Source organism: Paenibacillus sambharensis (assembly GCF_003233845.1).
Lineage (GTDB): Bacteria > Bacillota > Bacilli > Paenibacillales > Paenibacillaceae > Paenibacillus_I > Paenibacillus_I sambharensis.
Genome location: NZ_QKRB01000055.1, coordinates 1 through 115343, shown reverse-complemented (window position 1 = coordinate 115343; position 115343 = coordinate 1). Strand labels below are relative to the sequence as shown.

103 protein-coding genes, 4 tRNA genes and 2 other annotated features (1 of these 109 running past the window's edge) are annotated in these 115343 nt (G+C 54.0%); of the genes, 85 read left to right on the top strand and 22 right to left on the bottom strand.

The annotated features are described in order from the left end of the window. The 17 genes from murB to DNH61_RS20450 all read left to right on the top strand — a co-directional run. Positions 1–603, top strand: partial view of a UDP-N-acetylmuramate dehydrogenase gene (murB, locus tag DNH61_RS20530; protein WP_111148698.1) — the 3' portion only. It extends 303 nt beyond the left edge of the window; the window shows 603 of its 906 coding nt (coding positions 304–906); its start codon lies beyond the left edge, outside the window; the stop codon is at positions 601–603. A 15-nt stretch (positions 604–618) separates the two neighbouring features. Continuing rightward, the gene (gene murA, locus DNH61_RS20525) at positions 619–1902 is read left to right on the top strand and encodes a UDP-N-acetylglucosamine 1-carboxyvinyltransferase (protein ID WP_111148697.1); all 1284 of its coding nucleotides are present in this window, start codon (positions 619–621) and stop codon (positions 1900–1902) included. A 67-nt stretch (positions 1903–1969) separates the two neighbouring features. Next, positions 1970–2713, top strand: a complete 744-nt coding sequence (locus DNH61_RS20520) for a cell division protein FtsQ/DivIB (protein WP_111148696.1) — start codon at positions 1970–1972, stop codon at positions 2711–2713. Positions 2714–2998: 285 nt separating this feature from the next. Continuing rightward, positions 2999–4246, top strand: a complete 1248-nt coding sequence (gene ftsA / locus DNH61_RS20515) for a cell division protein FtsA (RefSeq protein WP_111148695.1) — start codon at positions 2999–3001, stop codon at positions 4244–4246. 15 nt (positions 4247–4261) lie between these two features. Further along, positions 4262–5392 (top strand): cell division protein FtsZ, encoded by a 1131-nt coding sequence (gene ftsZ, locus DNH61_RS20510; RefSeq protein WP_111148694.1) that lies wholly within the window; start codon positions 4262–4264, stop codon positions 5390–5392. A 383-nt stretch (positions 5393–5775) separates the two neighbouring features. Then, positions 5776–6693: a sigma-E processing peptidase SpoIIGA gene (gene spoIIGA / locus DNH61_RS20505; protein ID WP_245948277.1), complete on the top strand. Its 918-nt coding sequence runs from the start codon at positions 5776–5778 to the stop codon at positions 6691–6693. Between the two features lie 41 nt (positions 6694–6734). Further along, a complete protein-coding gene (sigE, locus tag DNH61_RS20500) occupies positions 6735–7457 on the top strand; it encodes an RNA polymerase sporulation sigma factor SigE (RefSeq protein ID WP_111148692.1) in 723 nt (240 codons plus the stop codon). A 327-nt stretch (positions 7458–7784) separates the two neighbouring features. Continuing rightward, positions 7785–8567, top strand: coding sequence for an RNA polymerase sporulation sigma factor SigG (sigG, locus tag DNH61_RS20495; protein ID WP_111148843.1), 783 nt, complete (start codon positions 7785–7787; stop codon positions 8565–8567). A 178-nt stretch (positions 8568–8745) separates the two neighbouring features. After that, a complete protein-coding gene (locus tag DNH61_RS20490) occupies positions 8746–9018 on the top strand; it encodes a YlmC/YmxH family sporulation protein (protein ID WP_111148842.1) in 273 nt (90 codons plus the stop codon). A 64-nt stretch (positions 9019–9082) separates the two neighbouring features. Beyond that, on the top strand, positions 9083–9931 hold the full coding sequence (gene pgeF / locus DNH61_RS20485; protein ID WP_111148691.1) for a peptidoglycan editing factor PgeF: 849 nt from the start codon (positions 9083–9085) through the stop codon (positions 9929–9931). A gap of 19 nt (positions 9932–9950) precedes the next feature. Next, positions 9951–10673 carry a YggS family pyridoxal phosphate-dependent enzyme gene (locus tag DNH61_RS20480; protein WP_111148690.1) on the top strand — a complete coding sequence of 241 codons (723 nt, stop codon included), beginning with the start codon at positions 9951–9953 and terminating at the stop codon, positions 10671–10673. Further along, positions 10670–11137, top strand: coding sequence for a cell division protein SepF (locus tag DNH61_RS20475; RefSeq protein ID WP_111148689.1), 468 nt, complete (start codon positions 10670–10672; stop codon positions 11135–11137). Before DNH61_RS20480 ends, DNH61_RS20475 begins: the two co-directional genes overlap by 4 nt. 4 nt (positions 11138–11141) lie before the next feature. Next, positions 11142–11414, top strand: a complete 273-nt coding sequence (locus DNH61_RS20470) for a YggT family protein (protein ID WP_111148688.1) — start codon at positions 11142–11144, stop codon at positions 11412–11414. 1 nt (position 11415) lies between these two features. After that, the gene (locus DNH61_RS20465; protein ID WP_111148687.1) at positions 11416–12201 is read left to right on the top strand and encodes a YlmH family RNA-binding protein; all 786 of its coding nucleotides are present in this window, start codon (positions 11416–11418) and stop codon (positions 12199–12201) included. A gap of 152 nt (positions 12202–12353) precedes the next feature. Further along, positions 12354–12851 (top strand): DivIVA domain-containing protein, encoded by a 498-nt coding sequence (locus DNH61_RS20460; RefSeq protein ID WP_111148686.1) that lies wholly within the window; start codon positions 12354–12356, stop codon positions 12849–12851. 105 nt (positions 12852–12956) lie between these two features. Further along, positions 12957–13236: a binding site (T-box leader), on the top strand. 55 nt (positions 13237–13291) lie between these two features. Further along, on the top strand, positions 13292–16381 hold the full coding sequence (gene ileS, locus DNH61_RS20455) for an isoleucine--tRNA ligase (protein WP_111148685.1): 3090 nt from the start codon (positions 13292–13294) through the stop codon (positions 16379–16381). A 120-nt stretch (positions 16382–16501) separates the two neighbouring features. Next, positions 16502–16828, top strand: a complete 327-nt coding sequence (locus tag DNH61_RS20450) for a DUF5665 domain-containing protein (protein ID WP_111148684.1) — start codon at positions 16502–16504, stop codon at positions 16826–16828. A gap of 118 nt (positions 16829–16946) precedes the next feature. Here DNH61_RS20450 and DNH61_RS20445 read toward each other — a convergent pair whose 3' ends face one another. Continuing rightward, the gene (locus tag DNH61_RS20445) at positions 16947–17672 is read right to left on the bottom strand and encodes a TraR/DksA C4-type zinc finger protein (RefSeq protein ID WP_111148683.1); all 726 of its coding nucleotides are present in this window, start codon (positions 17670–17672) and stop codon (positions 16947–16949) included. Positions 17673–17921: 249 nt separating this feature from the next. On the opposite strand from DNH61_RS20445, the gene lspA reads away from it, so the two are divergent. The 21 genes from lspA to DNH61_RS20345 all read left to right on the top strand — a co-directional run bounded on the left by lspA (position 17922) and on the right by DNH61_RS20345 (position 40046). Further along, entirely contained in the window at positions 17922–18461 is a 540-nt protein-coding gene (gene lspA, locus DNH61_RS20440; protein WP_111148682.1) for a signal peptidase II, read from the top strand. Continuing rightward, the gene (locus DNH61_RS20435; RefSeq protein WP_111148681.1) at positions 18418–19386 is read left to right on the top strand and encodes an RluA family pseudouridine synthase; all 969 of its coding nucleotides are present in this window, start codon (positions 18418–18420) and stop codon (positions 19384–19386) included. The genes lspA and DNH61_RS20435 overlap by 44 nt, the downstream gene beginning before the upstream one ends. A 236-nt stretch (positions 19387–19622) precedes the next feature. Continuing rightward, positions 19623–20858: an LL-diaminopimelate aminotransferase gene (locus DNH61_RS20430; RefSeq protein ID WP_111148680.1), complete on the top strand. Its 1236-nt coding sequence runs from the start codon at positions 19623–19625 to the stop codon at positions 20856–20858. 344 nt (positions 20859–21202) lie between these two features. After that, positions 21203–21781, top strand: coding sequence for a bifunctional pyr operon transcriptional regulator/uracil phosphoribosyltransferase PyrR (gene pyrR / locus DNH61_RS20425; protein ID WP_111148679.1), 579 nt, complete (start codon positions 21203–21205; stop codon positions 21779–21781). Further along, positions 21762–22664 (top strand): aspartate carbamoyltransferase catalytic subunit, encoded by a 903-nt coding sequence (locus DNH61_RS20420; protein WP_111148678.1) that lies wholly within the window; start codon positions 21762–21764, stop codon positions 22662–22664. The genes pyrR and DNH61_RS20420 overlap by 20 nt, the downstream gene beginning before the upstream one ends. Before the next feature lie 84 nt (positions 22665–22748). Then, complete coding sequence (locus DNH61_RS20415; RefSeq protein ID WP_111148677.1) at positions 22749–24035, top strand: dihydroorotase; 1287 nt, start codon at positions 22749–22751, stop codon at positions 24033–24035. Positions 24036–24081: 46 nt separating this feature from the next. Beyond that, positions 24082–25227, top strand: coding sequence for a carbamoyl phosphate synthase small subunit (locus DNH61_RS20410; protein WP_111148676.1), 1146 nt, complete (start codon positions 24082–24084; stop codon positions 25225–25227). Beyond that, a complete protein-coding gene (gene carB, locus DNH61_RS20405; protein ID WP_111148675.1) occupies positions 25214–28438 on the top strand; it encodes a carbamoyl-phosphate synthase large subunit in 3225 nt (1074 codons plus the stop codon). Before DNH61_RS20410 ends, carB begins: the two co-directional genes overlap by 14 nt. 165 nt (positions 28439–28603) lie before the next feature. Further along, complete coding sequence (pyrF, locus tag DNH61_RS20400; RefSeq protein ID WP_111148674.1) at positions 28604–29326, top strand: orotidine-5'-phosphate decarboxylase; 723 nt, start codon at positions 28604–28606, stop codon at positions 29324–29326. A 1-nt stretch (position 29327) separates the two neighbouring features. Then, positions 29328–29987, top strand: a complete 660-nt coding sequence (pyrE, locus tag DNH61_RS20395) for an orotate phosphoribosyltransferase (protein WP_111148673.1) — start codon at positions 29328–29330, stop codon at positions 29985–29987. A 397-nt stretch (positions 29988–30384) separates the two neighbouring features. Then, the gene (locus DNH61_RS20390; protein ID WP_425452297.1) at positions 30385–31077 is read left to right on the top strand and encodes an ABC transporter ATP-binding protein; all 693 of its coding nucleotides are present in this window, start codon (positions 30385–30387) and stop codon (positions 31075–31077) included. Beyond that, positions 31043–32200, top strand: coding sequence for an efflux RND transporter periplasmic adaptor subunit (locus tag DNH61_RS20385; protein WP_111148671.1), 1158 nt, complete (start codon positions 31043–31045; stop codon positions 32198–32200). Before DNH61_RS20390 ends, DNH61_RS20385 begins: the two co-directional genes overlap by 35 nt. Before the next feature lie 3 nt (positions 32201–32203). Continuing rightward, entirely contained in the window at positions 32204–35119 is a 2916-nt protein-coding gene (locus DNH61_RS20380; RefSeq protein WP_111148670.1) for an ABC transporter permease, read from the top strand. Between the two features lie 12 nt (positions 35120–35131). Next, positions 35132–36013 carry an ABC transporter ATP-binding protein gene (locus tag DNH61_RS20375; RefSeq protein WP_111148841.1) on the top strand — a complete coding sequence of 294 codons (882 nt, stop codon included), beginning with the start codon at positions 35132–35134 and terminating at the stop codon, positions 36011–36013. Positions 36014–36018: 5 nt separating this feature from the next. After that, entirely contained in the window at positions 36019–37530 is a 1512-nt protein-coding gene (locus DNH61_RS20370) for an ABC transporter substrate-binding protein (protein WP_245948276.1), read from the top strand. 261 nt (positions 37531–37791) lie between these two features. Next, on the top strand, positions 37792–37962 hold the full coding sequence (locus tag DNH61_RS26495; RefSeq protein ID WP_181438806.1) for a hypothetical protein: 171 nt from the start codon (positions 37792–37794) through the stop codon (positions 37960–37962). 89 nt (positions 37963–38051) lie between these two features. Then, positions 38052–38125: transfer RNA gene (locus DNH61_RS20365), tRNA-Met, on the top strand. Between the two features lie 25 nt (positions 38126–38150). Beyond that, positions 38151–38227, top strand: a tRNA-Ile gene (locus DNH61_RS20360). A gap of 17 nt (positions 38228–38244) precedes the next feature. Next, positions 38245–38330, top strand: a tRNA-Leu gene (locus DNH61_RS20355). Between the two features lie 209 nt (positions 38331–38539). After that, positions 38540–39241, top strand: coding sequence for a uracil-DNA glycosylase (locus DNH61_RS20350; RefSeq protein ID WP_111148669.1), 702 nt, complete (start codon positions 38540–38542; stop codon positions 39239–39241). After that, positions 39228–40046, top strand: coding sequence for an SPL family radical SAM protein (locus DNH61_RS20345; RefSeq protein ID WP_111148668.1), 819 nt, complete (start codon positions 39228–39230; stop codon positions 40044–40046). The genes DNH61_RS20350 and DNH61_RS20345 overlap by 14 nt, the downstream gene beginning before the upstream one ends. 190 nt (positions 40047–40236) lie before the next feature. On the opposite strand, the gene DNH61_RS20340 is transcribed toward DNH61_RS20345, so the two are convergent. After that, positions 40237–41241, bottom strand: coding sequence for an S-layer homology domain-containing protein (locus tag DNH61_RS20340; protein ID WP_111148667.1), 1005 nt, complete (start codon positions 41239–41241; stop codon positions 40237–40239). 212 nt (positions 41242–41453) lie between these two features. Here DNH61_RS20340 and DNH61_RS20335 point away from each other — a divergent pair, with 212 nt between their 5' ends. The 3 genes from DNH61_RS20335 (at position 41454) to DNH61_RS20330 (ending at position 44426) form a co-directional block, all read left to right on the top strand. Further along, positions 41454–41996, top strand: a complete 543-nt coding sequence (locus DNH61_RS20335) for an FxLYD domain-containing protein (protein WP_111148666.1) — start codon at positions 41454–41456, stop codon at positions 41994–41996. 319 nt (positions 41997–42315) lie between these two features. Continuing rightward, complete coding sequence (locus DNH61_RS26490; RefSeq protein ID WP_181438805.1) at positions 42316–42459, top strand: hypothetical protein; 144 nt, start codon at positions 42316–42318, stop codon at positions 42457–42459. A gap of 278 nt (positions 42460–42737) precedes the next feature. Then, positions 42738–44426, top strand: coding sequence for an S-layer homology domain-containing protein (locus DNH61_RS20330; protein WP_146241102.1), 1689 nt, complete (start codon positions 42738–42740; stop codon positions 44424–44426). Positions 44427–44953: 527 nt separating this feature from the next. On the opposite strand, the gene DNH61_RS20320 is transcribed toward DNH61_RS20330, so the two are convergent. Beyond that, positions 44954–45026, bottom strand: a tRNA-Val gene (locus DNH61_RS20320). A 120-nt stretch (positions 45027–45146) separates the two neighbouring features. Next, positions 45147–45356: a DUF2524 domain-containing protein gene (locus tag DNH61_RS20315; protein WP_111148663.1), complete on the bottom strand. Its 210-nt coding sequence runs from the start codon at positions 45354–45356 to the stop codon at positions 45147–45149. A 177-nt stretch (positions 45357–45533) separates the two neighbouring features. Between DNH61_RS20315 and DNH61_RS20310 the strand changes: the two genes are divergently transcribed. Further along, the gene (locus tag DNH61_RS20310) at positions 45534–45788 is read left to right on the top strand and encodes a hypothetical protein (RefSeq protein ID WP_146241099.1); all 255 of its coding nucleotides are present in this window, start codon (positions 45534–45536) and stop codon (positions 45786–45788) included. 52 nt (positions 45789–45840) lie between these two features. Further along, complete coding sequence (locus tag DNH61_RS20305) at positions 45841–46083, top strand: DUF3892 domain-containing protein (protein ID WP_111148661.1); 243 nt, start codon at positions 45841–45843, stop codon at positions 46081–46083. Between the two features lie 77 nt (positions 46084–46160). Here the strand turns inward: DNH61_RS20305 and DNH61_RS20300 are convergent, their stop codons facing one another. Continuing rightward, positions 46161–46886: an MBL fold metallo-hydrolase gene (locus tag DNH61_RS20300; protein WP_342771469.1), complete on the bottom strand. Its 726-nt coding sequence runs from the start codon at positions 46884–46886 to the stop codon at positions 46161–46163. A gap of 230 nt (positions 46887–47116) precedes the next feature. Between DNH61_RS20300 and DNH61_RS20295 the strand changes: the two genes are divergently transcribed. Both DNH61_RS20295 and DNH61_RS20290 read left to right on the top strand, forming a co-directional pair. Further along, positions 47117–47677 carry a stalk domain-containing protein gene (locus tag DNH61_RS20295; RefSeq protein ID WP_111148659.1) on the top strand — a complete coding sequence of 187 codons (561 nt, stop codon included), beginning with the start codon at positions 47117–47119 and terminating at the stop codon, positions 47675–47677. A gap of 127 nt (positions 47678–47804) precedes the next feature. Beyond that, the gene (locus tag DNH61_RS20290) at positions 47805–48113 is read left to right on the top strand and encodes a DUF1292 domain-containing protein (RefSeq protein WP_111148658.1); all 309 of its coding nucleotides are present in this window, start codon (positions 47805–47807) and stop codon (positions 48111–48113) included. A 73-nt stretch (positions 48114–48186) separates the two neighbouring features. Here DNH61_RS20290 and DNH61_RS20285 read toward each other — a convergent pair whose 3' ends face one another. Together DNH61_RS20285 and DNH61_RS20280 are read right to left on the bottom strand one after the other, a co-directional pair. Next, positions 48187–48600: a DUF1885 family protein gene (locus DNH61_RS20285; protein ID WP_111148657.1), complete on the bottom strand. Its 414-nt coding sequence runs from the start codon at positions 48598–48600 to the stop codon at positions 48187–48189. A 171-nt stretch (positions 48601–48771) separates the two neighbouring features. After that, positions 48772–50241 carry an aminotransferase class I/II-fold pyridoxal phosphate-dependent enzyme gene (locus tag DNH61_RS20280; RefSeq protein WP_111148656.1) on the bottom strand — a complete coding sequence of 490 codons (1470 nt, stop codon included), beginning with the start codon at positions 50239–50241 and terminating at the stop codon, positions 48772–48774. 123 nt (positions 50242–50364) lie between these two features. On the opposite strand from DNH61_RS20280, the gene DNH61_RS20275 reads away from it, so the two are divergent. The 3 genes from DNH61_RS20275 (at position 50365) to DNH61_RS20265 (ending at position 56224) form a co-directional block, all read left to right on the top strand. Continuing rightward, positions 50365–51666, top strand: a complete 1302-nt coding sequence (locus DNH61_RS20275; RefSeq protein ID WP_111148655.1) for an MFS transporter — start codon at positions 50365–50367, stop codon at positions 51664–51666. Positions 51667–51690: 24 nt separating this feature from the next. Next, positions 51691–52875: an MFS transporter gene (locus DNH61_RS20270; protein WP_111148839.1), complete on the top strand. Its 1185-nt coding sequence runs from the start codon at positions 51691–51693 to the stop codon at positions 52873–52875. Between the two features lie 340 nt (positions 52876–53215). Next, complete coding sequence (locus DNH61_RS20265) at positions 53216–56224, top strand: efflux RND transporter permease subunit (RefSeq protein WP_111148654.1); 3009 nt, start codon at positions 53216–53218, stop codon at positions 56222–56224. 103 nt (positions 56225–56327) lie between these two features. On the opposite strand, the gene DNH61_RS20260 is transcribed toward DNH61_RS20265, so the two are convergent. From DNH61_RS20260 to DNH61_RS20250, 3 genes are all read right to left on the bottom strand, one after another. Beyond that, positions 56328–56978: a YktB family protein gene (locus DNH61_RS20260; RefSeq protein ID WP_111148653.1), complete on the bottom strand. Its 651-nt coding sequence runs from the start codon at positions 56976–56978 to the stop codon at positions 56328–56330. A gap of 88 nt (positions 56979–57066) precedes the next feature. Further along, positions 57067–57747: a response regulator transcription factor gene (locus tag DNH61_RS20255; RefSeq protein WP_111148652.1), complete on the bottom strand. Its 681-nt coding sequence runs from the start codon at positions 57745–57747 to the stop codon at positions 57067–57069. After that, positions 57744–58907: a sensor histidine kinase gene (locus tag DNH61_RS20250; RefSeq protein WP_111148651.1), complete on the bottom strand. Its 1164-nt coding sequence runs from the start codon at positions 58905–58907 to the stop codon at positions 57744–57746. The genes DNH61_RS20255 and DNH61_RS20250 overlap by 4 nt, the downstream gene beginning before the upstream one ends. A gap of 207 nt (positions 58908–59114) precedes the next feature. Between DNH61_RS20250 and DNH61_RS20245 the strand changes: the two genes are divergently transcribed. From DNH61_RS20245 to gndA, 5 genes are all read left to right on the top strand, one after another. Next, a complete protein-coding gene (locus tag DNH61_RS20245; RefSeq protein ID WP_111148650.1) occupies positions 59115–60056 on the top strand; it encodes an ABC transporter ATP-binding protein in 942 nt (313 codons plus the stop codon). Positions 60057–60109: 53 nt separating this feature from the next. Then, entirely contained in the window at positions 60110–61243 is a 1134-nt protein-coding gene (locus DNH61_RS20240) for an ABC transporter permease (protein ID WP_111148649.1), read from the top strand. Continuing rightward, on the top strand, positions 61244–62398 hold the full coding sequence (locus tag DNH61_RS20235) for an ABC transporter permease (protein WP_111148648.1): 1155 nt from the start codon (positions 61244–61246) through the stop codon (positions 62396–62398). A gap of 241 nt (positions 62399–62639) precedes the next feature. Beyond that, complete coding sequence (locus tag DNH61_RS20230) at positions 62640–63236, top strand: hypothetical protein (protein ID WP_111148647.1); 597 nt, start codon at positions 62640–62642, stop codon at positions 63234–63236. A 338-nt stretch (positions 63237–63574) separates the two neighbouring features. Then, positions 63575–64999 (top strand): NADP-dependent phosphogluconate dehydrogenase, encoded by a 1425-nt coding sequence (gene gndA / locus DNH61_RS20220; protein ID WP_111148645.1) that lies wholly within the window; start codon positions 63575–63577, stop codon positions 64997–64999. Here the strand turns inward: gndA and DNH61_RS20215 are convergent. Further along, a complete protein-coding gene (locus DNH61_RS20215) occupies positions 64996–65283 on the bottom strand; it encodes a hypothetical protein (RefSeq protein ID WP_111148644.1) in 288 nt (95 codons plus the stop codon). The genes gndA and DNH61_RS20215 overlap by 4 nt on opposite strands. A gap of 146 nt (positions 65284–65429) precedes the next feature. Here DNH61_RS20215 and DNH61_RS20210 point away from each other — a divergent pair, with 146 nt between their 5' ends. The 6 genes from DNH61_RS20210 (at position 65430) to ptsP (ending at position 72398) form a co-directional block, all read left to right on the top strand. Further along, on the top strand, positions 65430–65963 hold the full coding sequence (locus DNH61_RS20210) for a shikimate kinase (protein WP_111148643.1): 534 nt from the start codon (positions 65430–65432) through the stop codon (positions 65961–65963). A 57-nt stretch (positions 65964–66020) separates the two neighbouring features. Next, a complete protein-coding gene (aroA, locus tag DNH61_RS20205) occupies positions 66021–67316 on the top strand; it encodes a 3-phosphoshikimate 1-carboxyvinyltransferase (protein ID WP_111148642.1) in 1296 nt (431 codons plus the stop codon). A gap of 35 nt (positions 67317–67351) precedes the next feature. After that, positions 67352–67786, top strand: a complete 435-nt coding sequence (locus DNH61_RS20200; RefSeq protein ID WP_111148641.1) for a CoA-binding protein — start codon at positions 67352–67354, stop codon at positions 67784–67786. Positions 67787–67890: 104 nt separating this feature from the next. Further along, positions 67891–68616, top strand: a complete 726-nt coding sequence (locus DNH61_RS20195) for a hypothetical protein (protein ID WP_111148640.1) — start codon at positions 67891–67893, stop codon at positions 68614–68616. Between the two features lie 177 nt (positions 68617–68793). After that, complete coding sequence (locus DNH61_RS20190) at positions 68794–70638, top strand: glucose PTS transporter subunit IIA (protein WP_111148838.1); 1845 nt, start codon at positions 68794–68796, stop codon at positions 70636–70638. Next, complete coding sequence (ptsP, locus tag DNH61_RS20185; protein ID WP_111148639.1) at positions 70635–72398, top strand: phosphoenolpyruvate--protein phosphotransferase; 1764 nt, start codon at positions 70635–70637, stop codon at positions 72396–72398. Before DNH61_RS20190 ends, ptsP begins: the two co-directional genes overlap by 4 nt. Before the next feature lie 98 nt (positions 72399–72496). On the opposite strand, the gene DNH61_RS20180 is transcribed toward ptsP, so the two are convergent. Next, positions 72497–73024, bottom strand: coding sequence for a type 1 glutamine amidotransferase domain-containing protein (locus DNH61_RS20180; protein ID WP_111148638.1), 528 nt, complete (start codon positions 73022–73024; stop codon positions 72497–72499). An 85-nt stretch (positions 73025–73109) separates the two neighbouring features. Here DNH61_RS20180 and DNH61_RS20175 point away from each other — a divergent pair, with 85 nt between their 5' ends. The 4 genes from DNH61_RS20175 (at position 73110) to DNH61_RS20160 (ending at position 76077) form a co-directional block, all read left to right on the top strand. Beyond that, positions 73110–73553 (top strand): VanZ family protein, encoded by a 444-nt coding sequence (locus DNH61_RS20175; protein WP_111148637.1) that lies wholly within the window; start codon positions 73110–73112, stop codon positions 73551–73553. A 151-nt stretch (positions 73554–73704) separates the two neighbouring features. Beyond that, complete coding sequence (locus tag DNH61_RS20170; RefSeq protein WP_342771471.1) at positions 73705–74109, top strand: hypothetical protein; 405 nt, start codon at positions 73705–73707, stop codon at positions 74107–74109. 126 nt (positions 74110–74235) lie between these two features. Continuing rightward, complete coding sequence (gene ccpA, locus DNH61_RS20165) at positions 74236–75243, top strand: catabolite control protein A (RefSeq protein ID WP_111148635.1); 1008 nt, start codon at positions 74236–74238, stop codon at positions 75241–75243. 132 nt (positions 75244–75375) lie between these two features. Continuing rightward, positions 75376–76077, top strand: coding sequence for a 5'-methylthioadenosine/adenosylhomocysteine nucleosidase (locus DNH61_RS20160; protein WP_111148634.1), 702 nt, complete (start codon positions 75376–75378; stop codon positions 76075–76077). Positions 76078–76156: 79 nt separating this feature from the next. Here the strand turns inward: DNH61_RS20160 and DNH61_RS20155 are convergent, their stop codons facing one another. Further along, positions 76157–77338 carry an acetoin utilization protein AcuC gene (locus DNH61_RS20155; protein WP_111148633.1) on the bottom strand — a complete coding sequence of 394 codons (1182 nt, stop codon included), beginning with the start codon at positions 77336–77338 and terminating at the stop codon, positions 76157–76159. A gap of 27 nt (positions 77339–77365) precedes the next feature. Further along, positions 77366–77974 carry a GNAT family N-acetyltransferase gene (locus DNH61_RS20150; RefSeq protein ID WP_111148837.1) on the bottom strand — a complete coding sequence of 203 codons (609 nt, stop codon included), beginning with the start codon at positions 77972–77974 and terminating at the stop codon, positions 77366–77368. Positions 77975–78274: 300 nt separating this feature from the next. Here DNH61_RS20150 and acsA point away from each other — a divergent pair, with 300 nt between their 5' ends. Then, a complete protein-coding gene (gene acsA, locus DNH61_RS20145) occupies positions 78275–79999 on the top strand; it encodes an acetate--CoA ligase (RefSeq protein WP_111148632.1) in 1725 nt (574 codons plus the stop codon). Positions 80000–80079: 80 nt separating this feature from the next. Here the strand turns inward: acsA and DNH61_RS20140 are convergent, their stop codons facing one another. Next, positions 80080–83277: a transglycosylase domain-containing protein gene (locus DNH61_RS20140; protein ID WP_111148631.1), complete on the bottom strand. Its 3198-nt coding sequence runs from the start codon at positions 83275–83277 to the stop codon at positions 80080–80082. 151 nt (positions 83278–83428) lie between these two features. Then, positions 83429–83733 (top strand) — a binding site (T-box leader). Between the two features lie 53 nt (positions 83734–83786). Here DNH61_RS20140 and tyrS point away from each other — a divergent pair. Further along, positions 83787–85037 (top strand): tyrosine--tRNA ligase, encoded by a 1251-nt coding sequence (gene tyrS, locus DNH61_RS20135; RefSeq protein ID WP_111148630.1) that lies wholly within the window; start codon positions 83787–83789, stop codon positions 85035–85037. Positions 85038–85177: 140 nt separating this feature from the next. Here the strand turns inward: tyrS and rpsD are convergent, their stop codons facing one another. Further along, entirely contained in the window at positions 85178–85777 is a 600-nt protein-coding gene (gene rpsD, locus DNH61_RS20130) for a 30S ribosomal protein S4 (RefSeq protein ID WP_111148629.1), read from the bottom strand. A 431-nt stretch (positions 85778–86208) separates the two neighbouring features. Here rpsD and DNH61_RS20125 point away from each other — a divergent pair, with 431 nt between their 5' ends. The 5 genes from DNH61_RS20125 to DNH61_RS20105 all read left to right on the top strand — a co-directional run bounded on the left by DNH61_RS20125 (position 86209) and on the right by DNH61_RS20105 (position 91070). Further along, positions 86209–88140 carry a sensor domain-containing diguanylate cyclase gene (locus tag DNH61_RS20125; protein ID WP_245948275.1) on the top strand — a complete coding sequence of 644 codons (1932 nt, stop codon included), beginning with the start codon at positions 86209–86211 and terminating at the stop codon, positions 88138–88140. Between the two features lie 190 nt (positions 88141–88330). Next, positions 88331–89113 (top strand): hypothetical protein, encoded by a 783-nt coding sequence (locus tag DNH61_RS20120; RefSeq protein ID WP_111148628.1) that lies wholly within the window; start codon positions 88331–88333, stop codon positions 89111–89113. Between the two features lie 74 nt (positions 89114–89187). Further along, the gene (locus DNH61_RS20115) at positions 89188–90309 is read left to right on the top strand and encodes an aminopeptidase (protein WP_111148627.1); all 1122 of its coding nucleotides are present in this window, start codon (positions 89188–89190) and stop codon (positions 90307–90309) included. 87 nt (positions 90310–90396) lie between these two features. Then, entirely contained in the window at positions 90397–90639 is a 243-nt protein-coding gene (locus DNH61_RS20110; RefSeq protein ID WP_111148626.1) for an HPr family phosphocarrier protein, read from the top strand. A 143-nt stretch (positions 90640–90782) separates the two neighbouring features. Then, positions 90783–91070 carry an Fpa/YlaN family protein gene (locus DNH61_RS20105; RefSeq protein WP_181438803.1) on the top strand — a complete coding sequence of 96 codons (288 nt, stop codon included), beginning with the start codon at positions 90783–90785 and terminating at the stop codon, positions 91068–91070. Between the two features lie 58 nt (positions 91071–91128). Here the strand turns inward: DNH61_RS20105 and cax are convergent, their stop codons facing one another. Next, complete coding sequence (cax, locus tag DNH61_RS20100) at positions 91129–92190, bottom strand: calcium/proton exchanger (protein ID WP_111148625.1); 1062 nt, start codon at positions 92188–92190, stop codon at positions 91129–91131. A gap of 169 nt (positions 92191–92359) precedes the next feature. On the opposite strand from cax, the gene DNH61_RS20095 reads away from it, so the two are divergent. Continuing rightward, the gene (locus DNH61_RS20095) at positions 92360–92740 is read left to right on the top strand and encodes an Asp23/Gls24 family envelope stress response protein (protein WP_111148624.1); all 381 of its coding nucleotides are present in this window, start codon (positions 92360–92362) and stop codon (positions 92738–92740) included. Between the two features lie 119 nt (positions 92741–92859). Here DNH61_RS20095 and ftsW read toward each other — a convergent pair whose 3' ends face one another. Together ftsW and DNH61_RS20085 are read right to left on the bottom strand one after the other, a co-directional pair. Then, entirely contained in the window at positions 92860–94071 is a 1212-nt protein-coding gene (gene ftsW, locus DNH61_RS20090; protein ID WP_111148623.1) for a putative lipid II flippase FtsW, read from the bottom strand. A 15-nt stretch (positions 94072–94086) separates the two neighbouring features. Next, positions 94087–94431, bottom strand: a complete 345-nt coding sequence (locus tag DNH61_RS20085; RefSeq protein ID WP_111148622.1) for a YugN family protein — start codon at positions 94429–94431, stop codon at positions 94087–94089. Between the two features lie 236 nt (positions 94432–94667). Here DNH61_RS20085 and DNH61_RS20080 point away from each other — a divergent pair, with 236 nt between their 5' ends. The 11 genes from DNH61_RS20080 to DNH61_RS20030 all read left to right on the top strand — a co-directional run bounded on the left by DNH61_RS20080 (position 94668) and on the right by DNH61_RS20030 (position 105603). After that, positions 94668–95858 (top strand): M20 family metallopeptidase, encoded by a 1191-nt coding sequence (locus DNH61_RS20080; protein WP_111148621.1) that lies wholly within the window; start codon positions 94668–94670, stop codon positions 95856–95858. 125 nt (positions 95859–95983) lie between these two features. Next, entirely contained in the window at positions 95984–96427 is a 444-nt protein-coding gene (locus DNH61_RS20075) for a CBS domain-containing protein (RefSeq protein WP_111148834.1), read from the top strand. 105 nt (positions 96428–96532) lie between these two features. Next, on the top strand, positions 96533–97372 hold the full coding sequence (locus DNH61_RS20070) for a thermonuclease family protein (RefSeq protein ID WP_111148620.1): 840 nt from the start codon (positions 96533–96535) through the stop codon (positions 97370–97372). 127 nt (positions 97373–97499) lie between these two features. Further along, entirely contained in the window at positions 97500–99206 is a 1707-nt protein-coding gene (locus DNH61_RS20065) for a DNA repair helicase XPB (RefSeq protein ID WP_111148619.1), read from the top strand. After that, positions 99203–101203 (top strand): helicase-associated domain-containing protein, encoded by a 2001-nt coding sequence (locus DNH61_RS20060; protein ID WP_111148618.1) that lies wholly within the window; start codon positions 99203–99205, stop codon positions 101201–101203. Before DNH61_RS20065 ends, DNH61_RS20060 begins: the two co-directional genes overlap by 4 nt. A gap of 63 nt (positions 101204–101266) precedes the next feature. Continuing rightward, entirely contained in the window at positions 101267–101761 is a 495-nt protein-coding gene (locus tag DNH61_RS20055; protein ID WP_425452284.1) for a YlbF/YmcA family competence regulator, read from the top strand. A 75-nt stretch (positions 101762–101836) separates the two neighbouring features. After that, the gene (locus tag DNH61_RS20050) at positions 101837–102100 is read left to right on the top strand and encodes a YlbG family protein (protein ID WP_111148832.1); all 264 of its coding nucleotides are present in this window, start codon (positions 101837–101839) and stop codon (positions 102098–102100) included. 174 nt (positions 102101–102274) lie between these two features. Further along, positions 102275–102712 carry a hypothetical protein gene (locus DNH61_RS20045; RefSeq protein ID WP_111148617.1) on the top strand — a complete coding sequence of 146 codons (438 nt, stop codon included), beginning with the start codon at positions 102275–102277 and terminating at the stop codon, positions 102710–102712. Positions 102713–102887: 175 nt separating this feature from the next. Next, the gene (locus tag DNH61_RS20040) at positions 102888–103799 is read left to right on the top strand and encodes a selenium metabolism-associated LysR family transcriptional regulator (RefSeq protein ID WP_111148616.1); all 912 of its coding nucleotides are present in this window, start codon (positions 102888–102890) and stop codon (positions 103797–103799) included. Continuing rightward, on the top strand, positions 103790–104647 hold the full coding sequence (locus tag DNH61_RS20035) for a PHP domain-containing protein (protein WP_111148615.1): 858 nt from the start codon (positions 103790–103792) through the stop codon (positions 104645–104647). Before DNH61_RS20040 ends, DNH61_RS20035 begins: the two co-directional genes overlap by 10 nt. Continuing rightward, positions 104644–105603: a MerR family transcriptional regulator gene (locus DNH61_RS20030; protein WP_111148614.1), complete on the top strand. Its 960-nt coding sequence runs from the start codon at positions 104644–104646 to the stop codon at positions 105601–105603. Before DNH61_RS20035 ends, DNH61_RS20030 begins: the two co-directional genes overlap by 4 nt. 9 nt (positions 105604–105612) lie before the next feature. Here DNH61_RS20030 and DNH61_RS20025 read toward each other — a convergent pair whose 3' ends face one another. Continuing rightward, a complete protein-coding gene (locus DNH61_RS20025; protein WP_111148613.1) occupies positions 105613–107355 on the bottom strand; it encodes an Rqc2 family fibronectin-binding protein in 1743 nt (580 codons plus the stop codon). Between the two features lie 177 nt (positions 107356–107532). Here DNH61_RS20025 and DNH61_RS20020 point away from each other — a divergent pair, with 177 nt between their 5' ends. The 3 genes from DNH61_RS20020 (at position 107533) to DNH61_RS20010 (ending at position 113315) form a co-directional block, all read left to right on the top strand. Continuing rightward, positions 107533–110316 carry a calcium-translocating P-type ATPase, SERCA-type gene (locus DNH61_RS20020; RefSeq protein WP_111148612.1) on the top strand — a complete coding sequence of 928 codons (2784 nt, stop codon included), beginning with the start codon at positions 107533–107535 and terminating at the stop codon, positions 110314–110316. A 162-nt stretch (positions 110317–110478) separates the two neighbouring features. Beyond that, the gene (gene dapF / locus DNH61_RS20015) at positions 110479–111315 is read left to right on the top strand and encodes a diaminopimelate epimerase (protein ID WP_111148611.1); all 837 of its coding nucleotides are present in this window, start codon (positions 110479–110481) and stop codon (positions 111313–111315) included. 113 nt (positions 111316–111428) lie between these two features. Beyond that, positions 111429–113315: a bifunctional homocysteine S-methyltransferase/methylenetetrahydrofolate reductase gene (locus DNH61_RS20010; RefSeq protein ID WP_111148610.1), complete on the top strand. Its 1887-nt coding sequence runs from the start codon at positions 111429–111431 to the stop codon at positions 113313–113315. A 702-nt stretch (positions 113316–114017) separates the two neighbouring features. Here DNH61_RS20010 and DNH61_RS20005 read toward each other — a convergent pair. Then, positions 114018–114926 carry an IS3 family transposase gene (locus DNH61_RS20005; RefSeq protein ID WP_281272414.1) on the bottom strand — a complete coding sequence of 303 codons (909 nt, stop codon included), beginning with the start codon at positions 114924–114926 and terminating at the stop codon, positions 114018–114020. A gap of 23 nt (positions 114927–114949) precedes the next feature. Continuing rightward, positions 114950–115270, bottom strand: a complete 321-nt coding sequence (locus DNH61_RS20000; protein ID WP_111147616.1) for a transposase — start codon at positions 115268–115270, stop codon at positions 114950–114952. Between the last annotated feature and the right edge of the window lie 73 nt (positions 115271–115343).

Below are 115343 nucleotides of genomic sequence, written 5' to 3'. Positions count from 1 at the left end.
GCCTACTCCTTTATCAAACTGTCCGTACTTGCAGGCAAAGAGGGGCTGACCGGACTTGAATTCGCGGGGGGAATTCCGGGCACGGTCGGCGGGGCCGTCTACATGAACGCCGGCGCACACGGGTCGGATGTGTCACGAATATTCAAATCGGCAGACATTGTACTGGGTTCTGGTGAATTGGTGCGCTGCGGGCTTGATGAGATGCAGTTTGCATACCGTCATTCCTTCCTCCATGATACGCCGGGCGTTGTTGTGGAGGCTGTGTTCGAGCTGCAGCCTGGGGACCGCAAGGAAATAGCGGCGGCCATGGCATCTTATAAAGACCGGAGGCTTCGGACCCAACCGCTCAAGATGGCTACTTGCGGCAGTGTGTTCCGCAATCCTCCAGGGGATCACGCAGCCCGCCTGATTCAAGAAGCCGGACTTAAAGGCTTCCAGATCGGCGGTGCTCAAGTATCCGAGCTGCATGCCAACTTCATCGTGAACACCGGGCAGGCGTCTGCCGAAGACGTCCTCACCCTTATGTCACATATCAAGCGGACGGTCCAGGAGCGCTTCGGCGTCGAGCTGGTACCTGAGGTGCTGGTGGTGGGTGAGCGGTAAATCGGAGGTGAAGCATTGGACAAATTGGTGATTGAAGGCGGCAAACCACTCTCCGGAACAATTGTCATCCAAGGTGCGAAAAATGCCGCTTTACCGATTCTGGCCGCAAGTTTGCTGGTGGATGGCACAGTGATCATTGATCAGGTGCCCAAGTTGCTTGATATTGATGTGATGCTGAGCATTCTGCGTGACCTCGGCTGCAGGGCCGAGCATATCGGGCAGTCGGTTGTGCTTGATACAGCATCGCTGCATTCTTCCCATGTGCCCGAGACGCTGATGAGGCAGATGCGATCGTCGATTTTTCTGATGGGGCCGCTCTTGGCCCGCTTTGGCCGGGTGGAAATCTACCAGCCTGGAGGATGCGCAATCGGAGAGCGCAAGATTGATCTTCATCTGCGCGGGCTGGAGGCGCTTGGTGCCGAAATTAAGGAAACAGGCAGCAGAATCATCTGCACGGCCGAGCGGCTGAAGGGTGCAGATATCGTACTGGACTTTCCAAGTGTTGGCGCAACCGAGAATATTATGATGGCCGCCGTGCTCGCAGAGGGAATAACCACCATCACCAATGCAGCCCGTGAGCCGGAAATCCAGGATTTACAACATTTTCTGAACCAGATAGGTGCAAAAATTCTCGGCGCCGGAACCGATACAATAACGATAGAGGGTGTCCGGTCGGTCGTGCCGTGCAGATACCGGATCATCCCGGACCGGATTGTGACGGGGACTGTAATGGTGGCCGCCGCAGCAACACGCGGGCAGGTAACCCTGCAGAACACAAACCCGGCTCACCTGACCTCTCTGATCCATGTTCTGCGCCGTGCAGGTGTTCAAGTCATAGTTGACGGTGATATAATAAAGGTCGGCGGCGCAAGCCGTCCCAAGGCGATAGACCGGATTGTAACAAATCCTTATCCGGCTTTCCCGACGGATCTTCAATCCCAGGTCATGGTGCTGCTGGCATTGGCGGATGGCACCAGCCTGATGAAAGAAACCATATTCGAAGGACGGTTCAAGCATGTGGATGAACTGGTAAGGATGGGTGCTGACATCAGGATTGACCAGAACTGTGCATTTGTACGCGGGGTTCCGCGCCTGTATGGCGCAACAGTGGAGGCTACGGATCTGAGGGCAGGAGCAGCGCTCGTTATCGCCGGATTGGCGGCACAAGGGCAGACAATCGTGGAGCAGGTTCATCATATCGACCGCGGATATGACGAGATTGAGACGCTCTTCAATCGTCTGGGTGCCAAAATTACGAGATACAGCGCGGCGCTTAATAACCGCGTGATTCCAGGCTGAGATCAGCTTCATTCCCGGTTTTCAGTAATGAGAACCGGATGTTTTTTCACGGAAGAAGGGACAAGTTATGCCGGATCAGATGCCAGTACTACGTGAACCAAAGCCTGCGCGAAGAGCAAACCGCAAGCTGCTGGCTATCATTCTGTTATTATTCGTCGTGCTGCTCTCTGTACTGTTTTTCCGTTCATCGATCAGCAAGATATCATCGGTCACGGTTACCGGCCATCAGCATATTAGCACTGCTGAGATCCAAAAGGCTGCCGGGATTGCCGTTGGTGATCCGTTCTTCTATCCGGGTGAGTCGGAGTATGCAAAGCGGATTAAGCAGCTCAAGTCGGTCGAGGAAGTTGAGGTAATCAAATCATTTCCCGGGGTTGTTCACATAACCGTCAAGGAATATCCGACCGTTGCTTTTGAGCTGTCGGATAAAGGCGAGATATCGGCTATTTTGTCTAACGGCACTATTCTGCCGGCAGGCAGCAATTATGTTGTGGATAAGCCCGTACTCAGCGGCTGGCCTGCTGACGATCCTGTTCGTGAGGAGCTTACCGCCAAGCTGGCTGATATCCCTCCCGACCTGCTGGCTGATTTTTCTGAGATCATGCCCTTTCCTTCTAATTCATATGCTGACAGGATCAGAATATATACCCGGACGAAGTTTGAAATTATAACAGCCGTTTCGCTGCTGCCGGAGAAGGTGGAAACGATCAAGGCGGTTATTGAAACACAGGACCCCGGAAGTGTGACGCTGCTGCTGTCAGACCGCTATGTGCCTTATGTTTCCGAGGATGAAGAGGAGCAGGAGCAGTAAAAAGAGACTACTCAACGGCAATAAACAGTGGTACAATTTTATTTATGGGTTTGACAGAATCTTGGTTTTTTGCTAGCTGTGCGGATGTTACATGTTAGAAAGAAAATATTGGCAGAGCGGAAAAGGCAAAAAAATTGTAGAAAAAAGAGGGAAAATATAAAGGGCGTTGAATTAGTAGTACAGTGTCTGCACTACTACAGATATGTTAGTATTATATGATGTACTCTTAATAACTATAATTAACCATTGAAATCAACATTTATTGTGAAACGGAGGTGCCATGGGTTGAGCAGTAATGACATCATTGTCAGTTTGGACATCGGTACATCCAAAGTTCGTGTTATTATTGGCGAAGTGACTAACGGAGCCATTAATATTATAGGGGTTGGATCTGCCGACTCGGAGGGTATACGCAAGGGAGCTATCGTTGATATCGACCAGACCGTCCAGTCGATCCGCAATGCGGTTGATCATGCTGAGCGCATGGTTGGTATAGAAATATCCGACGTATATGTAGGCATTCAAGGCAATCACATCGCCCTGCAAACGAACCATGGAGTTGTTGCCGTATCGAACGAGGATCGGGAGATCGGTGAAGAGGATATCGAACGTGTGCTGCAGGCGGCCAAGGTCGTGGCACTGCCGCCCGAGAGGGAAATAATCGGCCTCGTTCCTAAGCAGTTCCTGGTGGACGGGCTGGATGGCATATCCGACCCGCGCGGGATGATTGGCGTCAGACTGGAAGTGGAAGCAACGGTTATAACCGGTGCGAAGACCGCGATACATAACCTGATGCGCTGTGTGGAGAAGGCGGAGCTGCAAATTTCGGGCGTCATCCTGATGTCGCTCGCTTCCGGGCAGATGGCACTTACCAAGGACGAGAAGAACATGGGTACGGTCCTGGTTGATGTCGGTGCCGGGTCCTGTACGATTGCCGTGTTTGATCAAGGCAATCTGGTTGGTACATCGACACTGCCGGTCGGCGGCGAGTATGTAACCAACGACATTTCGTATGGACTGCGCACGCAGACCGAGCAGGCGGAGAAGATCAAGCTCAAGTTTGGCTGTTCGCTCGTGGATGATGCGGCGGAGGATCAGAAGTTTAAGGTTATGCGTATGGGCAGCAATGTGGAGAAGGAATTCACCCAGGTGGATTTGGCTAACATTATTGAGCCGCGAATGCAGGAAATCTTCCATTTGGTACGCCAGGAAGTACGCCGGATGGGCTTTGGCGATAAGGTGAACGGCTATGTGCTGACCGGGGGCTCCGTGTCGATGTCCGGTGTTCTTCCCCTCGCACAGAGCGAGCTGGAGGCAACCGTACGGATTGCTGTGCCTGATTATATCGGTGTCCGTGATCCGGCATACACGAGCGGGGTTGGCATGATTCAGTATGTCTCCCGCTACATGCGAGTCCGCTCAGGCGGTTCACCCAAAAAATCGGCTGCCCGCAAGCAGGGGCCGACGACATCTGCGCCATCCAAGCCTGGGCTGTTCGAACGGCTGAAAAATATGTTTAGCGAATTCATTTGATCGGGGGAAACATAAATGTTGGAATTCGATTTTGATATGGAACAACTGGCGCAGATAAAAGTCATCGGTGTTGGCGGCGGCGGCAGCAATGCGGTTAACCGGATGATTGAGAATGGCGTCAAGGGCGTGGAGTTTATTACGGTAAACACAGACGCACAGGCGCTTCATATAGCAAAATCAGAGCAGAAGCTTCAAATCGGGGACAAGCTTACCCGCGGTCTCGGCGCCGGCGCCAATCCGGAGGTCGGCAAGAAAGCAGCCGAGGAATCACGTGATATGATTGCTAACACGTTGAAAGGTGCAGATATGGTGTTCGTCACTGCTGGTATGGGCGGCGGCACCGGAACGGGTGCTGCACCGGTCATTGCAGAGATTGCCCGCGAATGCGGCGCTCTGACGGTTGGCGTAGTAACCCGTCCATTCACCTTCGAAGGACGCAAGCGTTCCGGACAGGCGGATCTCGGCATCGAAGCACTGAAGGAGAAGGTAGACACGCTTATCGTCATTCCGAACGACCGTCTGCTGGAAATCGTCGATAAGAAGACGCCCATGCTGGAGGCCTTCCGCGAAGCGGATAATGTGCTCCGTCAGGCTGTACAGGGCATATCGGACCTCATTGCTGAACCGAGTCTGATCAACCTGGACTTTGCCGACGTAAAGACCATTATGACCGAGCGCGGCTCGGCGCTGATGGGGATCGGGGAAGCAAGCGGCGAGAACCGCGCTGCAGAAGCAGCCCGCAAGGCAATTATGAGCCCGCTGCTGGAGACGTCCATTGACGGTGCCAGAGGGATTATCATGAATATTACCGGCGGAGCTAACCTGTCACTCTATGAAGTTAATGAGGCGGCCGAGATTGTCATTTCCGCTTCCGATCCAGAGGTCAATATGATTTTCGGTGCCAGCATCAATGAAGACATGAAGGATGATATCAAGGTAACGGTTATTGCGACCGGCTTTGAGCTCAAGCCTCCTGCCAGCCTTCGCCGCAATCCTGCACAAGGACAGCAGCAGGGTGCCGAGCAGCAGTCTTCGGAATCGCGTCCGGCCAGCGCTTCGAACCTGAAGCCGTTTGGCGGTGGTGTATCAAGTGACCAGCTTGATATCCCGGCTTTCTTGCGCAATCGTCCTCGCGGCGACCGTTAATTCGTACTAGACTTGATAAGCAGCTGTTCTCTTCGGGATCTCCCGTAAGAGGACAGCTTTTTTTATACCCCGAGCCGTAAACCAGGTACTCCGCCATCAGCCCGTCATCATGAAAGTCTTCTTTATGTAAATCTCTTAACCGGCTGTCGAGCCTTTGTCAGCAGGTACGACAGCATTCTTGTTCCGTTCCGGCTGTTCAGCGCAGGGCCTGCCGATTATCCGCGTTCTTTCTTCCGCCCCGACAAAAAAAGATCGGGCATGACGGCATGTTTAGACAGACATTGAAATATGATTTTACTATACTAATCTCAACCGTTCCCATAACGATAAGGGTGCCTCAAGGACTGAGGCAGGCAGGAGGGTGAGTCCCGCTGGTCGTCTATGTGGATCTTGTTTTTTTTACAAACCTGCTCATTGATGGAGCGGTTTTGCTGACGACGGCCTGGGTAAGGGGCCTTCGTCCACAGCTGCTTCGCTTGTCAGCTGCAGCAGTGCTGGGTGCTTTGTATGTTGTGATGATGTTTGTCCCGCCGCTATCCTTCCTGTACACGTTCCTGCTCAAATTTGCCCTGTCTCTGCTCATGCTGTGGACGGCGTTCGGGTATGCGAGCCTTCAGCATTTCATCCGTAACGTAGCCGCCTTCTATGGAGTCAATTTTGCTGCCGCTGGGGGTGTGCTCGGGTTTCACTATTTATTGCAAAGCTCCGGAGAGCTGTGGGATGGTCTGTGGTTTACTCGGACAGGCGGGCTGGGATTTGAACTGCAGCTGGGCCTGCTGTTTGTTGCCGGGACATGTGCCGTTTCCTTGCTGATCTACCGGTATGTCTGGAGCAGCCGCCGCAAGACTGAGCGCGTGCAGGGACATCTCGCGGATGTTACGGTCAAGATAGGGGATCAGGAGCGGTGCTGCACCGGCCTGATCGACACGGGCAATCAGCTGTATGACCCGCTTACTAGAACGCCCGTCATGGTTATGGAAGCTTCGCTATGGCAATCAGAGCTGCCGCCTGGCTGGATCAAACGGATCAGAGATTCCGAAGTCGATCTGCTGCTGGCTGGACTGGAGCATGATGACAGCCCCTGGCGTGACCGTCTGCGGCTTGTGCCTTACCGGGGCATTAATAAGGGAACACAATTCATGCTGGCGCTAAAACCGGACCGTGTCATTGTAGCGCACAGCGGTCAAGTCTATGAAACTCACAAGGTACTGATTGGTTTGGATGGAGGAAAGCTGGTTTCAGACGGCACCTATCAGGCAATCATTCATCCGCTGCTGGTGGAAAGCCTGGAGGCCGGCTGAACGGCCACTACATTATGCATTACGGGGAGGACTGGCTTTACATGGTCGTGAAATGGAAATTGATCCTGCAGTTATATTATTACCGGATTTTATTTTTATTCGGGCTGAAGAGCGATGAGATTTATTATATCGGCGGGAGTGAGGCGCTGCCGCCGCCGCTGACACGGGAGGAAGAGGAGTTCTTGCTCGCCAAGCTGTCCTCAGGGGACACGGCAATCCGTGCCATGCTGATTGAGCGGAATCTCCGCCTGGTCGTCTATATTGCCAGGAAATTTGAGAACACGGGTATTCACATCGAGGATCTGGTATCCATCGGGGCGATCGGTCTGATCAAAGCGGTGAATACCTTTGACCCGGAGAAGAAGATCAAGCTTGCGACCTACGCTTCCCGCTGTATTGAGAACGAAATCCTGATGTACCTGCGGCGCAACAGCAAGATTCGGACGGAGGTCTCCTTCGATGAGCCGCTAAATATCGACTGGGACGGTAATGAGCTGCTGCTCTCGGATGTGCTCGGGACCGAGAATGACACGATTTACCGGAATATTGAGGAGCAGGTGGACCGGAAGCTGCTGCATAAGGCGCTGGAGAAGCTGTCCGAACGGGAGCGGACCATTATGGAGCTGCGCTTCGGACTGACGGACGGCGAGGAGAAGACCCAGAAGGACGTCGCTGATCTGCTCGGCATATCCCAGTCGTATATCTCCAGGCTGGAGAAGCGGATCATCAAGCGTCTGCGTAAGGAATTTAACAAGATGGTCTAGCCCAGGCCGGGCGACGAACAGAAGGAGTATGGCACACGCCATGCTCCTTCTTGTATATTTGTTCACCAAGAAGTGAAAAAAACACTCTGCAAGGCGACTAACCGCTTGTCTGGCAAGGCTTCCGGCAGTGTAGACGGACCACAACAGGAACGGGGTGACAAAGCCCTGCTGAAAGCGATTAAAAGCTTGACAGATCAAGCATTTTCCACGTTGAATGATCGGTGTTCAGCTGTCCTGCAGAGATGTTCTGGTGCCTTGTGAGCTGGAATAAAAAAGAAGGCCAAGGGGATAATGTACATTAATGTTTCTCCTTGGGAGGTAATCACGTTGACCCGAAATAAAGTTGAGATCTGTGGAGTGGATACCGCTAAACTGCCCGTACTGACGAATGCCGAGATGAGAGAACTGTTCACGGCACTGCAAACACGCAACGAGCTGGCAGCAAGAGAGAAATTAGTAAACGGCAACTTGCGGCTGGTGCTCAGTGTCATCCAGCGGTTCAACAACCGGGGCGAGTTTGTGGATGATCTGTTTCAAGTCGGCTGTATCGGGCTGATGAAGGCTATCGATAATTTTGATCTGGGGCAGAACGTCAAGTTCTCCACATACGCAGTCCCGATGATTATTGGGGAAATCCGCCGTTATTTGCGTGACAACAATCCGATTCGTGTATCCAGAAGCCTTAGGGATATCGCCTATAAAGCACTTCAGGTCAGGGACAGCCTGACCAACCAGAATTCACGTGAGCCAACGATCTTCGAGATCTCCGAAGCGCTGAATGTGCCGAAGGAGGATGTAGTGTTCGCGCTTGATGCTATCCAAGACCCGGTGTCGCTGTTCGAGCCGATCTATCATGACGGAGGAGACCCCATCTATGTGATGGACCAGATCAGTGATGACAAGAACAAGGATGTATCCTGGATCGAGGAAATTGCCCTCCGGGAGGCTATGCATAAGCTCGGTGACAGGGAAAAAATGATTTTATCGATGCGTTTTTTTGAAGGGAAAACCCAGATGGAAGTAGCCGATGAGATCGGCATATCGCAGGCGCAGGTTTCCAGACTTGAGAAGTCAGCCATTCAGCAGATGCAAAAGCATGTCAAAACCTGATTGACAGGCAGCCAGGCCGCTTATCGCTCACACGAAGCTCCTCCGTCCTCAGGACGGCGGAGCCGTTTACTTTTTTTGGCCAGTAATTTTAGTGAGCATATGCCAGCGTTTAATCATATAGTGTATAGAGGGGGATAAGGCTTCTACCCATCTTGATGCGGGGCTGGTGACGGCATTGGTGAAGATATCAGATTTTCAAACGAAGGACGTCATCAATATCGTGGACGGCAGGAAGCTCGGCCAGATCAGTGACCTGGAGCTGGACTTAAGGCAGGGGCGCATTGATTCCATTGTGGTCCCGAATTATACGAAGTTCTTCGGCTTGTTCGGGGGCGGAACGGAAGTAGTCATCCCTTGGCGGAATATTGTCAAGATTGGGACTGATGTTGTCCTTGTACGGCTTGATGATACGAAGGCATACCGGCAGGATGATGAGGAGGCTGCCCGCTGACGGGAACAGCTGCTCGCCGCCGCTCCCGAACCTGCGGTACACTGGGCAGGAGGTGATATGCGCGATGGAGCCTTTTGTGCGACAAACGAATGATGGCAAGCCATCCTTACATATGCTGCAAAGCTGGATCGAAGAGATGCCGGGGTTAACCGCTGGCATTACCGGCCGTGAAGGGGGCGTCAGCGGGGAGCCGTGGCGTTCGCTTAACTGTGCCTTTCATGTTGGTGATGACCCCGAAGCGGTCATCCGCAACCGCCAGCTGGTAACCGAAGCGCTGGGCTGGACGCTTGAGGCCTGGACATGTGCCGAGCAGGTGCATGGAACAGCTGTTTTCCGGGTAATGGGGAAGGACAGGGGCAGCGGGTCGGTTAGCAGAGAGTCGGCCATACCCGGGGCGGATGCAATTATGACTGATGTTCCCGGTGTCCTGCTGGCTTCGTTTTACGCGGATTGTGTGCCGCTCTTCTTCCTGGATCCTGTTAACCATGCGGCTGCGCTGGCCCATGCCGGCTGGAAGGGAACTGTCGGTGGAATTGCGCGAAATACGATTGAGGCGATGTCTTCGGCCTATGGCACAGATCCGGCTTCGCTCCGCTGCGCGATTGGCCCTTCTATAGGCGCCTGCTGCTATGAGGTGTATGGGCCGGTCAAGGAGCAGATAACGGAAGCCGCAGAGCGCCTGTCTGAGGAAAACGGCACGCCGGCGGATACATTGGTTACACGGACGGGTGACGGGACGGCAAGGGTTAACTTGAAAGAAATAAACCGACAGATTATGATAAAAGCAGGAATATTGGCGACGAACATCGAAATAACGAAGCAGTGCACAGGCTGTCTGACCGGAGAGTTCTATTCCCATCGTGTTGAACAGGGCCGGGCAGGACGGATGGCCAGCTTTATCGGGTTTGCGTAAGGAGAGGTGAGAAGGACCATTGTCAGCAGCAGACAGACTTCATGAAGTGGACCGCCGGATAACGGAGGCATGCCAGCGGAGCGGGCGGGAACGCTCAGAGGTTGGCGTGATTGCCGTGACCAAATATGTATCGGCTCCTGCCGTGTTTGAGGTGCTGCGCACCGGTTTAAAGCATCTGGGGGAGAACCGCTGGCAGAACGCCGAGAGCAAGTGGCGGGCGGTAGAGGAAGCGTCCGTGAGCGATCCGGCAGTCGGACAAGCGGTATGGCATTTTATCGGATCGCTGCAGACGAACAAAGTGAAGGAAGTAGTAGGCAGGTTTACATACATCCATTCGCTGGACAGGCTGTCGCTTGCCAAAGCAATTGACAAGCAGGCGGAGCAGCTGGGTATTCGCGTTCCCTGCTTCGTACAGGTTAATGTGTCCGGCGAGGATTCCAAGCATGGCCTGGCGCCCGGCGGACTCGAGGACTTCATACGTCAGATCGCGGACTTCCAGCATCTCGAGGTAGCGGGGCTGATGACAATGGCTCCTTATGAAGCAGAACCGGAGGCTACGCGGCCGGTGTTCCGCGGGCTTCGGGAGCTGCGGGACAAGCTCAATGCTAGCGGTCTGCTGTCCTATGAAGTGAAGCATTTATCCATGGGTATGTCGAATGACTTTGATATTGCGGTTGAAGAAGGAGCTACCTGGCTCAGGCTGGGGAGCATTCTCGTAGGGAAAGAGGAGGGTGTACGATGAGTGTGATGAACCGGTTTATGAATTTCCTTGGTCTGCAGGAGGAAGAGGAGATTATTGAGCGTGAACGCGGGCTTGAACGGAATCAAGGCCAGCAGGACGCGGAGCAGGAAATTGAAACCCCGGCGTTCGAGCAGCGTAAGAATACGAAAGGGGCCAACGTCGTCAGCATCCACTCACAGAAGAATGTACGTGTTGTCCTGAACGAGCCCCGCACCTACGACGAAGCTCAGGAAATTGCGGACCACCTTCGCAGCAGGCGGTCGGTCATCGTCAATCTGCAGCGCGTTCGCAAGGAGCATGCCGTCCGTATTGTCGATTTCCTAAGCGGCACAGTCTATGCGCTCAATGGCAGCATCTCGAAGCTCGGCCCGAACATCTTTCTATGCACGCCAGATTCCGTTGAAATCCAGGGCTCCATTACAGATATGCTGGCGGACGACCCGAACTACAATCAAATGAGGTGACTTAGTGTATCAAATAGAAGCGTTTATTTGGCGAGCTCAAGATATTTACTCGTTCATTATCATTGCTTACATCCTGCTGTCCTGGCTGCCGAATGCCCGGGAGAGCTTCATCGGTGAATTTCTTGGCAAACTGGTAGAGCCTTACCTTGCTCCATTCCGCCGTATTATCCCGCCTATCGGCGGCATGCTGGATATTTCGCCCATTGTCGCACTCTTCGCCCTTCGCTTCATCGCAGCGGGCTTGATTGCGGTCATCAGGTTCTTCGTAGGCGGTTAGAATGAGCAATCACGAAATCTATACACATTTCCATCCCGATGAGCGGGCTTTTGTCGATAAGGCGATGGAATGGGTGGAACGGGCGGCGGTCGGCCATGAAGACCGCCGTACGGATTTCCTGGATCCAAGACAGTCTTTTATTCTGACTACGCTTGCCAACCGTGAGCCTGACGCCCTGCTTCGTCTTGAAGGCGGTTATCCGGAAGCGGAACGGAAGCGAGCGATCATCGTTCCTGCTTACCGTGATCCCCAGTATGAGCCGGCAGGCATCGTAGTGCTGGCGGTCCGTTCAGGCGACAATCGTCACCTGGAGCTGGATCACGGCGATTATATGGGAGCGATACTTGGCCTTGGCATTAAGCGGGATGTGATCGGGGACATCCATGTGCATGAGGATGGCTGTCATTGTCTGGTGACAGAGGAATTTGCGGATTTTCTGAATATACATCTGCGGCAAGTACACCGGGTTCATGTCCTCACGGACATTCTTCCGATCGATCAGCTGAAGGCGGTTAAACCGGATTTGGAAGAAATGAACTTTACGGTGGCTTCTTTGCGTCTTGACGGGATATGCAGCGATGTTTACCGGATCAGCCGGGCCAAAATCGTCGACCCGATCCGGGCCGGCCGCTGCCGGGTGAACTGGAAGGTGACCGAGGACCCGTCCGCCCAGCTTCGCGAGGGTGATATTATCTCATTCCACGGGCTGGGCAGGTTCAAGATGCTGGCTGTGGAAGGGCTGACGAAGAAGGGAAGAATCCGGGTGAAGGTCGGGAAGTTCATCTAAACCCGGCCTTCATTACGTCTCCTTGCTTCTACGTGCCTCATGCGAAAAAATATAATGAAATTGACCCCATGTGCAGGAATTTGGATGGTTCTGTCGAATCCCTCCTTATATAATCTGCAGCCTAAACCGTCACTCATATAGGAGGTGCGCCAATGCCGCTAACGCCATTGGACATACATAACAAAGAATTCGGGCGCCGACTGCGCGGCTACGATGAAGATGAGGTCAACGAATTTCTAGACCAGGTAATCAAGGATTATGAGGCGCTTATCCGTGAGAACAAGGAGCTTCAGAACCAGGTGCTGAACCTTCAGGAGAAGCTGAATCATTTTGCTAATATCGAAGAAACGCTCAGCAAGACGATTATCGTGGCCCAGGAGGCCGCCGATGAAGTCAAGAACAACTCCAAGAAGGAAGCACAGCTGATCGTCAAGGAAGCCGAGAAGAATGCGGACCGGATCATTAATGAAGCCTTGTCCAAGTCGCGTAAGGTGGCGCTTGAGGTAGAGGAGCTCAAGAAGCAGGCGTCGATCTACAGAGCTCGCTTTAAGACGCTCGTAGAGGCACAGCTCGACCTGCTGAGTAACGAAGGCTGGGATTCACTGGAGGGTGAAGCGCCGCGCCGCCGTGAGGCGCTCGAACAGGATTAGGATCTGGAAGCGTACGGCTGTCCCGGCAGGTTGACAAACGGGCTTCCAAACGCGTATAACTATAGTATTGACCGACACAATGGTCGACAAGGAATCGAATTTCCATGAACTTCGTTGACGGGAACAAGTAAGCCGCAGCCCTGTCCCCCAGAGAGCCGGTAACCGCTGAAAGCCGGTGTTCAGCCTGCAGCCGAATATCATCCCCGAGAAGCTCCGCCGAAACGTAATTAAGCGGAGCCGGTTATCCGCCGTTACAGGGAATGCGGGCAGTTGATGCCCGCAGCTAAGGAGCTGTTGTTCGTAACCGGTCTGGCACGGATCATCTGTGTGCTTCCGGCGTTCAGCGGAATTAGGGTGGTAACGCGAGTTCAAGCTCGTCCCTTTATCAGGGGCGGGCTTTTTTGTATGTTAAATTCAGGATACGGGAGTGAGCCGAAAGCATGGAACGCGTAGACGTGAAAGAGAAGGCAAGGGCGCGTGAGTCAAGAATATTGGATAAATGGAGACAGGAAGACACCTTCAAGGCATCAATCGAGAACCGTGACGGACATCCGCATTTCGTCTTCTATGAAGGGCCGCCGACTGCTAATGGAGCACCGCATATCGGCCACGTGCTAGGGCGGGTAATCAAGGATTTTATCTGCCGTTACAAGACGATGTCCGGTTACAAGGTGCTGCGCAAGGCCGGTTGGGATACGCATGGCCTTCCGGTTGAGCTTGGCGTTGAGAAGCAGCTTGGCATCTCGGGCAAGCAGGAGATCGAGAATTATGGAGTCGAAGCCTTCGTTAACAAGTGCAAGGACAGCGTCTTTGAATATGAGCGCCAGTGGCGCGAGCTGACAGAAGCGATCGCTTACTGGACCGATATGGACAATCCGTATATCACGCTGAAGAACAGCTATATCGAGAGTGTATGGCATATCCTGTCCACCATCCACAAGAAAGGCCTGCTGTACCGGGGACACCGGGTAAGCCCGTACTGTCCGGACTGCCAGACCACTCTAAGCTCCCATGAGGTTGCGCAGGGCTATGAAGATGTAAAGGATCTGAGCGCGACGGTCAAGTTCAAGCTTGCTTCAGGCGAATCGATTCTGGCATGGACGACGACGCCGTGGACTCTTCCGTCTAACGTTGCGCTTGCAGTGAACCCGGAGCTAATCTATGTGAAGGTGAAGAAGGACGGGGAAACTTATATCGTCGCCGAGGCGCTTGCGGAAAGCGTGATGAAGGAGAACTTCGAGATTGTCTCCAGCCTGAAGGGCGCAGAACTGGTGGGCCTGTCCTACGAGCCGCCGTTCCGTTACGTATCGGTGGAGAAGGGGCATATCGTCATTGCCGGCGATTTTGTCAGTGATACAAGCGGTACGGGTATCGTTCATATTGCGCCAGCGCACGGCGAGGACGACTACCGCGTATGCCGCCAAAACGGCATCAGCATGCTGAGCGTTGTCAACAGTGAAGGCAAGTATACGGCTGAAGTTACCGACCTGGCAGGCCGCTTCGTGAAAGACTGCGATGTGGATATTGTGAAGATGCTCAGCGAGCGCGGGCTTCTGTTCTCGAAGGAGCGCTATGAGCACAGCTATCCGTTCTGCTGGCGCTGTAAATCGCCGCTGCTCTATTACGCAACAGAAAGCTGGTTTATTGAAACGACTGCGGTCAAGGATCAGCTGATCGCCAACAACAATGGGGTTGACTGGTATCCGGGCCATATCCGCGAAGGCCGCTTCGGCAAATTCCTCGAGGATCTGGTGGACTGGAATATCAGCCGGAACCGGTACTGGGGAACGCCGCTTAATGTATGGGTGTGCAGCTCATGTAAAGGTGAATATGCGCCGGGCAGCCTGGCCGATCTCAGAGCAAGAGCAGCAGGGCCGGTTGCTGAGGATTTGGAGCTTCACAAGCCTTATGTGGATGAGGTGCATCTGAACTGTCCTCACTGTGAGGGCGGCGTCATGACAAGGACTTCGGAAGTAATCGACGTGTGGTTCGACAGCGGCTCCATGCCGTTCGCCCAGTACCATCAGCCGTTTGAGAATGAGGAGCTGTTCGCTTCCCAGTACCCGGCTGATATGATCTGCGAGGGCATCGACCAGACGCGCGGCTGGTTCTTCAGCCTGCTGGCTGTATCGACCCTGTATAACGGCAAGGCACCTTATAAGGCCGTTATATCGACCGGACACATCCTGGACGAGAACGGTCAGAAGATGTCCAAGTCCAAAGGCAATGTAATCGATCCATGGGAAATTATCAATGAATATGGAACGGATGCCTTCCGCTGGGCTCTGCTCTCGGACAGCGCGCCTTGGAACAGCAAGCGCTTCTCACGGGGTATTGTAGGGGAGGCGAAGTCGAAGGTTATCGACACGATCGTCAACACACACGCCTTCTATGCGCTGTATGCTTCCATCGACGGCTTCGATCCGGCACAGCATCCGCATGCCGTATCGGGCAACAAGCTGGACCGCTGGATTCTGTCCCGTCTGAACAGCCTGATTAAGCTGGTGACCAAGGGATTGGATGCGAATGACTTCCTGAACCCGGCGAAGGCGATCGAAGGGTTCGTGGATGAAATGAGCAACTGGTATATCCGCCGTTCCCGTGACCGCTTCTGGGGAAGCGGCCTGACAGAGGATAAAGTGTTCGCCTATCAGACGCTCCGTACGGTGCTCCTGACGCTGTCGAGGATCATTGCTCCGTATGCGCCGCTTATTGCCGAGGATGTATACGGCAATCTTGGCGGAGGCAAGAGTGTCCATCTGGACGATTATCCGAAGGCGGATGAAGCTGCAATCGACCTGACACTGGAGCGGGATATGGAAACCGCTCGCCAGATCGTCGAGCTGGCCCGTAATGTCCGGAATGAGGCGGCAATCAAGACGAGACAGCCGCTCTCCGAGCTCATAGTCTCGCTGGACCGTGATTTCGACCTGACGGACTACGAAGCGATTATCAAGGATGAGATCAACGTAAAGACCATTGTGATGGAGAGCAGCGACAGCGGCTTTGTGGATTTCGCATTCAAGCTGAACCTTAAGGCGGCCGGCAAGAAGTACGGCAAGCAGGTCGGTCCGATTCAAGGCTATCTTAAATCGCTGTCGCCGGATGAGACACGCGAGGCTGTTCAGAAGGGCGGATTAACGTTCACAACAGCGGAAGGCGAGCAGCTGGAGATTGGCTTGGATGAGCTGCTGGTTGAGAAGCAGGCAAAATCCGGCTTTGCATCAGCCTCGGGCTATCAGCTTACCGTCGCGCTTAACACTGATATAACCCCAGAGCTGGAGCAGGAAGGATGGGTGCGGGAGGTTATCCGTGCCGTTCAGGATACCCGCAAGAAGCTTGATCTGCCGATTGAGAAGCGTGTGCATGTCACGCTGGATGTGGACGATGAACTGCGGGCAGCTCTGGAGGCCTTCGAGAATGTACTGTTCGACAGCGTACTGCTGACCGGTGTAACGTATGACCGGGTGGACGGCATGGAGAGCGTGCAGCTCGGAGAGAAGACCATCGGAATTTACATTGCCTCATAAGGGCATAATAGGCATCACAACGATAGGAAACGAGCTTGAGCATTTCCCTTCCTGCCTCTCTTGCAAGAGAGCAGGACGGGATAGCCGGCTCGTTTTTCGCATCGAAAGGAGGCCTTGGTTATGAGCGGAAAGACCGAGGAGATGGACGGCGTGAAGCAGTCCCTGAATACGTTGAGGACCAGATTGGAGCGTATATCCGACGACATGGAAAGGGCGAAGATCGCCGAATATGTAGATCTGCTCAATCGTCCGGTTTCGCTGATGTGGCGGAATCTGCTCGGCGGCACGGCACGCGGTGTCGGAATCGCGATCGGATTTACGTTCTTTGCCGCAACCATTCTCTATATGCTGCAGATGCTGGGCAAGCTGAATCTCCCGATTATCGGAGATTATATTGCGGATATTGTCCGCATTGTACAGCATCAGCTGGAAGGCAGAGCTTATTAAGAAGCCGTTCTGGTTGGCGGTAACCAGGACATTGGAGAAGACCCGGCAGCTTAAAGCCGCCGGGCCTTGGAACGTTAGCAAGCGTGAGTAGACCGGATAACCGGCTCTTTAGTCCAGCTTAGTCTTCCTCATTCGTACCCGCCTCGAGCAGCGGATCGCCTTCGCCGCTTTCGAGGTACTGGCGGTACTTCCGGCTGCGCACGACGGAAACATGAGTCCCGGTTATATCTGTAGCAAGGAAGCTTTCGATGGGCTCTACAAAGCCTTCATTCTCGTCGGCTTCGATCATGAATTTCTCATATTCAATATCCGTGTCTTCGGCGAGTGCTGGCGTATTGGAATTGCCCCAGCTCTCTACAATCTGCCAGGCATCCTCTCCGTCGAAGCCGGCATACGAGCTTTGTTCATCCAGACTGGAGCGCCCGAAAGGCGGATTTAGAAACTCCTCTTCCACGGAACGGTGATGGGACTCATCCCGCTGTGGGGAATGCTCAACACAATAGAGCGTTTCAGGAAGAGCCTGGAGCCGTTCAAGCGGAATAGGATTCCCGCAGGAACGGCACAGGCCATACTCGCCCTTATTCATCGCCTCAAGTGCTTCATCAATGCGGGCCAGATGCAGCTCATCCTGCTCGAGCAGTGCGATGTCCTTGCCCCGTTCATACGTCTCGGTTGCCAAATCGCCGGGATGGTTGTCGATGGGAGACAGTTCGCCGGTCAGCACGCGCTGGGAATCACCCAAGCCGTAATGCTCATTGTCGATGAGCTTCTGCTCGATGCGCTGACGGTCCTCGATGAGCTGGTTCCGAAGCCCGGCCACAGCCTGCTTGGTCAATGGGTTCATGGACGTGTCCTCCTTTACGTCTGTTAAGCATTAGCCTGCACCTAATGAGCTTATTTTAGAAGAGCGGGACACTACGATTGATTGGTGCTTATGGCAGCATTATTCGCTCGGACCATATGCAGGGTTTGTTCCCCGGCATTGTCCGGGTGGACGCGCTATGCTACAATATTTTGGGTATATGCATTTTGGCCGCGAGAGCGGGTGCAGAAGAGCCGGCCCTAACCGGTGAGACAGGCGGAGGCGAAGCGAGTGAAGGGGTATTATTATTGGATTGCACTGGCCGTGTTCATAATTGACCAGGTCACGAAGAGGATTATTGCAACACAGCTGGAACTGGCCGAGCAAATCCCGGTGATTGGCAACTTTTTCATTATCACATCCCACCGGAATCCCGGCGCGGCGTTCGGCATACTGAAAGAGCAAACGACGCTCTTCATTATCGTAACGCTTCTCGTAGTAGCCGGCATTATATGGTACATACAGAAGAATCGTCATTCCGGCAACACGATGCTGCTGGTCGCGCTTGGACTGGTGCTCGGCGGTGCCTTCGGTAATTTTCTGGATCGTGCGCTATACGGAGAGGTTGTTGATTTCCTGCAGTTTAATTTCGGCTCGTATACCTTCCCGATCTTCAACGTTGCGGATATGGGCATTGTAATCGGTGTGGGCCTGATACTGCTGGATACCATTCTTGATATGAAGAATGACTACAATAAGACCAAACAGGATGGAGCTGCCGCTGAAGATGAAACAAGACGAAACGCAGACCCCGACGAATCTGTCCGCTGATCAAGCAGAGGAACTGCTGGAATGGATTGTGGCGGATACGTTTGCGGGAGACCGGATCGATAAATATGTAACGGAAGCGTACGGTGAGGAAGGGACCTCCCGGACACAAATCCAGGAATGGATTAAGTCTGGCGCGGTCAAGGTGAATGGTCTGACTGTTAAGTCCAATTACAAGATCGCTGAAGGAGACCGGGTGACCGTACAGCCGCCAGAGCCGGAAGAGACCGAGATTCTGCCGGAGGACATTCCGCTGGATATCGTGTACGAAGACGAGGATGTTATTGTAATCAACAAGCCGAGAGGGATGGTTGTCCATCCGGCGCTGGGGCATTCCTCGGGCACAGTCGTAAATGCGCTGCTGCATCATTGCAAGGATCTGTCGGGAATCAACGGTGTCAAACGGCCGGGAATAGTACACCGGATTGATAAGGATACCTCGGGCCTGCTGATGGCAGCCAAGAACGATATGGCTCATGCCTCGCTAGCCGGGCAGCTCAAGGAACATACCGTTACCCGCAAGTACATAGCGCTGGCACACGGCATCATTCCGCATGACCACGGTACAATTGACGCGCCAATCGGGAGGGACCCACAGGACCGCAAGCTGTTTATGGTAACGGACCGCGGGGCCAAGCACGCAGTTACGCACTTCCTTGTATTGGAGCGGATCATTGATTATACGCTGCTTGAGCTTCGGCTGGAGACCGGGCGCACGCATCAAATCCGTGTTCATATGAAATATATCGGGCATCCGCTGGCCGGTGATCCGGTATACGGCAGAGCGAAGACGGTCGATCTGAAGGGGCAGGCTCTGCATGCTGCAGTCCTAGGTTTCATCCATCCCCGCACAGGGGAGGAGCTGGTGTTTGAAGCACCGCTGCCGCAGGATTTTGAAGACGTGCTCCACGCGCTCCGTACCAGGTAATAAGGGCATCAACTGCCTTGCGCGTTTAAGCAGGAGCTTTCTCCTGGCGTTTAACAGGTATGAAGTCCATGCGTACAAATAGTGCAAACTTTCGATTAGATTCTGCATTATGCGTCGGGGTAAAGTAAGCTATGCTAGTGAAAATGAAGCCGGTTCTACTAGGCCGGAGGGATGGGCGTTTCGAGACAATTGCAGTAGCGGGCCCCATATTATACAGAAGAAAGGTGATTAAACACATGGCAACGATTAATCAAAACTTCCTGCAGCTGCAGGGCAGCTACCTCTTTTCCGAAATTGCAAAGCGCAGAACCAAATTTATCGAAGAGAACCCCAATGCGCAAATTATCAGCTTGGGTATTGGCGACGTAACTCGCGGTCTTCCTGAAGCTGTTACGAAAGCGATGCATTCGGCGGTGGATGAGCTTGCTCAGTCCAATTCTTTCCGCGGCTATGGTCCTGAGCAGGGGTATGATTTTCTGCTGGAAGCGATCATTCAGAATGACTACAAGGCACGCGGAATCGACCTTCAGATGAATGAAGTATTCGTCAGCGACGGTTCCAAATGTGATGTCGGCAACATTCAGGAGATCTTCAGCCAGGATGCGGTCGTTGCGGTACAAGACCCGGTATACCCGGTTTATGTAGATACGAACGTTATGGCAGGCCGTTCCGGTTCGTTTAATAAAGAGAAGAACCAATATGAGAACATTGTGTACCTGCGCTGCGATGCGGACAACAACTTCAAGCCGGAGCTGCCGTCCCGCAAAGTCGATCTGATCTATCTCTGCTATCCGAACAACCCGACGGGCATGACGCTCACGAAGGAAGAGCTGAAGAAGTGGGTCGATTACGCGAAGGAAAACAACAGCATCATTCTGTTCGACTCCGCTTACGAGGCCTTTATCCAAGAGGAAGATGTGCCGCACAGCATCTATGAAGTGGAAGGCGCGAAGGAAGTGGCGATCGAATTCCGCAGCTTCTCGAAGACAGCTGGCTTCACGGGTGTACGCTGTGCTTACACCGTTGTGCCTCGCGAGCTTAAGGCCAAGGACGCAGACGGCAATGATGTAACGGTTGCCGACCTGTGGAACCGCCGCCACACAACGAAGTTCAATGGCGTGTCCTACGTGACTCAGCGTGGCGCTGCTGCCATCTATTCGCCGGAAGGCAAGGAGCAGATCAATTCGCTTGTCGACTACTACATGACCAACGCTGGCATTATCCGCGACGGACTGAAGTCGCTTGGCCTGGATGTCTATGGCGGCGTCAATGCGCCTTACATCTGGCTGAAGACGCCGAGCGGGCTCGATTCCTGGGCATTCTTCGACAAGCTGCTTGGTGAAGCGAACATCGTGGGTACACCAGGGGTTGGCTTTGGGCAGGCTGGCCAAGGCTACTTCCGCTTGACGGCGTTTGGCAGCCGCGAGAATACGGAAGCAGCGGTAGAGCGGATCCGCAAGCTGAGCCTGTAAATCATAGCAAGAAACGGATGTGAAGAGGAGGCAGCGGCCCGGCAATTGCCGGGATGCTCGCCTCCTCTTGACTTCTTCTCCCGGTCATGGCATAATTCTACTAACTTCATAACAGCAGTACCTTTAACTCAGTCCCGTGAGGCTGGCAAGGTAACGTGAATTGCAATTGGAACGCCCCGATAATCAGGGAGCGGATGGTTCCTCATACCCATCTGCCCTGCACTCTCGGTGTCCCTTCCTTATGCGCGCCGACTCCTTGCGAACAGCAAGGAGTTTTTTTATGGCCAATTGCGGGAACCATCAGGTGAAGGCATGCTGTACGGCAGAAGGGAGCGGGAGCTCAGGTGAGTGAAGAACAGCATATTATCATGGATGAGCTTGGCATACGGCGGGCGTTGACACGCATCGCTCACGAGATTCTAGAGAAGAACAAGGGCATCGACAACTGCGTGCTGATCGGAATTCGGACAAGAGGCATATACCTCGCGAACCGGATCGCCGAGCGTATCAAGGAGATCGAGGGCACACCGGTGCCCGTTGGCGAGCTGGATATTACCCAGTACCGGGATGACCGTGACAATGCCTCCGGCACCACATCTGTACTGGAGGCAGTCTCAAGCGGAGAAATCACCATCCACAATAAACGGATTATTCTGTTTGATGACGTGCTCTTCACCGGGCGGACGATCCGCGCGGCGATGGATGCCATCATGGACCTTGGACGGCCGCAGCTCATCCAGCTGGCGGTTCTGGTTGACCGGGGTCACCGCGAGCTTCCGATCCGGCCCGACTATGTCGGCAAGAACGTGCCGACGGCCAAGCTGGAAGCGATAGAGGTGTCCCTTCAGGAAGTGGACGGCGGGGATAAGGTAACGATTTTTCAACAGAGGGGGCAAACAGACTATGACGGCAACGGAGCTTAAACAGCGGAGTTTGCTCGGCTTGAAGGATTTATCCGAAGAAGAAATCATGTCGATTCTTGACCGCGCACGGTACTGGGAGGAACAGCCCGAGAAGGTGCAGCCTGTCATTCCCGGCAAGTTTGTTGCGAACATGTTCTTCGAGAACAGCACGCGCACAAGATTTTCCTTTGAGGTAGCGGAGAAGCGGCTGGGCGCTGAAGTGCTTAACTTCTCGGCAGCGGTATCGAGCGTGCAGAAGGGCGAATCAATCTATGATACCGTGCGGACACTTGAGTCCATGGGAATTGACGCCGGTGTTATCAGGCTGAAGCCGATCGGCGTCCTGGCCGAGCTGGCAGAGAAGATTCGGATTCCGCTGATCAACGCTGGCGATGGCAACAATGAGCATCCGACTCAAGCGCTGCTTGACCTGTATACGATGCAGAAGCAGTTTGGAAGCCTGCGCGGCCTCACAGTATCAATCGTAGGAGACATCCTTCACAGCCGCGTTGCCCGGTCTAACCTGTATGCACTGAAGAAGTTCGGAGCTAACGTTCGCTTCTGTGCACCGCCGAATCTGGAAGCGGCAGAGCTGGATGCCCCTTATGTAAGCTTCGATGAAGCGCTGCGGTCGGATGTTGTGATGATGCTCCGCGTGCAGCTTGAACGGCATGAGGGCGGCATGATCCGGTCTGCTGAAGACTACCGCGAGCATTACGGCCTTACCGTAGAGCGAATGGCGAAGGTACAGCCGCATGCCATCGTTATGCATCCGGCTCCGATCAACCGCGGCGTGGAGATTGACGATGAGCTGGTCGAGCATCCGCAGTCCCGCATCTTCACACAGATGAGCAACGGCGTGCCTGTAAGGATGGCGGTCATTGAGCGGTCCGTCAAGGGATAATGAGAGCTTATGATAAATTAGTAACAGCGGGCTGCAAGTAACGCCTGGATGTTGTGGAAAGATAACCGAAGGGAGAACGAATCGATGGCATTATGGATTTTGAACGGCCTGATATGGAACGAGGAAGCCGGGCGGCTGGACAGCAGGCATGTGCGGGTCGAAGACGGCTTGATCTCGGAGATCGTGGACGGCCAGGAGCAGCCTGACACAGCAGGCTGCGAGATAATCGACGCTGCAGGCAAGCTGGTGTCCGCCGGATTTATCGATATGCACGTCCATTTGCGCGACCCCGGATTTGAACACAAGGAAGACATCATAACGGGTACAAAATCGGCGGCTAAGGGCGGATTTACGACAATTGCCTGCATGCCAAACACCAGGCCGGTGACCGATACGCCCGAGACGATTGAATATATCCGCAGCAAGGCGGCAAGTGAAGGTGTTGTGAATGTCCTGCCGTATGCAGCGATTACGAAGAATGAGCTCGGCCGTGAGCTGACAGATTTTGCAGCCTTGAAGGAAGCGGGCGCGATCGGCTTTACAGACGACGGAGTCGGCGTGCAGAACGCACAGATGATGAAGGATGCCATGGCGCTCGCGCACTCGCTCGGTATGCCGATTATCGCCCACTGTGAGGATGACTCGCTGGTTGAAGGAGCGGCCGTATCGGAAGGCAGCTTTGCGAAGAAGCATGGATTGAAGGGCATTCCGAATGAATCGGAAGCGATTCATGTTGGCCGTGATGTTCTGCTGGCTGAGGCGACCGGTGTCCATTACCATGTGTGCCATGTCAGCACAGAGCAATCTGTCCGGCTGATCCGGCTGGCGAAGCAGATCGGCGTGAAGGTGACGGCAGAAGTGTGTCCGCATCACCTGGTGCTGTCGGATGAAGATATACCCGGACTTGATTCCAACTGGAAAATGAATCCGCCGCTTCGCACACCAAGGGATGTTGCGGCAGTCATTGAGGGACTTGAGGACGGCACGATTGATATGATCGTAACCGACCATGCGCCGCACAGCGCGGAAGAGAAGGCGAAGGGCATGCAGCTGGCGCCATTCGGCATTGTTGGCTTCGAGACCGCCTTTCCTCTTCTCTACACAAAATTCGTCCGGACAGGCCGCTGGTCGCTGGGCTTTCTCCTGCAGCGCATGACAAGTGATCCTGCCAAGGTGTTTGGATTGGCTTCCGGCAGGCTGAAGCCGGGTGCACCCGCAGATATTACGGTGGTGGACTTGGAAACCGAGCGTAAGGTTGATCCGGAAACGTTCTTGTCCAAGAGCAAGAATACACCATTCGGCGGATGGGAGCTGTACGGCTTCCCTGTTGCCACAATTGTTGCCGGAAGAACAGTATGGGCTGACGCTTAATAACCTGCATATAGTGAAACTAAGACTCAAGGAGTGGTGATAACGGATGCAAGCGAGATTATTACTGGAAGACGGTACCCTGTTTACCGGACGTTCGTTCGGCGCCGATAGCGAGAAATTCGGTGAGGTGGTCTTTAACACCGGTATTACCGGCTATCAGGAAGTATTGTCTGATCCATCCTACTGCGGACAAATCGTAACCATGACCTACCCGCTGATCGGCAACTACGGTATTGCCCGCGATGATTTCGAATGCATTACACCAGCCGTTCACGGCTTCGTAGTCCGCCGGCATGAGCCGATTCCAAGCAACTGGCGGGCGGAGTACTCGCTGGAGGCACTTCTGAAGGAGTCCGGCATTCCGGGAATCAGCGATATCGATACACGGATGCTGACACGCAAAATTAGGCATCACGGCACAATGAAAGGCGTGCTGACAACAAGCAACGCGCCGGTTGAAGAGCTGATGGAGCGTCTGGGCGTGACCCAGATCATGACGGATCAGGTTCCGCGCACGTCGACGAAGAGCTATATCAACGTACCGGGCAACCGTGAACGGATCGTCCTGATTGATTACGGCGCGAAGAGCGGCATTCTCCGTGAGCTGACCAAGCGCGGCTGTGAAGTGATGGTCGTGCCTCATGACACATCAGCTGAACAGATCCGCCGTCTTAACCCGGATGGCATTCAGTTGTCTAACGGCCCCGGGGACCCGAAGGACGTACAGCATGCGGTCAAGGTTATCGCAGAGCTGCTGGGTGAATTCCCGATCTTCGGCATCTGTCTCGGCCACCAGCTGTTCGCACTTGCCTGCGGCGCGGATACAACGAAGCTGAAATTCGGCCACCGCGGCGGCAATCATCCGGTTAAGGACCTGAAGACGAACCGCTGCTATATCACTTCTCAGAACCATGGTTATACCGTGTTGGAGGAGTCAATCGTCGGAACAGGTCTTGAGATCACACATATCAACAATAATGACCGCACAATTGAAGGCCTGAGACATGCTGCGTATCCGGCATTCTCGGTGCAGTACCATCCGGAAGCAGCACCGGGTCCATTCGACTCCAGCTATCTCTTCGATGAGTTTCTGGATATGATCCGCGAACATAAGAGAAACAACCCGCAAATGCCGCGCCAGGCACGGTTGTCGGAATCGTTGAGAGGAGAACTGAGCTATGCCCAAAAATAATGAACTGAAGAAAATTCTCGTCATTGGCTCGGGTCCAATCGTCATCGGCCAGGCGGCAGAGTTTGACTATGCCGGTACACAGGCCTGCCAGGCCCTGAAAGAAGAAGGCTACGAGGTTGTCCTGATCAACAGCAACCCGGCAACGATTATGACTGATACGAACATGGCGGACAAAGTATATATCGAACCGATTACCCTGGATTTTGTTACACAGATCATCAGACAGGAGCGACCGGACGGCCTGCTGCCGACTCTGGGCGGCCAGACTGGTCTTAACATGGCGGTGGAGCTGGCACGCGCAGGCGTGCTGGACCGCGAGAATGTGAAGCTGCTGGGCACACAGCTGACTGCCATCGAGAAGGCAGAGGACCGTGACCTGTTCCGTGACCTGATGCGCGAGCTGGAGCAGCCGGTGCCGGAAAGCACAATTGTTACGACGGTTGAGGAAGCACTCGAGTTTGCCAATGAGATTGGCTACCCGATCATCGTGCGTCCTGCGTACACGCTGGGCGGAACCGGCGGCGGCATCTGCTCCACAGAGGAAGAGCTGAAGGAGATTGTCGCTTCAGGTATCCGCTACAGCCCGATCAGCCAGTGTCTGGTTGAGAAGAGCATCGCGGGTATGAAGGAAGTTGAATACGAGGTTATGCGTGATGCGAACGATAACTGTATCGTCGTATGTAACATGGAGAACTTCGATCCGGTTGGCGTCCATACAGGCGACAGCATCGTTGTGGCGCCGAGCCAGACGCTCTCCGACCGGGAGTATCAGATGCTGCGTTCCGCATCCTTGAAGATTATCCGTGCCCTGAACATTGAAGGCGGCTGTAATGTGCAGTTCGCGCTTGATCCGTACAGCTATCAATACTATGTCATTGAAGTGAATCCGCGGGTAAGCCGTTCATCGGCCTTGGCCTCCAAGGCAACCGGTTACCCGATCGCCAAGATGGCGGCGAAGATTGCAATCGGTTATACGCTGGATGAGATCGTGAATCCGGTAACCGGCCAGACCTATGCCTGCTTCGAGCCAACCCTTGATTATATTGTATCGAAAATCCCGCGCTGGCCGTTCGATAAGTTCATCTCGGCCAACCGCAAGCTGGGCACCCAGATGAAGGCGACCGGCGAGGTGATGGCAATTGGCCGTACCTTTGAGGAGTCCATGCACAAGGCAGTGCGCTCGCTTGAAATCGGTGTTCATCGTATTCATCTGAAGGATGCTCCGGGCATTGAGGACGAAGTGCTGCGCACACGGCTCGCAAAGCCGGATGACGAGCGGATGTTCCTGGTTGCCGAAGCGTTCCGCCGCGGCTACAAGTTGCAGGAGATTCAGGATCTGACGAATATTGACTGGTGGTTCCTTGACAAGATTGAGGGAATCGTTGCTTTCGAGGAGCGGCTGAAATCAGAAGCTGAGCTTACCGAAGAGCTGCTTTACGAAGCCAAGCGCAAAGGCTTCTCCGACCGCTCAATCGCCGAGCTGCGCCGTGAAGGCGGAGCAGCAGCTGACTATACGGATGAGCTCGATATCCGTTCGCTGCGGAATGATCTGAACCTCAGACCGGTATACAAGATGGTTGACACCTGTGCGGCAGAATTTGAAGCCACTACGCCTTACTACTACTCGACCTATGAGGTCGAAAATGAAGTAACTGAGTCCGAGAAGGAGAAGGTCCTGGTGCTCGGCTCGGGTCCGATCCGGATTGGCCAGGGCATTGAGTTTGACTACTCGACCGTGCATGCGGTCTGGGCCATTCAGAATGCGGGCTATGAAGCAGTTATTATCAATAACAACCCGGAGACCGTATCGACGGATTTCTCAACCTCTGATCGTCTGTACTTTGAACCGCTGTTCTTCGAGGATGTCATGAATGTCATCGAGCAGGAGAAGCCGATCGGTGTCATCGTGCAGTTCGGCGGTCAGACTGCAATCAATCTGGCGGCTCCGCTGGCGAAGGCGGGTGTCCGCATCCTGGGCTCCAGCCTGGAGAGCATTGATGCGGCAGAGGACCGGAAGAAATTCGAAGCGCTGCTGCGCAAGCTGGACATCGCCCAGCCGGAAGGCAGCACAGTCACTTCTGTGGACGAAGCGGTCAGCACCGCCAGCAAGCTGGGCTATCCGGTTCTTGTCCGTCCATCTTACGTGCTTGGCGGCCGTGCGATGGAAATCGTGTACTCCGATGAAGAGCTTCTCCGCTATATGGCGGAAGCGGTCCGGGTTAACCCGGAGCATCCGGTGCTGATTGACCGCTACATGCTTGGCAAGGAAGCGGAAGTTGACGCGATCTGCGATGGCGAGACAGTGCTGATCCCAGGCATCATGGAGCATGTGGAGCGCGCAGGCGTTCACTCCGGCGACTCGATCGCCGTGTATCCGCCGCAATCCCTGTCGGATGAAATCAAGCAGGAGATTGTCGACATCACGATCAAGATTGCCAAGGAATTCAAGGTCATTGGTACGGTCAACATCCAGTTCGTTATCTACAAGGAAAAGGTGTATGTGATCGAGGTTAACCCGAGATCGTCCCGTACGGTGCCGTTCCTGAGCAAGGTTACGAACGTGCCGATGGCAAACCTGGCGACACAGGCAATCCTCGGCAACAAGCTGGCGGATCTTGGCTACAGCGAAGGACTGTGGCCGGAGGATGAATTCGTATCGGTTAAAGTGCCGGTGTTCTCCTTCGCCAAGCTGCGCCGGGTCGACCCGACACTGACGCCGGAGATGAAATCAACCGGTGAGGTTATGGGCCGTGACATCCAGTATGCTAAGGCGCTGTACAAAGGCCTTATCGGCGCCGGCATGAGGATCCCGCCAACCGGATCAATCATTGCGACCGTCGCGGACAAGGACAAAGCCGAGACGATTGATATTTTGCGCGGCTTCTACGAGCTTGGCTACAATATTATCGCTACGGGCGGTACGGCGACTGCGCTTGAAGAAGCTGGTCTTCGGGTCACCCGTGTGAACAAGCTGAGCGAGGGCTCGCCAAACATTCTGGATCTGATCCGCAATGGCCAGGCACACTTTGTTGTCAACACGCTGACCAAAGGCAAGACGCCTGAGCGGGACGGCTTCCGGATTCGCCGTGAAGCTGTTGAGAACGGCATTGTTTGTATGACCTCGCTTGATACGGTACGCGCCCTGCTGAACATGCTGGAGGCGATCAACTTCTCCTCGCGTGCAATGCCGGTGCTGATGCCGAACGCATAATATAGAACGGCCATCGCTCTGCCGCTGGCCGGCCTTAATCAGGCCGGTCCAGCAGCGGCGGGTGGCCGTCTTATATGTCTGAGGCTTTACCTGATTCATTAATTACATATCGGACAGCGGTACAACAATGAACAAGTTTTGAGGAGCGGGAAGGGAGCGGTTGGTATGTCGTTAACACGGAACGAGGCAGCTTCACGGATTATGGTAGCGCTGGATTACCCGGATGCGGAGACCGCAGAGAGGCTGCTGGCAGAGCTGGAAGGGGTGCCCTGTTATATGAAGGTTGGGCTGCAGTTGTTTTATGCGGCTGGCCCCGGCTTTGTATCCAATCTGAAGGAACGGGGATACCGGGTCTTTCTTGATGTCAAGATGCATGACATCCCTAACACGGTCAAGGGTGGCGCGAGCAGTGTCACGAAGCTTGGCGTCGATATGTTTAACGTCCATGCCGCCGGTGGCAGACGCATGATGGAAGCCGCGCTTGAGGGGGTAGAAGCGGCAGCTGGAAGCGGCAGCCGTCCGCTGGTCATTGGCGTCACTCAGCTGACCAGCACCAGCACTCAAATGCTCAACGAAGAAATTGGCATCCCGGGCACCGCAGAGCAGGCAGTTGTCCGATATGCGCAGCTGGCCGGACAAGCCGGGCTTGATGGCGTAGTGTCTTCCCCGCATGAGGTTAAGGTCATCAAAGAAGCATGCGGACAAGCCTTCATTACCGTCACGCCGGGCATTCGTCCGGCAGGCTCAGATATCGGGGACCAGTCCCGCATCATGACACCAGCTGAAGCAATCCGTGAGGGAACGGATTATATGGTAATCGGCCGGCCGATTACCGCCTCCCCAGACCCGCGCCAAACGATCGAAACCATTATAGAGGAGCTGTTGTAATATGACTTCTGTCAATCTGGCTGAACTGCCGTCCCAAATTGCGGGCGAGCTGCTGAATATCGGTGCGGTGGCACTGCGGCCGAATGATCCCTTCACATGGTCGTCCGGCATGAAGTCGCCGATCTATTGTGATAATCGTCTGACAATGTCCTATCCTAAGGTCAGAGAGACGATAGCTGCAGGTTTTGCCGCTGTTATCCGCGAGCATTATCCTTCCTGTGAGGCAGTAGCCGGCATAGCAACCGGAGGAATTCCGCATGCAGCGTGGGTGGCACAGAAGCTTGATCTGCCGATGCTGTATGTCCGGGACAAGGCCAAGGGGCATGGCAAGACGAATCAGATCGAGGGCCATTATAAGCCGGGCCAGAAGGTTGTCCTGATTGAAGATCTCGTCTCTACAGGCGGCAGCTCGCTTAAGGCAGCTGTTGCAGTTCGTGAAGCAGGCTGTGAAGTGCTGGCCACAGTTGCTATCTTCACGTATGAGTTTCCACAGGCTGTTCAGGCCTTTGATGAGCAGGGGATTCCGCTGCATACCTTATCCGGTTATTCATCTCTTATCGAGACGGCTCTGCAGCGCGGTGCTGTAGCACCGGGTGATGTGGAGCTGCTGAAGTCGTGGCGTGAAAATCCGCAGGCGTATGGTGAATCGTTTAATTCCTAGACCTCAGCTTACGAACAACATTGTCTACAGCAGGAATTACCGTAAAATTAGACGCTTCAGCTGCAGCCTTTATCCGTACGGATAAAGGCTGTTTTTATACAGCTGGAGCGGCGGTATTAGATGAAGCGATGGTATGAAAACGCATACCCGTAATGAATTCTGTAAGATTTTTAATTTCTTTCGAAATTTGATGTTTAAAAACGTAACTTTTTGGATAGCCCGGCCGTCTATACGTTATCAGGAATATTTTTGGAATTTCTAGAACGGGAGGGGTCATAGGGAAGCTATGGCATTATGGAGAAGAAAAAAACAGGCAGCTCCGGAAGAAGCTGTAGAAGAGAATGATCCCGGGGCAGGCGCCGGGGTAGCGCTGCAGAAGAAAGCTGAGGCGCCTGTCATGATCGATGAGCCGGTCAGCCGGGAACCTGTCCTTACAGTGCGCAGTGTACAGAGATCCTTCCAGGTCGGCGGTCAGCCGCTGCATGTGCTGAAGGATATCAATATGGAGCTGCGGCCGCGGCAGCTGGTCATGCTGCGGGGAAGGTCAGGCTCCGGCAAGACGACCCTGCTGAATCTGATCGGCGGGCTTGACCAGCCGACACAGGGAGAGATTCACTTTCAGGATTATCCCTTCCACAAGATGAATGACCATGCAAGGACCAATGTAAGGCGCAAGGAAATGGGCTTCATCTTTCAGGCATTCGCGCTTATGCCGCTGCTGTCAGCTTACGAGAACGTGGAGCTGTCGCTGCGCATGGCGGGGGTGCCGCGGGGCATATGGAAGGAACGGGTTACCGAATGTCTTGGCCTTGTAGGCCTCGCGAAGCGCATGCATCATCGTCCCTTTGAATTATCAGGGGGCGAGCAGCAGCGTGTTGCGATTGCCAAAGCGATTGCACACCGTCCCAAGCTGCTGTTGGCCGATGAACCCACAGCAGAGCTGGATTCCCAGATGGCTGCACAAATCATGTCTGTATTTCAATCAATCATTGAAACGGAGCGTGTGACGATCTGTATGACAACACACGATCCGACGATTTTGGAGGTAGCTGATCATGTTTACGAAATGGTGGACGGAAAATTTATCTAGCAAGCGGAGTGAAGGGCAGAGCGCGCAGCCTGTGTTGCGCCGCGGGCGGAGCAGCTGGGGGCGGATGGCGGCAGCCTCAATCCTGGCTGTCTCTCTTGCTGTAACGAGCGGCTGCGCGCTGCTGCCGAAGGAAGAGGAAGAAGAAGTGCTTCCGGAAATTACCCCTCCGCAAATCTCGAAGAAGCCGGAGTATGAAGTCACCACCACCACGCTGGAATCACGTGTGCAGGGCACCGGCAAGCTGATGTCCATGCAGGAGGAAACCCTTTATTTTACGCTGGATGGTATGCGTCTCAAGGGCTTGAATGTCAAGGCGGGAGACCAGGTAAAGGCTGGCCAGCTGATTGCTGAGCTGGATGTGGAGGAAAAGCAGAAGCAGCTCCGGCAGAAGCGGCTGCAGTTCCGCAAGGCAGAGGTGACGATGAAGGAGACGCTCCGCAAACGCGATGAGATGGAAGCTATCGAGTTTGAAGAAGCGGTCATCCTCTTCGAGGAGCAGCGCCAGGAAATTGTCGACCTTGAAGCGGAGATTGCCAAGTCCACTCTGACTGCTCCGTTCTCCGGTACTGTGGTTCAGGTAAACGTGGAGAAGGGCGCCCAAATTAAGTCGTATGACCCGATCTGCATTATTGCTAATACAAGCAGCCTGATCGTAGCCGCTTCGCTGTCGAAGGATGATCTGTCCAAGGTCACAATCGGCATGCCAGCAGTTGTCGAGATCAGCGGTATCGGCAAGGTAGAGGGCAAGGTTAAACAGCTTCCCCTGCCGGCAACAAATAACGGCAACGGCAATGGAAACGGCGGGCAAAATGGTGCGCCTGGAGGCAATGGAGCACAGAAGCCTGAGCGGCCGGAGGACTTTCTTATTGTAGATGTCGGCAAGCTGCCGAAGGAAGCAGTGCGCGGCACGAATCTGACCGTCAGCATCGTAACCAAACGGAAGGAAAACGCAGTCGTCATCCCTGTGTCCACCCTCCGTACAATCGGAGCGCGCACATATGTACAGGTGGTTGAGGAAGATGGCAGCAAGCGAGAAGTGGATGTTGCGGTAGGTCAGCAAACGTCAACGCAGGTGGAAATTCTCGAGGGATTGACACCGGGGCAGAAAGTCGTAGGTCGATAAAGGATGGGAGTACCGCTGCTGCGATTTTTGTTTCGGAAAATGTGGAATACGAGGTGGCTGACGTTAAGCACCCTCGCAGGTCTGATCATAGCCGTGGCCTTTGCCACAAGTATTCCGATGTACGCGGATGGCGCCTTGAAGCGGGTTGTAGCCAAATCGCTCCAGGAGCAGAGCACAGGCCTGCCGGCAGGCTCCCTGCTGATGCGCTACCAGTCTACAGGCGGCGACAAGACCGATCTGGCCAAGCTGGAGCAGGTAAACAGCTACATAACAGATGAGCTCCCGCAGGAAATCGGCTTTCCTCATGACACTTATTCGGGGAGCATGACGATCCGGGGAGCGGATATTTCGCCGGTTGACCCGACGACTGTTGATGCGAGCCGCAACCGTCAGATGACAATTATGACGATGACGGGCCTGGACCAGAAGGCTGAGCTCGTGCAGGGACGCTGGTTCAAGGAAGCGGCTGCCAGCGGCGACACGATCGAGGCGGTGATGATGGAAGAGGCGCTGTACCGCAGTGATGTGCATGTCGGAGATGAATTTTACTACCCCGTTTACGGGGGCTTGAATATTACCTTAAAGGTCAAAATTGTAGGAGCCTACAAGCCGATTAAGGACACGGACCCTTACTGGTACCAAGGAATGGAATCGGTGATGGGCAATCTGCTCATCAGTGAGCAGGCCTTCAAGGATACACTGCTCGGAGATATGAAGATCCCGCTGCAGAATGCAAGCTGGTATTATGCATTTGATCTGCGTGAAATCCAGACCAGTCAAATTTCGCCGCTCGGCCGCAAGCTGGAGAGGCTCAATATTGAGCTGTATCAGCTTCTGCCCGATACTCGGGTGGATATCTCGTTTGCAGATACGCTTGCGGAATTTAAACGTCAGAGCGTGCAGCTGCAGACACTGCTGTTTACATTGGCTGCGCCGATGATTGCCATGGTGTTCTATTATATTGCGATGAACGCTAGGCAGTCTCTGGAGAAGCAGCGGAGCGATATAGCTGTTCTGCGAAGCCGCGGTGCAGGTACCCGGCAGATTATTATGATCTATTTACTGGAAGGGCTCCTGCTTGGCTTAGTCGCCATGGCGACCGGTCCATTGATCGGCTGGTTCATGGCCAAGAGCATCGGTTCAGCCGATGGCTTCCTCGCATTTGTGGACCGCAAGTCGATTCCGGTGGGCTTCTCTATGGATGCGATTATCGCTGGCAGTGCGGCTGTGCTGCTGGCTGTACTGTCAACGGTCATTCCGGCAGTCATGTTTGCCCGTTCGTCGATTGTCGGCTACAAGCAGCAGCTGGCACGATCGGACCGGGGACCGCTGTGGCAGCGCTGGTTTTTGGATGTGCTGCTGCTTGGCCTGTCGGGCTATGGCTGGTATATGTTCAACGAACGCCAGATGCTGACTTTCAAGACGGGAATGACAACTGACCAGCTGAATGTTAACCCGTTCCTGTTTTTCGTGCCGGCTATTGCCATATTCTCGCTTGGACTGTTCTTCCTCAGGCTGTTCCCGCTTCTGCTGAAGCTGTTCAACCTGATAGGAAGAAAGTTCCTGCCGGTTCCGCTTTACTTGACGCTTACGCAGCTGTCCCGGTCCTCGAAGCAGTATTATCCGCTGATGATCCTGCTGATTCTGACGATTGGATTAGGGGTGTATAATGCCTCTGCTGCCCGTACCATTGATCTGAACTCGACTGAGCGGACGCTGTACCGCTACGGCTCAGACGTCATTATCAAGACGGTATGGGACGGCAGACCGGAGATTAATCCGAATGCTGGAGCAGGCGGCGGTAACGGCGGCGGCAATGGCGGAGGTTCCCAGGGTGGGGGCCAAGGAGGCGGAAATCCCGGCGGGGGCGGCAATCCTGGCGGAGGCGGAGGCGGAGGTGCTCCTCAGGCTCCCTCCAAAATTATCTTTAATGAGCCGCCTTTTGAGATCTTCCGCAGTCTTGAAGGCGTCGATGCAGCGGCACGTGTGCTGCAGACCAAGGGGAGCATTGTTATATCCGGCCGGTCGATTGGCCAAGGCACCCTGATGGGAATTGATAATGTTGATTTTTCCAAGGTGGCGTGGTTCCGCAATGACTTGTTCCCTGCGCATCCTTACCGCTATCTCGACCTGCTTGGCTACTATGAGCAAGCCGCTATTATACCATCGGGAGTGGCAGAGCGTTACCAGTTGAAGCTTGGAGATGAAGTGTCGGTAGGACTGACAGACGGGAAGGTTTCGTTCGTGGTTGTAGGGATTCTGCCATACTGGCCTACCCAATATCCGGACCAGTCACCGTTTGTCATTGCCAATCTGGACTATATTTATGATCAGGTGCCGCTCATCCCTTATGAAGTGTGGCTGAAGATGAAGGATGGAGCCAAGGTGGCGCCGCTGGTTACGAAGCTGATGGACAGCGGGATTGATCTTGCTTCCGTTGATGATGTCCGCTCGGAGCTTCTGGTGCAGTCGAAGCATCCGACTCGCGGCGGGGTCTTCGGTATTCTTAGTCTCGGCTTCCTCGTATCTGTGCTTGTCTCACTCACCGGCTACCTGCTGTACTGGTTCTTCAACCTGTCGGGACGGATTGTGCAGTTTGGCGTCCTGCGGGCGATGGGCCTGTCACGCAAGCAGCTTACGGGCATGCTGCTCCTGGAGCAGCTGTTTACCGGCGGGCTCGCGATTGCGCTCGGACTCGGCATCGGTACGCTGGCGAGCGAGCTGTTCCTTCCATTCCTGCAGACAGCAGAAAATGTGGAAAATGCCGTACCGCCGTTCAGGGTTGTGTTCGAGCAGCAGGATATGCTTCAGCTGTACGTGGTCGTCGGCTTCATGCTGCTGACCGGGGCTGCGATGCTCTTCCTGCACATCCGCAAGCTGCGGGTTCATCAGGCAGTGAAGATGGGAGAGGAGCGGTAGAGTATGACAGCGATGATTGATTGTGAAGGCTTGGTCAAAATTTACAAAACGGATGATCTCGAGGTTGTCGCGCTGCAGGGCCTTAACCTGACGGTCCAAAAAGGCGAGATGATGGCAATTATCGGGAACAGCGGCAGCGGCAAGTCCACCCTGCTTAATATATTGGGCGGGCTGGACCGTCCTTCAGCCGGCACGGTAAAGGTCGGGGAATGGGATCTGCTCAAGATCACGGATGCCCAGCTTGTGGATTACAAGCGCAAGACGGTAGGCTTCATCTGGCAGAACAATGCCCGCAACCTGCTTCCTTATCTGTCGGCTCTCGAGAATGTGGAGATGCCGATGATGCTGACCGGGAAGACGGACCGCGCTTATGCAAAGCAGCTGCTCGAGTGGGTCGGCTTGAAGGAGCGGATGCACAATAAGCTTCACCAGCTCTCTGGCGGTGAGCAGCAGCGGGTGGCTATCGCCATCTCGCTGTGCAATCGTCCGGAAATGCTGCTGGCCGACGAGCCGACCGGATCGGTCGATACCCGGACATCCGACTTGATTATGGATATTTTCCGGCGGCTGAACCGCGAGATCGGGGTAACAGTCGTTATCGTTACGCACGATCTGTCGCTGGCAAGCAAGGTCGACCGTGTAGTCGCTATCCGTGATGGTCTAACCAGTACGGAATTTGTCAAGCGCAACGCAAGCCTTGATGAAGCCACAGGATTCACAGCCGGTGCCGGCGGGCTTCAGGAGGTACATGAGGAATATGTGGTCGTCGACCGCGTCGGCCGGCTGCAGATTCCCAAAGACTATTTGCTGTCCCTGGGCATTAAAGATAAAGCGTCCATGGAATTCGACGGCGAGAAAATTACGATAACGGCACCGAAACAATTGGAGGGGTAAGAAGAATGATGACGAACACCATGAAGGAGACCGGTTCCACCGGAAAAGCACGGAAGCCGCTGCTGCTGCTGCTCGTATTAACGATGTTTATGTCCCTGCTGGCTGCCTGTGCGGATGGCAACGGGGACACCTCTACAGAGAAGAGAGTGCTGCGGATCGGCACCTTGTACGGCAGCCCGCAGGACGAATCCTATTTCCGGCAGCAGTATACGGATGCATTTGAGCTCATGAACAGCAACATCGAGATTGAGATTGTATCGGCGATTAACTACAACGATCAGCGTTTTCAGACGCCTGACGAGAATACCAAGCAGCCGGACAGCTATGAAGAGCTTACCAAAATGCTCACCGGCTCCAATCCGGTGGACGTCATCGTGGTAGAATATTCTTACCTGCGGCGCATGGTTCAGGACAATCTGCTGAAGCAGCTTGATCCGCTGATCCAGCAGGATAAGTTCGATCTGTCCGACTATGTGCCAGCTGTAATGGAAGGGATCAAGTCGGCCGGGGACAACAATATTTATGCCCTGACGCCAACCTTCTCATCCTCTGCACTCTTCTATAACAAGAAGCTGTTTACGGAAGCCAATATTGATTTTCCAACCGATGGCATGACCTGGGATGAGGTATTTGCCAAGGCTGGCATGTTAGCGAAAGGTGAAGGGAAGGACCGTGTATACGGCCTGACGTTCAATCGCTATGGAAGTGATGGCTTCTGGGATATCCAGAATTACACGGGTCCTCTGCAGCTGAAAATCGTCGACGACAAGGGCGAGAAGATGCTGGTGAACAACCCGCAGTGGGAGAAGGCATGGACGGATATCACAGAGCTGTACAAGAAGAAGATCATGCCGACGATGGAGGATATCTACCAGGAGCGTGATCCTGAGAAGCCCTATAACCAGTTTGAAGGGGACCTGTTCCTGAGCGGCCGTGTAGCCATGGTAGCCATGGGGGACACCAACTTTATTAATGAAATTACCCTGATGAACGAGAACGCGGAGAAGCTTGGCATGGAGCCGATCGATTGGGACATTGTAACTTCTCCACAGCATTCCGAAGCTGCAGGTGTAGGCGGGAATGTATACCTGAGCAGTCTGATGGGCATCAACAATAAAGCTCAGAATGACAAGGATGCATGGGAGTTTATCAAGTTTATGAACAGCAAGGAATGGGCGAAGCTCAAATCGCGCAGCTCCTACGAGCTTACAGCCCGTAAGGAATTCCTGAAGCCAATGAATGGTCTGACCTACAATGTAGAGGCGTTCACCAAGCTGAAGCCTGTACCGCCGCAAAGCCTGGAGCAGGAGAAGCTGTTCCGCCAAAATTCGAATATGTACCAGGTTCAGTACATCGCCCAGCCGTACTTCCAGGAAGTTGTCAAGGGCGACAAGACGGTTAAGGAAGCGCTGGAGAAGTGGGAAACTGAGGGCAATGCCATGCTCCAGAAGATTAAAGCCAACCCGAACGGTCCGTTAGAGCCAACTGACGGTGGAGTTATACAGGAAGTTTACTAAGTCCTTATAACTGATCAGATATTAACCGTAACACCCGGAAAACCCGATGTTCCCTTTGCGGAGCAGCGGGTTTTCTTGATTGTTTGGGATTGTTGCAGCTGTCAGCTGGGCCTTCTGGCAGGAATTTGCGGTTGGCTGCTTGTTTTCTTGCCAAAGCGGGTATTCTATTAGGGCATCCATTTATTTGAATGCGTGTAAATCCTGCCTATGCAAGGGCGGCGTGGAGAGCTAGCGAGATGACCATACAGGAGGTTGGATGTATTGCGGGCCAGTTGGATCTATTGGGTCAGGCTGTATGAGACTAAGTTTCAGGCCGGCTGCCTGGTGAAACGGATGGAGAATGATTGGTGGATTTACGGTTATGATTGCCCGCAGGAGATTGAAGTGTTCCGGTCGAAAAAAGGAAGATATGGCGTCCGCTATTTGCCATAGTTTCCTGCTGGAAATCTCTTGACTTACTTAGTCTTTATGTTGTATATTATTAATTGTCGCCATTAATGATTGTTTCATATTGGTACCGTCGCGGGGTGGAGCAGCCCGGTAGCTCGTCGGGCTCATAACCCGAAGGCCGCAGGTTCAAATCCTGCCCCCGCAACTAACTTCCTAACAGGAAACTGGAAGGGCCCTTAGCTCAGTTGGTTAGAGCGGTCGGCTCATAACCGATTGGTCGGGGGTTCGAGTCCCTCAGGGCCCACCAACATGAACAATTAACGTGCCGGGGTGGCGGAACTGGCAGACGCACAGGACTTAAAATCCTGCGGTGGGTGACCACCGTACGGGTTCGATTCCCGTCCTCGGCATACCTTAACTTACAACATCAACATACATAAGAGCTCTGTTTGGCAGCTTGCCGTTCAGGGCTCTTTTCCATTCTACTTTATATCCCTGCTAAATGTGCAGGGTGAAAGAATAGGGTAATAGAGTGCAGGGCATGAAGCCTTGTTACAGACTCAGCCCCGGCAGCAGATTACCTACTCTAACAACATAACTGATAGGAGGAGGAAACAAGATGTCGATTCAGCTACCTCATGATTGGCCCGCTGTGCTGGAGGGTGAATTGGAAAAGCCTTATTATGTGCAGCTGCGTGCAAAGCTCGCTGAGGCTTACCGGACCGAACAGGTGTATCCGGCACCGGATCATATTTTTCAGGCACTGCATTATACGTCCTATGAAGAGACCAAGGTCGTCATCTTAGGGCAGGATCCTTACCACGGCCCTGGTCAGGCGCATGGGCTGAGCTTCTCCGTACAACCCGGGGTGCGTATACCTCCTTCCCTGCGAAATATATACCAGGAGCTGCAGTCCGATATTGGCTGCGAGCCGCCCAGCCACGGCTGTCTGACCCCTTGGGCCAAGCAGGGTGTGCTGCTGCTGAATGCGGTGCTGACGGTGGAAGCAGGTCAGCCGAATTCGCATCAGAAGCTCGGCTGGGAGCTGTTTACGGATCGGATCATTGCTGCATTGGGGCAGCGGGAGCGTCCGGTTGTATTTCTGCTATGGGGCAAGCATGCCCAGATGAAGGCATCAATGATTGATGCCTCCCGTCATTGTGTGATCGAGAGTGCGCATCCGAGCCCCTTTGCAGCACGGCGGGGATTCTTCGGCAGCAAGCCATTCTCGCGTGCGAATGCTTTCCTGCGTTCAATCGGCTCAGAGGAAATTGACTGGTGTCTGCCCATGAATCCGGAGGATTTGAATGGTTGCGGTTAACGAGAAGCGTCCGTCCAAATGGTTAACGCCCGCTAGCGGCTATCTGACCGGATATACCCATACACTGAATCCATATACCGGCTGTGCCTTTGGCTGCTCCTACTGCTACGTCAGGCGGATGCCTGTCGGTTTATTCCGTAAGGAAACATGGGGAGAATGGGTAGATATCAAGAGAGACCCGTCAGGCGGGTTCCGCCGGGAATGGCTGAAGGCTGTTGCGAAGGGGCCCGTTACGGTATTCATGGCCTCGGCTACTGATCCTTATCAGCCGATTGAGTACAAGGAGCGGGTAACCCGCTCGATTCTAGAGGCGATGGTTGAAGCACCGCCGCAGTTTGTGCTGGTGCAGACGAGAAGCCCGCTAGTAACACGGGATATTGATCTGCTGCGTGAACTGGGGGAACGTGCCCGGGTCAGCATGACGATTGAATCGGACTTGGAAGAATCGCGCAAGCATTTTGCGCCATCCGCACCGCCTTTGGCTGCACGCTGGAGAGCTGTTCAGGAGCTGAGGGAGGCGGACGTGCCTGTGCAAATTGCCGTCTCGCCTCTGCTGCCTCATTCCGGGCGGTTCGCAGAACAGCTGCTGCAGGCATCACAGCGAATTGTTGTGGATGATTTCTTCCGGGGTGATGGCAGTCTTGGGAGAAGGACTTCTCAGCTGGGTGTACGTGCCCTGTATGAAGAGCTGGGGAAGCAGCAGCAGTACAGCCCGGAGACGGCTGACAGTTTCTTCGAAGAGCTTAAGAGCAGGGCAGATGCCGGCTCTGCTGTGCTGTGGGGGCAGGAAGGTTTCCTGCCTTGACGGGACTGTGTGAACATAAAACTTCATATGAAAAGCTCTCAAAAAATAAAAACTGCCCGCCGCTCATCCGGATTATCGCGAAATCCGGTGAGGGGCGGGCAGCTGTCGTGTTTATTCTTCTCAATCGGGCCTGCAAGGCAGCGGTATGTCGTTCGGACTGCCAGTGGTGTCCCTGCGTTTGCTGCGTTGATTAATTCATAATCGACATTCCCGAAGTTGCTGAAGGTGCCGGAAGAGACGGGGCTGCTGGAGCCTCGTCATTCGTATGAGCTGGTTCTTCGGGGAGAACCGGCTTAAATTTGCTGCTGACATACGTTACGGTCTGAACCTCTGTAATGACCTGCGGATACATCTTGTTCGGATCCGGCTGCACGGGCTCAACCATGATCACGGCTTGGCCTTTTTCGTCAAAGAAGATTGAGGAGATCCGAATCCCGTAGCCGGGATGAGGCGCCTGCGCTTTTACCGTAACTTCATTGATATCCGCATTTACTTCCTTAACGGACAGCTGCAGATCGAAGAGAGGGCTGGCGCCGGCCGGTTGATCCGGTACACTATCGGTATCCGTATGCTTCTTCACAAATTCAATTCCGTCATACAGCCAGCCGGCTGACTCGCTGCGTGTAATGGCGTCCTTCGGTCTGAAGGTATTGGTGCCTTTCATATCAGCTATATCAGTCGTTAGCAGCTTCTGGATACTGTTCATGTATGCCTCGTTTACCTTGGATTCATCATCGAACGTCTGATAAATCTCGATAAAGGCGAAATCGCCTCTTGATGTGATGGCGTTGAACAGATAATGCGCATATTCTTCACGTGTCATGATCTGCTCGGGCTTAACATCCTTCGGGATTTCAATACCGTTGTGGTGGGCAATGACGAACGCATTGGAATACCACATGTCATTTTTTACATTCGTGTAGTAGTCGGAAGCTTCGGGTGCCTTAATGAACTGTACATGTGCCAAGCTGAGTTCAAATCCTCTGACAATCATCGAGATGCCGGCGGAATACGTCAGCTTGCCGGTTGGATTGAATAGATCCTGCTGTTCCCCGCTAATAATACCCGCTTCCTTCAGCGCTTTAATTTTATCCGCATTGGGATCCTGCTTCGTGTCCGAGAATGCCCAGGCTGTTTGACCGACAATTAGGATAAGCGCCGCGGCCAGCAGGACGATAAGGACCGGTTTCTTCATTTGCACATCACCTCATTCTTTAGTATTAGCTGCAGCTATCCTTCTAGACGGGGGTGTGGAATAAAAGGTTGCAGGTTTCTGTACAACACTTGTGCTCTGTATATTGCTCCGATATGTAGCAATGCCAGCGCGAGTTGTAGTACAATCATAGGAAAGCTTGTTGCAAACAACGCTTCATGCTGGAATTTTTGGTCAGACAGGAGGCACTTAAGATGAAGAAATGGTATACAGGCGGGTTAATCGTTATGGTGCTTGCGGGTGCTTTTCTTGGATCACTGCTGGCGGCATTCGGTATCACCGTGCTGATGAAGAACAAGGTTCCATACTCTGACGTGACAATTATTAACGGCATCCCTTATCTTCCGGTGTATGCCGCAGCCGCTGAAGTGGAGACGTCATCAACTCAAGCGGGCATACATGCGCAGTCGGGTGAAGATAAGACCTTGTCGTCGACCGGGACGGATGAAGTGTTTAGAAGCGGAGAATTCGCATTTCAACAGCTGATCGTGAGCCAGGAGGAATACGGTCCGGATGTAACCGTTGAACTCATGAACGAAGGCAAAGCAGATGTGGATTCCGTCATATTCACAGCTTCCTTCTATAAAGAAGACGGGGAGCGAATCGGTACCGCTTCCGGATCGGTAACCTCGCTTGGAGCAGGAGAGAGAAGAGTCGTTCGACTCCTGACTGGTGAATCGGATTTGTCCGGCTTTGCGGAAGTTCGCTTTCAGATTGACCATGTATCAACCACCTAATGCTTGGCAGGCTGTGGGAATATGTCAAATGGCCCGGATTCGACAGCTTTCTGCGGTTTTATTTCGACAATTAGTGACAGTTATCTTCGATCTGGTGTATGATAAAAGCAGCAAACAAGTACTCCTGATTAAGTGCAGGTGATTGTCATGTTCAGAAGATTGAATTGGACCTGGGCAGCCGTTCTTGGCGGTTTGCTGGCTTTTTGGGCTGCGGTTTTCTACTGGGTCGCTTCTTTGTAAAATATTCATAATCAGCTGGTTGTATCTGCTGCCGCCACCGCATACGTTGAGAGAAACTGCTTAGAGGAGGAGCGATACGGTGATTTGTTATGACATTCGCACTGGGAACCGTCTCGGGGAACTGACGATTCGGCCTATCGAGGGTGAGAAGCATTATTTTGGAGGCGTCATCTTTGTCTGCCGCAGCTGCGGCGAGATTGCATTGTTTGAACAGATCGCTTAGCAGCTCAATGTTCTCCAGGTAAGTCAGCTTTATGGTTTAAAAGAACAGCCGCAGGTTATCAGCCTGCGGTTGTTCTTTTTTTTCTGGGCCATAGCACAGGATAATGTCCTGGGCGAATACCGGATTGGTACCGGAGGCCTTGTGTTCACACAACTATCAAATTATAAAATAATACTAAAGGTATTGATACAATCTGTATCAATCAGGTATAATGGCACTGCAAAGCAGGTTAGCAAGCGCTCTAAACGGACTTGAATAATGGAGAGGATGAAGAAGCAGTGAAAGGGAAATTTAGGCTTACAGTATTAGTAATGGCTTGTGTTTTACTCATCGGGGCAGTAACTCCGGCCTATGCGGAATCAGAAGTGGTGTATATTAGTGATTTAAGGGCTACGACCATAACAGCCGACTCTGTTACTTTAGCTTGGACTCCGCAGCCTGATACCGAGTCCATTAAGCTGCGGCGTTCGAATGACGGAGGCAAGACATGGGCGGATGCGATCAACCTGCGTGTAGATGCAAGCTCGGTAACAGTAAGAGGCTTAACACCTAATACGAGCTACTCGTTTGATCTGGAAGGCAAATGCAGCTGCCAGAAGCTGATTTCCAATAATGCTCATATTACAACGAAGTCTGCACCAGTGTTGCCGCAGCCTCAAGCGCCGACAGTACAGGAGAGCAATACAGGGGAGCTGGCAGGTGTAAGGGCAGCAGCCAATGGGGCAGTACTGAGCAGCGGGTCTTACATATCATCCGAAATGTTAGTGGGCGGCAGAACCTTTACCAAGCTCACCGTAAACAAAGCTGCGCTTGGAGAGGCACTTAAGCTGATTAACAGCAACGAAGAAGGGCAGCAGCAGATTTCTATTGAAGCGGAGACTGCAGGTGAAGGCTTGGTTGTGTACTACCCGGCAGATCTGTTAGCTTCGGCGAACAATCCAAATGTTGTGCTGGCAGTTGGCTTTGGTCCGGCTGCTTATGAACTGCCGCTTGCACGGCTTCTGGCAGGCGGACAGCTCCAGCAGATAGCTGGCTCAGTTGAACAGGCCTACGTAACGATCGCAATTTCCACAGTTGATGCAGAAACGGCAGCTAAGCTTGCGGCAGACGCGGCAAAAGCAGGCTTAACCCCTGTAAGCGGCGCTTATCAATTTAATGTTGCAGCTGAAGCGGGTGACCGCAGCCAGCCATTCAATCATTATGGCACCAGTTATGTCAATCGTTCGATTGATCTGCATGCTGGGGTAACAGCTGCTGATGCGACAGCCGTGCAGTATGATCCAGCCACAGGAGTGTTTACGTTCATTCCGGCAGTCTTCACCTCAGCTGACGGTAAAGTAACAGCCGATATGAAGCACACCGGCAACCGGATCTATACGGTGGTAAAAGGCCAGAAGACATTTGCGGATATTACGAACCACTGGGCGAGACCGGATATTGAGCGGCTGGCGTCCATGCTGGTGATCAACGGTGTACAAGCCGATGCTTTTGCCCCGAATGCCAACATTACCCGGGCTGAATTTGCGGCATTGCTTGTGCGGGCACTCGGCCTTGATTCCAGCAAGCAGCTGCAGACCGGATTTGCCGATGTATCGGAAACGCGATGGTATGCTGGTGCAGTTGCAGCAGCAGTTGAAGCGGGTCTGATTAGAGGCTTTGAGGATGGAACCTTCAAACCGGAGGCTGAAATTACCCGTGCACAGATGACCGTTATGATTGCAGCTGCTCTTGAAGCGGCAGGCAAGAAGGTTGATCTTACCGGTAAAGAAGCGTCTGTATTGGCTGATTACAAGGATGCTGCTAAGATTGGCAGCTGGGCTGAGTCTGCAGCGGCCAAAGCTGTTCTGACCGGTATTGTAACAGGCGTAACGAAGGACGAGTTCGGACCGCAGGAACAAGCGACACGCGCTCAATCTGCCGTCATGCTCAGCCGCTTGATGAAGTACATTGGTTTTATTAATCCTTAATAGATTCAGGGATGCAAATAGACCGCTCTTTACCGGCTTGAAGAAGCTGGTGAAGTGCGGTCTTCTTGACTTATAGGCAACCTGTTAAGGCCTTATTTGTATTTCGACTCGACATAATGTTGAAGCTCGGAAGCGGACAGACCAATTAGATAGGTGATGATGACTACTATATGGAGATAGTAAAAGTTCTTGGGTGCTAATCCAAGGGTTTCAAAAAAGCCGGTAAGCCAAAACAAGCTAATATAAAAGACGATGAGAAAAATCCACAGAGGAAACTGCAGCAGCAAACGCCACCAAAGAGTGTTCTTATTGGATTTCATATTCCCTCCCCATGACACAAGATAGGTAAGCAGAACAACAGGAATAACTATGCTCAGTATATCCTCGATAGTGCATGGGGTCCATATTTTGGTAACGATTATCATCTGAAAGCTGATCATGGATCGTAAGGGTTTGAGATATATAGAAGTATCCTAGAATGTCTCTAGAAAAGCAAAAACCCCTGATTTCTCAGGGGTTTTCAGTAATGATCTGTAGTGGGCTCGAACCACTGACCCCCACCCTGTCAAGATGGTGCTCTCCCAGCTGAGCTAACAGATCGTGTTTTGAAGACAATTAATAATATATCAAAAATCAGATGCAGCGTCAACACTTGAATGTACAAAAATAAAACAGCAGGCTCCTGGCTGTCCAAGGAGCTCTGCTGTCTTATTGATGCTGTTAAACCGGGTGATTATTCTCTTCCCGGCCATTATCGATCGCACACTTGTTCTTAATGAAGCTCATTTGATTGGCGCAGCGGTTAAGCAGCTGCTGTTCCTCACTGGACAGGTGCTGCTTCAATTGGAGCTGGGCGATTTCTCTCTTGAGCTCGTACAGATCTTGCGATGCATTAGCACAGTTATAATTGCTTTCCAGCTGGTCGATCATGGGACACCTCCTGCAGGATGATAACAGCATTTTCAATTATGCGCGTTTTTACATAAGCCTATGCGGCTGCAGCTGCCCGGACAACAAAAGCCGAATAAAGGGAATAAGCAGCAGCAGAGTAGGGGAATACTTCCAGCTATAGGATCGCCGATTACGGCAAAGGCTAGGTGGAGAATAGTGAAACGATACAGCTTGACTTTTGTTATGACGGCTGCTTTATGGTTGACAGCGGGTTGTAACCCGATTTGGACGGAGACAGGACCTGCTGAGTCAGCTTTCGGCGAAAGCGGCCTCGGCCTTGGCAAGGACTATTCGCCCGGCAGTCTAATGGAGCAAGTCTACGGCGATGGGGAGCAGGGGCAGACATTAATTCCGAAAGACCCCCTCAGTCAGACAGAATCACTGCGTCAATATGAAATTGGCAGAGAATAAGGGCTTCGGAATCGGCCGACTGCTGGCAGCCGAAATAGGAGGAGGATGCAGGATGGCAAACAGTGATAACAGGGAAACATTCGTGGCCGTGCAGAAGAATGGGGATGGAGACATAACGTCCTTCCAGACGTCAGGCGGACGTGTGCTGGATTACCAGCAGGCGCTGCAGGAAGTGAAGAACGGAACGATCGCCGGTGTGAATGCGTTCAAAGGCCGTGATGGCGAGATGTATATACGCGGTGACGCAGACGGCGACCCGACCAACAATCTTGATAATCTGCCGACGTTCAGTTAAGAGTGGCTTAAAGACAGGAAGACCGGAACCCTGGGAGGGTTTGCCGGTCTTTTTTTGAACTGCCGTATTTCTAACAACTAAAACTCATACTCCTTATGCTGCTCCACGAAGGTCATGGCCCCGGTCCGTCCGGCAAAATCATCCCGGTCATCCCCGTAATGCATCAGGTAAACGCTGCGCTGCACATCTTCGGGAAGCGTAAGCAGCTCGTCCAGTGTGGCATGCACGGCACCAGGCGGGTGAAGCTGGCAGTCGTGGAATACGACACAGCCCCTATTGCGCACCATATCGGTGACCAGTTGAGGTGTGAACCGCATGTCTGCTGAGTAGAAGAGCTTGTCGTTAAATACGAACGAGTAGCTGTTTCTTCCCTTGATATGCTCAGTCCGGATCAGCTCAACCTGGATGCCAGGGTGGATGGAGTGAACGCTGCCTTCTTCAAGCCGGTGAACGTCAAAGTAAGCGTCGAGAGACTGGGCCTCCTCGGTCTGCATCGTGCCTTTGAGCGTATGGTTCCAGAGCGTTTCCGCAAGCGGTTCGGGAATGTACAGCACAGGCTTGCGCTGGAGCTCGAATTTCATCCGGAAGGCGATCTCCTCCAGACCGCCGACATGGTCGCCATGCAGATGCGAGATGAGAATGCCGTCAAGGGCGGCCAAGGGGACACCAAGCTTATGGAGAGCTGCCGGAGCCGTGATGCCGCAGTCCAGCATGAGGGTGAATGATTCCGCAGTGAGCAGGGCATTGTTGTTAAAATAGTTCTTGGCAAATGCGCTTCCCGTACCAAGCATCTGTATTTTCAAATGGATGCGCCTCCTGATCTCTTTTTCTAAAATTTATCATGTTTTGCATGGAAAACAAAGCTGGTGAGCAGAGTGCATTTCCCGGGCAAGCGCAGGTTGTTACACAGGCAGACATATTTCGCGAATTAGTAGTAATGAGCAGTATTAAAAAAATTGGCTTGTGTCCGCAACTTTGGGCAGCCTTCCGAGTATAACCAGACATCCAGACAACGGATGGAGGGTTAATATTAATGAAGGCAAAGAAGCTGCTGGTCCTCGTCGCCTTGTTATCTATATGGGGCGGTACGATGATTTTTGCGGATTCCGCAAGCTCCAAAATCAAAGTAATCGTTAACGGTTCAGAGTTGGATGAGGCGGGGGTTATGACAGATGGCAAAACCTACTTGCCGCTTCGACAAATCTCCAACTCGCTGCAGGCACTGATCAGCTGGGATGAAGCATCGAAGAAGGTGACGATCAACAAACCGAATGTACATATGTTCCTGTTCCAGAACAATACGGTATTCGGAAAGGTAAGCAAGGGAAGTCGTTACACATTCTCCGTATGGGCGCAGGTCGACAGTCTGCGGATGAATATATCTGCATTGAAGGTGACGATAGCCGATCCTTCCGGCAGAGAGGAACTTATCCAGTCTCAGGATGTTAATGCTCAGAAGGATAATTTCTGGTTCCGGACGAAGGATATCCGCTATGCCTTTGAAGCTGGAGGAAGCTATACAGTGCGCTTCTACATGAAGCCTGACGGTGACGAGTGGAAGGTCGTCTCGGAGAAGCTGATTATCGCCGAATAATGCTTGTAATCAATAGTACACTATTAGTGTAAGACCGCCTGTTATCAGCCGCATGCTCGCTTGTTTGACCCGGGACGGCCTAAATGTTACGATACGTGTGACAAAACTTGTGAAAAGAGGGTTTCCCATGACTGAAGAGCATAAACATGGAGATGATTGCGGCTGCGGACATGATCATGATCATGAGCATGAGGATCATGTATTTGTAGTAACCGATGAAGAAGGCAACGAGCGTGAGATGGTAATGGTGTACACGTTTGAGTCCGAGGAAATGGTATATGCCGTTCTGCTGGACCGCAACGATCCTGAAGCTGACGGCGTAATCTTCCGTATTGAGGAAGAGAACGACGAAGCGTTTCTCGTTGGTATTGAGGATGACGAGGAATGGGAACGCGTTACGAAAATCTACGAGGAAATTGCCAAGCAGGAGAATTAAGCTTCCCGGTTCCTGTAGGGAGCAATACCCAGTTGGGCTGTATAGCGGGTTTACCCGCTCTGTACAGCCCTATTTATTTTCTCGTATTGTAATGGATCGTACGGCCGTTAAAGAGGTGAAGTTTAGCAGCCATCCGCTTAGCGATGTATTTGCAAAGCTCATTAGCCTTCGCCTTGTCGCCATGCGTGGAGCCGTCCGGCAGAACGAGCTGAATATGGTGGATGTTAGCTTCGTCTTCGGGCGTGCTGCCTACCCCTACCAGGATATACCGGTATGCAGGGTCTGTCCCCTTCAGATAAAACCACGGTTCATCCGGGTTCTTCTCAATCGTATAAGGAAATGCGGCTGCCTCATACTCCCACCCGAGCTGCCTGCCTGTGAGAGCCATCTGATCACGATAGCGAAGCATAACCTGCTGGACATCCTCAAGAGACATGCGGTCAACTGCCGACCCGGCAGTGAATTGTATGTAAGCGCTCTGACTCAATGGCGGCCACCTCCACCAACAGAATATCACCTTTTCCAATAGGTGGCAATAACACTGCCGGTTAACAATCCGGGCTTCCGTCTATCGGGAAAATAAAACGCGAGACTGTCCGGCTTCTGAACTATCCGGTCAGTCTCGCGTATTGTTCATGCCATCCTTCGCTGCTAACGGTTAGAAGATGGCATTTTCCTCGACGATTACCTTGACATACTCAATGCTGCGGTCTTCGGGACCTTTAACCGGCAGTCCGACCTCAACATGGTCGACGATGTAGTCAATATTCTGCTGGGAGATGACTTCCCCCGGAAGCAGGATAGGAATTCCGGGCGGATATACATAGATGAATTCCGCAATGATACGTCCGGCTGATTCGCGGAATGGCACGACTTCCGTCTCGGCGTAGAAGGCATCCCTCGGCGTCAGCGACAGCTGCGGGATCTCTGGAATCTTAACCACGAGCTCCTGAACCTCATTGACCTGGTAGAACTGTTCGGACAGCTGGCGCAGGGCGGTGAGCAGCGTAGTGATGGACTCGCGGTTATCCCCGGGCGTCACCAGGCACAGGATGTTGTACATGTCACTGAGCTCAACCTCGAGGTTGTAATGCTCCCGGAGCCAGTTCTCGGTCTCGTATCCGGTAATGCCAAGGTGGCGGACATGAACGGTAAGCTTCGTGGGATCATAGTCATGAGTAGCTTCGTCGCCTAAGATGTCATCTCCGAAGCAGTACAAGCCAGGAATCTGGTTAATAGCTTCCCGCGCCTCCCGGGCCAGTCCGATTGCCTGCTCTGCCAGCTCGTGGCCGTGAAGAGCCAGATGCCTTCTGGATGAATCGAGCGAGGCAAGCAGGATATAGGAGGTGGAGGTCGTCGTGAGCATGCTTATAATAGTCTGGACGCGCTGCGGATTGATTCTTCCCGCTCTCACATTCAGGACCGAGCTCTGCGTCATCGAGCCGCCAAGCTTATGTACGCTTGTTGCGGCCATGTCGGCGCCAGCCTGCATAGCGGACATTGGCAGATCCTCATGGAAGTGGATAAGCACCCCGTGAGCTTCATCCACCAGCACCGGTATGTTGTAGCTGTGGACCAAGTCAACGATTTCCTTCAAGTTGGCACATATCCCGAAGTAGGTTGGATTGATAACGACAACAGCTTTCGCATCGGGATGGCGCGACAGGGCGCGGCGGACCGAGCGCAGGGTGATACCGTGGTCAATGCCGAGGTTCTCGTCCCGTGCGGGTGAGATAAAGACCGGACGGGCGCCGGCGAATATAATGGCCGACATGATCGATTTATGCACATTGCGGGGGACAATGATCTTGTCTCCCGGCGAGCATACGGTCAGAATCATCGTCATGATGGCTCCGCTTGTGCCCTGTACAGAGAAAAAGGTATAATCAGCACCGAATGCATCGGCGGCAAGCTTCTGGGCTTCCTGGATCACGCCGGTAGGCTGGTGGAGGTCATCCAGAGGCGCAATATTAATCAAGTCAATCGACAGGGCGTTATCCCCGATGAAAGAGCGGAATTCGGGATCGCTGCCTGTTCCTTTCTTGTGTCCGGGTATATGGAATTGTACGGGATTTTGCTCCGCATGACGGCGGAGGGCAGTAAACAGCGGTGTGGCCTGATGATCCATCGCAGCATCCCAGCCTTTCTCTTAGGTTCTCATTAAACAAGCTTGAGTATAGCAAAATCAGGGGGGATTGCAAGTTTGACTTTGCGGCGGACGACCAATTAAAGCCATGAAAGGAGCAAGGCTATGGAGCCTGTGCTAACTCAATCGAAGAAAAGCGTTCTACGCTCGCCTTTTGTTATTCAGCTTCTGCTGATTATGTTCGGTGTGGAATTCGTCAAGGGGGCGCTGCTGATATCCGTGCTGCCCGTCTATATGGAGACGGCGCTTGGTCTGTCGGCCTATGTGATCGGATGGGCGCTTGCCTGCCAGTATATCGGTGACAATGTTCTCCGCAGTCCGCTGGGCTTTATTATCGACCGGATCGGCTACCGGCTGGTCATGCTCACGGGTGTACTGCTCACTCTGCTGTCAGTTATCATAATGGCGGTCTCCGATCAGCCGGGCTGGCTCTTGCTGGCTTGTGCGCTGCTGGGACTTGGAACATCTCCCTTATGGCCCTGCGTGATTACCGGCGCGACAGCGGTGTCCGGTCAAGAGGCCAGCGGTATTATTATGAGCGTAGTCTACATGGCCTGGCTGACAGGTGTGGGCTGCGGGCCGATCGTTATTAATTTCTTCATCATTCAATCCTTCACACCGGCCTTCAACCTGCTGCTCGTCTTTATGGCGGTTGTGTTAATCGTTGCGCTGTTCCTGCCTGGCCGGACCCGGAAGGCGGCGGCTGCAGCGGGCACGGTCCGGACGGCCGAGATGCACGCGAATGAATTCATGAAGGAAGCCGGCGCAGCAGCCGAAGAGGACAAGCCTCAGCGCCGGAGCGCACTGAGGCGGGCTGCCGCCTATCTGGAACGTGTCGGGAGAACCGTGAGGGCAAGCAAGCTGCTGTATCCGGCCATGTTCGCCCAGACCTTTGCGCTAGGCCTGCTAATTCCGGTACTGACTCTCTTTGCCCGCAACGTGCTTCATCTGTCGCCCCAGGAGTATAGTCTGTACCTGACTGCCGGCGGGGCGGTGACGGTACTCGGGCTGATTCCGGTCGGCAAGTGGGTGGATCGCGTAGGCACAGCCCGGTTTCTCCACGCCGGTTTCCTCGTAACGGCGGTCTCGCTGCCGGTGCTGGGATTTGTCCGGGATGCCAAGCTGGCGCTTGTAGTAGTGGCAGTCATTGGGCTGGGCTACGCATGTATCATCCCGGCTTGGAACGCTTTGATCGCCTATGCCATTCCTGAAGAGGAGCGCGGAGCGGTCTGGGGCTTCTTCCTGACCATTGAAGGCTCGGGCACCGTGCTCGGCTCTGTGCTGTCCGGGAAGATGTGGGACTACCTCGGACCGCATGCCCCGTTCATGATAAGCGGCTTCGTTCTGTTCATCCTGTTTGTTCTTCATTTGTTCATTTCTCATCGGCGTCCTGTTGTGGTACGATAGTTTGGATGGAGGGAAATAGACATGTTGAATAAACAGCTGGCGGTCGTCATGGTTATTCTGATGACTGTTTTTATAGGGTTTGGTATTATCATTCCGGTCATGCCGGAACTGGTCGTTCACGTCGATCCCGGGAATGCGGAGATACATAATGCCTTAATGCTGTCCATCTACTCGGCAGTTTCATTCCTGCTGTCTCCGCTGTGGGGCGGCTTGTCCGACAAGATCGGCCGGCGCCCGATCATATTGACCGGCGTAGCGGGATTCGCCGCAAGCTTCCTGCTCTTCGGCCTAGCTTCGGACCATCTGCCGCTGATGTACGCTTCGCGTGTGCTGGGCGGCTTGTTCTCCGGTGCCGTAACCTCGGTTATCGTCGCTTATGTCGCTGACATAACACCTCCGGAGCACCGCACCAAAGGCATGGGTCTTGTCGGCATGTCCATCGGCCTTGGTTTTACAATCGGACCGGGTGTGGGAGGCATGCTGAGCCGCATCTCGCTTGAGACGCCATTCTTTACGGCGGCTGGCTTGTCGGCCTTGCTGTTCATCACCGCGTTTGCCGTGCTGAAGGAATCGCTCCCTCCCGAGAAGCGGCGTTCCCGTACTGAGACGCCTCCTTCCCGCTGGACTGCCTTCACAGGGCCGCTGAAATACCTTTATCTGCTGGCCTTCTTCGTCACCTTCTCGCTGGCAGGCCTGGAGTCGACACTGCAGTTCTTCGGAATGAGGCGGTTTGATGTCACGCCGTACCAATTCGGAATTATGTTCTTCATCTGCGGCGTGGTCGGCGCACTTGTGCAGGGCGGCGTTGTACGGAGATATATCAAGAAAGGCCAGGAGCCGGCGTATATCGCAGCAGGCTTGATTATATCGGCAGCAGGCTTCTTCCTGCTAATCACAGCTTACGAGCTGTGGACGGCTACCCTGTACCTTGCTATCTTCGGCATCGGCAATGCACTGATTCGTCCGTGCGTGACGTCGCTGATTACCCAGAAGACAACAGTGGGACAAGGGGTTGCAGCCGGTCTCAGTTCTTCGATGGACAGTCTCGGCCGTATTGCAGGGCCGCTCATCGCAGCCGGCCTGTTCAGGGTCGAGCTGCGGCTGCCGCTGATTGTCGGGGGTGCGCTGTCGCTGGCGGCGCTGATGCTGCTCTCCCGCTTCCGCGCGATGGATAAGAATGGGGAGCAGGCAAACTCCCAAACTGCATAGCATGACAGCATTCAGGTAGTGATCTACCATAAGAGGTTGTCCCTTAGAGCGGCTGCAGGCTGCTCTAAGGGACAGCCTTTTTTTTGGCCATTAACACCCTCTTGTCCTTCTGTGGTCCTGTACACTCCCCGCCTGAAGACCGGTAAGCAAACCCGTCTGCAGTCTTCGGCAAAACCCGTCCCTGGATGTTTCCGGGCAGGCCGGGAAGCTAGTAAGCTTTTCATTAGGGCGAAGCGGAAAACGGCAGCACTAACAAGACAGATTAGAGCAATCCGGTTACCGATTATACCGCCTGACCATACATAACGGATTTGGAAAGAGTGAGAGGGGATAGCTTAGTATGAGCTGGTTAACAAAGTGGTCTTTCAAGAACAAGGCAGCGATGTCACTGGTTGTGGTGATGTCGCTTGTCGCGGGAGTATTCAGTTATCTGATGCTGCCGATGGAATTTCTCCCGGAGGCAGATAATCCTTCCGTAACGGTTACTACGATCGGTCCGGGCTACGATGCGAAGTCGATGGAGACGGGGGTGACTGCTCCGATCGAGGAGGCAGTAAGCCTCATCAAAGGAAAGACGGACATGTATTCCACATCCGGCGACGGTTTCTCGCAGGTGAACATCATGTTTGATTCCAAGACGGATATGAAGCAGGCGGCAGCGGATGTGGAGAAGGCAGTAAACGCTGTGGCACTTCCTGAGCGGGTATCACAGCCTTATGTTGTACAGCTGAATACCTCGATGATCCCAATCTCCTGGGTGACCATTGTATTTGATGAAAGCTTAAGCGATGCGGCCAGGCAGGAGCTCGAGTCGAAAGTAATGGAAGAGCTGCAGCAGATTGAAGGCGCGGGTCAGGTGCAGCTCAGCGGCAAAACGCAGCCCTCTGTGTCGGTAACGGCTGATCCGGGAAAGCTTGCTGAATTCGGTGTGCCATTTCAGGCTCTAATGGGTGTTCTACAGGGGAGGGATCTGTCGGCGTCAATCGGGGAGAGAACGATCTCAGGAGCCTCCGGCAATGTGAAGGTTGTCTCCGATGTGCCGGATGCGGCGACACTTGCCAAACTGCCGGTAGCCCCGGGTGTAACACTGGACCAGGTTGCCAAGGTAGCGGTTACGAATGAGCAGGATGCGGTGACCCGGATCGACGGGCAGAACGCGCTTCTGGTTACGATATCCAAGGGCCTTAACGCCAATGCGGTTGCTGTCGGCAAGGATGTCGAGGAGACAGCTGCCAGGCTGACGAAAGAGCTGGATGGGGTGCAGGTTAAGGTGCTGCTCAGCACAGCTGATCAGGTCGTCCACTCCGTGAACAGCATGATTCGCGAGGTGCTGCTCGGCGCACTGTTCGCCACCATCGTGATTCTGCTCTTCATGCGGAACTTCCGGGCGACAATCGTTACGATTGTGTCTATTCCGTTATCACTGGGCATCACCTTGTATCTGCTTCACCTGTCCGGTGTGACGCTGAATATCATTACGCTCGGAGGGGTGGCTGTTGCGGTCGGCCGTCTGGTGGATGACAGCATCGTGGTGATTGAAAATATATACCGCAGGCTTCAGAAAGAAGCCTTCTCGATCACCCTGGTGACCGATGCCACCAAAGAAGTGGCGACAGCGATAACATCGTCCACGCTGACGACAGTGGCCGTATTCCTGCCGATGGGCCTGCTGCGCGGCTCGCTGCAGTCATTCCTGCTGCCTTTCGCGCTTACGGTCTCCTATTCGCTGCTTGCTTCGCTGCTGGTCGCGCTGACCGTTGTACCGCTGCTGAGTGCCATGTTCCTGAAGAATACGACGCTTAAGGAGCATGAGCCATCCCGGCGTTTTACAGCGTTTCTGTCCTGGAACCTGAACCGGAAATGGCTGCCGCTTACGCTTGCCAGTCTGCTGTTCATCGGGTCGATTGCCGGCTATGTGCTGCTTCCTAAGGGAGCGCTTGATACTTCGAGTGCAGAGTCGCTTCTCATTAAGCTGGAATACCCGGCTGAGACACCGCAAGAGAAGGTGGCTGCGGAAGGTGCAAGGCTTGAAGCGTTCCTGATTGACCAGCCTGAGCGCGAGTGGCTGGCGATGTCGCTCGGGAATAGTGAAGAAAGTGCCAAGATGGGTTCGGTTGGCTCGTCCACGCTGATTACCTACCAATTGTCAGTGACCAAGGGCGCAGAGGCCGACAAGCTGATTGAACGTATACAAGGGCAGGCAGGCGAGTATCCGGGAGCAGAGCTAACCGCAAGCGCCATGAGCATGATGTCAGGTGGCAGCTCAAGCGATGTCTATATTGATGTGACGGGCGGAACTGAGGAAGCAAGGTCTGAAGCGGCCGCACGAATTACAGAGAAAATCAAAAACGTCGACGGCGTGCTGAAGGTCAAGACAAATCAGGAGCAGAAGAAGTCGGTGTATACCTTCGAGGTTGATCCGGTCAAGGCTCAAGCGGCGGACATTGCGCTGCAGCTTCAGGGGATGCTGAACCGGATGCCGATCGGAACGCTTCAGACGGAGACAGCTGCGATGGATGTATTCCTTGAGCCGGTGGTGAACCCCAAAACGGAGAGCGAGCTTGGCAAGCTAATGGTGATGACAGGCGAAGGCCCGGCACCGGTCCAATCGGTCGCTAAGCTTGTCCGGTCGGAAGAGCCAAGCACATACTACCATAAGAACGGTGAGACGTATATCCGCGTTACAGCAGCAGCTGATCCTGAGAAACTGTCTATCGTGGGTGCAGCGATTACTAAAGCGGTGGATGAAGTGGAGCTGCCAGCGGGCGTTAAGCTTCTGAGCGGTGGGGCCTCTGCCGAGCAGGCGAGCGATTTTGCCCAGCTGGGTATGACAGCGCTGGTGTCGATTATGATTGTATACCTCATCATGGTGGTCACATTCCGGACGCTGCGCGCGCCTTTGGCCATTCTGTTCTCGCTCCCGCTGGCTGCAATCGGAGCGGTACTGGGCTTGATGATCAGCGGTGTTACGCCTGACTTTACCGCGGCGTTCGGTGCCCTGATGCTGATCGGTGTCGTTGTGACGAATGCCATCGTGCTGATTGACCGGGTGAAGCAGAACGAGGAGACAATGACGATCCGTGAAGCACTGCTGGAAGCTGCCGGTACACGGATGCGGCCGATCCTGATGACGGCCATCGCAACTATCTGTGCCATGCTGCCGCTCGTGTTCGGCACATCGGAGAGCGGCAGCATCGTGTCGCAATCGCTGGCAATTGTCGTCATCGGCGGTCTTGCGGTCGCAACGTTGCTGACCTTGGTCATCGTGCCTGTTATTTATGAATTAATGTACTTCCGCCAATCAGGCAAGCAGCGCCGGGAGCAGAAGATCGAGCGCTTGGCGGCATAACGGAACACAAGAAGAACCTCCTGTCATGAGAGCAGGAGGTTCTTCTTTATGCGGGCATCGTCAACAGGCAAGCTGCCTGTCTAGTCCCTCGCAGCCTCGCAGTCTAGAACGACATGCGGTACAGCGGCATCAAGGTTTCGAAGGTTTCCTCCGCCTTGGCGATTAGCGCTTCACCGTCTGCAGCCAGGGGATCGTCACGTTTGATGTGAATGCCGCACAGAATTTCCGAGGCTTTGACCGTCTGCAGGCGCTGAATCAGGCTGGTCAGCTCGTCCTCCTGCATGCTGCTGTGCGGGGTGGCATCGGGAATGGTATGATCACCTGACCATACGTAATGTCCCGGCACCAGACTGCGGACTTCATCCAGCTTATCCAGCGCATGAGCGGCAAATGCTCCTTTGTTGACCGCTTCATAGATGATGGCAAACTGAATGAATAGGTGGGTATCGAACATGCCGATCTGAAAATGCGGATGGGCCTTGTAGCCCCGCTTGTTATTGGCAAATGCCACCCAGGTGTCCTTGGGCGGATTGATCGTGCGGCGGGCATGCTTGGCCACATGGGCAAACATTTCTTCCCCGCACTGCATGCTGAGGAATGGGGCCAGCCGGTCGCCCAGCACATGAAGCTTGGGGCGGACACGGGCGATAAGCGCCTCCATACGAGCCTCAAGACCGGGAATGGTAAATACGTCAAAGTCCTCCTGCGTGAAGCCGGTAAACGGTACTGCTTCTGCTTCTGTTCTGCTATTCATGCTGTCACTCCTTATTTGAGTCGGCCCTCTGGCCGCTGCGGTTTGTTATGCAATATCGTATCGTCAATAAACACTTGAATCAAGCCGTTCACGGCTTCATCTTTAAATAAAATATGGCGATTTGCGTACGATCGCGGAGCTCCAGCTTGCTCAGAATTTCGGATATATAGTTCTTGACAGTCCCCTCGCTCAAAAACAAAGCGGCGGCAATCTCCTTGTTGGACTGTCCCTCGGCGATATGTCGTACAATCGACTGCTCAGCTGCGGTCAGTCCGAGCTCACTCAGGCGCTTGGCGGCATGCTGCTCAAAGACCGCATGCTTTACTACTGTCCCGGGAGCATCTGTCCGCACGCCAATCATCCCGGCAAGCTTGCGGGCGATGTCAGGATGAACGAGCATCTCGCCCTGATACACGGTCTTGATGCCCGCGATAATGCGGGAGGGCGGGACATTTTTGAGCAGATAGCCGTTGGCGCCGTTCCGGATTGCCTCCGCAATATAATCATCATCATCAAAGGTGGTCAGGATCAGCACGGCTGGCGGCCGGTCGAGCGCTTTCAGTTTCTTCGTTCCTTCCACACCGTCACAGACAGGCATCCGGATGTCCATCAGCACCACATCAATCCCCGCATGTCCGGCTGCCGTCCGGGCCGCCTCCTCGCCATCCCCGCATACCGCTGCAACATGCAGCTCAGGGTCCAGACCCAGGATTACCTTCAGGCTCTCCCTGATGAATGGATCATCATCTGCGATCAGCACATTGATCATCCTGTATGCTCCTCTCTTACATGGTAATCTGCTTGTTCACTGTAGGGCACGATCGATAAGATGCGGAATGTCGGTTCATACGCGATCTCGAGCCTGCCTCCGAACAAGGCGAGCCTCTCTTCCATGGCACGAAGCCCGAGACCGCGCCGTATGGCTTGGCCGTCAGGCACACGGCCGTTGTTGGCTGCTTCCATAATAATCGCATCGGGTGTGTACCGCACAGTGACGGTAACCTCATCTGCTCTGCCGTGACGGACGGCGTTGGTGATGGCCTCCTGAGCGTTGCAGTAAAGGGTATATTCGAGGCTTGGGTACAGCGGGAAAGGCCGCCCTTCAAGCCGGAAGAAGACCTCGATCTGCAAATCTCTGGCAGCTTCGGCAATCAGCCGGTCCAGCGCGTACTGCCGGGCTTGCTCCGAGCCGACAGGACGGAGCCTGCGCACGGTCCGCCGCATGTTCTCCATGCTCTCCTCCAGCTGGCCGCGGACCTGCTCCAGCATGGCTCGCCCTTTTGCAGGATCGGCATCCAGAAGCTGAAGCCCGGCTTCCATCATCATCTTAAGCCGAATCAGACGGTGGCCAAGATCATCATGAAGCTCGTGCGCGATCCGGTTGCGTTCCTGTGCCTGCGCATGCTGCTCGACAGCCTTGGCATCTGTAATAACCCGCCTGCGGGTAAATTCCAGCTCCTCCTGCCTGCGGCTGAGTGAGAGCAGCTCGCTATCCAGCCGCTTGCCCATGGCCTTACTCTCACGTATGACTAGCAGTAAGGAAGCTGCGGTTATCCAGGATACATGGGCTGACCACTGCAGTGCAGGCCCCATTCCATGTACGGCTGCAAACAAGGCAGCCCAGCCCAGAATGCCAAGGAAGAGCAGATACGAGCGGCTTCTTACATGCTGAAACGAGGCGATCAGACTAGAGAGCAGGGTCAGGAAGAGGACGCCGTCGTAAGACACCGCAAATATGCCATGAACCGCCAGCTCTACAGGAAGGAGAAGGGTGGCGGCAGAAGGCAGCAAGGCGATGAGGCGAACGAGCAGGAGCAGGCCTAGCAGGATGCTTATATAGATGCTGTAGTCCTGCAGGTCCGTGATAAGGACAGTTACAGCAGCAGGCAGTATGATAAGTGCATTGCGTACCCAGACAAGAATTGGCATGCTTTCCTCCGGTCTGTCTTAATCAATCAATTATACCATACGCTCATGCTTTCAGAAGCGAATATGACTTTCGTCATGCGAAGAAGGTGAGGATTGGTGACCAAGGGCAGCTGCAGCGGGCTCCGCAAGCCGCTACAATAACAGTAACATTATGCCGGGATAACGGCAGCGTGAAACGAGGAACGGGATTTTGAGGGGGGACTTACGATGGCGTTTGTGCAGTTTGAAGAAGTGGTCAAAACCTATGGAACGGCGATGAGCGTCAATCATCTGACGCTTTCCATCCGCGAAGGCGAAGTATTCGGGCTGCTTGGGCCTAATGGTGCGGGCAAAAGCACGACGATTCATATGCTGGCCGGTCTGCTGAAGTCAGACGGGGGCACAATTTCGGTGGATGGCTATAATGTGGCGAAGCGGCCGCTTGAGGTCAAGCGCAGGATCGGTCTGGTGCCGCAGGAGCTGGCAATCTATGAGCATTTTACGGCACGGGAGAATGTTGCTTTCTTCGGGAGACTGTACGGGCTGCGGGGGAGGGAGCTTAAGGAACGCGTAGAGGAAGCACTGGACTTTACCGGGCTACTGAGTCATGACAATGGCAGGCCTTCAGCCTTCTCGGGCGGCATGAAGAGGCGTCTTAACATTGCCTGCGCAATTATGCATCGCCCGAAGCTGATCATTATGGATGAGCCGACCGTGGGCATTGATCCGCAGTCGCGCAACCATATCCTGGAGTCGGTTCGGGCGCTCAACCGCCTGGGTTCAACCATTATCTACACCAGCCATTATATGGAAGAGGTTGAAGCGATAAGCACAAGAGTTGGTATCATGGATGGCGGAAGACTGATTGCGCTGGGTGACAAGGAGGAGCTTCGGCGGCTGACTGGGCAGGAGAGCAAGCTTATTGTTCAGACAGACCATAGCTCGGAGGAAGCGGTGGCAGAAATCAGACGGCACCCCCGCGTCAGCTCGCTGCGTGAGCTGGAAGGCCATACCCTGGAGCTGGGCCTTAGCGAGGCAGGCACTTATCTGCAGGACATTCTGTTCATACTCGGCAAGCACGGTCTGGCTCTCCTTAAGCTGACCCGCGAGGAGCCAAACCTGGAGAGTCTCTTCCTTCAGCTGACCGGCCGCTCTCTGCGGGATGGATAGGCGAAGCTGGTGACTTATGGCTGAGTTGCAAAGGAAGAGAGGGTGAGTAATCAATGAGAACGGCAATGTATTCCGCGGGGTATGAACTGCTGCGGATGACCAGAATGCGGTCAGTGCTGCTGCTGCTCTTCGTACTGCCGCTGCTGCTGATCTTTCTGCTGGGCTATGGACTGGATACAACGATTCGGCCGGTTGATGTTACCGTGCATGTCGGGGATAGCGGGGAGCTCGGCGAGCGGTCAAGGGAGTTCTTCGAAGCAGCTGCAGCAGGCGGGTTTATACAGGTGAAAATGGCAGCCTCCCAAGCTGAGGTTGAGGAGGATGTCCGGGCAGGGGCCAGCGATTACGGCATTGCCGTACCCGAAGGCTTTACAGAACAGTTTATGGCAGGCAGCGGGAGAATCGTGACCTATCCAGGCAAGCTGACTGAACAGAATCTGGCTGCCGAAACGATGCTGGGCAAGCTTACCGGACAGTTTGAAGCCGGATACCTGTCAGCAGCAATGGGCGTGAGAGTCCCCGAAGCGGAGAAACCGGAAGGCGGATATATACAGACAGGGACTATAGTGGCGAGCGGGTCCGCAGAGTTCGGCCCGGTATCCTCGCTGCAGTATTATGCGTCTGCCTACCTGGTTATGTTCCTGCTCTTCTCCGGAATGGCTGCTGCCATCAGCATGATAGAAGAGAAGGAGCATGGAACGCTGCCGCGTTTACAATCCCTGCCGCTGGCGCTGAACGCATTCCTGCTTGGCAAATTTATCGCTTATATTATAATCGCGGTCATCCAATCCGCTGTAATTGTTCTGTTTACCCGCTACGTTTACGGTGTGGATTGGGGAGGCAGCTATGGCGTCATACTGCTCACCGTTCTGCTCACTTCCTTATCGGCGATCTGCTTGGCGGTTATCGTTGCGTCGGTCGTAAGAAGCCGGAAGGCAGTCGAGTCGGTCTTCTCCATGGTGACCGTCATTATGACGTTCCTCAGCGGGGGGATGATGGTGGGATTGGGACCGGTAATCGAGACGGCGGGCCGCTTCACGATCAATCACTGGGCCAATGAACTGCTGAAGACGGTTATGACCGGCGGGGCATGGAGCGAACTGCAGCAGCCTCTGCTGGTGCTCGCAGCGATCACTGCCAGCGGTGTTCTGCTCATGCTGGCTAGAATCCGAAGGGCGGTGGCATAAGTGAACATTCTTACAATAGCCTGGGGTGTTATGAGACGGACGGCGGGAACGCGCAAAGGACTAATTACACTCGTGCTGATTCCAATTGCAGTTATTTCTGCCATTGTCGCCTTGTTCGGACATGCTTCCAGTGAACAAGCTGTTATTCTCGTTCGGAACGAAGATAACGGGTATGCCGGGCGAGCGCTCTTGTCGGCTATCGAAGACCAGCCTTTGTACGGGATTAAGTATACAGATAATAAGACACCTGAGCAGCTGCAAGCGGCAGTCAGTGCGGGCGAAGCAGATGCCGCCGTCCATATTCCGGCGCAATATACCAGCCTTCTCCTTGAAGGGAAGGCTGAAGAAGTTCAGGTATACCGCAAGAGTGAGCAGCTGTGGAATGCGGCTCTGGTGCTGGACCTGGAAGACGAAGCAGAACGGCTCGCCGCAGCGGCGGCAGTTGCTGCTGCGGCGGACGGAGAGGAAATTGAGCAGACCTTCGAGGCTGTACAGCAGGCACGCCAGGAAGCTGCTGTGGAAGTGGAAGCGCGGAAGGTCGTTATGGCACCGGACAGCGGCTTCGTGCTGGTGATCGGCATGATGATCCTGTTTATGCTGATCCTGGCGAGCCAGGCTGTAAGCGGCATCGTAGACGACCGGAACAACCGGACCATGATGCGCATGTTCGCTGCGCCTGTCCGTTCCCTGGAGATCGCCGCAGGCAACTTCCTGGGCTGCCTGATGCTTGGAACGCTGCAGCTTGCCGCAATTCTTCTTCTCGCCCGCTATGCACTGGGTTACGATTTTGGCGTACCGCTTCTGCCGCTGTTTGCCGTGCTGGAATGCTTCCTGATAACAGCCGTCAGCCTGACAACGGCAATAGCGGGCCTTGTGCGGAGCACAGCACAGATGAGTCATATGAATAATCTTATTGTCATACCGACCTGCATGGTTGGCGGCTGCTTCTGGCCGGTGGGCCTCATGCCGCCTTTCATGCAGAAACTGTCCTACTTCACGCCACAGCGATGGGCGATCAAGGCGGTAGAGGAGCTGACAGCGGGCGCACGGCTTGGCGAGATAGGCATGGAACTGGGAATATTGCTCCTGGCTGCTGCTGTCCTGCTGGCAGGCGGTGCAGCGATTCTGCAGCCTGCCCAGACAGCTTCTGCCTAATAATCACTGGTTTGAACAGGCCTGCTGCAGACAGCGGTTATGCCGGCGTATAAGGGATTGACTCCCGTCTTGAGGACGGAGCAATCCCTTTTTTGCACTTTTCTGGTAGGACAACGGCCTTTCGGGTTAAAAAATAGTCAATAAACCAAGTTGCCAGATCATAAAGTGAAGTATAAGATAAAAGTAAAAGCAAATTGTCAGAACATTTCGTCAAATCGTCCACTTTAGGGGAGGAATTGCCGTGAACAAAAGCTATGAGGTTGAATATTGCAATTTGGAGATACGATTTGACAGACGGCAAATTCATCATCTGGTCAAGGATCTTATCCAGGCGGGGTATTCGCTGTACTGGAGTGAAAATGATACCCAGTTCTTCGTATCGATTCGAACAGGACGCAAGCTTGTGAAGCTTCGATTTGAGAGGATCCATGACCGCTTCAAAATGATCGGCGACTACATTATAAAAGATGAGAAGCTGTCTGCTCTGCTTGAGAAGCTGATTAATGACGCACGCGGCCATGCGGTTGTGAAGCGGATGAAAGACAGGCAGATTGTCATAGAAAGCATTATGTTTGGCGAAATCATTCGATTAGTGGAGGTGTCCGGTATGGAACACAGAATCATCTATCAGAAGAAGACATTGATCACGACAGAGGAAATGATCAAGGCATTCCAATCCAAGCGGGCGGAGGAGCGGATCCCTGTCGTGCTGATTGAGCTGGATTATGAGCTGGCTTCCCTGCATGAGGCTGTTCAGGAGGGTCGCCTTGAGGATGCGGAGCAAATCAAGGAGAAGCTGTCGCGACTTCGCTGCGAAATGCTCCAGCTGGAGATTTGAGCAGCTATGATAATTAATTTTGCCAGCCGCCGGCGTGACTGCGGCCCAGCTATGGGCCGGGGACCCACAGGCGGCTTTTAACTTTTTGTCGCAGGAAATAAGAAAGGGAAGGGACAGGTTAGAAAGCAGCATGAAGGGAAGAGTAAAAAAGGGGACGGAGGAAAATATGATTCATGGCGGCGTAACCAGGGTAAATAAAGATTGTTTTCTATTCCGCGTTGATAAGTCGGAAAATTTCTGATAAAAAAAGCGAATAACGGTTTTCATCTGCCCTCAAAAAGAGTAAAATGGGGTTATTGTAAAAAATAATGATTCTAAAAAAGGATGGAAGAAACGACATGGCGAAACAGCAAATCGGTGTCATCGGTATGGCCGTTATGGGCCGGAATCTGGCGCTCAATATCGAAAGCAGAGGTTTCACAGTATCAATCTTCAACCGTTCTCGGGAGAAGACAGATGATGTGATGAAGGAAGCAGCGGGCAAGAATCTTCACCCTACATATACGATCGAGGAATTCGTGGAATCCCTTGAGACGCCGCGCAAAATTCTTATCATGGTACAAGCTGGCGCAGGCACGGATGCAACCATTGACGCCCTTGTTCCGCTTCTTGACGAAGGCGATATCATCATTGATGGCGGCAACGCATACTTCCCTGACACACAGCGCAGAAGCAAGGAGCTTGAGGCGAAAGGCTTCCGCTTCATCGGAACCGGTGTATCCGGCGGCGAGGAAGGCGCGCTGAAGGGCCCGTCCATCATGCCGGGCGGACAGGAATCGGCTTACAAGCTGGTTGAACCGATTCTTACAGCGATTTCCGCCAAGGTTGGCGACGATGCTTGCTGTACGTATATCGGTCCGGACGGTGCCGGTCACTATGTTAAGATGGTTCACAACGGAATTGAATACGGCGACATGCAGCTGATCTGCGAAGCGTATCACCTGCTGAAGTCGGTGCTTGGCGTATCGACTGAAGACCTGCACAATATTTTCAGCGAGTGGAACAAAGGCGAGCTGGACAGCTACCTGATCGAAATCACAGCTGATATCTTCTCCAAGTATGACCCGGAGACAGGCAAGCCGATGGTTGACGTTATTCTTGACTCGGCCGGCCAGAAGGGTACAGGCAAGTGGACAAGCCAGAGCTCGCTGGATCTTGGTGTTCCGCTGTCCATTATTACGGAATCGGTATTCTCCCGTTTCCTATCCGCGATGAAGGAAGAGCGTGTAGCGGCAAGCAAGCTGCTGAAAGGGCCTGAAACATCCGCTTATACGGGTGACAAGAATGCCTTCATCGAATCCGTCCGCAAAGCGCTGTTCGCTTCCAAGATCTGTTCGTACGCTCAGGGCTTCGCGCAGATGCGCGCCGCTTCCGAAGAATACGGCTGGAACCTGCGCTACGGCGATATCGCGATGATCTTCCGTGGCGGCTGTATCATCCGTGCGCGCTTCCTGCAGAACATCAAGGATGCCTATGACAAGGATCCGGAGCTTCGCAACCTGCTGCTGGATTCCTACTTCCAGAACATTGTGGAGAACTACCAGAACGCGTGGCGTGAAGTTGTGTCAACAGCTGTTGCATACGGTATTCCGGTGCCTGCCTTTACAAGCGCGCTTGCCTACTATGACAGCTACCGTACGGAGCGTCTGCCAGCGAATCTGCTGCAGGCTCAGCGCGACTATTTCGGTGCACATACATTCAAGCGTCTGGACAAAGAGGGAAGCTTCCATTTCGAATGGATGGATGATTCCGCAAACAGCTAATGCCGGATATCCTTAACCGTTTCGGTTAACTGGCTGCGGAGGCGGTTGATCTCCTGCTCGGCGCCTGGCCTGCGATGAATGAGAAGCATGGCGGCTTCGGCAAAATAGCTGAATGTCTTCAATAACTGTGGCTGCGGAAGATCCGATAATACCGGGTCTCCGTCAGCCACTTTCTTTTTGATATAGTCAAGCACCCATACGACATCCTCCTTGCACAGCGGATGACCGGGGTCTAGAATTTGACGCAATCGTTTGTCTGCTGGATGCTCAATGGGAAGGGACATGGCACTCACTCCGGGTTTACAAGATATTACCATCCATACGGCAAACAACTGAAATTTATACACGGTTTTATAAAAAAACAGATCGTTGCCCGCTGCTTTGCCGCTGTGGTATGATAAAGCGAATACTTAGGACCGGTGGTGACAGGATGGACAAACCCGACAAAATCGTACTGATCGGCTTTATGGGTACCGGCAAATCAACGGTTGCCAAGGTTCTGGAGGAGCGTCTCGGTCTCCCGGCCATCGATTTGGACGGGGCGGTCACAGCCCGGGAAGGACGCTCGATTGCCGATATTTTCGCAGCTAGAGGGGAAGCGTATTTCCGGCAGGTGGAATCGGAAGTGCTGGCTTCTGCAATGACGCACAATAGTCCGGCGGTGATTGCAACCGGAGGCGGAGCGGTGCTGGCTGAGGCTAACCGGTCCGTCATGCTGCAGTACGGCTTCGTAGCTGCCTTGAAGGCTGATGCGGAGCATATAATAGCACGCGTACGGCATGACCGGGGAAGGCCGCTTCTTGAGGGTGATGTGGAGCAGCGTGTGAGAAGCCTGCTCGAATCGCGACGCAGTGCTTATGATTTTGCACACTTAATCATTGATACGACTGCTTTAACCCCTGAGCAGGTAGCGGATCGGATACAGGAAGCCTGGTCGGCTTCAAAGGACTCATTCATCCGTTAATACCAGCGGAGTAACGTGTACATATATTTTGTTGATATCGAAGGAGATGCGATCGTAATGGACGTACTTGTAACCCCAACCCCCAAGCTGAGCGGAGAAATTCAAGCCCTTTCCTCCAAGAATTACACGACACGCTATCTGCTTGTTGCCGCTTTGGCCGAAGGAACCAGCACAATTTATTACCCGGCTCACAGTGAAGACAGTGATGCGATGCGCCGCTGCATCCGCGACCTGGGAGCGGTTGTAGAGGAAGATGAAGAGAAAATCGTTATTACCGGGTTCGGCGGAGCGCCGAAGGATGTTAAGGAGCTGAATGTCGGCAATGCAGGAGCGGTGCTTCGTTTCTTGATGTCCATTGCGGCTCTGTCACCTGAGGTTACGTTCATTAATGTCTATCCCGATTCACTTGGCAAGCGGCCGCATGATGACCTGATCGACGCTCTGCAGCAGATGGGTGTAGAAGTGGAGCATAGAGAGGGCAAGCTGCCGATTACGATTCGCGGCGGACAAGCCAAGGGCGGCAAGATTAAGGTGTCGGGCAGCGTAAGCTCACAGTTTCTGAGCTCGCTCTTGTTCCTTACTCCGCTGCTTGCGGAGGATAGTGAAATCGAAGTGCTGCATGATTTGAAGTCCAAGGTTGTTGTCGGGCAGACGCTTGAGGTGCTGGAGCAGGCCGGTATTGTCATTCATGCAAGTGAGGATCTGATGCACTACCGGATTCCAGGCGGCCAGACCTATAAGGCGCAGTCTTACACTGTGCAGGGCGATTATCCGGGGTCTGCCGCAGTGCTGGCGGCAGCTGCGGTTACGGAATCGGATGTGACGATACACCGTCTCGAGGAGAAGAGCAAGCAGGGAGAGCGTGCGATTGTTGATGTCCTGCGCATGATGGAAGTGCCGTTAACACATGATAACGGCGTTGTGAATGTCAAGGGCAACGGGAAGCTCAAAGCGCTGGAATTCGACGGAGACGCGGCTACAGATGCCGTACTTGCCATGGTGGCGGCGGCCGTCTTTGCAGAAGGGACTTCCCGATTCTATAATGTAGAGAACCTGCGTTACAAGGAATGTGACCGGATCACCGATTATCTTGCTGAACTGCGCAAGGCGGGTGCCCGTGTGGAGGAGCGGCAGAGTGAAATTATCGTTCACGGCCGTCCGGAGGGCGTTGAAGGCGGTGTTGATATTGATGCCCATTACGATCACAGGGTCATTATGGCGCTTACCGTAGTCGGCCTGCGTGCCAAGGCGCCGATCCGGATTCATGACGCGCATCACGTGGCCAAATCTTATCCGATCTACTTCGATCACCTGAAGGCGCTCGGGGCCAACGTAGAATGGATTGAAGCTTAACGCACACCAGCTGAATAGGAAAAGGAGTGAATCTGATGAGTTATGTCATGCCTTCACGCGAGGAGATTAAGGCGCTGCTGCAGCGAACGGATACGATTGCCGTGGTGGGCTTGTCGGATAACCCAGAACGGACCTCTCATATGGTATCGAAAGCCATGCAGGCCAAGGGATACCGGATTGTGCCGGTTAACCCGAATGCCGAACGCATACTTGGTGAAACGTGTTACCCGTCGCTGTCGGACATTCCGTTTCCTGTTGATATGGTGAATGTATTCCGCAGAAGCGAGCACTGTCCGCCAGTGGCCGAGGAAGCGGCTGCAATCGGCGCAAAGTCGATCTGGCTGCAGCTTGGCATCTACAGTGATGAGGTCGCAGAAACAGCGGCCCGTGCCGGAATGGATGTTGTGATGGACCGCTGTATCAAGGTGGAGGACTCCATTTTGCTGCCGGAAGGTAAATCCAGTTCCTAGCTTTGGATAAAATGTGCGATGAACTCCTACAATAAGAGAGGCTTCAAGTTGCCGGGACAACCGGATATTGGAGACTATTCCTCTCTTCAAGGAGGCTTTCCCGCATGTACCAGCAAAATTCGTTCCAAGGTAACCAATCGTTTGGCCAGACGAACAGATACCAGCCGGCTGGATTTGTTCAATCCCAGTATCAAGGACAGCTGAGAAATTCGGCAATCTCAAACCCGGTAACATCCCAGTTTGGTTTCCAAGGCGGAAACCAGCAGCAGCAGAACTTCAGCGGTCAGGCAACCCAACAGTTCAACCCTGGATTCCAAAATCCTGTAATCGCACATACGGGTCTGACTGCCGGCCAGTCGAACTTTGGCAGCAACCAGCCAAGCTTCGGCCAGTCCAACCCTGTGCTGAGCCACGCAGGTCTGACTGCTGGCCAACACCAGCAGCACCAGCAACAGCAACAGCAACAGCAATTCCGCCAGCAAACTCCTTCGTTCCAGCAGCAAAGCTATACAAACAGCCAGCAGCCTGTGATCTCCCAGCTGGGCTTCCAAGCCGGCCAGGAGACGCGCAGTCCTGTTAATCAGGTGTTCCAGAATCAAGGTACAGGCCAATCGTACCAATCATCCCAATTCGGCGGCGGCTTCCAGCAATCGCAGGGTGCGGTGACACCGCAAAATCCAGTCTACCGTGCAACGAATGCTCGTGAGCAGGATGGTCCGGTTATTCAGCATCTGGGCTACCAAGCAGGACAAACAACCGGATCCCAGTTTGGCCAAACAGGCGGCTTCACCGGCGGTTTCTCCAACACTGGTTTTCAAAACCGTTTCTAGTTAAGCAGGAACCTCTTTACGATGCGGCGGGCCACTACCGGTACCGCCGTATTTCTTTTGACAAACCCTGTGTGAACGCTTACCATCGTAATAGACAGTAAACAACCCGGCATATGCTGGGTTAGGGGGGAGAGGGTGTAGTTGATCGGCAATTTGCAGCAGTTCGGCAGAGCACTCATGCTTCCTATGATTGCCCTCCCCGCTGCCGCGGTTTTCCTCAGCCTGAGCCAGCTGCCCTGGGCATCATGGGGCATGGCATCCATGGCGCTGCATCTATCGCAATCCGGCGATATGATCTTCTACGTGCTGCCGTTCCTGTTTGCCCTAGGGGTGGCTATGGGACTGACCGGCAATGCCGGCTCGGCCGGGATGGCTGCTTTGTCAGGCATGTTCATTTATACGGCGGTGACGGGCTCCTATAGCGGTCTTGAGATTCAGCCTACCGTGCTGATCGGCGTCCTTATTGGCATAATGGCGGGGTACAGCTACGAACGCTTCAAGGAATTCAAGCTGCCTGAGTACATACAGTTTTTTGGCGGACCGAGGTTTGTGCCTTTGTTCGTCAGCTTTATGTCGGTTGCCTTCTCGATCATTATGATCCAAATTGCGCCGGCGGTGCAGGACGGGATGCTGCTGCTTGGCCAATCCGTGGAATCCGCAGGCGGCTTTGGTGTGTTTTTATTCGGCTTTGTGTACCGGATTCTTGTTGTTTTCGGACTTCATCATCTTGTCAGTCACGCTTTCTGGTTCCAGATTGGCAGCTATGAGACGGAAACCGGCTCCCTCGTATTCGGTGATCTGCCGCGTTTCTTCGCTGGCGACCCGGCTGCAGGCGCCTACATGGGCGGGATGTATCCCATTATGATGTTTGCTCTGCCGGCTATCGCACTGGCCATCATTCAGGAGGCGCGCGAGGATTTAAAGCCGAAGATCCGCAGGACGTTCCTATCGGCCGCCTTGTCATCCTTTTTGACAGGAGTGACAGAACCGGTGGAGTTTGCCTTTATGTTTGTGGCGCCGTTCCTGTATGTCGTGCATGCCGCCTTGTCAGGTGTTGTCATGTGGGTGACGTATGAGCTTGGCATCCGCCACGGGTTTTCCTTCTCGGGCGGTGCGTTTGATTATATTATCAATCTTCATTTGTCCACGAACGGCCTTCTGCTCATACCGATTGGACTGGCCGCCGGTGTGCTCTACTACGTGCTGTTCCGCTGGGCGATCCGCCGTTTCCGGCTCCCGACGCCAGGCCGTGAGGAAGGCTCGCAGCTTGATGAGTGGGCAGGTGATATTCCTTATCGTGCGCCGCTTATTTTGCAGGCTATCGGCGGCAAAGAGAATATTATTCAGATGGAGGCCTGTATTACCCGTCTTCGGCTGAAGCTGGTAAGCGATAAGCAGCTTGATATCAACGCGCTGCGCGGCCTTGGTGCGGCGGGTGTTATCCGGCTCGGCGGAGGCAATGTCCAGGTTGTGTTCGGCACGTTCTCGGAGCTGATTCGGGAAGAGATGGTCAAGGTGCTGAAGCGCGACCTCGCCAGGGTTCTGTTCAGTTCCCCTGTGCAGGGCAGGATGATGCCGCTGACCGAGGTGCCGGATGAGATTTTTGCTGCCAAGCTGGTTGGTGAAGGCGTGGCCTTCATGCCGGATCGCGGCGAGGTCGTGGCGCCGGTTCAGGGACAGGTGATCAACTTGTATCCGACCAAGCATGCGATCGGCATCCGGACGCCGGAGGGACTCGATGTGCTGCTGCACATCGGAATCGATACCTCCCAGCTGCAGGGAGAAGGCTTCAGCAGCTATGTCGAGGTAGGGGATGAGGTTGTTCCCGGCCAGCTGCTGATTCGCTTCGATCTGCTGGCGGTAAGAGAGCAGTGCAAGTCGCTTGCGACGCCAATGATTATAACGAACCCCGACCGGGTTCGCTCCTGGAGCTTTGCTCCTTTTAAAGGCGTCAAGAAAGGCCAGGCATCCGTTATGTCGGTCGTATTGGAAGAGAGCAATGGTGGAGGAGAGAGACGATGATGCAAGGGATAGGAGCTTCTTCAGGAATTGCCATCGGTAAATCGTTCGTGCTTCCGAATTGGGAATGGGAACTGCCGGATCAGAAAATCGATGTATCGGACCTGGCGAAGGAATTTGACCGTTTATACGAGGGGATACGTACCTCCAAGGATGAGATTGAACAGATCAAGGATGAGCTTGCGGAAGTAGTCGGCACAGAGGAGCGGAACATCTTCGATGCGCACCTGGCCATACTGAGCGATCCGGTGTTCATGAATGAGATACAGGGTATCATCAAACGCCAGTACAAAGCGGCCGAGGTTGCGGTAAAAGAGGCAATCGACCATTTTGTGACTATGTTTGATTTGCTGGATGACGAATATATGAAGGAGCGGGCACTGGATATCAAGGATGTTGGCAACCGGCTGCTGAAGCATCTGCTTGGTGCGCCGGAAATCACCCTGCCGTCCGATACACAGCCTTTCATTCTGGTGGCGCGGGAGATCTCGCCGTCCCAGCTTGCCCACCTGAATCCGAAGCATGTGCTTGGCATTGCCACGATCGCGGGCAGCACGACCTCCCATTCAGCTATCATGGCTCGGGCGCTAGGCATACCGCTTGTAGTAGGGCTTGATCCGCAGTTGGAGGAATTGATTGAAACCGGGGATTTCGTCGTAATGGACGGTGACACTGGCAGGGTAATTGTAGCCCCCTCCGAAGAGGAGATTGCCAGCTTTACGCAGCAGCAGCAGCAGCAGGCCGAGTACCAGAACCGCTTGAAGAGTCTGGCCGGTGTGCAGGCTATGACGCCTGACGGCAAAGAGGTGGAGCTTGGCGCCAATATCAGCTCCCTGAAGGAGCTTGAGGTGGCCCTTCAGGTAGGCGCCCATGGTGTCGGCTTGTTCCGGACCGAGTTTCTGTATATGGACCGCAACAGGTTCCCGCTGGAAGAAGAGCAATATGACGTCTATAAAACAGTAGCGGAGCAGCTGGCCGGCAAGCCTCTCATTATCCGCACCCTCGATATAGGCGGCGACAAGCAGCTGGATTACTTTGAGCTGGAGGAGGAAGACAACCCTTTCCTTGGATACCGCGCAATCCGCATATGCCTGGATCGTAAAGACCTGTTTAAGACGCAGCTGCGGGCGATTCTGAGGGCCAGCGCTTATGGGAACGTCAAGGTCATGTACCCGCTTATCTCGTCCGTGGAGGAGGTAAGAGCGGCCAAGGCAGTGCTGGAAGAGGTTAAACGCGAGCTGGAGCAGGAAGGCAAGCCGTTCAATCCGGCGATTGAGAACGGGATTATGATCGAGCTGCCTGCCGCGGTCAGCATAGCGGACTTTCTAGCGGAGGAAGTGGATTTCTTCAGCATCGGCACTAATGATCTTGTACAGTTTGCGCTTGCTGTTGACCGGATGAATGAGAAAATCTCGCATATGTACCAGCCGTTCCATCCGGCTGTCCTCCGCATGCTGAAATCGACGGTGGAAGCGGCTAAGCGGCACGGCATACATGTCGGCGTATGCGGAGAGATGGCAGGGGATCTGCGGGCGCTCCCGGTATGGCTGGGCTTGAATGTCGATGAGCTCAGCATGTCAGCGCATGCGGTTCTGCCTGTTAAGGAAAGGCTGCTCAGCACCTGCAGAAGTGACAGCGAAGAGCTTCTGGAGCGGCTGTGGCAGTGCAGAACAGCTGAGGAAACGATTCAGCTGCTCGAGGAGTTTAAGCGCAGTGCTGACGACATTCAGCGCACCACTGGAGCGGGACGCAGCCGCTGTTAACAAGTCTAAGAGGGACAGAAGCAGCAATCGGCTTCACCGCGTTCTGCGGTGAAGCCGATTGTGATTGTGTACTGAGATGAAAGCTGGCCGGATGGCGTTTACGCGCGGGCCTTAAGGGCTTCAATGAACGCCTTGCCATAGGGAGGCAGATCAGGCGGCCTGCGGGCTGATACGATATTGCCGTCTACAACAACGGCCTCATCGACCCAGGTGGAGCCGGCATTCTCCATGTCATCCCGGATCCCCGGTGTGGAGGTAACGGTACGCCCTTCAAGAATCCGTGCAGAGATGAGGACCCAGCCGGCGTGGCAGATTTGGCCGATCGGTTTGTCCGCCTCGTTCATCTCACGAACAAGCTGCAGCACCTTGGGATAGCGGCGAAGCTTGTCCGGTGCCCAGCCTCCGGGCACCAGAATGCCGTCGAAGTCAGCGCTCTCCGCTTCATCAAAGGAGATGTCGGCTACAGCCGGTACGCCATACTTGCCGATATGCTTTTTGCCTTTTTCGGGACCGGCGAAGACGACCTCCGCGCCCTCTTCGCGCACCCGGTAAACCGGATACCAGAGCTCCAGGTCTTCGAATTCGTCATCCAGCAGGCATAATACTTTCGTTTTGCTGAGTGTCATTTGGATTATCCCCTCCTGCGTATCATTGGTAATACGGTAGCCATATTGAAAACATCTGCTTAACTATTTTATCGAAGGAGCAATTATGAAGCAAACTTTAGCCCCCAAAAGAACGGGCGGTCGGCAGGCTTACCGGCCGCTGCGCTGGCTGGCACCTGCCGTGGTAATGGCCGGCATTTTCTATTTTTCTTCCCGCACCGGCGATGATCTTGGAGCCATGCTTCCTTGGTTTCAACGCTGGCTGCCCTTTATGACCGGCTTTGACTGGGGACACCTGGCCGCATACTTCCTGCTGGCCCTGTCCTTTGAATATGCCCTCGGGCAGCAATCCCTGCGTACAGCCGTAAAGCTCATGATCATCGTGCTCTGCGTACTCTACGGAGTTACGGATGAATACCATCAGTCCTTTGTGGGCGGCCGGACACCGGATATTCATGATCTGGTGAACGATGGCATCGGTGCTGCTGCAGCGGTTGTCTTAACTGCGCTGCCGCCAATCCGCAGGCGATGGGCCGCCCTGCTCAGGTAGCAAAAATTACAAAGCAGCATTTGAAGGAGTTTGTCGCTGTTCGGTCGAATACATTTAGCGTTGAAATACGGCTAACTAGCTTGCTAGGGAGTACCGGCATCGCCGGAGTCGTGTTTTGTTGTTATATGAAGGAGTGACCGACTTGCAGAAAATGTGTCCATGCGGAAATGACATGCAAATCAGGCTGCGGACCGTTATTTATTCCGGCAAAGTGGAGATCGATAATGTGCCGATCTACTCCTGTTCGGCTTGCAGCAGAAACGAAGTGTTTCCGGAAGTGAAACCGGATTTGACAGGGCTTATTGGGCAGTTAGGCACTAAGCCTGCTAAGCAAACCTTCTTGTTTAATGAATGGAACGAGTGGGCTGATGTGTTGATGGAGGCCTGCATGGAAACCAAGCACCCGGCTCCTGCAGAGGTCAGCCGTCTCCTGACGGAGAGGGTTGATGCGCTATTGGATATGTATTTGCTGGCTCAAACGCTGAAGGATTATGCCTGGAAGGAAGAGATCCGCAGAAGGCTCTCCCAAATCAGCGTTAAACTGCCCATTACATAGTCATCTGTTCCTCCGCCCGCCCGGTGCATTGCGAAAAGTAAAAAATTGTCGTATGATTAACGGTAATGATTTATTTTCATATATGACCGGCCCGAAACAAAATATGAATTAATGGAGAGAAGGAACGTGACGGTAACCATTTATGATGTGGCAAGAGAAGCTGGAGTTTCCATGGCAACGGTTTCCCGTGTTGTCAACAATAATCCCAACGTTAAACCGCAAACCCGCAAGAAGGTATACGAGGCAATCGAACGGCTGGGGTACCGGCCGAACGCGGTAGCCCGCGGATTGGCGAGCAAGAAGACGACGACGGTAGGTGTCGTCATACCGGATATATCGAATGCGATCTTCGCGGAGGTAGCCCGCGGAATTGAAGATATCGCGAACATGTACCACTACAATATTATTCTCTGCAATGCCGACAAGCGCAAGGAGAAGGAAATCCGGGTCGTTAACACACTGCTGGAGAAGCAGGTTGACGGGCTGCTCTTCATGGGCGGTACGGTAACGGACGAGCATCTTCAGGCATTCAAGACAGCCAATGTGCCGATTGTTCTATGTGCGACCACGGACGAACATGGCGTTATGCCTTCCGTCGACATCGACCATGAGGCAGCTGCTTATGACGCGGTCAGTGCCCTCATTGCTCAGGGCCACCGTTCGATCGGCATGATCAGCGGCACGCTGCAGGATCCGGCTAACGGCTATGCCCGTTTCCAGGGCTACAAGCGTGCGCTGGAAGCAGCAGGTATCGCTTATGATGAGTCCCTTGTGCGCGTAGGCAACTACCGCTATGAGTCCGGAGTGGAGGCCATGAAGTTCTTCCTGGAGAGAGACAAGCATCCGACGGCTGTATTCTCGGCTACCGATGAGATGGCCATTGGCGCTGTTCACTGCATTCAGGACTTCGGTCTGAAGGTGCCGGATGATATTTCCGTGATCAGCGTTGACAACACACGCATGGCATCGATGGTTCGTCCTCAGCTGTCCTCTGTAGCTCAGCCCATGTACGATATCGGGGCCGTGTCCATGCGTTTGCTGACGAAGCTGATGAAGAAGGAACATGTGGAGCATGCTCGTGTTACGCTGCCGCATGAACTGATCACGCGGCAATCCGTTGCTGTGCTGGATTAGACTTGTTACCCGGATCAATAGGCGGTTATATGAAAGTATAGGAAGAAGCTCCTGGCAGCAGGAGCTTCTTTCAACTGTGTCAGCAGCCTATAGCTTGGCGTGTACAATAAGACAAGAAGAGGAGCGATACATATGGCATACCAGAAGATTGGCATTATCGGAGCGATGGTCGAGGAGATTGAACTGCTGCATAAGCATGTGGAAGTTTCCGGTGTGATGACGAAAGCAGGCATTACGTTTACCGAAGGGACGCTGCATGGTAAGCACGTTATTTTCTGCAAGTCGGGTGTCGGCAAGGTGAATGCCGCGGTATGCACCCAGGGACTGATTGATCAGGGTGTGGACTGCGTCCTGTTTACCGGTGTTGCAGGCGCGCTTGATCCTGAGCTTGAGGTGGGGGATATCGTCGTATCCACGAGTTCGGTCCAGCATGACATGGATGTGCGGCCGCTTGGGTTCCCGCTGGGTGTTATCCCGTTTCAGGAGATTTCTGAGTTCCCGGCCGACCCGCTGCTGGTAGATGTGGCCGTACAAGCCGCAGAGAGCCATTTTGCGGGCCGTTACCGTAAAGGCAAGATACTTTCAGGGGACCAGTTCATTGCGAGCCGCGAGGCGGTTCGTACGCTTCGTGAGGAGCTGCAGGGAACATGCGCTGAGATGGAGGGTGCAGCTCTGGCGCAGGTATGCTTCATGAATGATATTCCGTACGTTGTGATCCGTTCCATGTCAGATAAAGCCGACGGCGGAGCGCCGGAAAGCTTCGAGACATTTACCGTACAGGCGGCGAACAATTCCTATCTGATTATCGAAACGATGCTGAAGAAGCTGGCTTAAAAACAGTGATCATAACAGAGGCTGCCATGCGGGTGATACCCGCGGCAGCCTCTGTTTCATTCCGAAGACTATCATGTCCCTAGAAATCCTGTACCGCGATCCGCATGGTCGCCCGGTTTCGCTCCGTAATCTCCGCACGCCGGGGCATTGGCGGCCAATCGTCTGTAGAATCCAGCCACGTTGCAGGCAGCGGCTGTTCATCTGAGTCTGCCCACCTGTCAATCCATGACGAGGGCAGTACGGCTTCTCGGTCTCCTGCACGCAGCCTCCCGGCTAGAGGATGATCACTCATCTCCAGCCAGACGAGCGCCCAGGCCCTTGGCACAACCCGGCGTATGTCATAGCCTCCCCCCCCGGTAGCAATCCATCTGCCCTGCGCATAACGATGCGCTAATTCATGGATTACAGCGGGCATCTCCGCGTAGATCTGCATGCTGCAATGCGTATGGGAGAGCGGATCGAAAGCATGGGCGTCACAGCCATGCTGGCTGACAATGACATCCGGCTTGAAGGCAGCGGCGGCCTTTTCTACGGTATAACGGAAGCATTCGAGCCACGATTCGTCCTCCGTATAGGGCTCTACCGGGACATTGCAGCAGGCGCCAAAGCCGTCAGCGGTTCCCCGCTCATGGACGAAGCCGCTGCCGGGGAACAGGAATTTGCCGGTTTCATGGATCGAGTAGGTCAGGACATTCGGGTCCGCGTAGAATGCCCATTGAACCCCGTCACCGTGATGAACATCCGTATCAACATACATAACCCTTGCGCCGTAACGTTGCCGAATGTGGGCGATGGCGACTGCTGCATCGTTATAGACGCAGAAGCCGGCTCCCTTGTCAGGAAAGGCATGGTGCAGCCCGCCGGCCAAATGATAAGCATGTTTGCAGCGGCCTGTCATGACCATCTCAGCAGCATGTACCGTCCCCCCCACTATGAGAGAAGCGGCATCGTGCATGCCGCGGAAATAGGGGGTGTCCTCTGTACGAAGCCCATACCGGTCTGCTTCCTCTATCATCCACCGGTCAGGCCCTGCCAAGCTTAAGCTGCTGACCAGGCGGATATAGTCAGGCCGGTGGATAAGGGCGAGCATTTCCTCGGAGACCCGTTCCTGGGAACTGATATTGTGCTCACGTAATACCCCGGTGCGTTCCAGCAGATCTATAGTCAGGGTCAGACGATGCGGATGGAAGGGATGATCTTCATTAAACTTATAGTGTGCCGTATCAGGATGATGAACGAATAAGGCTTCTGCCGCCGCCATAGTTAGCCTCCTCTCAGTGGGAATCACTTAATACATGAATCTTTGACGGAACCGGACACGGTCAAATTGTTCAATGGATTCCATCGGTACCTCACGTCCGATCCTCACCATCAGGCAGTTGGCGGGGTGCGAGCAGATTTCCGGGTCGTCTGTTGCATACCAGACCATGTCAACCGTCTTCATCAGCTTCTCCATCATGGACCTGTATTCCCACACGTTGAGTCCGCTCTGTTCCAGATCCCAGTGCCAGTAATATTCGGTTGTATAGACAATCGCGTTCTCCAGCTGTCCTCCCGCGAAGGCACAGCGGATCATGCGTTTGCCAAGCCCCAGTGAACGGTAATCATTAGCAACCTCAACAGCACCGAGCTCGATCAGGTCATCCATTCCGCCCTCTGACCATCTTTCCAGCTCGTCGGGGTAATGGAAGGTTACGTAACCGACAATTAGTTCGTCCAGCCTTGCGACCACAATCCTGCCTTCCGGCAGACCGGCAATCTCTACCAGCGCCTCATGCTGCTCGGCAGGTCTTCTAAAGGCGTCCAAATCCTTATGCAACCTGTAGCCGGCCAGCCGTTCGGGCGGGACGGGGCCTTCGATGATCAGCTCACCGAAAGAGGAGGAGACTCGTTCCATATGATGGTGCTTCCGATGGTCCACTGCAGTCAACTCCTTTCCATAATGTAATCCCCTTGCAGCAGAGGCGAAAAGACTGTGACGAAGGGGAAGGGATTGTGCTATAATAATGGCGATATTGTGAACAGCAGACCTTGGCGCTGTGAATAAATTGACTCTGTACAGGTTAATTGTAAGCGTATTCTTCGATGTTTGTAAAGGCTGATCGCAGGTAATCCCCAATCCCCCGCAGTGCGGTGATGCACCCAAGAGTGGAACTCAGATGACGAACGAATTCCGATGTTCAGGAGGTCGAGTGCAATGAGTGTACAGCATCAAGAGTGGCTGCCAGTGGAAGGCGGCAGTCCGAATATGACGGATTACGAAGATGCCTGCCGGACATTCCGGCTGGAAGAGGTAGAGCAGGCCTTTTCCTGGTATGAGACAGGCAAGGTAAACATGGCTTACGAGGCGGTAGACCGCCACGTACATAATGGCAAAGGCGGGAAGACCGCGCTGTATTACAGTGACAGCAGCAGGGAAGAGAGATATACCTTTGAGCAGCTCAGCCGGGAATCAGCCAAGGCGGCTAATATGCTGCGCAAGCTTGGTCTTGGCAAGGGGGACCGGGTGTTTATCTTTATGCCGCGCACACCCGAGCTGTATTTCTGTCTGCTGGGTGTTCTTAAAATCGGTGCCATCGTAGGCCCCTTGTTTGAAGCGTTCATGGAGACGGCGGTTCGAGACCGTCTCAAGGATTCGGGCGCTGCTGCCATCATTACAACACCGGCCTTATTGTCCCGCATACCCAGGGAAGACCTGCCTGACTTAAAGCACATTATTGTGATCGGAGACGATGTTCCTGACGGGGAAGGCTTCGTGGATGGAAAAGCGGAGCTCGCTGCCGCTTCGGATAATTCGGCTATAGAATGGCTCTCGCGTGAAGATGGCCTTATCATTCACTACACATCAGGCTCTACGGGCAAGCCGAAGGGTGTATACCACGTACAAAATGCGATGCTCCAGCATTATTATACCGGCAAGGTTGTGCTTGACTTGAAGGAGGAGGACGTCTATTGGTGTACCGCAGACCCGGGCTGGGTTACCGGGACCTCCTACGGCATCTTTGCTCCCTGGCTGAACGGTGTGGCCAATGTCGTCAGAGGCGGCCGCTTCAGTCCGCAGGACTGGTACAGCACCATTGAGAAATACAAGGTGACAGTGTGGTATAGTGCCCCTACCGCATTCCGCATGCTGATGGGTGCAGGCGATGAGGCGGCGGCCTGCTGTGATCTGTCGAGCTTGCGCCATGTGCTGAGTGTCGGCGAGCCGCTGAACCCGGAGGTTGTGCGCTGGGGCAAGAAGGTGTACGGACAGCGTATACATGATACCTGGTGGATGACGGAGACAGGCGGCCAGCTGATCTGTAACTACCCGGCGATGCCGATCAAGCCCGGCTCAATGGGCCGTCCCGTCCCAGGCATAGAGGCTGCAATCATTGATGATGCGGGGCAGGAGCTTCCCCCTTACCGTATGGGTAATCTAGCCATACGTACACCCTGGCCGTCAATGATGCGTCAGATCTGGAACAACCCGGCTAAATACGAAGAGTACTTTCGGATTCCCGGATGGTATATTTCAGGCGATTCGGCCTATCGGGATGAGGACGGTTACTTCTGGTTCCAGGGAAGGATTGATGACGTTATCAATACTTCGGGTGAGCGTGTCGGGCCATTCGAAGTTGAGAGCAAGCTTGTGGAGCATCCGGCTGTCGCGGAGGCCGGTGTAATCGGCAAGCCGGATCCAATGCGCGGCGAAATTATTAAAGCTTTCATCTCACTTCGAGAAGGCTATGAGCCGTCTGACGAGCTGAAGGAAGATATTGCCCGGCATGTCAAGATCGGATTATCAGCTCATGCTGCGCCGAGGGAGATTGAGTTCAAGGATAAGCTGCCCAAGACGCGAAGCGGCAAAATTATGCGCAGGGTACTGAAAGCCTGGGAGCTGAACTTGCCGACAGGCGATCTTTCCACAATCGAAGATTAACCGGATAATAGAACAAAAGAGACAGCTGCCACTTTACGTGTGCAGCTGTCTCTTTTGTTGTACCTGCAGCAGGCTCTTGTTTAAGATGCTTTAACCGTTGAGGATGGGGCGGATTCCCCGCCCTCATTGACGGCCGTAACCCGATACCTGCCGCCCTCGGCGCCGGAGCTGTATTCGAATTTGGTCTCGCTTGAAGTACCAATCCGGGTGAATCTGCTCTGCCCCTTCTCACTATAATAAATATGGTAACTGGTTACTTGATCGGATACGGGATTAGGAGCCCAAGCCAGCCGGACACCGCTGCTTGTCGCTTCTATGGTTATACCCGACGGAGCGGATGGGGCAGGTAGAGTCTGCCCGGCTTGATTATTGGCACCTGTACCTCTGTTCCCATTGCCGCTGTTGTTACTGTTGTTGTTATTACTGCCGTTTTCGCTGCCTCGGTTCTCCGAATTGCTGTTCGAATCGTTGTTAGCACTGTTGTCCGTGCTGTCAGCGCCCTCAATCGGTTCAGGCGTTATCCCTTCGTCTAGCGTGTCAGGCGATGGTTTCTGCACCGCTCCTCCTGTCGTGACGATCAGACTTGGTGATGATTCGCGTCCGGCAACATCGACAGCTGTGACATAGTAGCTGTACTGGTGGCCCGCACCAATGCCGGTAACAAACTTCTGGGAATCACCCTTCACGATTGAACTGCCTGATTTCTGATATGCACTGCCGTTCAATGACCGGTACAGCCGGTAGCCGACCACATCGTTTTCCGGGCTGCCCGAGAAGGTGATTTGGACAGATGAAGCCGATACGGATGACAATCTGACGTTAATTGGTGCTGATGGATTAGCGCCATCATCCTTGCGCGGATCCGTCTTAGACGGTGCATCCAGCTTGGCATCTGCCGGCAGGTAATAAGAGAGTGATCTGCGGCTGCTGCCCGAAATCTTGGATTGCGCCTTCTGGATTTCCTCCAGCAGCTCATCGAGCGGCTTCTCCCGGCGGATAACAATCTGTTCGCTGACAAAGTCGGAAGGTGTGGTTGACTGCGCGATATAATTGACGCCATTGTAGCTGATGTACGACATTTTGACGAGTGCGTCATCGCTCTCCTTCGGCAGATACTTCTCATTGAACCAGTCCGTCACAACTCTTCCCATCGAATATGTGAGCTGAGTCGGCCGCTTGCCGCTTACGCTGGATACGGTAGCCTTGACGACCCCATCAGGCTTGGCGAATGCTTTGGTCTCGAACAACTCGGGCCGTTCCTCTGTTACGGCATTCATAATCTTGGTCCAGATCCATTGGGAGCGAAGTCGTCCTTCTTTCGACAATGTATCTGCCTGCCTCTCATATCCCGACCAGACGCCAAGCGTCACATCGGGGGTGAAGCCCAAGAACCATACATCCCCATAGCTCTGTGTGGAACCGGTCTTGCCCGCAATCGGGATGCCCTTGCCTTTGTATTCACGGTTAACGGTTGAAGCCGTACCGTTCGTAATGACGGTCCGCAGCATATCGGTCACAAGAAATGCGGTCTGCTCGGAGAAGACACGAACCGGCTGATGCTTGTGCTCGTATACTGTCTTGCCCGTTGCATCGGTTATCTTGCGGATCATATAGGCATCGTTGAATTCGCCCATGTTCGGAATTGCACCGTATGCGTTGGTTAGCTCTTCAACTGACACCCCTACGCTTAAACCGCCGATGACACCGGTCTGGGCATAATCGTCTTCGGGCTGAATGGTTGTAATTCCCAGCTTGCGCGAGAACTCCCAGGCCTTCGGAATGGTCACCTTATTCAGGAATACCTTCAGAGCCGGCAGGTTAAGTGACCTGTTAAGCGCATCGCGCGCGGTAACAAGTCCCGAGTACCGGTCGTTAGAGTTCTTGGGAATATGGAAGCCCTTCTGGCCGTCTTTGAGCACAATCGGCGCATCATCCAGAACACTGCCCGGCTGTACCAGACCTTCCTCTATAGCAGGGAGGTAAGCGGCAATTGTCTTCATCGTGGAGCCTGGCTGGCGGGTCATCTGGGTGGCATAGTTCATCTGCTCCGTATAAAAATCACGGCCTTCGAGCATACCGAGAATAGCCCCGGTTGAATGATCCAGCATGATGGCAGCGGTCTGTTCCATACCCTTCTCAGCGCTGTCTGGCGTGAAGTTGGCCGGATCAGAGCCGATTTTACGCATGATGTTGTATATTCCGCGGTCAATCGTCGTATAGATTTGGTACCCGCCCCTAAGCAGGTCTTCCCGTTCTTCCTGCACTAGCTGGGCGTTTTCCTTCTTGCGCAGGTCCGCCAGTGTAAGCTGCGGATTCTTCTGCAGCAGCAGGATTTCGGCAGCCTGCCGTTCCGCTTCGAGCATCAGATACGGATAAGTGGCATAAGCCTTCTTGTTTGGCTTGGCAAGCGATGCCCGAATATCAAAGGCTAGAGCCTCGTCATATTCCGCCCGGCTGATTCTGCCAGTTTCGAGCATGCGGCGCAGCACAAGCTTTTGCCTGTCGATTGCGTAACCAATGCCCTCCTCATTGATTTCCCCTTTGCTGGTAAACGCTGTATAGGCGGAAGGGCGCTGAGGCAGGCCAGCCAAATAGGCAGCCTGGGCAATATTAATTTCCTGAAGATTGCTGATGTTGAATATACCCTTGGCAGCAGCTTTAATACCGTAGAGATTATAACCGGTGCTTCCATTGCCAAACGGCACTTTATTAAGATATGCGGATAAGATCTCGTCCTTGGTCAGGAAGCGTTCGAGTCTGATCGACAGGAAAATCTCCTTGACCTTGCGGCTGTCGGAAACGTCCAGGCTTAGAAACACACGCCTTGCCAGCTGCTGCGTCAGAGTGCTTCCCCCGGTCTGGATGTCCTCATTAAGAAGCTTCTGCTTGACTGCCCGGCCAAGTCCGTTGATATCGACCCCGATATGATCATAGAAGTTGTTGTCCTCTGTCGCGAGAACGGCATCTATTACGTTCTGGGGGATGTCCTTCAGCTCGACAAGCCGTCTGTCCTCGTCGGTTCTGAGCTGTCCTACGGCAGAATCATCGTTAAAGTAGACAAAGCCCGTAATTGCATTTTCACCGATCTTTTCCTCAATTTCGGCACGCGAGCGTACGGGGTCGTCCTTAACAAGAGAAGCGACATAACCGGTTAAGGCGCCGCCTGCTAACAGTCCGATCATGAAGCCGAATATGACCAGCCACTTGGTGGTGATCCATACGACCATCCCGAACGTCCGCCAGCCGCTGCGTTTTTTCGGCCGTTGCTGTTCGTCCATGCTATGTATTCCTCCTCCAAATTACCGTCATTTATTATAGCACATTCTACCGGAAAAAGGACTGAAGATTACATAAAGGTTACCTATTCGACAGCATGTTATGAATTGACTTGGCGGATAGTATGTGTTATAAATTCATGTAATAAAAGGTTCAAAAGCGATGACAGGTCCGAGTAGCTGACGGAGTGCCGTATACAGAGAGCCGGTGGTGGGTGCAAACCGGCTGCGGTCCGCATGTGAATTACTACCTTGAGCTGGATAGATGAACGAATCAGCCTTCTCCGGCACAGCAGCCGGAGCCTTGCAGCTGTTCGCTAGTCCGTCCCGGTGCGCATCCGTTATATGCAATGAAGTGAAAGCGCAAAAATGGCAGACTGCCTGTCCGGGGTTCCCAAGAAACAAGCCGGGCGCTTTAACGAGGGTGGTACCGCGGGCTTAATCCTTCCCGTCCCTTGGCAAATTGAAGGGTTCTTTGTCATGTCCACACACCGTCAAGGGAGGAAGCAGTAATGGAGAAGAAAATCAGCCTTTCACCAGAGCAGGAGCAGGAGCTCGAACGCCAGCTCGACGTAATCCGCCGAGGAGTGGTGGAAATTGTACCCGAGGAAGACCTTCGGGAGAAGATTGCAGGGTCTATCGTATCAGGCAAGCCGCTTAAGATTAAGCTTGGTCTGGATCCGTCCGCGCCAGATATTCATGTCGGTCATACCGTGGTGCTGCATAAGCTGCGCCAGTTCCAGGAGCTGGGCCATGTCGTTCAGCTGCTGATCGGTGATTTTACCGGAAGGATAGGGGATCCAACCGGCAAGTCCGAGACGAGAAAGCAGCTGTCTGAAGAAGATGTGAAGCATAATGCTGAAACATACCAGAAGCAGATCTTCAAGATACTGGACCCGGCTCTTACGACTGTCCACTACAATTCGGAATGGCTGGCGCCTCTTACCTTTGCGGATGTCGTGAACCTTGCGGCCAAGCTTACCGTAGCGAGAATGCTGGAACGCGATGACTTTACCAAGCGGTATCAGTCCGGACAGCCGATCAGCATTCATGAATTCTTCTACCCGTTGATGCAGGGATACGATTCAGTTGCGCTGGATTGTGATATAGAGCTCGGCGGGACCGACCAGAAGTTTAATCTGCTGATGGGCCGCACACTGCAGAAGGAATACGGCAAACAAACGCAGGCCGCTATCATGCTTCCTCTGCTGGAGGGACTTGACGGCGTTAACAAGATGAGCAAGAGTCTTGGCAATTACATCGGGATCGATGAAGCGCCGAATGAAATTTACGGCAAGTCGATGTCTATTCCCGATGAGCTGATGGCCAAGTACTACGAGCTGGCGACCGATCTGAGCAATGAGGAGCTGCAGCAGCTGAAGGCCGGTTTGGAGAACGGAACGGTTCATCCGCGTGATGCGAAGATGAATTTGGCCAAGACGTTCGTACGTATGTACCATGGGGAGGAAGCAGCACAGGCGGCTGAACAGCACTTCGTAACGGTGTTTCAGCAGCGGGCGCTTCCGGATGATATAGCCGAGGTTGAAGTCCCCGCTGCAGAGCTGGAGGATGGCCAGATCCGCATTGTGAAGCTTCTGACCGTTCTCGGCCTGCAGTCCTCGGGCAGTGAGGCGAGAAGAAGTGTCCAGCAGGGTGCTGTGAAGATTAATGAAGAGAAGATTGATGATCCCAACGCAGCTATAACGCCTAAGAGCGGGGACGTCATTCAGGTGGGCAAGCGTAAGTTCGCCAAAATCAAATAAGACGAATAACCGTTTAGCCATAAACGGGCAAAGCCTGAAGCCGCCGCTCTTATTCGGTGGCCTCAGGCTTTGTTATTGTTTGTATATTTTTGCCTATCAAGAAAAAGAAAAAACCGGACCCGTGGGGGTCCGGTTTACGATTAACGGCTGTAGAACTCGACGATTTGCTTCTCGTCGATATCTTGGGAGAGCTCCGCACGCTCAGGAAGACGGATGTACTTGCCTTCCATTGCATTGTCGTTGAACTCCAGGTAGTTAGGCAGATGATGACGGCCTTCCATTGCTTCCTTGATCGCCTTCAGACCACGGCTGCGTTCACGCAGACCGATCTGGTCGCCAACGGATACTGTGTAGGAAGGAATGTCTACTTTCTTGCCGTTTACAGTTACGTGTCCATGAGCAACCAGCTGACGTGCACCTGCACGAGAGTTGGACAGGCCAAGACGGTAAACGAGGTTGTCCAGACGGCTTTCAAGCAGAACCATGAAGTTCTCACCAGCGATACCCTTCATCTTGTTAGCCTTGTCGAACAGGTTGCGGAACTGCTTCTCGTTCAAGCCGTACATGTGGCGCAGCTTCTGCTTCTCTTGCAGCTGAATGCCGTAGCCGCTCATTTTTTTGCGTTGTCCAGGACCATGCTGTCCAGGAGGGAATGCTCTCTTCAATTCTTTGCCTGTACCGCTCAGGGAAATACCCAGACGGCGGCTCAGTTTAAACTTAGGTCCAGTATAGCGTGCCATTATGTGGTTAACTCCTTCTTCAAATGGAATGTTTGAAAATGGGGTTAGTGTTTCGCCGATTGTTGTCTGTTAAGATCTAAATGAGATCCTGACGGGAATCTCAGCCGCTGTCCCGCCAGCGACAACAACCGTGAGGGTGACACAAAACCGCTGCCCTATATTTCAACAATTAATATTATAGGAAATTCAGGTGGAATGTCAAGCATGTTTCCTTGACAAAATAGGTGTGGCATTCTTTCTATTCAGAGGAGAAGCTGTCTAGTGGAAGATTAGTGAATTCTAATGGGTCAAAGGTCCTTTGATACGTCTCTAAAACTAGTGCAAACTTCTTAAAAATAAAGTATGATATTAGATATCATGCAAATATGGATTTATGATGAACGGCATCGCTATAATACAGCCTATCCCTGGATGAAAGGAGTGGACGAGCCATGAAGAAATCGTTGGAAACGGGGCAGATATCGGAACATGTTCAGCCGCCTTGCCCATCCGCGGAGAAGGCTGCGTCCGGCTCCTGGCTGGAATACACAGATATTAATGAAGCCGATATACCTTACGTGGGCGCTTTGCTGACGGAGACCTTTACCAGATGGCTCGAAGAGTCCGAAGAGTTTGATATATGGCGCAAAGATTGTCTGTTTTTGTTCGATAGGGAGCGGGTGCAGGTCGCGGGACCTGCAGTTCCGCACGAGCATGAGACAGCCATGGCTGGTTCAATCTCGGAAGCCGTGAGAACCGTTGCAGTCGCCGGGCCGCAGTCTTCAGGTGACAGGCTGGTTTACGGCGTACCGGTGATTAGCCGCTCTGCCGGCCTCCCATTTGCAGTACTCGGGTTGATCACAACGGATCGTGAAGCGGTAGTAGACAGCTCGGCCCTGCGGGCCATGAGCCTGCATTTCCGGAGCTTGTTCTATCAAAGCTTTGAGCGGCTTCTCATGCAGGAGATAACTGCGAGGCACCATCTCCAGGATAAGGAGAACGAGCGCAAGGATGCGCTGTTTCAGACGGCGAAACGGCTCTACGACCAAATTGATGTATCTTCTGTTCTAAAGGAGACGGTACAGAGCCTGGAAGGCTTATACCCGGGCTCCACGATTGAGCTGTTCTTATCCCAGGACTACACGGCTGTAGATTCAAGGGTCAAGCCCCTGGTATTCAAGCACTCGTCGAGCGATATCTGTGCCCGCGCCTTTCTGGAAGGAAAGCCGGTTTCCGAGCGCGATGAAGCGGGGGGCATCCATCTTGCCGTTCCGTTTTCCGGCAAACAGGCCGTTTACGGTGTGCTGCAGGTTTCCATGACAGGTGAGCAGTGGAAGGAGTCTAACCGGGCTTCCTTCATGATGCTGGCCGATACGGCCGGCTCCGCTTTCGAGAATGCGAAGCTGTATGAGCAGTCTAATCTGCTAATTGGAGAGCTTCAGGTCATTAATGAGCTGACCAAGCGGCTGAATCAGTCACTGAAGCTGTCCGAAATCTTCGGATTTGCCACGGGGGAGCTGCTTCAGGTCTTCCAGGCCGAATTCTGCTGTATCCTGAAGTTAAATAAGCAGTCGGGCTGCTTTGAAGTGATGTCCGGCAATATACCGTCAATGCTGCATGAACAATTTTCAACGGATTACGGTTTTTGCGGCATGGTGAACGAGAGCAAGGAAGCCTTGATCATATCCGATTACAAAGGCTCGTCGCAGATTCCATCCAAGCTGATGGACAGCACCAAGGCCCGTTCGCTGATCGCCTCTCCAATTATGGTCGAGGGCGAGGTGGGAGGGGTGATCCTGATCGCTCACCGGGTACCGAATTACTTCTCGTACGACAACTACAAGCTGCTGCAGGTTCTGTCCACCCACATCGGGCTGGCTATCACGAATGCGACGCTGCATGCCGAGGTCAGGCGGATGGTCATTACCGACAACTTAACCGGACTGCATGCAAGGCATTATCTAGATGAGCAGATCAGTCTGCGGCAGCGAGAGGATGCCTGCGGCTCGCTTATCCTCGTTGATATTGATTATTTCAAGCGTGTCAACGACACTTATGGCCACCAGATCGGTGACCGAATTCTGATGCAGGTCAGCGGTGTTATCAAATCGTGCATTCGCGAGACGGATATCGCAGCTCGCTGGGGCGGTGAGGAGCTGGCGGTTTATCTGCCTAAGGTGAGGACGGATCAGGCATACCGCATAGCTGACCGGATCCGCTACCGTGTTGAGAGTGAGACCGAGCCGCGGGTTACTGCCTCCTGCGGAATATCCGAGTGGACGTATGAAGATGATAAAATCAGTGTGGAATCACTTTTTTACCGCGCTGATATGGCGATGTATGATGCGAAGCATCACGGGCGCAATCAGGTGCAGGTCGGTTAAATGCTGAGGTGCTATATTCATTTATTTAAGCTGGTCTCGGGGGCATCCGTGTACCGGCTTTTTTGCATGCCTGAAATCAGGGGGATCAGCTTGTACAGACCAGTGCTGCTGAATAAGACGCTCCTTCCTGGGAAATCTAGTTGCGAATGGATAGCAGGATTGCATTACTTTTAGAAATGAGGGAAGAACCATGCGCCGCAGGAGCTACCGAAGGCTGACATTAAGGCAGGCCATGCTGATGCTGTATCTATTGGCGGCTGTTGCATTAACAGGCTGTGCTGGGGATACACCGAACAGGACAGCGGAGGAGACATTTGAACTGGCAACCGCAGGTCTCATGGCAACGGACAGATACCGTTTTGAGGTGAATATCGGAACGGCCACAGGCGGTTCGGCCATTCGGGATTACGCCGCCTACGAAGGAGAGGTACAAGGCCATACAAAGCTGCTCGTTAAGCAAACGGGGGAGAAACGGATGCATCCGGTAGCAGCGGCCAACCACAAAGCGGCGGACGCCGGAATTTATCATCCGGCTGAACGCATGAGAGAGCTGGAAAGGCTGGAGAAGTCGGTATCCTACGGCAGAACTGTCGAAGGCGAGCGAACCTGGCTGCTTGACCTCCGCTTATCGGATAAGGCGGCTAAAGCGGATACGGCGGCCCGGCTGCAGCGGGACTTGGATAGAGTGGCCAAATCCTCCACCCAGAATGTTTCCAAGCAGCAGGGGAAAGAGGGGGCTGCTTATCGTGAGAAGCTGGATAAGGAAATCGCCGATTCGTATCGTGAGCTGGAGCAAATTATCAAGACGCTGGAGGTGGAGACGGAGATCCATATGACGGTCGACCGCCAGACGCTCCGGCCTGTCCAGCTGGAAGAAAGATCGGTCATGCACTACGTCATGAACGGCAGACAGCAGCAGGAGACACGGGTGGCAGCCGTTAGGTTTTCCGGTTATGACAGCAGTCCAGGTTAGCAAGTGCAACTTGCGGTAAATCGTGGTAGGATGATTAAGTGTGTAGCTATAGATAAACAAGGAGGAGACAGCAGATGAGAGACCCGCGGATTCAAAAGCTGGCGCAGAATCTGACTGCTTATTCAGTCAACGTCCAGCCTGGGGAAAATGTGTTGATTGACATGATCGGAAGCGAAAGAGAACTCGCCATTTGCCTCATTGAGGAAGTGGCCAAGCGTGGGGGCCGCCCCTTCGTCGAGACAAGTGACCGCACCGTGCTTCGTGCGATGCTGATGAATGCCACTAAGGAGCAGATGGAGCTGTGGTCATCGCTGGATTTGAAGCGAATGGAAGCGATGGACGCGTATATTGCCATCCGGGCAGGTGAGAATGTAAATGAGCTCTCCGATGTACCGGAAGACAAGATGCGACTGTATGAGCAAATCTATCGCCATCCCGTACATATGGAAGAGCGCGTGAAACGAACCAAGTGGGTCGTGCTTCGCTATCCGAACTCCTCAATGGCTCAGCTGGCTGGCATGAGCACCAGAGCTTTTGAGGACTTTTATTTTGATGTGTGCAACCTGGACTATGCCAACATGGATAAGGCCATGGACCCGCTGAAAGCATTGATGGATCGTACCGACAGGGTGAGAATTGTTTCGCCTGGTACTGATCTGAGCTTCTCCATCAAGGGCATTGGCTCGAAGAAGTGCTCGGGCAACCGGAACATCCCGGACGGCGAAGTATTCACGGCGCCGGTACGCGACTCCGTAAACGGAACGCTGCATTACAATACGCCGACTGTATATTCCGGTGTCTCCTTCGAGAATATCAAGTTTACGTTTGAGAACGGCAGGATCGTGAAAGCGGAATGTGACGACTCGAAGCGCCTGAATGAAATTCTGGATGCGGACGAGGGAGCGCGTTATATCGGCGAATTCAGCCTGGGCTTTAACCCTTACATTCTTCATCCGATGAAGGATATTCTGTTTGACGAGAAGATTGCCGGCAGTCTTCACTTTACCCCGGGCCAGGCTTATGAGGACGCGGATAACGGCAACCGGTCTTCCGTACATTGGGATCTGGTGCTGATTCAGCGGAAGGATTACGGCGGCGGAGAAATCTATTTTGATGATGTGCTGATCCGCAAAGACGGCATATTCGTGCTGCCTGAGCTTGAAGGACTTAATCCGGAAAACTTGAAGACATCATGAATTTGATGTTTGACCCTCTTGTAGGTTGTGGAAAATCACGGTATGATGAAGAAAGTTGTAACATACTCGAAAGTGGAGGGATTCAGCATGTCCAATAACGCGGCAATTGTAGACATCTCCCAAACTGCCAATCAGTTCCGTTCGTCCATTGTTCTTCAAGCTGAGAGCAAGTATATCGATGTGAAGAGCATTCTGGGATTGTTCACGACGCTCGTGAGCGGCCATTCCTATGAACTGCATGTGCATGGACCGGATGCAGAGGAAGCTAAGGCGGCAATGGCTGAAGTGTTCAGCAAGCATAATCTTCAAGTGCGTGTCGTCTCTGAGTAATAACAGCTGTAAGAGCTGGCAGTCAAGCGTCTTTCCTCGATGAGGATAAGGCGCTTTTTTGTTTTGTCCTTGTGTATTGTGACAATTTCGTCTAATATAAAAGATATAAACAACGGCAAGGATTGCGCACAGGGGGGAGTACCGTGTCTTCATCGGATGTGATGCTGCATTTGCATCAAAAGGCGCTTCATCTTCTACAGGAAGATGCCGACAAAATCGAGAAGCTGATAGAAGTCCAGATGGAGAATTTGGCGACCCGGAAATGTCCATTGTATGAGGAAGTGCTGGATACCCAGATGTACGGCTTTTCCCGGGAGGTCGATTTTGCGGTGCGTGCCGGTTTAGTCCCCGAGACGGCAGGCAAGCAGCTTTTAAGTATATTGGAACGGAATCTGGCGCAGCTGTATGAAGCGCTCGACCAAAAGAAGTAGTCTCCAGACGGAGACTACTTTTTATTTTACAAGAGAATGGTGTAACAGTTCTTCATGGTTATACCAGGTAGAATGCAAAGCCCAAAATAACGTAGACCATTAGCAGGAGCGCGCCTTCATACCAGTTGGTGGAGCCGTCTCTGGAAATGGACTTGGCAATAAAGACGGATACGCCAATGGCGGTGAGTTCAATTGGTGTAAAAACGATATCCATCGTCCGGCCAAACAGGGCACTGACAAAAATGAGGACAGGTGCGACGAACAGGGCAATCTGCAGGCTGCTTCCGATAGCAATCTCAACAGCTGCTCCGATTTTGTTCTTCATCGCCATAATGACGGCCGCGCTGTGCTCTGCAGCATTACCGACAATGGCTATGACGAAAGCACCCAGGAACAGTTCAGACAGTCCGAATTGAAGGGAGAATGTCTCAAGCGTTCCGACGAGCCATTCACTGACTAACGCTACCATAACTGTAGCAAGCACGAGGAAGATGATGGAGGTCCGTTTGCTCCAGACAGGCTCTTCTTCATGCACAGCCGGCGGAAGCTCCTGGTCAGCCAGTGTATCCTTGTGTGTAATCATCGAGAAGACAAGCCACAGAATATAAGCGATAATCAGAATGCCGGCAACCGTCAAGCTGAGCAGCGTATCCTTCTCTACAGAGAAATTCTCTACCCCTACGAACACTGCCGGCACAAACAGTCCAATGACCGCCATAAGCATCAAGGTGGCGTTGTGGCCTGCGACCTGGATGTTATAGCGCTGTTCCTTGAACTTCAGTCCGCCGAGCAGAATACTCAGGCCAAGCACGAGCAGCAGGTTGCCGATAATGGCCCCGGTTAAGCTCGCTTTGACCATGTCATATAGTCCTTCCTTGACAAGGAAGATGGCGATGATCAGCTCGGCCGCATTCCCGAAGGTTGCATTCAGGAAACCGCCCATCCGCTGACCAGCATAGTGGGCAACGCTTTCCGTCGCGCGGCCGAGAAATCCGGCAACGAACAGGATGGCCACACAGGAGATCGCAAATTCGGCAATGTCACCAAAATGTGTGTAATGTGCGATTCCAGCCAGAACGAAGGATGCGGCTAAAGCGAGGTAGAATCCATTTTTTCTCACGATGTGCACCTCTATTATTCAGAATACAAGCTGTTGATCCCGAAATCTGATAATAATATAAACCTTTAGGGGTGGAAGTAAACTTTACCATATCTTAGAGCCTGTCTTCTTGCATTCGGAACATAGGTTCCTTTACAATGAAATTATATGGAATAGAGGAGTGAGACACATGACCGAAGACATTCAAACCGGCATCGTCCGTATTTCTGATGATGTTGTATCCACTATTGCCGGATTGGCAGCGCTAGAAACACCCGGCATTGCAGGCATGTCAGGCGGTATTTCCGAAGGGTTGGCCAAGCGGTTGAGCGGCAAGAACGTTCAAAAAGGCGTCTCGGTCGAAGTCGGACAGCTGGAAGCAGCAATCGATCTGCGGGTAATTGTACAATACGGTATTCCTATTCATGAAGTCTGTAGGCAGCTGCAGGATAACGTGAGGGAAGCTGTAGAAAATATGACAGGTCTCCATGTGGTTGAGGTGAATGTCAAGGTAGAGGGCGTTGCCTTCCGCGAAGAAGAAAAGGAAGAGACCATCCTCCGGGTGAATTAATTCATAGGGCTAGCTTAAGCAGATGAAGAAGGCTCGCCTGCGATAACATGCTGTTATCGCGGGCGAGCCTTTTGTTGTTTTACGGTATGATTCATCCCGCAACGGGATGAAACGACGATCTACTTAACCATACGCAGCTGCGGCCTGCCTGAGGAATCCAGAGTGCGGCCGCGGCCCCTCTCCGTCTTCACCGGCTTGTTGAATTCCCGGGAGATACTAAGCAGGATGCCGAGGGACGCTAGAGTAACCAGCATCGAGGACCCGCCATAGCTGATCATCGGCAGTGTGACCCCGGTAATCGGGATGGTTCCCGTAACCCCGCCGATATTGACGACCGCCTGAATGGCGATCAGCCCGACGATTCCCACCCCGACGACGGTTCCGTAAACATCGGGACAGCGCAGGGCAATCAGCAGCCCGCGCCAGATAAACAGAAGATAGGTAAGCAGGAATATGGCACTGCCAATAAAGCCGAATTCCTCCGCGATGATGGCAAATATAAAGTCGTTATAGGCAAATGGGAGGTAATGCAGCTTTTGGACGCTGTGTCCGAAGCCAGCCCCTGTCAAGCCGCCGTGTCCCAGCGCCTCGAGCGAGCGGCTGAGGTGATAGCCGGTATCGCTCTGGTCTGCCCAGGGATCCATATAGGAGGTGAACCGGTCGATCCGGTACTCCCAGCTGGTACTGCCGGACAGAATCGAGATGCTGACAACGATTGCCGTGACGGCGGTAACAACGAGAACAGAACCGGATACCTGCTTTAGGTTAGCACCGCCCGCGATAATGACGACGCCTGCACTGGCTGCCAGAATGAGACAGGAGCCGAGGTCAGGCTGCAGCATGACCATGCCGCAGACGATGCCGACGATAATCATGACCGGCAGCAGCCCGCGCTTGAATTCCCGGAATTTCTCGCCCTTCTTTGTGATGAGAGAGCCGAGGTATAAAATAATGGCGAGCTTGGCGAACTCGGTAGGCTGAATCCCCAATGAGCCGATACCAAGCCAGCTGCGTGCTCCGTTAATCTTGTTGCCTATGAAGGGGACAAGCGCAAGCAGGATAAAGACGGGAACGAAATACAGGATAAACCCCTTCTTGAACCAGCTGTAGGTAATATTCATCAGAATGAACATAAAGCCCAGCCCGAGGGCGATCCAGATAAACTGCCGCTTGGTAAAATATAACGGATCGTGGCCGTACCTGTCGGATACAGCCGCGATATTGGAGCTTGCGCTAAATACCATGACAAGCCCGAAGCCGACCAGAATCAGCGTCAGGATCAGAAGCATGAAGTCCGGTCTGCCCCGCGGACTTTGCTGCGTAGGTTTCATAGATGGTTCCCCGCTTTAGTCGAGCAGTGCTTTAAGATCCTGCAACCGCTGGGTTGCCGTGTTCAGAATAGGCTTCGGAATTGGCGACTCGTACTCCATGCCATGCGGAAACGTTGCGCGGCCGATATAGACCGACTCAATTTGCAGAACCGCATGGGGAGATTCAAGCCTGCCTTCGATCGCGCGTGTATTGATGCGGAGGAAGTATTCAGCCTGGTTGGAACGATCCTCCAGCTTCAGATCATATGTAGCACGGTAGTATTCCCACTGCCAGCGGACGAAGCCAAGCTTGTGGGTGGATTCATCTAAGTGAGCAAGATCACTTGTTTTGCCTTCTAGGCCGGAATTTTCAATAATCATGGAAGATCCTCCTTAATCTATCGTACAAGGTCTACACCTTTAATCATGATAGTATGTTTCCCTACCGGGCGCAAGCCTTAGTCATCAGGCTGTAAGGACTTAAGAGGGACATTTTATTGGAAAAGGGATAGCGGACAGCTGCGTCTGGTTCTTTCTACCTGCGGCAGGTTCTGGTACACTAAAACACAATAGGGAACGCAAGCGTAGAGATAGAGTAGGCATAGGAGGAGTGGCGTATGGACAAAATCGGATATTCGGAGGCGCTGCAGAAGCATTACGCCAGTATGGTTGCCTGGCGGCGGCATCTGCACCGCAACCCCGAGCTTTCCTTCCGGGAAGAGAAGACCTCAAGCTGGATCGCGGAGAGGCTGCGGGAGCTGGGCTGTGAGGTTCGAACGAATGTTGGGGGACACGGGGTAATAGCGACGATCCGTGGCAAGCTTCCGGGGCCGGTAGTAGCGCTTCGGGCCGATATCGATGCGCTGCCGATACAGGACGCCAAGCAGTGTGAGTACGCATCGGCGATTCCGGGGGTGATGCACGCCTGCGGACATGATGCCCACACGGCTGCACTGCTTGGCACCGCAAACTACTATATGGAGAGACGCAGCACTTTGGCCGGGGAACGCAGGCTGCTGTTTCAGCCTGCCGAGGAAGTTACGCCGGGCGGAGCGGTATCCATGATCAAGGATGGTGCCCTAAGCGGCGTCGATGTCATATACGGCGTCCATCTATGGACACCGCTGCCGTATGGCCAGGTGGCTACCAAGCCCGGCCCGTTCATGGCTTCGCCTGATGAATTCTATATTGATATTACAGGGAAGGGCGGTCACGGTGCCCTGCCTCATGAGACGGTTGATGCGGTAATTGCGGGCTCGGCCTTCGTGCAGGCGCTTCAAACGATTGTAAGCCGTTCGGTCAACCCGCTGGATCCCGCTGTGGTCACCGTAGGCGCGTTTCAGGCGGGTACGACGGCCAATGTGATTGCGGAGCAATGTCATCTTAAGGGGACGGTTAGAAGCTTTACGGAACCGGTCCGGGAGCTGGTCAAACGCCGGATGGAGGAGCTGCTCCTTCATATCTGCAGCCAGTATGGCGCAAGCGGTATTATGGACTACCGGTACGGCTATCCGCCGGTTGTTAATGACGTGAAGGAGACGGAACGTTTCTTCCAGGTCGCCGATTCGCTCTTTGGACCAGGCGGTGTGCGGGAATCGGAGCCCGTAATGGCGGGGGAAGACTTTGCCTATTATCTTCAGCAGGTACCGGGATGCTTCATGTTCGTCGGTGCCGGGAACGAGGAGTGCGGCGCGGTTTACCCGCATCATCACCCTAGATTTGATCTGGATGAGCGCTCTATGGTCAATTCCGCCGCTCTCCTGATCGGCATGGCGGAGCATTACGCGGCCGCAGCTGCGAAAGCTTAGAGCGGGTCGCCTTGCTGATAAGGATTGCCACTTGAATGGCTGAATGGTCATGTTCCGTTACGGTGAAGCTAATGGACGGACACAGTTCCGATTCTGCCGGTAACGGAGGAGGGCAACCCATGACGATGAAGAAGACGGTTAGAGACATCATGTCTACCGATTGTGTAACGGCTACAACGAAGGATAATATCTACGAAATTGCCGTCCTGATGAAAAATCATGATATCGGTTTTGTTCCAGTCCTGGAAGGCAAAAAAATGATTGGGGTCGTAACGGACCGTGACCTGGTAGTAAGAGGTTATGCGGAGAAGCATTCCGGTTCGACTGCAGTGTCGGAAGTCATTACGAACACGATCAAGACGGTATCGCCTGATACAACAATTGACGAGGCTGCAAAAATTATGGCCGCCAACCAAATCCGCCGTTTGCCTGTTGTGGAGAACGGTGATCTGGCAGGCGTCATCGCGATTGGCGACCTTGCCATTCGTGAAATCTTCGTTAACGAAGCGGGAGACGCGCTGAGTGAGATTTCCGAGCATACGCACAGAGAACCGGCCGCAGTTCATTAATGGATTGGCAAGCATTCTCCGGATTGCGCGTAATGGCGCAGCCGGAGTTTTTTTTGCATTGAAGGTAGTGCAGTATTCTAATTACATAGGAAATGGAGGGACATTATGAACAGAGGGAGACGGAAACTGGGTATGTGCCGGCAAGGGCAGCCGCTGTTATGGTGTGTATATCTGCTGCTGCTAGCTGCTGCCGCAGGCTGTTCCGGGCAGATCGCTGACAGGCAGGAGCCGACAGCGGCAGCGGATATTGTGCAAGCGTATCCCGAGCTTGCGGGGAGGCAGGCGGAAACCGCGGAGGTGCTGCGGATAATAGACGGGGACACCTTCGCTGCGGCAGACGGCCGCAAGGTCAGGCTTGTTGGTGTGGATACGCCCGAAACGCATGGTACAGCAGAGTATTATGGGAAAGAAGCGTCTGCTTATGCGAGAGCAGAGCTGGAGGGCAGGAAGGTTATCATGTTCAAGGATGTGTCGGAGACTGACCGTTACGGCCGGCTGCTGAGGTTTGTCTTCGTTGAGGGCGAGACCGAGATGTTTAACGAGCAGCTCATCAAGAGGGGCTATGCCAATACGATGACCATCTCGCCGGATGTCACATTCGCTGACCGGTTTAAGGAGCTTGAGCGTGAAGCCCGTGAAGCGGGAGCCGGCTTATGGGCAGGGGACGGTTCAGAGGGTTCGGGGACTGCAGCCGAGCCACCAGAAACGGAAGTGAATGGGGGTATGCCTACAGAGGACGCTGCACAGCCTAAAGCAGAGTCCGGTACAGCTGGCCAGTCGGACGCTTCCTGTGCCGAGCCGTCCATTAAAGGCAATATTAACTCCAAGGGAGACAAGATCTATCACACTCCCGGCAGTTCGCATTATGACCTCACAAAGCCGGAGAGAATGTTCTGCACGGAGGAGGAGGCGGTAGAAGCCGGCTTCCGGGCCCCAAGGAAGTAATGCCGCCTCTCTCTATGGGGCGGCTTTTTTTCTGTACATATTCGGTTTAACGCGTAAGTAGAGGCATATTTTTCCCCGCTTTTTTTCATACTGAGAAGATACAGCAGCGGATAAGGGGGAGATTAGGATGCTTACACAGGATGGTCCCTTGATTGTCCAGTCTGATCTACAGGTGCTGCTCGACACCAGGCACCCGCGCGCGGAGCATTCACAATCCAGGCTGGCCCGGTTTGCCGATCTTGTAAAGCGGCCGGGAGATCTGCACACCTACCGGATTACATCACTCTCCATATGGAACGCCTTGGCCTCGGGAATGACAGCCGGCGATATCCTTGAATGCCTGCAGTCCGGCAGCCGTTACGATGTCCCTGGCCAGGTGCTGGACACTCTGGAGCTGCTCGCATGGCGTTACGGAAAAATCCACCTGGTACGCAAGGACGGAGACGTTCAGCTTGTTTGCGGGGAGCAGCAGCTAGCCGCTGAGCTGGACGCTGATGCTTGTGTGCGGGAGAACGCAGTCAGAATGGAGAATGGCAGATGGCGTCTTAAGCCGGGCAAGCGCGGTTTGATGAAGCAGGAGCTGCTGAGAAGCGGCTATCCGGTAGTGGATTTGGCCGGCTACGATGCGGGGGAAGCCCTGCAGGTGGAGCTGCTTGCAGAGAGCCGCAGCGGGCAGCCGTTTCAGCTGCGGGATTACCAGGCTGAAGCAGTAGAGCTGTTCCACCGTGAAGGGGATGTCTACGGCGGCAGCGGAGTGCTCGTACTGCCCTGCGGGGCAGGCAAGACCGTCATTGGCATCGCGGCGCTTGCCAGACTCAGCTGTGCGGCCTTAATACTGACTTCGAGCATGACCTCGGTTAGACAGTGGCGCAGCGAGCTGCTGGACAAGACCTCGCTAACCCCGGAGGATATTGGCGAATATGCCGGACGCGGAAGGGAAGTAAAGCCTATTACGATTGCCACCTACCAGATGGTGACGCACCGGCATGCCAGTACAGGCGAGTATTCGCATATGAGGCTGTTCGATGAACGGGATTGGGGACTGATTATTTATGATGAGGTGCATACGCTGCCTGCCCCGGTATTCCGGCGTACGGCCGACATCCAGGCAACCCGGAGACTTGGATTGACGGCAACGCTGGTGCGTGAAGATGGCAGAGAGGAGGATGTCTTCTCTTTGATCGGTCCCAAGCGCTATGACCTCCCATGGAAGAAGCTTGAGGAGCAGGGGCACATCGCGGCTGTTACCTGCAACGAGGTGCGGGTGGCGCTGGAAGGGGTCAACCGGGACCGATATCATGCAGCTGCACCAAGGGAAAGAAATAGGCTGGCAGCGGAGAATCCGGCGAAGCTCGCGGCTGTACGGGAGCTGCTCGGACGCCATCCCGGCAGGCCTGCCCTGGTAGTCGGCCAGTACTTGAAGCAGCTCGGCGAGCTGGCTGGTATGCTGAATGCCCCCCTGCTGACAGGTCAGACCCCACAGGAAGAGAGAATGAGATTATATGACCGGTTCAAGCAGGGGGAAATCCCGGTGCTGGTCGTATCGAAGATCGCCAACTTTGCAGTTGATCTGCCTGATGCGGCCGTTGCCATACAGGTATCAGGCAGCTTTGGCTCCCGCCAGGAGGAGGCCCAGCGGATCGGACGGCTCCTTCGTCCTAAACGCGGCGATAATACGGCATGGTTTTATACTCTTGTCACCGCGGATACGAAGGAGACGGAATATGCCAGGAAGCGGCAGCTGTTTCTTGCCGGACAAGGTTATACGTATCGGGTTGAGGAAGAATTCGGAAGGCTTGACGAACACGACAGGAAGGATGTGGCAGGCTCATGAATATGCGGCAGGTATTCAGCAGGCTGCCGGAGGAAGCCAAGGCACGGCTCGGCGGGCAGCCTCTCTGGCGCAGCTGGTCCGGGCTGGCTGGCGGCGGTTTGAGGGATGGGGCGATTGGCAGCGACCATGTAAAGGAATCCAGGAAGGGGCTTGCTGCTCCTGTCCAGGACATCCTAGCCTTTATTGTCCGCTGTTTCGGCCCGCGTCCATTTCCGGAAGAGAAGCTCATCCAGCAGTATGCGGCTGCTGCTGGCCGTTCTGCCTGCGAGAGCAGAATGGCATGTGACGAGCTTAGGCGGGCAGGCATTCTGTTTACCGTGCGCAAGTCCTGGGGGGATTGCCTGCATTTCCTTCCCGTAGATGCATACAGTGCCTGGAACAGAGAGCTTGCTCCTGCTGCGCCTCGCCCGCATTCTGAATCGGCCGGCATCCGAGTAGATTCTCCGTACAGACCGAGGCTGAGCCTTCAGCTGCTGGGCATGATGGCCGAGCTCGCGAAGCAGGGCATCCCGGTGACGGCCAAAGGGATTATTGCCAAGAAAGCCGTGGCAGCCGCCTCATCCCGGCTGCTGTTCACAGAAGAAGAGCTGGCTCTGTTCCGGTCAGCGGACTCAGCTGCCGGCCGCTATGCGGTTTCTTTTACAGCAGGGCTTGACGCAGCGATAAGAGCGGGACTGCTGAAGCTTGGGGAATCCGGCGCATCCTGGGGGGAGCCTGAGCTGGCGGAATGGCTCGCACTCCCGGATGGACTGCGGGAATGCCGTCTCCTAGACTGGGCAGAAGAACGTTTTGCGGCCTACGATGAGCGGTTTGCTTCCTCAGCTTCCCTGCTGCGGGGCCTATGTGCCGGCAGCTGGTACAGCCGCCATGAGCTTGAGAAGTGGGTTCAGGCTGCTGGAGCCGGTGGCGGTGACGTGTTAACGGGCTGGCTTGGCCTAATGGAGGCCTTCGGCTGGCTGCAGACAGGCCGGTCGGCTGAAGGGCTGGAGGTTATCCGCTGGATGATGTACCCGCTGGCTGAAGGGCTGCCAGACCCTGAGCCGGCAGCAGGCTCTGTACTGCTGCTTACCGGGGGGGAGCTGGCTGTCCCGCATGACACGGATTACCGCAGCAGATGGGAAATTGAGCTGATGGCCGATCTGGAGCGCGAAGGGCCCATGACGATCTACAGATACAGCCAGGCCACAATCAGCAGGGCGGCTGATAACGGGCGGACGTCTGGTCAGCTGATCGGCCTGCTGACCCGGGCATCGGGAGGACCGCTTCCGGAGCATGCTGCCCAGCTGCTTGGGGAATGGGGCAGGGCAGCCGGCCGAGTCCGCTTTGCCGATGTGACGATCATGAGCTGTTCGGATGAGCCGGCTGCTGACAGAGCGGAAGCGGATCCTGCTGTGGCCCGTCTTCTGATTCGCCGCCTTGGCAAGCGCGATTTCCTGATTGAGCGGAGCAGTATAGCGCTCCTCAGGAAGCATTTGAGTGCCGCAGGTCTTGAGCCGAGCAGGCGGGTGGAAGGAGAATCTCTCTGCCTCTATCCGCTTTCGCCGTCATGGGCTGAAGATGCCATGCAGGGAACGTGTCTCCCGCTGGAAGAGACTGCAGCTGAGACTGCTGTGTTCCCGAACCACAGAGAGCCCGCCGGTCTGCTGCAGCATCCCTGTCCACTCTATCTGTATACGCTGGAAACAGTGCCGGCTGATACGGAGAAGCGGCTTCCCGGCATTGCGGATATCCCCGCGGCATGGCTTCAGGCGATGCGGGACTATCACCCTTCTACCCGCAAGGAAATGCTGAAGCATGCAATCGAGCTGGGTGTACCCGTTAAGCTGGACAGAGAGGGTAAAGTGGTTGATTTTATCCCGCGCAGGCTGGAGGAGGAGGGCGGGAATTGGTTCGTGGCGGGCCAGTTAAGCGGGCAAGCAGAGAGCAGTCTTCGCCTATCGCCCGATATGTGGAGGGGGATGCAGCTGATGATTCCGCCCGGACTGCCTGCTAAATGACTTCTGTTTTGGGATTGTTTCGTGATATGATAGAACGCGAGACTATAGCATAGAGGTGAGTGGATGGCAATAACAGAAGAGAAGGTCGGCAGCATGCTGCCAGGAGCAGAAACAGGACCTGCAGAGACAGTTGATATGGCCGGTCTGCTGACAGCCGCATATGAGCTGGGCGATATGATAATCAATTCGGCTGATGCAGCCGATTATGAATATTGGAAGAACGAAGTTGCCGCAAATCAGCCGGTACAGGAGCTGGTAAGACAGTTTGCCAAGGCGAAGGAGCTGTTCGAGGAATGCCAGCGCTTTGGCAGATTTCATCCCGATTTTCACGCGGCTAAGGATAAGGTGAAGGAAATTGAGGGCCAGCTTGCCGAATATGAATGTGTTCGCAACTTTAAGGCTGCCGAGAAAGCGCTGGATGATCTGCTGTATGATGTGTCGCATCTGATTGCCCGCGCGGTGTCAGAGGAGATTAAGGTTCCGGCAAATGAAGGTAAAGGCGGCGGCGGATGCGGCAGCGGCGGCTCCTGCGGATGCGGCAGCGGCGGATGCGGATAACGGGCGGCGGGAATTCTATTATCTCGGCGGTTTATGACGGAGGAGAAACCAATGGAGCAAAACGACAAGCCGTTCCTGCTAGCGGAACGCATAGGCTATATTATTTGGGTAAGTGATTTGAAAGCGGCAAGAAATTTGGATAAATACGGAACCGTCCATTATGTTTCACGTAAAATGCATTATGTCGTGATGTATGTTAATGCGGATAAAGCTGAAGAAACGGCCCGCAACATTCAGCGGCTGTCATACGTCAAGAAAGTGGAGCGCTCATTCCGTAATGAGCTGAAAACCGAATATGAGAAAGATATTCCGGATAAAACAAGCTTTTATGGCTTGTAATTGGCTTAATTAGGACTAATATCCCGGCGTGCGGGTAATCAATAGTGGACCAGACCTGCCGCTGTTCTATATTTTATAGTTGAATTACCTATTGACGATGCAGTAAAATAATTAAAACTTGATATGTAGCCGAGTAAATATAAATACCTGCTTCTTGGGGGAGGGGTGATGGGGATGAAAGACAAAACGACGGAAAGATGGAGCACCTACGAATCTTTTCATGTCGTATTGGGTGATAAGAAAGTTGCCGACATCGTCATCACAAATCATGCCCGGAGCCGCTGGACTGACCGCATTGAGAGTGAGCAGACCGGTGTTGAGGATATTGCCGACTTTATGTGGCAGGCGCTCAAGCAAGGGCGGATTGAACCCTATTACCGCAATGAGCAGGATGTGTATCTGATTGATGACGACCTGGTTTTTGTCGCAGAATTTTCTGATCTGCCGGGCGAGACGGACCTGCTTGGCAACCCGCTGCACAAGATGATTGTTGTGACGTTCCTTGGACGAATGTCCGAGACGATCGAGCTGAGGGATTTGAAGTCTTATTATTCTTGGCTTCGCCATTCCAGAAGAATGACACTCATCAAGAACAGCCGCAAACGCAAATAAACGGCAGACGCAAGGGCTCCGGCAGCGGAGAACCCGGCAGCTTTCTGCCATAAGGACAAACACATGCGGAAGCTGCCGCATGTGTTTTTTTTATATCGTAATGGGCATGCTGGTTTCCTGTCGCGCCTTTGTCTAACGTTTGGTATAATTCAGTTCAGGAAAGGATGATAATCGGATGGCTCTTAACTTTCATCAGCTGCATATCTTCTTTACGGTTGCGGACCGGGGAAGCTTCTCGGCGGCTGCCCAGGCGCTCCATATGACGCAGCCTGCCGTAACGATGCAGGTGCAATCGCTGGAGGATTATTTTGGAACCAAGCTGCTGCTTCGTTCGACCAAGCGGATTGAGCTGACCGAAGCGGGACGGGCTTTAATGCCGTTTGCCCAGCAGTCCATCGCACTGATCCGGGAGACGGATGCAACGATGTCCAAATTTACGCGCCAGCTGAAAGGCAGGCTGCAGCTTGGCGCGAGCCTGACGATCGGGGAATATATTCTCCCGCGTCTCTTGGGGCCGTTCGGCCAGGAATTCCCGCATATCTCCATCAGCATGAAGGTGATGAACACGGGTCAGATCATGGAGGAGATCCTGAATCACCAGCTTAACTTCGGCCTGGTCGAAGCGCCTGTCAATCATCCGGATATGCATATGGAAGCGGTAATGAGCGACGAGCTGAAGCTGATTGTCCCGGCCGCGCATCCCCTGGCTGACCGAAAGGATGTCATGCTGGAGGAGGCGCTCGCTTATCCGTTCGTTCTGCGCGAGCAGGGTTCGGGCACCCGGCTTGTAATGGAGGAGCTGCTGCGCGAACGCCAGCTTGATCCGTCGAAGCTGAATATTGTAATGGAGCTCGGCAGCACGGGGGCTGTCAAATCGGCCGTAGAAGCAGGGGTTGGCGTGTCGTTCGTGTCGGCCTCATCCGTCAAGCATGAGGTCGCACTCGGGCTGATCAAGGTGGTTCCGCTTATGGATGCGCGCTTCAAGCGCCAATTCTTCTCCATCTATTTGAAGTCGGCTCTGCTGCCGATTTCTGCCGTAACCTTTTTAACCTTTTTAAGAGAGAGGGATCTTCAGCAATGGCTATAACCGGACCGGCGGATCTTCATACCCATACCAGAGCCTCTGATGGAACCGGCGATCCGGCGGACAATGTCCGTCTGGCCAAGGAGGCCGGTCTCGCGGCCGTGGCAATAACAGATCATGACACGATGGCCGGCGTGGATGAGGCGATTGCCGAGGGAGAACGGATTGGAATTATTGTAGTGCCTGGTGTTGAGGTCAGTACGGTCAGCGATGGCATCGATATCCACATACTTGGTTATTACGCCGACTGGCGCAATGAGGAATGGCTGAAGCGTCTGCGCTCGCTGCGTGATGTGCGCGGGCTTCGCAACGAGATGATGGTGCAGCGCCTTCGGGAGCTTGGGATCGATATCACGCTTGACGAGGTGTTTGCGGAAGCGGGACGGGACGGCTCCGGTGAGGAGACAGTCGGGCGCCCGCATATCGCCCAGGTCCTGCTCAAGAAAGGCTGCGTCGCTACGATGGCTGAGGCATTCGACCGCTACCTCGGCACCTCAGGCGCAGCGTATGTCAATCCGCCAAGGGCAACACCTTTTCAAGCGGTGGATTGGATCAGGGAGGCGGGAGGCACCAGTGTGATTGCTCATCCCGGCTTGTACGGACGCGACCAGCTGGTGGAGGAGCTGATTGCCTATGGTGTCGATGGCATCGAGGTCTATCATTCCGACCATACCCCGCTGGATGAGGAGCGCTACAAGAGTATTGCAGAGCGAAGCGGGCTTATTATCACCGGAGGTTCAGATTATCACGGGGCAAGGGGCGGCGTTGTGTTTCATGGACCGATCGGCGGGAGGAGTGTGGACGCGGCCGTGATCAGCCGGCTTCGCCGTCCGTCAGATAAGTCTACATGAATCAAACCCATAGATTGTACACGATCAAGGAAGTAGCCAGCCGCACGGGATTATCCACCCAGCTGATCCGCAAGTGGGAGGAGCGCTACGGAGCGGTTGCCCCTGTCCGGCTGCCCAATGGCTACCGGGGATACACGAAGCGGGACCTGGATACTCTGATTTGGCTCAAGCAGCGTGTGGATGAGTCGGTGCCGATTGGCATGGCGGTAATGGAGCACAAATCAAGGTCGGCCGCCGAAGCGGAGACAGCGCGAGGACCTATTCTGCAGGGCGCCGTTAATCAGCCCGGACAGCAAGCTTCGGCAGCGGATTGGCAGATAGCGGTGAACCGGCTGCTGGATTACTTTGAAGGGCTGGATTATCCATCGGCTCAGCGGTACTTTGAACAGCTTATGAGCGTGCACAGCCTGGATGACCTGCTTATGAACATTATGGAGCCTGCACTGGTTGAGCTTGGAGAACGCTGGGAGAGCGGCCGCATATCTGAGTATCAGGAGCATTTCGGCAGCCATTTCATCCGCGACAAGCTTTTGTCCCTAAGAAACTTGTTCCGTGCCGAAACGGACAGTCCGCTGCTGGTAACAGCATGCGGTCCCGGCGAGCGCCATGAGCTTGGTATTCTGTATCTTGGCTTCTTCGCTACGCAGCAGGGCTTCCGTGTAGCCTATCTGGGCGCTTCTCCGGCTGAGAAGGGGATTCTGGATTGTCTGCGGGAGATGAAGCCGGCCGCCTTTGCCTTCAGCTTCTCGTCGCACGCCAGATATGAAGCCGCTTTACCATTTCTGCTCGAGCTTGATGCCCGGATTCCGGTCGACTCCCCGCATACGCTAGTCTTTATCGGCGGCAGGGCGGTGGAGGAGGACAAGCTCATCCCGGGAAGCAAGTCGAGTTTTTTGATAGCCGGGGACGGTCCTTCCTCCATGGCAAAAATAAAGTCACGGCTTGGTCAGCCGTGACGAAGCCGTCTACGCTTTTACTTGAGACGGGAGAGTCTTGATACGCTGTTCATCCGGAGTGATGAACAGCGTTTTTTGGTGATCATAGATGACGAATCCGGGCTTGGCGCCGCTCGGCTTGCGCACATGCCTGATCAGCGTGTAATCAACGGGAACGAGGCTGGAGCCCCGTGCCTGGCTGTAATGCGCGGCCAGCATGGCCGCCTCCTCCAATGTGGCATCGCCGAAGTCCTGTCCCCGGATGACGATATGCGAGCCCGGAATATCCTTGGTATGCAGCCAGGTGTCGCTTGCTGAGGCCAGGCGGTTGGTCAGGTATTCGTTCTGGGTATTGTTCTTGCCGACATAGATCGCAATATTCTCGCTTGATGTATAGCACAGCAGAGCCGGTCTTGCAGGCTTCTTCTTCTTCGGCCCCTTGCGGCCGCGTGCGCGCATGTAGCCTTCAGCGACCAGTTCTTCGCGAATTTCCTCAATATCCTGCAGCGAGGCGCTGTCAAGCTGCTGCAGCAGCGTGTCCAGGTAACGGATTTCCTCATGGGCGGCTTCCATCTGCTCAGAGACGACGCTCTGGCTGTTCTTCGCCTTCGTGTAACGCCTGAAATAACGCTGGGCATTCTCCGAGGGAGTAAGCTGGGGGTCCAGCTGGATGGTTACCGTCTCCTGCTCCTCGCTGTAATAGTTAATAACCTCTACGGAGGCATCTCCCCGCTTTATCTGATGCATATAAGCGGTCACAAGCTCTCCAAGGATCCGGTGTTTGTCCGCATCCTTAGCCTCCTCAAGCGTCTCGCTCAGCTTCTCCAGCTTCTTCACATTCTTGCTTTTCTCATTCTGGAGGAAACGGTACAGGTCAGCCGCACGCTGCTTAACCGTGTCACGCTCGGCCTTGTCGCCGTAATAGGCCTCCAGGCAGCTGCTGATGGTAGGATAGATCTTCGTTTCGCCATCCAGATGAGTCAGCCTCGTTACAGAAAACTGCTGTTTGCCGTCTGCGCCCGTCACGATAACCGGCTCGTATTCATGCCGCGCTAGCTTCTCGAACAGAGCCGAGAAGGCTTCCCACAGGGCGCGGTAGTCACCCAGGCTTCCGAGCGTGCCTGCGCGGTGGGCGATTTCTCTGGCGAGCAGCGGGCTGATGCCGCTGAAGGCGGCAACGATGCGTTTGTCCGCGGCGAGTTCGGCGGATACGGCTCCCAATGCGGCTTCGAACTGCTCATAGGTCTGAATGCTGAATGGATCTGTCTTGTCCTGCGAAGGCGGCGCCGTATAGGTACTGCCCGGCAGGACGATCCGGTAGCTGCTGATGGCTGGGGTAACGTGATGGATGCCGTCATGGATTTGGCCCGAAGCCGGGTCAACCAGAATAATATTGCTGTGCCTGCCCATGAGCTCGACAATAACTGTCTTGAGTGAGTAATCCCCCAGCTCATCCCGCTGGCGGATGCTGAAGTGAAGGACGCGCTCGTTCCCCGGCTGGCGGATTCCCTCGATTACGCCGCCTTCGCAGTGCTTGCGCAGCAGCATGCAGAACATCGGCGCCTCCAGCGGATTCGACTGGGATGCTGTGGTCCAGTGCAGTCTCGGATAGGTGGGGTTGGCAGAAATCAGCAGCTTGCCCTGTGCTTTGCCGCCCCTTGTTTGCAGAACGAGCGTGTGCTCGTCCGGTTGATGAATTTTATGAATGCGTGTCCCCGCTGCTTCCTGCAGCTCGGCTGCCAGCGCGCGGGTAACGATACCGTCGAGTGCCATGTTTGTTTAACCACCTTTGTCAGATCATTCTTCTATCATGCCATACCCGCAGCAAAAACTTAAGCCCTGGCATGGGATATTTTCCGGGTTGTCCGAATACATTTAGCCTGAAGAGGCTGTCCGTCCGGCAGTTCTGAGCTTAAACGGGCGGCAGGCTGGAAACAGGAGGGAGACAGGATGGATCAAAAGCTATGGCACCAGATGGAGGCAGAAGCGCTGACCGAAGCACTGGGGAGCAATCCGCAGACGGGTCTGGCGGCGGGTGAAGCGGCCCGCAGGCTGGAAGAGCAGGGGCGCAATGAGCTGTCCGAAGGCAAGAGGGTATCGCCTCTGACGCTGTTTCTTAATCAGTTCAAAGATTTCATGGTTCTGGTGCTGGTCGGCGCAACACTTGTGTCCGGACTGCTCGGGGAGTATCTGGACGCGGTCACGATTGTGGCCATTATTGTATTGAACGGCATACTTGGCTTCGTACAGGAGTTTCGTGCGGAAAAATCGCTGCGTTCGCTGAAGGAGCTGTCGGCCCCGACAGCTCGCGTAATCCGCGGCGGTGAAGTCTTGGAGGTGCCGGCGGTTGAGCTGGTGCCGGGCGATCTGGTCGTGCTTGAGAGCGGGGACCGCATTCCTGCCGATATCCGGCTGCTTGAGGCGAGCAGTCTGTATGTGGAGGAGTCGGCGCTGACGGGGGAATCGGTGCCGGTGGGCAAGCATTCGCTGCCGATTACGGATGCCGAGCTGCCGCTCGGAGACATGAAGAATACAGGCTTCCTGGGTACGATGGTGACGCGCGGCACCGGAGTGGGAATGGTCGTCCGTACGGGAATGAATACGGAAATGGGGAAAATCGCTCATCTAATCGAGCAGACGGAGTCGATGGAGACCCCGCTGCAGCACCGCCTGGAGCAGCTTGGAAAAATACTGATCGTTGTGGCCCTTGGCCTCACCGTTATGGTTGTGGTTGCGGGCATCATGCACGGTCAGCCTGCCTACGGCATGTTCCTTGCGGGCGTCAGCCTTGCCGTCGCGGCCATACCGGAAGGGCTGCCGGCGATCGTCACGATCGCGCTTGCGCTGGGCGTTCAGCGCATGATCAAACGCAAGGCGATAGTCCGCAAGCTGCCTTCAGTCGAAACGCTGGGCTGCGCCTCTGTCATCTGCTCGGATAAGACGGGCACGCTCACCCAGAACAAGATGACGGTCAAGAAGCTCTGGACGGGCGGCAGGATGCTGGATGTCACAGGGGAAGGCTACGAGCCGGTTGGCGAGGTGCTGGAAGGCGGGGCACACGCGGATCTGAAGAAGGATGCGGCCCTGAGGAGAATGCTGCAGATTGCGGCTCTCTGCAACAATGCCAGGCTGGTTAAGGAGGCCGGGCAGCAGGAAGGCCGGAAGGGCAAAGGCAGTGCTGAGGCACAGGAAGAAGATTGGAAGCTCAAGGGGGACCCGACAGAGGGGGCGCTAATTGTCCTGGCCGCCAAGCTTGGGGTTACGGTTCAGTCACTCGAAGGCTTATACAAGCGGGAAAAGGAATATCCGTTCGATTCGGAGCGCAAGCGGATGTCAGTCCTGGTCGGCCATCAAGGCGGCAAGCTGCTCTGTACGAAGGGTGCGCCGGATCTCCTCATGGAGAGATGCAGCTATGTTCTGTGGGAAGGGAATGTCGTGCCCTTTACGGCTACCCTGAAGCAGAAGGTTGCAGCTGCTTCCGAGACGATGGCCCAGTCAGCCCTGCGGGTGCTGGGGTTCGCTTACCGTGACATCAGGCCGCAGGATGCCTGCGGTGAAGATGATGAAGCCGAGCGCCAGCTTATATTCGTGGGATTGACGGGAATGATCGACCCGCCGCGCAGGGAGGTGCGCGACGCCATTGCGACATGCCGGCGGGCAGGCATTAAGACGGTCATGATTACAGGCGACCACCAGCTTACGGCAGAAGCGATCGCCCAGCAGCTCGGCATTATGCAGCGGGGCGGCCGGTCGATGACGGGCAGAGAGCTCGCGCAGCTGGATGATGCTCAGCTGGACGCAGTCGTCGACGATGTCTACGTGTACGCACGCGTGTCGCCGGAGCACAAGCTGCGCATTGTCAAATCGCTGCAGCGCAAGGGTCATGTTGTCGCCATGACAGGCGACGGCGTTAATGATGCTCCGGCGATCAAGGCGGCGGATATCGGCATCGCCATGGGAATTACCGGAACGGATGTATCGAAGGAAGCCTCGGCGCTGGTACTGAGCGACGATAATTTTGCGACTATTGTGGCAGCAATAGAAGAAGGACGCGGCATCTATGAGAACATACGGAAGTTCATCCGCTACCTGCTGGCATCCAATGTGGGTGAGATTATGACCATGTTCCTGGCCATGATGGCGGGTCTGCCGCTGCCGCTCGTGCCGATTCAGATTCTGTGGGTCAACCTGGTGACGGACGGTCTGCCAGCGATGGCGCTTGGGGTGGACCAGGCGGAGAACGATCTGATGCAGCAGAAGCCGCGCACAGCCAAGGAGAATATTTTCGCGCGCAGGCTTGGCTGGAAAATTATCAGCCGCGGCATCTTGATTGGCGTATGTACGCTGGCTGCCTTCTGGATTACGCTCGAGCCGGGCGGCGGCAATCTGGTAGAAGCCCAGACCGTAGCATTTGCCACCTTGGTGCTGGCTCAGCTCATTCATGTGTTCGACTGCCGCAGCTCACGTTCGATTTTCCACCGGAATTTGTTCGAGAACCGTTATCTGGTGCTTGCTGTGCTGTCGTCACTCGTACTTATGCTGGCCGTGCTGTATATTGAAGCGCTGCAGCCGATTTTCAAAACTGTGCCGCTTGGATTCCGCGAATGGTGCCTGGTGTTCGTGGCCGCTGGCATCCCGACCTTCCTGATGGGTATCGGCAGTGTGGTCAGCTCCTCCAGAAGAAGGCGCAAGGGCGGGCGCGTGACGTACGGTTCGGCGAAGCGTGCGGCGTAAAAGGCGGCAGGGCTGCTCGGTTTAGGGCTGCTGCTGGCTGCAAATAAGTGCAAATAATGATGTAAAAATTGAATAGCCATTCTCCCTGTATTGCGGTATGCTAATAGGAATAAGGACAGCTTATTTCTCAAGTAACCGATGGGTAAAGGGAGTGCCAGGATAATGGAATTTACAAAAATGCATGGTCTCGGAAATGACTTTATCGTTGTGGCAGGCGAGCAGTCGCTGCCGGATAACGCTTCTGAGCTCGCAATAGAATTGTGCAACCGGTTCTTCGGGATCGGCGCAGACGGTCTGGTGTATATTCTGCCTTCTGAGCAGGCGGATTTCCGGATGCGGATCATCAACTCCGACGGCTCGGAGGCAGAGCAGTGCGGCAACGCCATCCGCTGCGTGGCCAAGTACGTCTACGATAACGGACTGATTGACCGTACGGAGATCACGATCGAAACACTCGGCGCCGGCGTGCAGAAGGTACAGCTGACCGTTCAGGACGGCAGGGTGGAGAAGGTGCGCGTTGATATGGGCGAACCGATCCTAAACGGACTGCAGGTGCCGACAACTGTGGATGCGGCGCAGGTAGTGGCTCACCCGATCGAGGTGGACGGGCGCGAGTTCCGGTTTACTGCCGTATCGATGGGCAACCCGCACTGCGTCATCTATGTGGATGATGCTGTCGGATTTGACCTGCAGGCCTGGGGACCGAAGCTGGAGACGCATCCGCTGTTCCCGCGCAAGACGAACGTGGAGTTTGTCACCGTCAAATCGCGCGATTACGCCGATATGCGCGTCTGGGAGCGCGGCGCGGGACCGACGCTGGCTTGCGGAACTGGCGCTTGCGCGACGTTGGTATCCTCCGTGCTGAACGGGCATACCGACCGCACAGCAACCGTATCGCTTAAAGGCGGGGACCTGCTGATCGAGTGGAATGAGGACGACAACCACGTCTATATGACAGGGCCTGCCTCCGTTGTATTCCGCGGCACTGTAACCCGCTAATTGAATAGTCAGATGAACAGTTTCGGAAAAGCGGCTGCCTCGGCAACTGCTTTTCCGTTTTGTTCTAATATAAATCTATGCGCAGCTGTACAGCTGTAAGGGGAGGGACGGCCGTGAAGAAGGATTTAAGACAGGCGCTGCAGACATCACTGCTGACGGGCGACGGCGCAATGGGGACATATCTGTATCAGCTTGGATTTCCGGTAGGTGTATCCTACGAGGAATTTAACTTGATCAAGCCGGACGTGATTGAAAGCGTACACCGCAGATATTATGAAGCGGGAGCGCGTGTAATCGAGACGAACACCTTCTCGGCCAATGCCGAGAATTTATCCCGGTATGGCTTGGAGCATGAGGTTGAGCGCTTGAACCGTGAAGGCGTACGGATTGCCAGGCAGGCGGTCGGCTCTGATGCCTTTGTGGTGGGAGCGGTTGGCCCCGTTGGGGCCGGCAAGCGGAAGAGTATCGGCGCTGCCCAGATGAAGCAGGCTTTCGAGCAGCAGATTGGCATTCTGCTTGATTCCGGAGTGGACGGGCTTATACTGGAAACCTTTTATGATCTGGAGGAGCTCTTGACGGCGCTGCGCATCGTCCGTGCCGGCTCGGAGACACCGGTGATCTGCCAGCTGGCCGTTGAGGATTCGGGCCGCACAAGAGAAGGCACCTCGCTGCAGGAGGCGTTCCGCCGGCTGCAGGAGGAAGGCGCAGATGCGGTTGGCTTCAACTGTGTAAGCGGACCGAACGGGATCATGCGTGCCATTGATATGGCGGGCCTGCCGGCTGGAATGCCGCTTACGGTGTTCCCGAACGCAGGTATACCCGATTATGTGGATGGCACTTATATGTATACGGCAGGACCGGAGTATTTTGCCGAGTCCGCCCGGCATTTTGCTGACCGCGGCGCCCGGCTGATCGGCGGCTGCTGCGGCACCACGCCCGAGCATGTGGCGGCTATCGCGCAGGCTTTTGCGAACTACACGCCCGATGTATCAAGACCCGCCTCGGCGGTGCCTGAGCAGGATGTGCTGGCCGTTCAGGCTCCCGCTGCGCACCGTGCGGCAACGCAGCCGTCCGGAACGGCTGGCGGAACGGACGCGCCAGCCCCTACAATTGTTGATCTGGTGCGCCAACGCCATACGGTCATCGTTGAGCTGGACCCTCCCCGTGATCTGGACATCCGCAAGTTTATGGACGGTGCTGCTGCTCTTGCGGAGGCCAAGGCGGATGCGGTCACGATGGCCGACAATTCGCTTGCGGTAACCCGGATGAGCAATATTGCGCTTGCAGCGCTTGTTCAAGAGCGGGCCGGAATCCGGCCGCTTGTGCATATCGCCTGCCGGGACCGCAATCTGATCGGCACGCAGTCCCACATGATGGGCCTCGATGCGCTGGGTATCGACCATGTGCTGGCGGTCACCGGTGACCCGGCGCGTTTTGGCGATCTGCCCGGGTCCAGCTCCGTCTACGACCTGACATCCTTTGAGATGATCCGGATGATCAAGCAGCTCAACGAGGGAACGGCTTTCTCGGGTAAGCCGCTCAAGCAGAAGGCGAATTTCGTGGTCGGCGCGGCTTTTAACCCGAATGTAAAGTATCTTGATAAGGCTGTGCAGCGGCTGGAAAAGAAAATCGAGTCCGGCGCGGACTACATCATGACCCAGCCGGTCTATGATAAAGCGCTTATCGCGAGGGTTGCGGAGGCGACGCGTCACCTTTCGGTACCGCTGTTCATCGGCATTATGCCGCTGGCAAGCGGTCGCAACGCGGAATACCTGCATAACGAAGTGCCTGGTATTCAGCTCTCGGATGAAGTGCGCAGACGGATGGCCGGGCTTGAAGGTGAAGCGGGCCGGGCTGAGGGCGTGAAGATCGCACAGGAGCTGCTGGACGAGGCGATCGCTCATTTTAACGGCATCTATCTGATCACACCATTCATGTTCTATGAGATGACGGCCGAGCTGACCCGTTATGTATGGGATAAGACGGCCGCGAGAGTATAGGGGAAAACGCTTGGAGATGCACACAGCAGATTCTAGGATAGCAGCGGTATAAGAGCTGGCCCTACCCGCCGGCCGTGGCCCTCCGGAGCCCCTGCGGTTGCATCTCCGCAATGCTGCCAACGGATCTTACTAAGTACCTGAGATGGTGTCTCGCAAAGTAATGGCGTAGAGTATCTCGGAAAGTAACCTGTGTAGGGTGTCTGTGTAGGGTGTCTGTGTAGGGGGTCTTTGAAGGTAACTGCGTAGAGTGCCTTTGAAGTTACCATGTAGAGTACCCTGGAAGTAACTATGTAAAGTATCTCTCAAAGCAGCTATATAACGCACCTAAAAGCAGCTATATAACGCGTCTATGAAAGTAACTGCGTGAAGTATCTCTGAAAGAGGCTGCATAAAGCACCTATGAAAGTTCTGCGGTATTATCTCCCTAAGTAATTGCGAAGGTATCTCCCAAAGTACCTGCAAAAGTGCAGGCTTTTTAGGATCGAAGGTCGTTTCGGAAAAAATGCCTGCGATTGTGCAGGAATTATTCATATAACTCCGCTGCCTCGGACTTCAAGGGGGAAAAGATGTATTTATGCAGGTATCTTGCCCAAATAGATATGTTAGCTCACAAATTGATGTATTTTCGGCTAGGCCCCCTAAAACCGGAGTCCTGCCCACCAAAAATAATGCAGGCATAGAATTACTCGTTTTTTCGGGGGATTACATCGCTTTATGAAAAGCTGAAGAATCCTCCAGTGTCTGAACCCAAGCTGAAAACACGGCAGGAGGTTTTCGTTTTAAGCTGCCATGCATTCTACGGTTATTGTAGAAGTCCATGTATCCGTCTAGCTCTTCATATGCATCTTTAAAGGTTCTGAAGTCTCTCTTGCTGAATAGATCGCGTTCCAACAGGCTATGAAAGGATTCGATATAGGCATTCATATTAGGTGTTCTTGGAGGTATACGCTCGTGGATCACGCCGAGACTCTCACACATATCTCCAAACAGCTTGCTCACGAATTGAGGGCCGTTATCGGTACGAATAGTAGGCATCTCATCACCAGGGCGTAGACGGCTTTGTAGCGCATAACAAAGTGTCTGAACGGCATGCTTAGCCTCACAAGATGTTCCCCTGTACTGCTGAACAACGACGCGGTCAAACACATCAATGATGCTGAGCACATAGAAGAATCGCTCGAGCCCACGGACGTAGCCATACTTAATATCCATTTGCCACAACTGGTTGGAGCCTGTAACGACACGGTTTTTCGGCAGCCTGCGCGGATGCGCCTGAACTCGCTGACGTGGTTTTTGAAGAATGCCCAACTCGTTACATAACCGGTATGCTTTCTTTTTGTCTAGCCTCACGTTGTACTTGTCACGTATGCATTGCGCAAGGAGTTTATACCCGTAAACATGCTCTTCGCCTTCGATGAGCTCAAGCAACCAGTCATTGATCTGGCTGTCCACTACGCGTTCGCCATCAAACGTATGAGAGTATCCAGGCACAGGGCGACCACGCCGGTTTTCTGCAGGGCGCTCAGGCGGGCAAGACATCTCTCTTTTCTTTCGATCATAATAGGTGGATTCAGCGATACCTAGAATGCGCAGAACCAATGCTGCTGGCACTCCCCGCTTAATAAATGGTTCTGCTACTTCAAGTTTTTCAGATAAGCGGGGTCTTTCTTTTTTAGCAACTCTCTGAGAATCTCAATTTCGAGTTCCTTCTCACCGAGTACTTTAACGGCTTTTTCATACCGCTGCTCAACCTCCTGCAGCCGCTGCATTTCCTGCACATGTTCGTCAGTAAGCGGAATCTCTTCTGCTGGAATCGTGTCACGGTAATCTCTTATCCACGTACGAATGGTTTCAGGGTGTATGTCATACATGCGGGCAAGAGCCCCCACCTTTATCCCAGCCAGTGCTTCTTTAACTATTTTAAGTTGCGTGTCTTTGCTCAGCCTTTTCCCCATACCGGATCACTCCCTTATCCTAAGTTTAAATTATTGGATGGGAGGACTCCAGTTTAATTAGGGGGCCTAGGAG

Excerpts from the sequence above, each read along its gene's own strand:
- DNH61_RS20520 (WP_111148696.1), top strand. The coding sequence starts at position 1,970 with ATGCCGGATCAGATGCCAGTACTACGTGAACCAAAGCCTGCGCGAAGA.
- ftsZ (WP_111148694.1), top strand. The coding sequence starts at position 4,262 with ATGTTGGAATTCGATTTTGATATGGAACAACTGGCGCAGATAAAAGTC.
- sigE (WP_111148692.1), top strand. The coding sequence starts at position 6,735 with ATGGTCGTGAAATGGAAATTGATCCTGCAGTTATATTATTACCGGATT.
- pgeF (WP_111148691.1), top strand. The coding sequence starts at position 9,083 with ATGGAGCCTTTTGTGCGACAAACGAATGATGGCAAGCCATCCTTACAT.
- DNH61_RS20475 (WP_111148689.1), top strand. The coding sequence starts at position 10,670 with ATGAGTGTGATGAACCGGTTTATGAATTTCCTTGGTCTGCAGGAGGAA.
- DNH61_RS20465 (WP_111148687.1), top strand. The coding sequence starts at position 11,416 with ATGAGCAATCACGAAATCTATACACATTTCCATCCCGATGAGCGGGCT.
- DNH61_RS20460 (WP_111148686.1), top strand. The coding sequence starts at position 12,354 with ATGCCGCTAACGCCATTGGACATACATAACAAAGAATTCGGGCGCCGA.
- ileS (WP_111148685.1), top strand. The coding sequence starts at position 13,292 with ATGGAACGCGTAGACGTGAAAGAGAAGGCAAGGGCGCGTGAGTCAAGA.
- DNH61_RS20450 (WP_111148684.1), top strand. The coding sequence starts at position 16,502 with ATGAGCGGAAAGACCGAGGAGATGGACGGCGTGAAGCAGTCCCTGAAT.
- DNH61_RS20445 (WP_111148683.1), bottom strand. The coding sequence starts at position 17,672 with ATGAACCCATTGACCAAGCAGGCTGTGGCCGGGCTTCGGAACCAGCTC.
- DNH61_RS20435 (WP_111148681.1), top strand. The coding sequence starts at position 18,418 with ATGAAACAAGACGAAACGCAGACCCCGACGAATCTGTCCGCTGATCAA.
- DNH61_RS20430 (WP_111148680.1), top strand. The coding sequence starts at position 19,623 with ATGGCAACGATTAATCAAAACTTCCTGCAGCTGCAGGGCAGCTACCTC.
- DNH61_RS20420 (WP_111148678.1), top strand. The coding sequence starts at position 21,762 with ATGACGGCAACGGAGCTTAAACAGCGGAGTTTGCTCGGCTTGAAGGAT.
- DNH61_RS20415 (WP_111148677.1), top strand. The coding sequence starts at position 22,749 with ATGGCATTATGGATTTTGAACGGCCTGATATGGAACGAGGAAGCCGGG.
- DNH61_RS20410 (WP_111148676.1), top strand. The coding sequence starts at position 24,082 with ATGCAAGCGAGATTATTACTGGAAGACGGTACCCTGTTTACCGGACGT.
- carB (WP_111148675.1), top strand. The coding sequence starts at position 25,214 with ATGCCCAAAAATAATGAACTGAAGAAAATTCTCGTCATTGGCTCGGGT.
- pyrF (WP_111148674.1), top strand. The coding sequence starts at position 28,604 with ATGTCGTTAACACGGAACGAGGCAGCTTCACGGATTATGGTAGCGCTG.
- pyrE (WP_111148673.1), top strand. The coding sequence starts at position 29,328 with ATGACTTCTGTCAATCTGGCTGAACTGCCGTCCCAAATTGCGGGCGAG.
- DNH61_RS20390 (WP_425452297.1), top strand. The coding sequence starts at position 30,385 with ATGATCGATGAGCCGGTCAGCCGGGAACCTGTCCTTACAGTGCGCAGT.
- DNH61_RS20385 (WP_111148671.1), top strand. The coding sequence starts at position 31,043 with ATGTTTACGAAATGGTGGACGGAAAATTTATCTAGCAAGCGGAGTGAA.
- DNH61_RS20380 (WP_111148670.1), top strand. The coding sequence starts at position 32,204 with ATGGGAGTACCGCTGCTGCGATTTTTGTTTCGGAAAATGTGGAATACG.
- DNH61_RS20375 (WP_111148841.1), top strand. The coding sequence starts at position 35,132 with ATGATTGATTGTGAAGGCTTGGTCAAAATTTACAAAACGGATGATCTC.
- DNH61_RS20370 (WP_245948276.1), top strand. The coding sequence starts at position 36,019 with ATGATGACGAACACCATGAAGGAGACCGGTTCCACCGGAAAAGCACGG.
- DNH61_RS20350 (WP_111148669.1), top strand. The coding sequence starts at position 38,540 with ATGTCGATTCAGCTACCTCATGATTGGCCCGCTGTGCTGGAGGGTGAA.
- DNH61_RS20345 (WP_111148668.1), top strand. The coding sequence starts at position 39,228 with ATGGTTGCGGTTAACGAGAAGCGTCCGTCCAAATGGTTAACGCCCGCT.
- DNH61_RS20340 (WP_111148667.1), bottom strand. The coding sequence starts at position 41,241 with ATGAAGAAACCGGTCCTTATCGTCCTGCTGGCCGCGGCGCTTATCCTA.
- DNH61_RS20335 (WP_111148666.1), top strand. The coding sequence starts at position 41,454 with ATGAAGAAATGGTATACAGGCGGGTTAATCGTTATGGTGCTTGCGGGT.
- DNH61_RS20315 (WP_111148663.1), bottom strand. The coding sequence starts at position 45,356 with ATGATCGACCAGCTGGAAAGCAATTATAACTGTGCTAATGCATCGCAA.
- DNH61_RS20305 (WP_111148661.1), top strand. The coding sequence starts at position 45,841 with ATGGCAAACAGTGATAACAGGGAAACATTCGTGGCCGTGCAGAAGAAT.
- DNH61_RS20295 (WP_111148659.1), top strand. The coding sequence starts at position 47,117 with ATGAAGGCAAAGAAGCTGCTGGTCCTCGTCGCCTTGTTATCTATATGG.
- DNH61_RS20290 (WP_111148658.1), top strand. The coding sequence starts at position 47,805 with ATGACTGAAGAGCATAAACATGGAGATGATTGCGGCTGCGGACATGAT.
- DNH61_RS20280 (WP_111148656.1), bottom strand. The coding sequence starts at position 50,241 with ATGGATCATCAGGCCACACCGCTGTTTACTGCCCTCCGCCGTCATGCG.
- DNH61_RS20275 (WP_111148655.1), top strand. The coding sequence starts at position 50,365 with ATGGAGCCTGTGCTAACTCAATCGAAGAAAAGCGTTCTACGCTCGCCT.
- DNH61_RS20265 (WP_111148654.1), top strand. The coding sequence starts at position 53,216 with ATGAGCTGGTTAACAAAGTGGTCTTTCAAGAACAAGGCAGCGATGTCA.
- DNH61_RS20260 (WP_111148653.1), bottom strand. The coding sequence starts at position 56,978 with ATGAATAGCAGAACAGAAGCAGAAGCAGTACCGTTTACCGGCTTCACG.
- DNH61_RS20255 (WP_111148652.1), bottom strand. The coding sequence starts at position 57,747 with ATGATCAATGTGCTGATCGCAGATGATGATCCATTCATCAGGGAGAGC.
- DNH61_RS20250 (WP_111148651.1), bottom strand. The coding sequence starts at position 58,907 with ATGCCAATTCTTGTCTGGGTACGCAATGCACTTATCATACTGCCTGCT.
- DNH61_RS20245 (WP_111148650.1), top strand. The coding sequence starts at position 59,115 with ATGGCGTTTGTGCAGTTTGAAGAAGTGGTCAAAACCTATGGAACGGCG.
- DNH61_RS20240 (WP_111148649.1), top strand. The coding sequence starts at position 60,110 with ATGAGAACGGCAATGTATTCCGCGGGGTATGAACTGCTGCGGATGACC.
- gndA (WP_111148645.1), top strand. The coding sequence starts at position 63,575 with ATGGCGAAACAGCAAATCGGTGTCATCGGTATGGCCGTTATGGGCCGG.
- DNH61_RS20215 (WP_111148644.1), bottom strand. The coding sequence starts at position 65,283 with ATGTCCCTTCCCATTGAGCATCCAGCAGACAAACGATTGCGTCAAATT.
- DNH61_RS20210 (WP_111148643.1), top strand. The coding sequence starts at position 65,430 with ATGGACAAACCCGACAAAATCGTACTGATCGGCTTTATGGGTACCGGC.
- aroA (WP_111148642.1), top strand. The coding sequence starts at position 66,021 with ATGGACGTACTTGTAACCCCAACCCCCAAGCTGAGCGGAGAAATTCAA.
- DNH61_RS20200 (WP_111148641.1), top strand. The coding sequence starts at position 67,352 with ATGAGTTATGTCATGCCTTCACGCGAGGAGATTAAGGCGCTGCTGCAG.
- DNH61_RS20195 (WP_111148640.1), top strand. The coding sequence starts at position 67,891 with ATGTACCAGCAAAATTCGTTCCAAGGTAACCAATCGTTTGGCCAGACG.
- DNH61_RS20190 (WP_111148838.1), top strand. The coding sequence starts at position 68,794 with ATGCTTCCTATGATTGCCCTCCCCGCTGCCGCGGTTTTCCTCAGCCTG.
- ptsP (WP_111148639.1), top strand. The coding sequence starts at position 70,635 with ATGATGCAAGGGATAGGAGCTTCTTCAGGAATTGCCATCGGTAAATCG.
- DNH61_RS20180 (WP_111148638.1), bottom strand. The coding sequence starts at position 73,024 with ATGACACTCAGCAAAACGAAAGTATTATGCCTGCTGGATGACGAATTC.
- DNH61_RS20175 (WP_111148637.1), top strand. The coding sequence starts at position 73,110 with ATGAAGCAAACTTTAGCCCCCAAAAGAACGGGCGGTCGGCAGGCTTAC.
- DNH61_RS20170 (WP_342771471.1), top strand. The coding sequence starts at position 73,705 with ATGTGTCCATGCGGAAATGACATGCAAATCAGGCTGCGGACCGTTATT.
- DNH61_RS20160 (WP_111148634.1), top strand. The coding sequence starts at position 75,376 with ATGGCATACCAGAAGATTGGCATTATCGGAGCGATGGTCGAGGAGATT.
- DNH61_RS20155 (WP_111148633.1), bottom strand. The coding sequence starts at position 77,338 with ATGGCGGCGGCAGAAGCCTTATTCGTTCATCATCCTGATACGGCACAC.
- DNH61_RS20150 (WP_111148837.1), bottom strand. The coding sequence starts at position 77,974 with ATGGAACGAGTCTCCTCCTCTTTCGGTGAGCTGATCATCGAAGGCCCC.
- acsA (WP_111148632.1), top strand. The coding sequence starts at position 78,275 with ATGAGTGTACAGCATCAAGAGTGGCTGCCAGTGGAAGGCGGCAGTCCG.
- DNH61_RS20140 (WP_111148631.1), bottom strand. The coding sequence starts at position 83,277 with ATGGACGAACAGCAACGGCCGAAAAAACGCAGCGGCTGGCGGACGTTC.
- tyrS (WP_111148630.1), top strand. The coding sequence starts at position 83,787 with ATGGAGAAGAAAATCAGCCTTTCACCAGAGCAGGAGCAGGAGCTCGAA.
- rpsD (WP_111148629.1), bottom strand. The coding sequence starts at position 85,777 with ATGGCACGCTATACTGGACCTAAGTTTAAACTGAGCCGCCGTCTGGGT.
- DNH61_RS20125 (WP_245948275.1), top strand. The coding sequence starts at position 86,209 with ATGAAGAAATCGTTGGAAACGGGGCAGATATCGGAACATGTTCAGCCG.
- DNH61_RS20120 (WP_111148628.1), top strand. The coding sequence starts at position 88,331 with ATGCGCCGCAGGAGCTACCGAAGGCTGACATTAAGGCAGGCCATGCTG.
- DNH61_RS20115 (WP_111148627.1), top strand. The coding sequence starts at position 89,188 with ATGAGAGACCCGCGGATTCAAAAGCTGGCGCAGAATCTGACTGCTTAT.
- DNH61_RS20110 (WP_111148626.1), top strand. The coding sequence starts at position 90,397 with ATGTCCAATAACGCGGCAATTGTAGACATCTCCCAAACTGCCAATCAG.
- DNH61_RS20095 (WP_111148624.1), top strand. The coding sequence starts at position 92,360 with ATGACCGAAGACATTCAAACCGGCATCGTCCGTATTTCTGATGATGTT.
- ftsW (WP_111148623.1), bottom strand. The coding sequence starts at position 94,071 with ATGAAACCTACGCAGCAAAGTCCGCGGGGCAGACCGGACTTCATGCTT.
- DNH61_RS20085 (WP_111148622.1), bottom strand. The coding sequence starts at position 94,431 with ATGATTATTGAAAATTCCGGCCTAGAAGGCAAAACAAGTGATCTTGCT.
- DNH61_RS20080 (WP_111148621.1), top strand. The coding sequence starts at position 94,668 with ATGGACAAAATCGGATATTCGGAGGCGCTGCAGAAGCATTACGCCAGT.
- DNH61_RS20075 (WP_111148834.1), top strand. The coding sequence starts at position 95,984 with ATGAAGAAGACGGTTAGAGACATCATGTCTACCGATTGTGTAACGGCT.
- DNH61_RS20070 (WP_111148620.1), top strand. The coding sequence starts at position 96,533 with ATGAACAGAGGGAGACGGAAACTGGGTATGTGCCGGCAAGGGCAGCCG.
- DNH61_RS20065 (WP_111148619.1), top strand. The coding sequence starts at position 97,500 with ATGCTTACACAGGATGGTCCCTTGATTGTCCAGTCTGATCTACAGGTG.
- DNH61_RS20060 (WP_111148618.1), top strand. The coding sequence starts at position 99,203 with ATGAATATGCGGCAGGTATTCAGCAGGCTGCCGGAGGAAGCCAAGGCA.
- DNH61_RS20055 (WP_425452284.1), top strand. The coding sequence starts at position 101,267 with ATGGCAATAACAGAAGAGAAGGTCGGCAGCATGCTGCCAGGAGCAGAA.
- DNH61_RS20045 (WP_111148617.1), top strand. The coding sequence starts at position 102,275 with ATGAAAGACAAAACGACGGAAAGATGGAGCACCTACGAATCTTTTCAT.
- DNH61_RS20040 (WP_111148616.1), top strand. The coding sequence starts at position 102,888 with ATGGCTCTTAACTTTCATCAGCTGCATATCTTCTTTACGGTTGCGGAC.
- DNH61_RS20035 (WP_111148615.1), top strand. The coding sequence starts at position 103,790 with ATGGCTATAACCGGACCGGCGGATCTTCATACCCATACCAGAGCCTCT.
- DNH61_RS20030 (WP_111148614.1), top strand. The coding sequence starts at position 104,644 with ATGAATCAAACCCATAGATTGTACACGATCAAGGAAGTAGCCAGCCGC.
- DNH61_RS20025 (WP_111148613.1), bottom strand. The coding sequence starts at position 107,355 with ATGGCACTCGACGGTATCGTTACCCGCGCGCTGGCAGCCGAGCTGCAG.
- DNH61_RS20020 (WP_111148612.1), top strand. The coding sequence starts at position 107,533 with ATGGATCAAAAGCTATGGCACCAGATGGAGGCAGAAGCGCTGACCGAA.
- dapF (WP_111148611.1), top strand. The coding sequence starts at position 110,479 with ATGGAATTTACAAAAATGCATGGTCTCGGAAATGACTTTATCGTTGTG.
- DNH61_RS20000 (WP_111147616.1), bottom strand. The coding sequence starts at position 115,270 with ATGGGGAAAAGGCTGAGCAAAGACACGCAACTTAAAATAGTTAAAGAA.